This window comes from Variovorax sp. OK605, assembly GCF_900115445.1.
Classification (GTDB): domain Bacteria; phylum Pseudomonadota; class Gammaproteobacteria; order Burkholderiales; family Burkholderiaceae_C; genus Variovorax.
In genome coordinates, this window is sequence record NZ_FOWL01000003.1 from 249,841 (window position 1) to 361,621 (window position 111,781).

Here is a 111,781-nt window from a genome sequence, read left to right on the forward strand (position 1 = left end):
GTCATCGACGGCCGTCGGCGTCTCAGTTATGGCGCGGGCAAGCGCGGCCTTTTCCTTTCCGCCATGACCATCGCGTTGATGCAGCACGCACTGAAGGAAGGCCACCCCCACCTAGGCGTGGTCGCGCTGGATTCGCCGCTGAAGTCCTACGCCCAAAAAGACTCGGCAGACACGGATCGAGACATTCCACCGGCCACGGTGAACGCAAGCTTCTACGGCTGGCTGTCGCGCTTCAAAGGCCCCGGCCAGATCATCGTTCTTGAAAACGAAGCGGTAGATCCGGCTACAGCCCGCGCTTTAAACGCCATCGAGTTCACCGACGACAACACCCGCGGACGGCAAGGCTTCTATCCGCCCAGGACGGTGATCGCCCCGCCGCCAGCGTCGGCGAGCGACGGGACCGAGCTCGACGATTTCGCGTAGTGCGCCCATAGGAGACGCTGAAAAGCGGCCAGTTCTACCCCGTCTTAAATGTCCGTTTTAGAGCCCTAAGCGGCGTTTCAAAGTGCCGTGAAGCGGTCGTTGCTTCCGAGTGCACCTCAGCTTCGAAATCACCTTTGCTTGAGAGCCAAGAAGGAAGCTGGCTTGAGCCTCGATCTTCTCCGCCAAAGTCGATGCATCCTAGCTTTGCCTCTGGCATCGTAGATACGCAGCCGTCGCCTATATCGGAGCAGGGGATGGTCACACCGCAGCGCAGTCAGTACGCCCTTTTGCTATCGCCGATCATCCAGAGCAGCTTGTCCACAATCCGGATGTCGTACTGATACTGTTCCTTGTGCTTTCGCCGCAATTCAGTGAGTGCGGGTGTGTGAACGGTCAGCAGCTTGCGGACCAAACCCTGGTAGCGCATATACGTCGCGACGGCGGGATCAATGTCGGCGAGCGCTTTGATCATCGGCGCCGCACCAATCCGCTCAGTGCCCGCGAGGTCAGGGTCAACGCATTGAAGGGTCACCAGTGCGCGATGAACGAATGCGTCGTAGATGACGATGTCGCGGGGGTACAGGCACCAAAGCAGCTTGGACGTTGCCGACATCCAACTTCGCGACTTCACCTTGAAGAGCGCAGTCAGCAGTTCTCGATATAGGTCGGCGACAGTTGCGTCGTTGACGCGAGTGATGCGGCGGTGTTGAAGCGCGAAAGTGAGAAATCGCTTCGCGATCTTGTTGCGAGAATCGCCCTCGATACCTTGGAAGAGACCATAGTTTCTCATCCACTTCTTAACAAGTTCATGGTCGGCCCCGTTCGTGCGCAGCATATCGACCATGAGCGGATCCTCGTCAATCTGTCGCTGCATGTCACACGCGATGGGGTACTTCTCCTCCAGGTATTTCTTGAAGCTCATAGGTATTCTTTAGTTGTCGGGGCACGCGGGCTACGCGCACCGCATCGATGATGCCAGGTAACGGAATCCGCCTGGTAGCACTTTGGAGTCGGGGGGCGGAATGGCATAGCACAGCATGTTCGAAATCGCGGTACGGGCAAACGTCTGATTCTGGCCGAGGCTGTGTGGAAACGCCTCCGGCGCTCCAGTATGCCGAGCATTCGCGTCGCGAGGGCCGCCGCTAGGCCCGCAGGCCATCCAGTAGTCGTAGGCGGGCACGAACGGATTTGAAACCCAGCGGGCCCTCTGCGCGCCGTTGAAGCGCCGTAAAGAGGCTCACGCCCCCACCAGCCGCACCGCCTTCATTGTTTTCCTCATGCCCAGGATGGCGATCACTCGTTTGAGGTTGTAAGCCAGCACATGCAGGCTCATCTCGGTGCCCACATGCGCCAGCGTCTTCGTCAGGAAGTGCGTCGAGCCCATCCAGTGCTTCAACGTCCCGAAGACATGCTCCACGGTGCGCCGTCGCAAGGTCATGGCCTCGGGCTTCTTGTCCAAGCGCTGCTGCACACGCTCGAGCACCTCTTCATGTTCCCATCGGCGGATGCGCCGGTAGTCGGCTGTCGTGCATTGGCCCTTGATCGAGCATGTGGGGCAGGCACTGGTCCAGTAGACATGGGCGCTGAGCCCGTTCCTCTCCAGCGTGCTGAACCGGTAGATGGCCCGCTCGCCCGCAGGGCACTGGTACTCATCGTCCTTCGCGATGTAGATGAAGTCGCTCTTGTCGAAGCGCCCCTGGGCCTTGGCGTTCGAGGTCATCGGCTTGGGCACGAAGGTCGTGATGCCCGCGTCCTCGCAGGCCTTGAGCTCGGTGCCGTTGAAGTAGCCACGGTCGGCGAAGGCCTGCAGCTTCTTCGTGTCCATGGCCTCACGTGCGGCCATGGCCATCTTGCTCAGCTGCGCCCGGTCGTTGCCGATGTTCGTCACCTCGTGCGCCACGATGAGATGGTGTTTGGCATCGACCGCCGTCTGCACGTTGTAGCCCACCAGGCCAGAGCCCTTGGCCTGCGAGTTCATCGAGCGGGCATCGGTGTCGGTAGTGGAGATCTGCCCGTCGGGCAGCTTCTTCAATTGCTCCTGGGTCTCGTCGAGCTGGCGCATCTGCGCGCGCAGGGTTCGGATCTTGTCCTGCAGGCGTTCGGTCTTCGCTTCCACCTCAGCAGGCTGTGTGCGATCCGCCGTCTCCAGCGCGTCCAGGTAGCGCTGGATGCTCTGCTCGATCTGGCGCTGGCGCGCATCGACCTTGGCGGGCGTGACATTGCGGTCGCGGCTGTTGACAGCCTTGAACTTGCTGCCATCGATGGCCACGATGGCTTGCGTGAAGAGTTTGAGCTCGCGGCACAGACCGATGAAGCGACGGCAGACATTGCGAATGCCCGCGCCGTTGTCGTGGCGGAAGTCGGCGATGGTCTTGAAGTCGGGCGCCAGGCGCCCGGTCAGCCACATGAGCTCGACGTTGCGCTGGGCTTCGCGCTCAAGGCGGCGGCTGGACTGGATGCGGTTCAGATAGCCGTAGATGTAGAGCTTGAGCAGCACACCCGGGTGGTACGCAGGGCGCCCGGTGGCTGCAGGGTCGGCGCCACCGAAGCCCAGCGAGAGGAGATCGAGTTCCTCGACGAAGGCATCAACGATGCGCACCGGGTTGTCCTGGCCGATATAGTCGTCAAGGCATTCGGGCAGCACGGTGACTTGCTCACGGGACTCGCCTTGGATGAATCGCTTCATGGGGCACCTCGCTCAGAACGGGTGCACCGATTTTAATTTTGGAAGAGCGGGACTGGAAGTCTTTTCACACAGCCTCGGCCGACTGTGGCCGGTCATGCAGGCGTCGCGGACGGGTCCGTCGCAGAAAGTTCAGGCCACTCCGAAGCGGACTCTCAGTAAGCGACCAGCCAGCCCATCTTGACCAAGTAGTCGCTCATCTGGCCCGCAAACTAGACTTCGGCGGTCGGCCATAGAAGGTCATTGGACGCCGTGACTCAATCTCGCGCCTACCGCTGCATCGACGGAAACCTCTCCGAAATGCCGCTAGTCACCAAACCAAAAAATCACCCAGAGGCCGACGGTGCCATACGCGACGAGCATGGTCAGTGTTTCGCTTTGAAGAGCAAGGCGCGCACGCTGCAAACGAATACGAATCATCATTTTGACCCTCGCTCTCCACAGACGCTCCCCTCGGCTGAGGTTGCGCGAGGTCCGTCCGTTCGTCAAGCCGACGTTAGTTCACACCGGGTACGGCGCAGCGCATGCCGCAGGTAGATGCGGTCGGGGGTGACAATTGGATTGTCAGAGCAGCTGCAGTGAGCCCCGAGTGGCCTCCGATCCGCGCTGCCAGTTGTGCGGAAGCAGGTCATCGATGCGGCTGTTCAGTTGCATTGGCAGACGCGTGAGAACGTCCTTGAGGTACGCCCACGGCTCATGGCCTTGGAGTTTTGCCGATTGCACCAGGCTCATGACGATCGCGGCACGCTGGCCCGCCAGTTCGCTGCCCGCGAACAACCAAGCCTTGCGTCCCATTGCCCATGGCCTCACGAGATTCTCAATGCTGTTGTTATCGATGCTCACCTCGCCGTTAAGCAGGTGGTTGGTGAGCGCCGGCCAGTGGTTGAGGCTGTAATCGATCGCCTTGGCCGTGGCGCTGCCGTCAGGCACGTGACCTCGCTCCAGCGCGAGCCACGCATGCAGTTGCTCCCACAGCGGCCGCGTGCTCTCGCGCCTAGCAGTCAACCGTTCATCGGGTGTCATCAAGATCATCTGGCGCTCAGCCCTGTAGATTCTCGCGATGTGCTGCAAGGCCTCGGTCGCGACCGCGCTGCGCCCGCCGTCGCGCAACAGCTCGTCGAACTTGCGTCGCGCGTGCGCCAGGCAGCCGGCCGCCATGCGATCTGGCACCGCGCTCAACACGCTGTCGTAGGCCTTGTATTCGTCGCGCACCAACGTGCCGCGCCAGCCTTTGCGGTCGTTGCCCGCCGCGCCGAGAAACGCGATGGGGAACCGCGCGCCTCGCCCGACGCAGAAGTCGTAGATCACACCCGGCACCGCATCGAAGGCGCCGCGGGCATAGGCCCAGACATAGGCGCGTTTGGTCTTGCCTGCGCCTGGGTCGAGCATCGCTACGGGCGTCTCGTCGGCATGCAACACGCGCGCAGCCAGCACGAAGCGCTTGTGGGCTTCGTACAGCGGCTCCAGAGCCGCGCCGGCTTGCCCGGACCAGCTTGCCAGCGTTGAGCGAGGCGTGTGCACATTTGAGCGCGCGTTGATTGCCTTCTGCCGGTAGTACGGCAGGTGGTCGACGAAGCGACTGATCAATGTGTGGGCCACGAGTCCGGCGGCAGGCATGCCGCCATCGATGATCTGAGGTAGCGCCGGTGCCTGCACGAGGCACTGGCAGCAGCGGCAAGCCCACTTGCCGTAGATGTGGCGGTGCACGAAGAACTCTGCTGGCACGATGTCCAGCCGCTCGCTGACGTCCTCGCCCACACGCGTCATCGGCTTGCCGCACTCTGCACTCGGGCAGTTGGTGTTCTCGGGCTCGTGGTGATGAACGACGCGACGCAGCTCGTCGGGTAGAGGTTTGCGACGTGGCGCGCTCCTGGTCTTTGCGCTGTCTTCGGACGACGCTGGCGCCTCGACCTTGGCTTGCCGCAACAGCGCCAGCAAGCTGGCCTCGTCCTCGACCAGCGTCTCCTCGAAGAGCCGACGCTGCTCGGCGCTCATCGCCTCGGTCTTCGCGCCGCCCTTCCAGGCCTTCAGCCGCGCGAGCTGGAAGGTGATCTTCTCGATCTTGGCGTCCTTGAACTTGATCTCGCTGTCCTGGTGGCGTAGGCGCTGAAGCATTTGCTGCGCCAGCGCGGTGACGGCCTCAGGCGCCAGACCTCGCAGGTCTTCGTCCTTGAGGTCGTGTAGCTCTTGCATGCGCGGATCATGCGGGTGGTGGCGTGTCGCCGCCACTGGGAGATGCGCTGTCAACGCACCGCCTCTCGAGCTCTGCTCTAGAGCCGCGTGATCGCGCCCATCTCGGGTAGCCGCTGCCAAGGCAGCCCGACCACGAGCGCATCGAACTGCGCTTGCGTCAGCGCGATCGGCTTCGCCGTGTCGAGCTCGCGTGGCCATGCGAAGCGACCGACGTTCAATCTTCTCGCAGCACACCACACGCCGAAGCCGTCGTGCACAAGCATCTTGATGCGCGTGGCCCGCGCATTGGCAAACATGTAGCTGTGGTGGGCGTTCGCGCCTCCCAGCGCGTGCACCACGTGCGCAAGCAGCCGCTCGGCGCCCGAGCGCATGTCCACGGGCTTCGTGCACAGCCACAGAGCATCGATGCGGATCAACTCAGCACCTCGCGAAGCCACGCTCTGCACAGTCTGCAGCGGCTGAGACGGGCCACGTCACGCTCACACCGATCGCGCCGCGCTTGAACTCAAGACGGATCTCCTCGGCCGCAACAGCAGCACCCGTAACGATCGCTGGCGCCGAGGGCGGCGGCAGCGGGGGCAACGACAGAGAGATGAACTGCGGTGCCGACTCGGCAACGGTCGTCGACGTTGCCGGTGGAGCTGGACTCGCCCCACGTCCGCGACGCCATTGATGCACGAGGTTGTCGTTTAGCTGGAATGACAGCGCAACCGCTGCAACCGATGCTCCTGGCGCTGCGCAGGCGGCGAGAACTTGCGCCTTGAACTCTGCGCTGTGACGGCGCCGTTGCTTCGGATTGACTTCCATTGATGATGTCCAGCTAACTTAGATGGACAGCATGGTCTTCGGCTTGGCTTCAGTTCTCAAGGTGGAGAGGCTGGTCGCTTACGACTCTCATGTACCAACGAAGGTTCTTGGGGTCGGTATCCGAACAGGCGGCGCTATAGCCGCAGCGCAAGTGCCTCGTACTCAGTCAAGAACGATTGAATGAACGACTGTTAGGTCTTCGCTCTAGCTTTGTATGCTTTGCGGGCAGCTAGGGCTTCGTTCACCGCTGCTTGCAGCTTGTCCGGGAGCGGCGGCAATTCGTCAGCATTGAAACCTAGTTCGAGCCTTGGCCGCAACTGCATAAGCATGTCTTCCACAGTTGCGTCGTGCCGCATCCTCCAGAGGTAGCCAACACGATAGCGCCAAGTCTGCATGATGTGCTCGCGAAGCGCACTGCGAAGCGACCTGAATGCCTTCAAGTAAACCTGTTCGTTGTCCGCAGCCCTCAAGGCAAGGCCGGAGGCAAGCATCTCCAGCTCGACCACCATTGCTTTTCCAATGATCTTCTCAACCCCATCGAGCCCTTCACCGACTTTGGCTTCCTTCGCGACCAGTCGCTGCGTTTCCCGCGCAGTCGCGGTTCGATGCTCGTCCATCTTGATCAGATCGTGATGCGCCATTTGCGCCAGTTCGATGTCGTCGAACGCTGATGGGCGAGCACCGCTTTCGAACAGGAAAGCAACCTCTTTGTAGTCGAATTCGTAGTCGCCATAACGCATGAAATTTGGGCGTACGAGTGCCCAAATGGGTTCGTCGCCAGTCAGCGTGATGCGCCTGCAGTCCTCCGCGAAGCCAAGGCGGAACAGGGTAAAGTCGTTGAACTGGTTCTTCAGCGTAAGGAGTGCCAGATTGCCAGCAGCAAGGCGTTCGTTGAAGCGGCGGTTGGCGTCGTACATACGTGCCAACCCAAAGGCCAAAAAAGCGCCCACAAACGGACCGATGACGTAAGTCCACGGCGATGTTGTCATCCTCACCCCAGCGTAGCTTTTGTGAATTCTGGCCGATAGTACCCATTCGCGCCAGGCCGTGGGACGTCGGTAACCGCTGCAATGCGGACATCGCCAATGTCCGCGCTTGACTGACGATTCAGAATGAAAGCTCATGCGTAGGCGCCACTCTGGGTACGGGAGAGCATGTTCGATACGATCGCTTGGCCCTCTGCAGTGTCCATCAGTGCCGCAGGTCGTTGCCCACCGAGAGCGGATAAGGGCTGATCGAGCCACTGAGCAACCCAGGTAGCCGCATCAAAGCCATCGGGAGTTCCGGATGTTTCGACCATGGCCTGTGTTTGCCCGATGAGGCGACCGATTCCCAGCACTCTGGACGATTCTTCGGCCGACAAAGGCTGATTTTTCTTGACCTTTCGCTGAATGGTCGCGCGCGGCAGGCCAAGAATGACGAGCAGTTTGTCTTTCGAGACGCCCATTTCATCAGTCAACCGTTCGGGTCTGTCACTCGTATATCCGTTAGGGACTAGGTTTCAGGTTCGAATCGAATTACGGGTTGGCCCTCTCTCTCAATTGACTCATTGAGTGATGGCGTCTAGCAGCGGCGAGAGTCGCAATGGCCTTAAGCCGGGCGACTGGCCACGACGGTGGAGACTGTGCAGCACCAGTGATCGAAGCGTCCGCGCGGTTCTGATGTGGCGCAGCGACCAAGTCCCTGAGGCGAAAATGATGTCTACCAAAGAGATTCTGGAGTGCGTAGGTTCGAATCCTGCCGTCTTACTCTTGTTGCGGCTCTGCGCTATTGCGCGCTTAGGCGCTCCGCAACTTCGCGTGCACCGAGGTCTCGCACTGCCGCAAGACTTTCGAGTTGCGCCGCCCGCGGACGTGCCTTGCCCTGTTCCCAGTGGTAGATCGTCTGCCCGGACACGCCAACCAACTGCCCATAACTCGCCGCGGATAGTCCAAGCTTTGCGCGATGTGCCGCCAACCTGATTGCGCTGAATCGGCGCTTCGTCCCCGTTGCTGCTTCATGGTCCGAATCGGGCACCGTGGCGGGGCGCGTCGCTCCCTTCGCAACACGGCGCAGTTCCTTCTCGAGCGCATTCACTTGGCGACGTAGCTCGGCAATCGACGCGCGATGCGTGACGGATGCCTTCTTGAGCGTTTCGATCTCGGCGCGCACTTCTTTGCGAGCAACGCGGGAGATCTCGGCTTTGAGGATCGAGGCGATGTTTGGCATGGACGCATTGTGCCGTCCCATTGCAGCGCTGATGCTTTCTGCGAGCCTGAGCATGAAAAGCGACAGCGGTCGGCATCGAGGCGATTCCCTGAGCGGATTTTTTCTCCCTGGCCTCTACCAGCGCCGAACCACTGTCGAGAGTCAGTGTGCGTGACCCAAGTGAAGTCAGAGTGAAGTCCGTGCAGGAGTTCTGTGAAACGATACTTTTCGTCTTGTTTCGTGCAACCGCTGTCCCCAACACAGCCTGCCAGACCAAGGAGCTCAATTGCTCGGTATGCCGCCTTCATTTACTGGCTCGTCCACGCGAGCAGTCGATTGATGGCCTATGGCTCGGGCTCCAAAGCTGCGCAACGTGGCTACGGGCGGGATTTGAGCTCCGTCCAAGTAGGACGTGTGCATATGCCGGTATCCCTCGAATGGGGGATGCACCGGCATAACGAGAATGTGCAGACTTACCTCCCTCGCGGGAAAAGACCAGTATGGAACACTTGCACTGGATGTTCGCCGGCACCAGCTTTGCTGGGGATGCCCGCAGGATGACTCCTTTTCGCTCCCCTCAACCGCGATTGGAAACCTTGGAACGAACAAATGGCGGACCAGATTGCGCGATCTGCGACGCTGGCGACGGCATGTGCGACGACGACTGAGGCCGGGACCTGAGAGCACCTCGCGAGCAGGTTACGAAGCACACATTCATCCAGCGCCCTGCACTATCCGCCCTCGGTACCGTCAAGCTCACCACGACGCTTGATGAGGTCTTCGGCGCAAAACCCATTGGATCGATGAACGCCCCTTCGCTGCGACCTGGCCTCTGCCCGTCAAAATCAGCACCATGATCCAAACAGAGACGCTGCCCGACGACGAATTGGGCACGCGGGCCGTTGAATGGCGCCGACGAGCGCTGCAAGGTGATCTGCACGCCCCGTGGCGTCGCTCATCAACTGGAAGCGGAATTGCGGCGACGCGCCGGTGCGCCGCATCCTGACTACGACACCCTGGACCTACGGCCGCTCGAGCATCGACAGCGGCGCTGGTGGAAACCTTGGTGACCTGCTTGTTCTGAGCGAGCATTCAACGCAGATGCGCCCTACTAGCCTGCCTCGGTGATCAATTGCTCTGAGTAAACACAAAACCCGCCTGCGGCGCCGCGTTGCCCCCCCCGGCGCTGACGCGCCAGCGTGGGCAACGTCTCGACGCTCTACCGTCATCATGGACGACTGCGATACGATAGACACCACACTCGCGCACGTCGCTGATCGTCCATGATCAGCCTGAAACGCCCCCACGATCACGCTGAAGCCAGCGCCCATGATCGTGAAATACGCACAACGTCCGCTCTGCAGCGACGAGCGGAAGAACCCTCGGATGTCCTTGTCGTTGAACCTCTTGTCGCTTCATTGGAGGCAGCATCGCATTTCCTCGTGATCGGCACTCACAATGATGCCGACAGCGGCCATTCAGCACGTCATTCGCCGACGCAGCAAAGGCTGAAATGCTCAACGAACGGCGCCTTTACAAAATATGAGGCCACGATGGCCCGCCATTCCGCAAACCCAGGCGATTGCCGGAAGCCAACCGTGTGGTCCTCCAGCGTATCCCAACGCAGCAACAGCAAATAGCGCTCCGATGACTCGATGCTTTGCCTCACCTCGTAGCCCTGGAAACCCTTGGCCTTCGGGAACACCGTGCTCAGACCATGGTGGGCCGCTGCTTCAAAGTCGGCTTGCCGACCGGGTTCGATCTGGATGTCCGCCACTTCGAGAATCATGTTTCAAACTCCTTCGATTCAGTGAATGTGACTACCGCCATTCACGTCGACCGTAGCGCCCGTGACGTAGCCGGCCAAGTCCGATGCCAGGAACAAGCAAGCACCTGCAATTTCGGCAGGCTTGGCAGCTCGCCGCAAAGGAATCTGCGCGATCACATCCTTGAACATAGAGTCCGAAACGTTTCCGTCCAACATCCCAGTCTCCGTCATCGAGGGACAGACAACGTTTGCGCGAATCCCCAAAGGTCCGAATTCGCGCGCGATCGATCGTGTCAAGCTGATTACGCCGCCTTTTGAGGCCGCGTAGTGCGCACCTCCCACCAGCCCACCGCCTCTCTGAGCAGCGACCGAGGCCACATTCACGATGGTTCCCGACTTCCGCTCAGCGAATACACTCAGCATGCTCTGGCAGAGATGAAATGCACCCTTCAGGTTCACGTTCAACATCGCGTCGAGATTCTTCGAATCGATCTCCAGGAACGGACGCGAGTTCACGATCGCAGCAGAGTTGACCAGGCAGTCAATGGTCCCGTGCAAAGAAACGATGTTCGTGGCCAGTCGTTGGCAGTCCTCCGGACTGCTGATGTCACATTGAAAGCCATGGAGGATGACCGTTCGATGCAAGCGCTCCTCGATGGAGTCTTTGATGCTTGCAGTGACCTGATCATCCATGGCGAGATCCGCGACCACAACCTTCGCACCATGTTCGGCGAAAAGTTCGGCCGCGGCATAGCCGATGCTGCGCAGCGACGCGGCGCCCGCAACCACACAAACTTTGTCTTTAAGCAACATGCAATAGTGTCCAAATGAGGGAGAGATGAATTACAGGCATCTACTAGACAGGCATTTCGTGCTCGATCCAGCTCAACACTGACCTGTGCTTGGGAGCCCACCCCAGATCGCGTCGCGCACGGTGACCTCGAACCCGGCTGTTGCTGCCAAGAGAGAAGTACGCCTTCGCCTCGCCCCATCGCTCAGCAGCGATTTCGGCGGGCAGGGACTGGACACCCGAGAGATTCAACCGCTTTGCAAGGGCAGCTCCAATGTCAGCGAACGACGCCTCGCCGTTCTCGGCGAAATAGAAGGCGCCGGGTACGGACTTTTGGATTGCGAGCAGGTACAAGCTGACGACGTCTTCGATGTGAACGTTCGACCAAACATTCAAGCCCGAGCCAACGACTTGAACATGCCCCTGTGCTATCGCGTTCGAAGCCAGAAAGGGAATCTGTACGCTGTCCTGGTGGATCCCACGTCCTCGTCCATAGATAAGGCTAGGACAAATGACAATGGATCTAACGCCTTTCTCAGCCGCAGCCAGCACAGTCAGGTCGATGTCACGGCGTGGTTGCTTCAGTTGTGCGACAACGAAAGGCGTATCCTCGTCATAGATATTTTCTGAATTGCGGGCGCCTCGGGCATCGTCGCCCACGACACTGGAGCCGCTGGTGTGCAGCAGCGGCTTTCCCGCCCCCCGCAATCCGTCGATCAGCGCACCAATGGCAGCCGCATGATCCGCGCTGGCGGTATTGATTACACCGTCAGACGCTTTGGCCTCACGGTACAAGAGATCGAGGTTGTCCAAGTCGCCGAGCACCGGCTCGACCCCTCGCTGGGCGAGGAGTTCGGCGTTTCGCTCATTTCGCGCGAGACCTCTTACCGCATGCCCCCCTTCGATCAAACTTGCCACGACTGAGCCGCCAATATAACCAGTCGCGCCGGTGACGAAATACGTTGTCATGATCATTCCTACTTTAAAAACCCAGTCGATAACCAAGGGAAGGCCGCGACGATGATGGTTCCAACAAGTAGCGCGACGATGTAACCGATGATCGGCTTCATCGCGACGCTTGGACTTGCTCGACTGATAGCGCAGGCGGTGTAGTACCCGACACCAAAAGGAGGTGCGAAGAGGCCAATACCCATCGAGAGGACCACGACCATGGAGTAGTGGATTTCGTTGATACCAAACTGCTTGGCGATGGGAAAGAGCAAGGGGCCGAACACAACGATGGCGGGAATACCTTCGAGAACGCTCCCCAGCACGACGAACGCAATTATCGAGACGACCATGAAACCCGTCGCCCCTCCTGGCAAAACCTTCATCGCCTGTGCGAGTTGATTGGAGAAGCCCGATTGCGTCAGCGCCCAAGCCATTGCTGTCGCCGCACCGATGATCAAGAGGATCGCGCCCGACAAGGCGGCGGTGTCGACCAGTGCCGGCCACAGCTTTCGGACATCTAGTTCGCGATAAATGAACAGACCGGCGACGATCGTGTAGGCGATCCCAATCGTCGATACCTCAGTGGCGGTCGCTACGCCCTCAATGACCGCGGCTCGGATGATGAATGGCAGCGCGAGGGCCGGCAATGCGATGGGGAATACGCGGCGAATCTCCGTCCAACCTGCGCGCTTCGCACCAGAATTCGTCTTGCGGTTCCTCCACCAGACGACAAAGCAGAGCAACACTGCCAAGACCAGCGCAGGCACGAGACCGCCAGCAAACAGAGAGGCGATGGAGATTCCAGTCACCGACCCGATCGTGATGAGAACAATGCTCGGAGGAATCGTCTCTGTTTGGGCCCCTGTCGCCGCCAGAAGCGCGACCATCTCGCCCTCCTTTTCGCCACGAGCTCGCATTTCAGGAAACAGGACCGGTGCGAGTGCTGCCATGTCGGCAGCCTTGGAACCGGAGATTCCGGATACGAGATACATGCCGCCAACCAAGACATACGAAAGCCCGCCGCGCACGTGACCAATGAGCGATGCCAGAAACTTCACCATCGCTTTGGCCATGCCGGTCAGTTCTAATACGACACCCAGGAACACGAACAGCGGCACAGCCAGAAGCACCAGGTGCGACATGCCCTCATCCATTCGACCAACGATAACAATCGTCGGCTTCGAGGTCGTTAGAGCGATGTATCCATAGGTGGCCAGGCCGAAAGCAAATGCGATGGGCACTCCTGCGAGCACCAGTAGCGCCACAACTCCCACAAGGAAGATAAGCAGGTTCCAGTTTCCCAGGTCCTGGAACAGCGGACTCAGCAGATAGAGAGCCGCGGCCGCCACGACGATCAGCAACACAGCGGCCAAGAGGCGGCGCCAGTCTGCGACTTCGGCAAGCTTCACAGCTGCTGCGATACCCATCAGCGCTATGCCACAAGGCAACGCGGTCGCGCGCCATGCGTTGGAGATCCCGAGAGAAGGCGTCGTGACGATAGCCTCTTCCATTGCAAACTCGTATGAAGAATGAGCAACGAGCACCAGGAACATCGCTGCGGCGACAACCGCCAGGAGGTCGAGGAAGGCTCGCACCCCGGGCGACGCAAGATCTACCAAGGCAGTCATGCGCATGTGCGAAGACCGACGAAAGGCCACTACGGCGCCAAGCATAGCCAGCCATAGGAACAGCAGTGATGCCAATTCATCCGACCAAGTGATTGGTGCATGCAGGATGTAGCGACTCACCACACCTGAGAACAGAATGCTAATCTCCAAGATGACCAGAAGTGCAGCCGGCACTTCCGTCACCCAGCCCAAAATCTGATCGACCCATGAAACCGCTCGCCGCCATGGCGGCGAGTTGCGAATCAGTGCTTCGGGCAGTGGCGTGTTGTCGGAAAGCGCGTTGATGCTCACGTCGATGTCTCCAATTTTGTGGGCGCAAATGTTCAAGGTCGGTCATCGCCGCACGGATGCGCACCCGCCGTTGCCGGGCGTCATCCCCGGGCGACGTGCTAACACCGATGTTTGAACATCAGATGCCGGGAAGGCTGCTCAGGCCAGCTTACCGCTGTACTTTTCAAGCAGTGCCCACGCCTCGGGGCCAAACTTCTTCTGCCACTCTGCGTAGTAGCCAGCCTTCTGAAGCTCCTGGCGGAAGGGCTTGCCATCCACTTTGTTAAACACCATTCCTGACTTCTTCAGTTGAACTTCCAGCGAGGCATTCAACGCTTCGTGCGCAGCGCGTTGCTTGATAGCCTGCGCGTCGAAGATGCGTGTCGCGAGGGTTCGAAGGTCTTCCGGCAATGCGGTCCAATTGCGCTTGTTGCCCACGAGGGTGAAGCAGTCCCACACATGCGAGGTGTCGGAGCAGTACTTTTGCACTTCGTAAAGCTTCGTCGATTCAATGGTCGGGAGCGCGTTCTCTTGACCATCGACGACCTTCGTCTGCAATGCCGTATAGAGCTCGCCGATCGGAACGGTTGCCGGCGAAGCTCCCAGCCCCTTGAAGAGTGAGGTCAGGATGGGACTTGCGGGGACACGAATCTTCATCCCAACCAAATCCTTCGGCGTCGCGATCGGCTTGGACGTGTGAGTCACCTGACGGAACCCATGGTCAAACACCTTGCCAACGGGAACGAGGTTGACCTTGTCGAAAGCACTGCGGATGTGTGCACCGAGGTCGCCATCCATCGCACTCCATACCGTCGCGTAGTCCGGGAATGCGAATGCCACCGTATTGATTGAAGTCACCGGCACCAGATTGCCCCAGATGGTGCCTGCGGTGCAGACGAAGTCGATCGCCCCCGAACGAACTTGAGACACCGTGTCAGTGTCTCCACCAAGTTGGCCACTTGGATAGACCTCGAGCGTCAGCCGACCATTCGACTCCTTCAGAATCTCGGCGCTAGCGGCCTTCAGGGCTACTACCGTCGGATGGCTTTCCGGGATAGAGATGGCGATCTTCAAGTTGTACTTGCCGGCACCTTGTGCCATCGAAATTCCGGGCACCATGGCCGCCGCGGCGACACCTGCCATCTGCAGGAGAACGTCTCGGCGTTTGGTGGCGCCGGCGCGCTCGGGCAAAGCATTCGTAAGTTGAATCGTTGTCATGCATGTCTCCTTTTTGTTGTCGATTGGGTCAGCCGAACACGTTGGGCTGGTGAACCTCGATGACATTGCCGTCTGGATCTTGCAGAAAGACCTGGTGCCAGCCGGCTATGGCCCAGCGTCCATAGTCCGAATACCGGATTCCGAGTTCATCGCACTTGCGCATGAAACCTTTGATGTCGTCAGTCCGGAAGCAGAAGTGCCCGCGAGCCATCGGATTGACGATCTGCTTCATCTTGAAGCCGGTATTGAGATCGCGCTCGGCCCAATGGAACTCGATCGCGCCATCGCTGAGGAAGTCCACCTTGCCGTTATAGCCAGTACGGTCGCTGTTGGCGTCAACTCGCCGGTGCTCCTCGTCATTGATCGTCCCCAGATCAAAAAGCGTTTGATAGAACTTGGTGAGCCTGGGCAGGCTGTCAGTGCACAGGTTCATGTGATGGAACTTGAAGTTCATGGCGGGTCCTTGCAGAAGTTGGTGAAGGGAAGGCCAACCTTGGGATCACACAAAAGCACATTCCCAGGCTGTTTCTGAGGTCCTGGATCGCGGACTTTGGCCGCGAACGGAACAACTGACCCACACGTTAGCAAATTCATATATGAAGTCAATACTTCATAGGTGGAAACACCTAGCGCTTCTCTTGATCAAACCTCTTCGCAAAGCGCAAACTAGAATTCACAGGAGAGTTTTTCAATTCATTGATGAAAAAGGAGATCTGGCTGCCGCCAGAAAGAACATGTCGTCTCCCCTCCAAACCGTCCTCAGGGACGAAACCTGCAATACCACCTCGGTGCGACGCATCGCTGCAATGCTCGACCAGGACTTCAAGGAAATAACGACCGGGATGCCGCTCCCACGCGGATGGCAGTTCTTCATGATGGGAGCAGATACGCGGCGTTCAGCTCTACGCAACGACGGCTTCCCTGGTCTCGGCGTACCGATGCCGGACCTCGGCCTGCCACGCCTCATGCTTGGCGGCCGAACGGTGGCCTTTCACCACGACATTCCGGTCGGTGTTGATATCGTTAGGTCGAGCTCTGTGCAGAGTGTTGCGCACAAGACCACCGCTTCGGGGCCGATGGCTGCAGTCACGCTCTTGCACGAGTTGCGCCTTCCTGAGCTGAACGACCCCGCTCTCGTCGAGACTCAAACTTACCTGTTGCTCGCGCCGCCGGCAGCGAGCTCTTCTCGTCCTAATCCACCTGGGCCAGACGAGATCGTCGCCGACCGTCGGACGACGGTCGTCCCAGACGAAACCCTGTTGTTCCAGTACTCCGCGCTGGGCTTCAACTCACACAAGATCCACATCGATCGGGAGCACGCCTGCAATGTGGAAGGATTTCCGGATCTCGTCGTGAACGGCGGTCTTGCAACGCTTTTGCTCACAGAGTTTCTTCGTCGCGATCTTGGCGTCCTACCCGCATCGCTCCAAACGCGCCACATCGCACCGCTGTTCTGCAATCGCCCTATCACCCTAGCGGCAGATCGCGCTGGCGAGCATTGGCGCCTCCGGGCTTACGACGACCGCAACCGGCTTGCTGTAGATATGGAGGTAACCGCGCAATGAGCTTCGAACCGTTGAAGGGCGTTCGCGTCTTGGACCTGACCAGCGTTGTGGTGGGTCCCGTTTGCACATGGCGGCTGGGGCAGTACGGCGCCGAGATCGTGAAGGTCGAAAGCCCCGAGGGTGACCTGATGCGCGGACTAGGCGGGATGTCACCCACTGGTCAACATTCTGGCGCCTATCTGCATTTCAACCGCGGAAAAAGGAATATCTGTCTCGACCTGAAGAAAGAAGGCGCGAGGTTGGTCATCGAACGGCTTATCGCATCTGCCGATGTCATCGTCGCGAACATGCGCCCACAGGCTCTCGAGCGGCTGGGACTTGACGCCAAAACGGTGCGGGCCCGGCATCCTGACAAGATTTACTGCCTCATCACTGGCTACGGTACCGATGGACCCTACGCTGGGCTTCCCACTTACGACAGTGTCGTGCAGGGTGTGACCGGAATGGCTGGCTTGATGCTTGCACGCGACGGGGCGCCCGCCTATGTCCCGATGCTGATTTGCGATCATGTGGCAGGTGAAATCGCAGCTGGCGCCATCCTCGCTGCGCTCGTCCAACGCAAGACAACTGGCGAAGGATGCAGCGTCGAAGTGCCGATGTTCGAAACCATGGCCGCGTTCGTGCTGCAAGAGCATTTGGCTCAACAGAGCTTTGACCCACCCGTCGGTCCTCCTGGCGATCTGCGCCTGCTCAGTCCACACAACAAGCCAGTGAAAACTGCGGACGGATGGATCGCATTCACCATCAACACTGATCCACAGGTGCGCGCATTCCTAGAGGCGACTGGGCGACAACAGTTCATCGACGACCCGCGCTTCGCCACCGTGGCGGCGCGTGCACGGTATGTTGCCGAGTGGTTCGAAGTGCGGGGAGCTGCATTGACAACCAAGACCACGGCCGAGTGGCTGGACATCTTGCGTACGGCAGACATTGCAGCCCAGCCATGCCATACCCTTGAGTCACTCCCGCATGACCCCCACCTGGAGGCTGTCGGACTGATCGGCTTGGAGCAGCACTCGACCGAAGGCACGATCAAGTCGATCCGATCATCCATTCGCTTTGAGGACGACTATCTGCCACGCCGCCCCCCGGCTCAACCCCGTGGCGCGGACACCTGTGATCTCTTGCGCGAGATCGGGTACAGCGAGGCCGAGATCGAGATGTTTGCTTCTGCCGGCGCGGTCCATACTGAGGCAGCAAAATGATGGCGCAAAATTGATGCGCATGAATCGACACGAAGGTGCACCGGTGTTGATACAAGTTGTCGTGGACAAAGGTTGGAGCTGAAACAAATGAAAGATGATGCAAACGAAGTGGCGACAGTGTCCGAAGCCGAAAGTCGTTCGTACTCGGCGCCAGCGCTGGAGAAGGGACTTGACATCCTAGAGACGCTTTGCCGTAGCGAGCATCCCCTCACACAGAAGGACATCGCTCAGCGCCTGGGACGAAGCGTGAACGAGCTCTACCGCATGGTTGCGTGTCTGGTCGATCGAAATTACGTTACCTTGGTCGACGAGACCAGCTATGGGATCACGACCAAGCTGTTCGAGCTCGCGCACATCAACCCGCCGACGCACCGGTTGCTTCTTGAAGCCACACCCATCATGCAAAGACTGGCCAGCGAGCTTGACCAATCTTGCCATCTCACGGTGTACGGCCAAGGCAAACAGGTGGTGCTCTGCAAGGTCGACACGCCCAGCGGGATGGGTTTTGCGGTGCGCGCCGGTGCAGAACTCGATGTGCTGATCTCGGCTTCCGGTCGAGTCTTGCTGGCGTTCCAGGACGAGGAAACTCGCAAGCTCCGCATCGAAGAGTCCGTGCAGCGGCGGCCTGAGCAGGCCAACGCGCAGATCGACACCATCCTCGATTCGATTCGCGCCACCGGCTATGAGTCGATCCCGAGCGTACAAGTCCGCGGTCTCTACGCAATCAGCTATCCTATTCTCGATACTCAGGGGTGTGCCATTGCGGCCCTCACAGTGCCCTATGCCGAGCGGATCGACCAGATTCAGCGGAAGTCAATTCCAGAAGTGACCGAACGACTAGGCGTGGCAGCCCGAACGCTGTCAGTGCGTGCTGGTGGAATGGTTTCGTCGGAAAGCTTGAATCCCACCGAACGGGAAAGCATCCTCAAACGCTCAGACCGATCCAACGGTCGCTGAGCTGCCAGAGGCAGCCGTCGAAATTGCCTTCTCCTGCAAACCGAGCCGGCGACGGTCACGCTTTTTCGACATCTAGGCGTATCAGTCGGTGGGACGAGAAATTCCCAACTCCCGGATGTGGCGATGGAGGGTTGCGCGCGACACGCCCATCGAAATTGCAGCTTCAGACACATTCCATCCACAGCGCTCCAGAACCGCTTCGATCGCAGCACGCTTGCCAGACGGACGAGTGTTTCGCGACACTCCTCTTTGCCCCAAAGGTGGAGGAAGATCGGCCAGATCGATCTTCCCGTCCGAGTCCATCGCAACGGCGAATCGCATGGCATGGTGGAGTTCACGTAAATTTCCGGGCCAATCGTGCGCGAGCAGCGCCTTCGCGGCGGCAGCCGTCAGCACGGGAGCCCGCCGTCCGACGCGTTGCGCGGCGCCAATCACGGCTCGCTCTATCAGTTGCTCGAGATCGTCGCGCTGCCGCAGCGCCGGCAAGCGCACGGTAGCCCCAGCCAGCCTGAAATAGAGATCTTCGCGAAAACGCCCTTCCCGCACCAGCTGCGCCACGTCGTGCAGGCTGGCCGCGATGAGGGCAAAGCGCACCTGCACCGGCCGCGTCGCTCCCACAGGCGTGAACTCACCATCTGACAGGACCTGCAGCAACCGGGTCTGCAATCCGAATGGCATGTCGCCGATTTCATCGAGGAACAAGGTGCCGCCGTTCGCCTCCAGCAACCGGCCTCGCGAGCCGTGTCGGGATGCGCCGGTGAAGGCACCGGGACGGTAGCCAAACAGTTCGCTTTCAATCAACTCCGCGCTGATCGCGGCACAGTTGATACCAACGAACTTGTCGGGCCTGCCGCCTGCATCGACATGCAATGCGCGCGCCAAGGCGCTCTTTCCTGTTCCGGTCTCTCCGTGCACGAACACCGGTACTTGGTGGGCCATGAGCCTGCGCGCCATCGACACCGCTTCGCCGACTGCCGGGTCGTCTCCAATGATCTCCTCCACCGCAGGCTGGCTGATGTCGAAGGTGCGATCGAGCTTCTCCGGCGCCGACACGGCCTGAAGCTGCCGTCTCGGCTGCTCCACGCGAAAGAAGTGCTGGCCGCTTGCAAGCTGGAGCACGAGATCCCTGCCATCGAAGGCCTTTTGCCACTGGTCCATTCCGCAGACATCGGACAAAGGGCGGCCGATCAACGGCGCTCCTGCGGGAAGGAGAATGCGCTGCGCCAACGGCGTGGCGTCGAGCACTCTGCCCGATGAATCGAGGGCGACGCGCGACTCGACAGCCGCATCGCAGAAGTCGCCATGCCTGGATACGCGAAGAATCGTATGTCCCACATTGCGACGATCGAAATAGAGGTTCTCGATGCGTCGCGCCGACGCAATGACCACCTGGCGAACCACAGCCTGGGTCGCGCGGTCGGATGCCCGGAGCGTCGTGACATTCAACGCCGCGGCGAACTGGCCGCCGGCGCCGAAAACGGGCGCCACCGTACAGCTCACACTCGCCAGGCTCGAAGCGAAGTGATCCTGCATCACAACGGAGAGCGCCCTCTGCTCGCGGATGCATAGTGCGATTCCGTTCGTGCCTTGCATCTCCTCCGACCAGATCGAACCGGGCAAGACGCCCGCATTGCTACAGGCGTCCAGAACCAGTTCGGTCGAGCGGAAACCCAGAGCGACGCCCTGGGGATCGGTCAGCATCACGACATAGTCCTGTTCCGCCAGGAGCTCGAACAGGCGTTGAACTTCGCCCTGCGACAGCGACAGAAGATCGGCGATGGGCTCGCGATGGTCCTGGATTTCGACCGCTGTGAGAACACCAGGGCGACCCACCCTTTCCGGGTTGAGGCCATGGAGCGAAACACAGCGTTCTCTCGACGCGGCAACGCTCCCACGTTCCATCACTTCGTCCTGGATAGGGGCCAGCACTGCGGCAGCGCGCAGCACGTTCGAATGGGATGCTTTGTCCACAGCGCGTTGTCTCCTGCAGGGGGCCTGGAGCCGGCCCTTGTCGAAGGATTCTGCATCCTTTGCCCCCTGGTGTCACGCTGGCGGAACTGCGTGTCAGCCCCGCGCAGACGCCTTGCGCACCTTCGGCATCACGTCCTGTGCAAGCCTGCGCATGGTCTCCCATTCCCATTCGCGGTTGACGCCGGATCCGTCCATCGATGCCATCATCAGTCCATGGAATGGCCCCGTGCGTTCGCGGAACGCCACCAGCTTGTCCGCCACGGTGCCGGGAGATCCGTAGATCACCATGCTCTCGATGAGTTGCTCAACGGTCACGGCGTCGTCGGGCTGCTTGGGGTCGTCCTTCATGACAGCCGTGTAGTTCACGGACTTGAGAACACGCCACAAATAGTCGAAGTAGTAGTAGTTGCTGCCGGCCGGATCCATCACCCGCTCACGGGCTTCAGCATCACTGGCAGCAATGACGATGTTTCGGGCGACCCGCCAGTCATTCCCGGTGGGTTCGCGGCCCGCGGACTCGCACCCCTCGACATACTTTTTCCAGTGACTGGCAATCACATACTCCGGACAGAAGTTGGCGCTCATCGCGCCGAACCCGCGCGCTGCAGCCGTCTTCACGCTGTCGGAGAACGGCGACATCGCGGTCATCGAGATCTCGGGGTGCGGGAGCTGGTACGGCTTGGGCATGAAGCCCACGCCCAGCTCGGGGATGACCATGTCCTTCAGAGAGATCTTCCAGTGCTTTCCCTGGATATCGTAGGGCGGGTCCTGCGACCAGAGCTTGAGGATCGTGTCGATCGATTCCATCATGCGCTCGGTGCGATACGCACCATCGAGCACTTCGAACAACTCCATGTCGCTGGCCAGGCCACCGGGGCCGATGCCGAACATCAGGCGTCCTTTGCTCATGTGATCGAACTGTGCAATCTCTGCGGCCACCACGGCCGGATGGTGGTTCGGCAAGGCGATGACGCCCGTTCCGAAGCGGATGCGCTTGGTCTGGTGGATCAGTGACGCAAGGAAGATGAGGGGTGACGAGATCGGCTCCGTCGTGCAGGAAATATGCTCACCGATCCACACCTCGTCGAAGCCGATTTCATCGGCGTACACGATCTTCTCGGTAGTTTCCGTGAAGCTTTCCGACTTGGGCCGGGCGGGTGGATGCAGAGGCATGCCGAACAATCCGAGTTTCATGAAGTCTCCTTTTTTGCAGGGTTGAAAAGCGCAGCGGATGCCGCGCGGGGAACATGGAAAGACTCAGGCCACGGCTTGTTCCGCAGCGGCCTTGCAGCGGCTCGAAACGGCCACGCCCGCTCCGTCGAACCAGACGAGCGGGTCCGATTGGCCCTCTGCCAGTTGCACGGCCGTGACGCGACCGATGAACAAAGTGTGGGTCGCGTACTCGACGCGCTGGTCGACTTCGCAGGAGACCGCGGCAAGTGCCGAGGTCAGGCAAGGGAGCGAGTCCGAGCTGTCTTGCCAATCGCCGGTAACGAAGCGCTCGCCTCTGCGCGAACTCTGCGAGAACGCGCCCAGCAAGGGGTGATGAGCCCCCGCCAGCAGGTTCACGCAGAACCGCCCCTGTGCGCTGAGCGCAGGATGCAGCCCTGACGTGCGATTCACCGCCACCAGGATGGCCGGCGGGTCCATGGACACCGGAATGACGGCGGAAGCGGCCATCCCGTGAGGCTCGCCATTCGCATCGCGTGTGGTGATCAGGGTGACCGAGGACGCAACGCGACGCATGGCGTCTCGAAATGCGGTTGCGACATCGAGTGCGGCAGAGGAATCGGGGAGCGAGGACATGGCGGGAAGTCTCCTGAGTTGGTTTGGTGATGCGCTCCCAACGATCTCTGCAGATCGCATGCCCGAAGCGGATCTCAATCAAATCAAGGACTTAGTCGCGATGCGCCGTCCCGGTCGCGACACTTTGCGACACATCGGTGTCGCATCGGAAAGCCGAGCCAGTGCTTTCCTGTTGGCTTTTGAAGAAGCTCAGACGGCGCTAGGCGCCGACCTTCAAAGCCCTAGTCGGGCGCGCCTTCCCCATGCAGCCCGACGATCAGCGAGCGCAGCCATGTGATGGCCGGGTCCTTGTGAAAGCGACCATGCCAGAACAGGTTGATCGCAATCTCGGGCAGCTTGGCCGGGTGACGGATGTAGGACAGGCCAAAGGGCCCCGCCAGAGCCTGGGCGAGCCGCTCAGGCACGGTTGCCACCAGGTCCGAGTCGTGAAGGATGTGGCCCACCGCCACATAGTGCGGAACGGTGAGGACCACCTTTCGCACCACTTTCTTCCGGCCGAGGATTTCGTCGGCATTGCCGTGTCCCGTTCCCGCGGAGATCACGACGACGTGATCGGCCGAGGAAAACTCACTCAATGAAACCGTCTTCTTGTCGAGGGGATGACCTCGCCTGAACATGCAGACGTACTGCTGCTTGAACAGCCGGCGCTGAAAGTAGCCCGCCTTGAGCTGCGGCAACAGACCGATCGCAAGGTTCACATGACCCGCTTCCATCTCATCCTGCAGATTCACGGCCGTGTTCCGAACAGTGCTGATTGACACATTCGGCGCAACACGTGCCACTTCCTTCATCAGCTTGGGCAGGAAGTAGATCTCGCCAATGTCCGTCATGCCCACCGTGAAGGCGCGCTTTGAAGTCGACGGGTCGAATGACGCCTTCTGGTTGATGGCCGCATGGATAACTTGCAATGCGCTCGCGGTGGGCCCCGCAAGCTGTTCCGCATACGGCGTCGGCTCCATGCCGTTAGGCGTTCGAAGGAACAACTGGTCATCGGTGAGCTTGCGCAGGCGAGCCAGCGCGTTGCTCACACCCGGCTGGGAAAGACCGAGGCTGCTGGCCACCTTCGAGACACGTCGATCGACGAGCAACTGTTGGAAAACGACCAGAAGGTTGAGGTCGATGTCTTTGAGTTCCATAGCGCCTCACATTCGCAAAATCAATCTGAACTATTCCCCATATTCTATTGAGCGATGGCACTGGAATGGACATCATTGCTGCACCCACAAGACGCTGTCCCCCTGCGGCAGCACAGGAGACACAAAACATGGATGACACATCAGCCGTCTTCCCCCAGAAGATCCACTGGGAAAACCAAGGCACCAGTCGGATCCCCTTCATGGCCTACACCGAGGCCGACCAGCATCGGCAAGAGCTGGAACGCCTCTTCTATCGCAACCACTGGTGCTACGTCGGCCTTGAAGCCGAGGTGCCGGAGGTCGGGGACTTCACGCGCACGGTCGTCGGCGAACGCTCCGTGATCATGGTGCGCGATGCCGAAAATTCCATCAGCGTCGTCGAGAACGTGTGCGCTCACCGAGGCATGCAGTTCTGCCGCGAGCGCCATGGAAACCGCAAGGCGGAGGGGTTCACCTGCCCTTACCACCAGTGGAACTACACGCTCACCGGCGACCTGCAGGGAGTGCCCTTCCGCCGGGGCGTCAAGCAGGATGGAAAAGTCAACGGCGGGATGCCCGCCGACTTCAAGCCCGCCGACCATGGCCTGAACAAACTCAAAGTTGCAACCCGCGGGGGTGTCGTCTTTGCATCCTTCGACCCCAACGTCGAATCGCTCGAAGACTTCATGGGGCCGGAGATCCTGGGTTATTTCGATCGGCTGTTCAACGGCCGAAAGCTGAAGATCCTCGGCTACAACCGCCAGCGCATTCCGGGCAACTGGAAGCTGATGCAGGAGAACATCAAGGACCCATACCACCCGGGCCTGCTGCACACCTGGTTCGTCACCTTCGGTCTCTGGCGTGCAGACAACAAGTCGGAGCTCAAGATGGATCGGCACCATCGGCATGCCGCCATGATCTCAACGCGCGGTGCGAGCGGCAAGGCCGACCAGGTCACCCAGGTGTCGAGCTTCAAGGAAAGCATGCAGCTCAACGACCCCCGCTTCCTCGACATCGTGCCGGAGCCTTGGTGGGGCGGACCGACGGCTGTGATGATGACGCTGTTCCCGAGCGTGATCTTTCAACAGCAGGTCAACAGCGTCTCTACGCGCCACATCCAACCGAGCGGCCCCGGTGCCTTCGATTTTGTTTGGACCCACTTCGGATTCGAGGACGATACCGAAGAAATGACGCAGCGCCGGCTGCGTCAGGCCAATCTCTTCGGACCCGCCGGATTCGTGTCCGCGGACGACGGTGAAGTGATCGAGTTGTCGCAAAAGGGTTTTGAGCAGAAGCCTTTTCATCGCACGCTCGCCGAGCTTGGCGGACGCGAGGTCGGCGACACGGATCACATGGTCACCGAGACCCTGATCCGGGGCATGTACGAGTACTGGCGCAAGGTGATGGAGGCTTAACGTGGACTTCAAAGACTACTTCGAACTGTCCCAGCTCTACGCCAGCTACGCCCAGGCCGTCAGCTCCAGTCAATGGGAACTCTGGCCCGAATTCTTCACGGAAGACTGCACCTATCGGCTGCAGCCGAGAGAAAACTACGACCGCGGTTTTCCGCTGGCGACGCTCTCGTTCGAGAGCAAGGGGATGCTCAAGGACCGTGTCTACGGGATTCGCGAAACCCTGTTTCACGACCCCTACTACCAGCGTCACATCGTCGGCACGCCGGTGGTACTGAAAGCCGAGGCCAACCGCTTCGAGTCGGAGGCCAACTACGCGGTGTTTCGCACCAAGCTCTCCGAGCTTTCGACGGTCTTCAGCGTTGGGCGCTACATCGACGTCGTCGTACGGACCGAACAGGGACTGAAATTCGCTTCGCGGCAGGTCATCTATGACAGCGAAATGATCCCGAATTCCATCATCTACCCGTTGTGAGACAACCCATGAGCGATCCCGATTCCCAATGGACCGACGCGGCTCCGGTCGATGAAGTACCGGCAGACGATGTCGTGGGTATGCTCGTCGACGGACGCGACATTGCCCTGTACAGCGTAGACGGTCGGATCTATGCGACCGACAACATCTGCACCCACGGACACGCCCGCCTGTGCGAGGGCTTTCTGGAGGGGCACGAGATCGAGTGCCCGCTGCACCAAGGCAAGTTCGACGTGCGCAACGGCGCACCGACGTGCGCCCCCGTGACGGAAGCGATCCGCTCCTATCCGGTGAAGATCGAAGGCGGTCGGGTGTTTCTTTCACTGGGCTGATTCAGCTGCATGGCAATGCCCTTGCGGCGGCGTGAAGCGCCGCTGCAAGACGGCAGTTCGACAAGCGGAACACGAACGTCCGCTTCCCCTCGCGCCAAGAAGAATGGAGACATCAATGCGTCACATGGCGATGCTCGCGCACCGAGCGCAGACACACCGTTCCCCAGCGGCCCGGAGGCCCCATGAGTGATCGAACGATCGTGATCGTGGGCGGTGGTCAGGCCGGAGGATGGGCTGCGCAGACGCTGCGCAGCGACGGCTTCGATGGCCGGGTGGTGCTGATCGGCGACGAACCTCACCGCCCCTACGAAAGACCGCCCCTGTCGAAGGCGGTGCTTGCGGGCGATGCGCATCCGGACACGACGTACCTGCAGAAATCGGAAGCCTTCGATGCGCTGAACCTCGACTGGCGCCCCGATGTCAGCGCAACGCGCATCGACAGGGCCGCGAAGCGGCTGCATCTGAGCCGCGGCGAGCCGATTCCCTACGACAGCTTGATCCTCTGCACCGGAGGACGGGCGCGCCGTTTGGGCATCCCGGGTTCCGATCTGCCTGGCATCTTCACCCTGCGCAGCATCGGCGATGCGGCAGCGCTCGGAGCGGCGCTCGTCGCCGGAAAGCGGCTGCTTGTGGTGGGCGGAGGATGGATCGGACTGGAGGTCGCGGCAACCGCCCGAAAGAAGGGCCTGGACGTCATCGTCGTCGAGGCCATGGACCGGCTGTGCGAGCGCACGGTGCCTGCGGAGATTTCCAGTTATCTGCTGCGGCTTCACACCGCGCATGGCGTTCAGGTCGAGTTGGGTGCGGGGATCGAGCAGTTGGCCCAAGGGCCGGGCGAAGACCTGACGGCGACCCTCAGCGACGGACGGGAGCTGGCTTGCGACGTGGTTCTCTTCGGCGTTGGATTGATCGCGAACGATGAACTTGCACGCGAAGCGGGCCTGGCATGCGAAGGTGGCGTCCTGGTCGATTCCCAATGCCGAACCTCGGACCCGGACATCCTTGCCGCCGGCGACGTCGCGGTCTGGCACTGCGACTGGGCTGCCCGGCGCATGCGACTGGAGTCCTGGCAGAACGCCCAGGAGCAAGGGATCGCGGCCGCGCGCGCCGCGCTGGGCACCACGGTGAACCATCAGCCGCTGCCGTGGTTCTGGTCGGACCAGTACGACGTCAATCTGCAGATATTCGGCGTTCCGACACCCAAGCACCAGGTGGTCGTACGCGGCGACGTGGGCTCCAACAGCTTTGTCATGTTCTTTCTCGAGGCAGACAAAGTTGCCGCAGCACTCGGGCCGAACGCGGCACGCGACCTGCGCTTTGCGCGACGCCTGATCGAGCGCCGCACAAGCGTCGATCCCCAACAACTCGCCAACCTCCAGGTCCCTCTTTCCAAGCTCTGAAGGTCGAAAACGACCGGACGGATTTTCACCTTCTACAGACCTAAATCATGACCCCCACCTATCTCTGGAATCCCCCTGCCGTTCCTTCGCTGCCGGTGCGCGGCACCTCGCAGCGCCTGCCCATCAACCGGCTTTTCTTCGTGGGCCGCAACTACCACGCGCATGCGGTGGAAATGGGACGACCCGTCGACAAGACCATCGAAGTCCCGTTCTATTTCACGAAGAGCCCCTCCACGTTGGTCGAGTCGGGTGTGACCGTCGCCTATCCGCCCGAAACCAAGAACTACCACCATGAGATGGAGTTGGTGCTGGTGGTCGGAGCGCCTGGCTTCCGCGTCAATCGCGACGACGCCCACAAGTTGATCTATGGGTATGCCTGCGGTCTGGACATGACGCGACGGGACCTCCAGCTGGTCGCCCGCGACAAAGGTCGGCCATGGGATCTCGGCAAGGACGTGGAGCAATCGTCGGTCGTATCCGAAGTGGTGCCGATGGCCGGCAAGGTGATCGACCAGGGCGCCCTGAGGCTCAGCGTGAACGGCCAGGAGCGGCAGAGCTCCGACCTTTCGAAGCTGATCTGGAACATCCCCGAGCTGATCGAGGATCTCTCGAAGTTCTACCACCTCGAGCCGGGAGACCTGATCTTCACGGGAACACCCGAAGGCGTCGGTGCATTGCAGCCGGGCGATCGCGTCGAAGGCAGCGTTGCCGGCGTCGGAGAGATCGCCCTCACGGTCGGCCCGGCCGAATGATGCAACAACGCTCCCCAGAGCACCGCTGAACAGCCAAGCTGCGGGCGTGCACCAGTCGCGCTCGCAGCCCCGCAAAGGAACCGCCGATGACCGCCGATACCGTCCCCTCCCCTGTGCACCTGAAGGCCGTCGCCGGCCCGTCCCAGCCCGACCCCAGTCCGGCGCTCGAGCAGCTTTACCGAGGCTTCGAGCGCGAGTTGCTGGTTCCTCTCTGGACGGAGATCGGCGACCTGATGCCCCGCCAGCCACGCAGCAAGGCCGCCCCGCATCTCTGGCGGTGGGACCGCCTTGTGGAGCTCGCCGCCGAAGCCGGACGCATCGTGCCGGTCGGCCGCGGCGGGGAACGCCGCGCGATTGCGCTGGCCAATCCGGCGCTCGGCGGCAGGCCGTTCGCCACACCCACGCTGTGGGCTGCGATCCAGTACCTCATGCCGGGCGAAAACGCCCCGGAACACCGGCATACGCAGCATGCCTTCCGTTTCGTGGTCGAAGGCGAAGGCGTATGGACCGTGGTCAATGGCGATCCGGTCCGAATGTCGCGTGGCGATTTCCTGCCGCAGGCCGGCTGGAACTGGCACTCGCACCACAACGCAGCCAGCGCACCGATGGCCTGGATCGACGGGCTGGACATTCCGTTCTCCTACTACACCGAGTCGCAGTTCTTCGAGTTCGGACGCGAACGCGTCAGCACGGCCGAGCAGTCGACGCCCGAGCGTTCGCGATCGGAGCACTTGTGGGGACACCCTGGTTTGCGCCCGCTGTCGCAGCCCGAGTCCCCGGTGGCCACGCCCTTGCTCGCTTACCGTTGGGTCGACACGGACAAGGCGCTCGCAGACCAGCTGATCCTGGAAGCCGAGGGCCATGCAGCCACGCTCAGCCCGGGTCATGCGGCCGTTCGCTTCACCAACCCGAGCAACGGGCGCGATGTGCTGCCCACGATCCGTACGGAGATGCACCGCATCCGAAGCGGTGCCAGCACCCTTTCGCGGCGCGAGGTGGGCTCGTCCGTGTACCAGGTGTTCGACGGCAGCGGCAAGGTGAAGGTCGGTGACCACGCTTGGACGGTCAGGCGTGGGGACATGTTCGTTGTGCCGTCGTGGCAGGCGTTTTCGGCCCACTGCGACGAGACCTGCCCCGGATCGCTCGACCTGTTCCGCTTCAGCGACGCACCGATTCTCGAAGCGCTCCACGCGCACAGAGCCGCCTCGGCCGAGCAAGAGTGACGCGAATGCCCCGGCCATTCCCCCGCGGGCGGACGCAGGGATAGCCCGGCTTGCCAGCCGTGCCGGCCGGGGGACACTCGCGTGAGAAACACACGGCCAGAAGATTGACCACGCAGCTGTCGATGAACTCCCCCGGAACATCGTTGTTCTTCAACTCCAGGATCGAGCGTCTTGCGCTCGCGCGTCGGCGCTACTTCGAAGAAGGACTGCTGCCCTCGGGGATCGTGAGCGACGCTGTGTATCAGTCGTGGGCGCGGTGCCAGCGCCTGCATGACGGTCCTGGCGCGAAGGTCTCCTTTCAGCCGGTCTCGACGAGCCGGGCACATCTGGCGCTTCAGAAGAATCGCGATCTCGTCCACGCCTGGCTCGAAGAACTCCCGCAACTGCAGTCGGTACTGGGTGCGACCTCTTGCGCGGCCATGCTGACCGATGCATCGGGCGTACTCATCGGAGCCACGTGTGTGGGCCGCTCGCACGAACGCATCATGCCGATCGCGACCCGCACGGGCGTGAACCTCTGCGAGGAAGCGGTGGGCACGACCGCACCCGGCGTGGCCGCGCGCACGGGTCGCGCGGTGTCGGTCGACGGCGCGGAGCACTTCTTCGACGAGGTCAAGGCGATGCATTGCGCCGCAGCGCCTATTCACGACACCCGCGGCCGGCTGGTTGGCGTGCTCGACATATCGAGCGAGGCCATTCCGTTCAGCTTCGATGCAACCTCCGTTGTCGGGCTGTATGCCGCGGCCATCGAGAACCGGCTCTTCATCTCGCAGTCCGACCAGCATCTCGTAGTGCGATTTCAAGTGGATGCAATGCTGCTCGATTCGAGATTTGTCGCGCTGGTCGGCATCGACATCAACGGCCAGCTCGCCTGGATGAACGGTGCGGCAGCCCGCCTACTAGGGTTGCCGCCAGCCGAGCGCGGCGCGAATACCTCGTCCGTGGAAGAGGCCATGGGCGCCAGCATCGCGCAACTGGCTTCACTGCCCCGATCGGGCTCGGCGCCATTGCAACTGGCGAATGGACTGATGGTCTGGGCCCGCGGCGAGATGCGCGCCGCCGATGGTCACCGTGGCCTTGTCCCGGGGGTCGATGAGTTCGGGAAACGTGACCCCACTCCTGCACCAGCAGTGACTTCCCCCTGCGCCCTGGCCGCGCCAAGCGACGAAGAGACCACTGCCGAGCTTGCGACCGCGAGCGCAATCGAAGAGCCGGACGTCGCCTCCGCGCCGCCCGGACCTGAAGCGCCTCGCGATGCCAGCGAGCCATCGGTCAGGCTTCGCGAATGCGGCAACGATCTCATCGATCGAACCTTGGAAACCTACAGCGGCAACGTCACCAAGGCGGCCGAGAAACTCGGCGTTTCGCGCGGGTTGATCTATCGACGACTGCGCAATCGCGCGCAGGCCAGGCGCTAGCTTCGCATCGCCCACCGTTCCGAAACGGAACACCCGTATCGGGTCGGGTTTTCCCGATGCTTCGGCCACCGTATCCGGTGACTTACCTTCCCCCTGCGATACGACTTCGGCCTTCGTCCGGAGCGTTATCCAACGAGCATTTTTCTCCCAACCCGAGGTGGATACGCCATGCGACTCTCTCTGCATCCCCAGAACGAAAAAGACAACGACGACAAGCTGGACCGATTGGAACGTGCATTGATCGCCGGACGGCTCGACCGACGAGGCTTCCTGCGAGCAGCCGCCGCAGCAGGCATTGCCGCGACGAGTCTGCCTTCGCTCGCCGACGAGTTGGATGCCGCGCGAGCCAACCAGGCCGAGCGAACCGCCTCGCTGCTGCCCGCTTACGACTACATCGTTGTCGGGACCGGCAGCGCCGGCTCCGCACTCGTCGGCCGGCTGGCGGCAAAGACAAGCGCGAACATCCTTGTGATCGAAGCGGGCGATTGGGATGCCGCGCCCTCCGTCATGGACCCGCGGCTGTGGTTCACCAACCTGGGGACCGAACTCGACTGGAAGGACGTCGCCCTGCCATCCCCCAGCACGAACGGCCGGGCCATTCCCGAGCACATGGGCAAGGTGGTTGGCGGCGGCAGCAGCATCAACGCCACCATCTGGGCGCGCCCCTTTCGAAACAACCTCGAACACTGGGCTCGAGAGAGCGGCGATGCCGCCTGGGGCTATGAGCACTGCCTCGGCATTTACCGCCGCATGGAGAACTGGCAAGGCAAGGCCGACAGCCACTACCGCGGCAAAGGCGGCCCGGTGTGGGTCCAGCCGGCATTCGATCCGCCACCCGTCGCGCTGGGCATGCTGGCGGCATGCCGCTCGCTTGGCATGCCCATGCTCGATGACCTGAACGGCGCCCGGGAAATTGGTGCTGGCGGCTTTGCGCTGATGAACCAGATCATCCGGGATGGCCGTCGGCAAAGCATGGCGCGCTCGTACCTCTACCCCGTCCTCGGGCGGAAGAACGTCACGGTCCTCGTCAAGACGCACGTCAACCGCCTGACGTTCAGCGGCACCCGCGTCACGGGAGTGGAACTGACCCGCGACGACGCAGCGCCTGTTCGCATCCAGGCGAGGTCCGAAGTCATCCTGAGTTCCGGAGGCATCAACACGCCAAAGCTCCTCATGCTCAGCGGCATCGGCGACGAAGCGCAGTTGCGCGCACACGGCATCCAGACCGTGGCGCATTCGCCGGATGTGGGGCAGAACTTCCACGACCACCTGCTGCATGGCGGCTGCATCTGGGAGCCGAAGGAGCAGGTTCCCCATCGCAACAGCGCCGCCAACGTATCGGGCTTCCTGAAGAGTCACGCTGGCCTGAACACGCCGGACTTGAATCTCGTGCAGATCGAGTTGCCCTATGCCAGCGACGTCGTCGGAAAGCAGTTCTCTCCGCCGCCAAGCAGCTGGGCGCTGTGCGCGGGCCTCGTGGCCCCCAAGAGCCGCGGCGAGATCCGGCTTCGCTCGGCAAATCCGGCGGACCGTCCGATCGTCGACGCACGCTTTCTCAGCCACCCCGACGACGTCAAGGCGCTGGCGCATGGCATCGAGGTGTGCAGGGAGATCGGCAATTCGGCGGCCATGCGCGATTTCGTGAAACGCGAAGTCGCACCGGGCGAGAAGCTGTCGGGCAAGGCGATGGAAGACTTCGTGCGCAACGGCGCAACGACCTACTTCCATCAGGTCGGCACCTGCCGCATGGGCAAGGATGCGACAGCCGTGGTCGATGCCAGATTGCGCGTGAACGGCGTGCAGAACCTGCGAATCGCGGACAGCTCGATCATGCCAACCATCCCGGCGGTCGCAACCATGGCGACTTGCGCGCTCATCGGCGAACGCATGGCGGAGCTCCTGCGCCCGAAAGCCTGAACACCCGCTCCCCCGCCGCTCTCACTCATCCCGTTTTATTCAACACTCCATCGACGGAGCACTCTCATGCAAACAGAACTGATCATCGACAACCAGAAGCGCGCTGCCCACGGAAATGCCATCTTCGAGCGCCGGCATCCGACCAGTGGCGACATCGTCACCCGCGCTGCCGCGGGGGACGTGGCCGATGCCATCGCGGCGGCTGACTCGGCCAGCATCGCGTTTCAATCGTGGCGGCACAGTTCGCCGTCGGAGCGTCGCCGCATCCTGCTGAAGGCGGCCGACGCGCTGGAAGCGCGGATGCCGGATTTCATCGAAGCCATGGCGGCCGAAGTCGGCGCCGCCGCACTCTGGGCAGGATTCAACGTCGTCCTGGCTGCAACCGCATTTCGCGAGGCCGCATCGATGACCACGCAGATCCAGGGCGAGACCATCCCGACCGACAAGCCCGGCGCGTTGTCGATGACCGTTCGCCAGCCCGTGGGCGTGATCCTGAGCATCGTGCCGTGGAACGGTCCGGTGGTGCTGGCCGCCCGGGCCATCGCCTACCCGCTGATGTGCGGCAACACCGTGGTGTTCCGGGCATCCGAAGCCAGCCCGCGCACTCACATGCTGGTGGCAGAGGCGCTAGTCGATGCAGGGCTCCCGCCTGGCGTGCTCAACTTCCTGACCAATGCGCCCCAGGACGCACCGGAGGTGATCGATGCGCTGATTGCCCACAAGGCCGTGCGGCGCGTCAACTTCACCGGTTCGACGCGTGTCGGCCGCATCATTGCGCAAAAGGCCGCCGTGCATCTGAAGCGCTGCCTGCTGGAGCTCGGCGGAAAGTCGCCGCTGGTGGTCCTGAAGGACGCGAACATCGACGATGCGGTGAACGCAGCAGTGTTCGGATCGTTCCTCTATCAAGGCCAGATCTGCATGTCCACCGAGCGAATCGTCGTCGATGAATCGATTGCCGATGAATTTGTCGCGAAGTTCGCCGCACGCGCGAAGGAACTGCCTGCGGGCGACCCGATGAAGAACCCGCAATGCGTGATCGGCCCCATGGTGTCCAAAGACTCCGGCCCGCGACTCAATTCGCTGCTCGAGGACGCTCTCGCCAAAGGTGCAAAGCTGGCGTGCGGCGGACGTGCCGAAGGTGCGTCGATGCCGGCGACCATCGTCGATCACGTCACCCGCGACATGAAGATCTACGACGAGGAAACCTTCGGGCCGGTCACGACCATCGTTCGCGTCAACGGCGACCAGGAGGCCGCGACCGTGGCCAACGACACGGCCTACGGGCTCTCCGCGGCCGTCTTCTGCAAGGACGTCATGCGTGCCCTGAATGTTGCGATGCAGATCGACACCGGGGCGTGCCACGTGAACGGAGCGACAGTGCAGAACGAAGCACAGGCGCCCTACGGCGGAACCAAGCACAGCGGCTATGGCCGCTTCGACGGGCGCGCGGTCATCGATGAATTCACCGAGCTGAAGTGGATCACCATCGAGCCGTCCGGACAGCAGTATCCGATCTGAGGTTCATGCAAGGCATGATGGGTGCTCCCAGCCGTCATCGCTGACCAATGGCCTGCTCAAGCCACCTGTTTCACGGGTCGTCGAACTCCCCATTCGATGGCCACGAGCAGGAGGCAGAGCAGGCCCAGCGCGGAGATGCCCCAGAAATAGTCCGTCGTCGCCATGAAGGTCGATTGCACAGCCACCTGCTGCTGCAGGTAGCCCAGCGCGCGTTGCGCCGCAAGAAGCGGTGCATCCGTGGTGGCAAAACGGGTGGTGAGCTGCGCAAGCATTTCATCCACTCCGGGCCGCCCTCGCGCGATGTCCTGAGCAAACTGGTCGTAATGCCAGGCGGTGCGCCACTGCGTCACCAGCGTGGCCAGCGCAATGCCTGCGGCCGTGCCGAACTGACCCAACATGTTCTTGACCTGGTTGGCAGTCGAAAAGACAGCCTCGTCGTGCTGAACGTTGCGGTAGGTCTGCACCGCCGTCGTCGCGAGCACGAGGATCACGAACATGCCATGCAACATGAGGACCGGTGCGATGTGCAGCCATGGGTGCACCTGCGGTGTCAGACGCGCCAGCAATGTGCCGTAGAGCGCGAGGCACGTGAAACCCAGTGCGTAGAAGGGCGTCGACAGCGCATGGCGCTTCATCAGGCGAGCCATGAAGAACCAAGTGACGACACCTGTTGCAGCTCCCGTGGCGAGCAGCGACCCCACGGTCTGCAGCGGCAGGCCCAGGCCCTGCCTGATGAGAAGCGGAACGACATAGTTATCGCCGGCCATGACCATGTACGCGACGGTGAACGCCGCTACTCCCAGCAAGTAGCGACCGTGCCCCAGCCGCGCAAGTTGAAGCGGCGCCCGGTGCCGCCGCCGCTCCATCAATGCGCAGAGCGCGAGCAGGGCGATGGCCAGCAGGCTCCATGCCAGGATCGTCGAGCGATCGGGGAACCAGTCATAGCTGGACCGCTGCAGCGCGTGAAGCAGCGAGAAGGTACCGAGCATCAGAAGAAGCAGGCCGGTCGGATGTGCTTCGGAGCGGAGTTCGGCCGGCGCCGACTCCTCGGGCAGCACCACGGTAGCGAGGGCGGCCATCGCCACCGCCGGCACGCCCAGTATCCAGAACGCATACCGCCATGACCCGTGATCGAGCGCCATGACGGCAACCAGGGGCCCAAGCACACTGCCCGCAACAAGACCGTAAGCGAAAAACCTCACGCCGTCGAAGCGCCGCGCAGACGGGGGGATGTGATTAACGATGACCCTTGCCACCGTCACGAACGTCGCGCCGCCTGCAGCCATCAACACCCGCCCGACGACGAACTGCACCATGGAGCGCCCGGTCGAACTGACCAGCAGACCCGCGACGAAGATCGCAATGGAGACCTGCGTGAACAGCCGCCAGCCCAGGCGCTCGACAAGCCAACGCTGCTTATAGATCGCACCGACAGCCACCAGCGCATACATGGTTGCGGCAAGACTGAACTCCTCGGGACTCGCACCCAGATCCCCGATGATCGCGGCGGCGTTGATCGCCACGATGGTGCTTTGAAGGAAGTCCGTCGTTGTGAGACAGAAGACCAGCATGAGCAGCAGGGCATGGCGCGAGAGAAGCCCCTGGGCGCCTCGAATAGTGGAACTCGTCGATTGCTTCATCGCTGGGAGAGCGCCGCAGGGTCGACAGCGCGTAGAATATAAATTTATTTACTGAACAGTACAGTAAACAAATAAACAGGATTCGGCATGAGCAGCATTACCCCACTCACGACACGGTTGTCTGCGCGGCCGAGGGGCCGACCGCGCGACCCCGCCCGCCTTGACCGGATGCTCTCTGCCGCCCGTGAGCAGTTCGCCCAACTCGGGCTCGAAGGCTCCAGCATGGACGGCATTGCCGAAGCGTCGGGAGTCTCGAAAGTCACTCTCTACAAGTACTTTCCGTCCAAGGAAGCCCTGTTCAACGCGACCGTGAACGAGCCGGTGCGCCAGGCGCTGGACCTGGACATCGCGTCGCTGGATCCAGGCAATCCGCGAGAAGCACTGCTTCGCGTTGCACAGAGCTATCTGAGTCTGATCACGGATGCGGCAGTGATCCAACACGTCCGGATGCTCAATGCGTCCGGAGCCCGCAATGTCGACCTCTCGACCAGCTTCCTGGAGAGCGGTCCGGAGGCAGTGACCACGACGCTCGTCAAATACCTGAGGGCTTGTGATCGTGTTCGCAGCCTCAGAATTGCTCATGCACAGGATGCGGCCGAACAGTTCGCCGCGATGGTTCGCGGAAACGAGCAGCTTCGACTGATTCTTGGCCTACAGTGCCGACGAACAGGCGCACAGACAAAGCGCTACTGCGCGGCTTGTGTCGAAGTTTTCCTGAAGGGTTACGCAGCCTGATGAATGCTGCACGGAGATGCCGATGAAACCGATGATGAAAGCCGTGGTTCTGGATGCCCCGGGCCCTCCCGAGGCACTTCGCATTCGCCAATTGCCAGTGCCGGTTCCTCGGCCAGGCGAGGTGCTGATTCGCGTTCGCTCTTTCGGCATCAACCGGTCGGAGTTGCACACCAGGCTGGGCCTCGCCGAGGGCGTTACTTTTCCGCGCGTACTGGGTATCGAAGCCTGCGGCATAGTCGAAGCCTGCCCCGGCGGGGAACTTCAATCAGGTCAACAGGTGGCGGCAATGATGGGGAACATGGGACGCACGTACGACGGCGGCTACGCCGAGTACACCTGCGTGCCGGTAAGCCAGGCGATTGCCTTCCGGAGCGATCTTCCGTGGAGCACGTTGGGGGCCATACCGGAGATGCTTCAGACCGCTTATGGCTCTTTGACGGCCGCACTGGATGTGCAACCAGGCCAGTCCATCCTGATCAGGGGTGGCACGTCCTCGGTGGGACTGGCCGCCGCCGTACTGGCAAAGCAACGCGGCATGACCGTGTATGCGACAACACGCAGTACAGCCAAGCGACAGGTCCTGGTGGACGCTGGCGTCGACCACGTACTCATCGACGATGGCGATGTCGCATCGCAGGTTCTCGCGCATAGCGAGGGCGTGGACACCGCACTTGAGTTGGTAGGCACGCCCACCTTGCCGGACACCCTGCGGGCAACCCGCAACCGGGGCACCGTCTGCTTCACGGGAATGCTCTCCAACGAATGGACCGTGAGGGACTTCTACCCCATCGCGTACCTGCCGCGCTGCATTCGGCTTTGCGCATATTCCGGGGATGCGAGCGACCTGCCGGCGCCTGTGCTGCAGGACTTCCTGGACCGGGTTCGCGCCGGAACAGCAAAGGTCCCCATTGACCAGATCTGCGGCCTCGACGAGATCGTGGAGGTTCATCGAAGGATGGAGAACAACGAGGCAAGCGGCAAGATGGTGGTAATCACCTAGCTGTCTCGAATGCAAGCCATGACGAAGCGAAATCAATATTCGCCAAATCTATGCGCTGTATTCACTACATACTATTGGCTTATGTCTCCGGTGGCGCAATGATTGCGCCACCCGCACCCACGAACAGGCGCCCAGCGAGCAGCCTACAACGGAGACAAAAATGCACCGGTTCCATCTCTCATAGGGCCTCGGCGCCCGCCGCAGGAGCGTCAATACGCGCTGACTCGCAGACCGAACGAGCAGTTTGAACGCGATGCCTTGACGCCCTTCCCGTGACGATCGAAGTTTGAACTTCGAGCTTCCTTGAGCCAACACGAGCTCCCCTGAGCACTCCTGGCGCATCCCCCAAATGATGCGCACAGATCGCGCTCGGCCCGGCTACGCGCGGCCGCATCTGCCTTCGCTTCGACGCAACGGCAATCCACCTTTCCTGCTACCTCACGCAACCCAGGACCTGGCTTCGCCAGAACGACCATGACGACACCGAACACCTCTTTCCGCCGCACTGCTTTGGCACTCACCGCACTGGCCAGCGCGGGCATAGGTCATCTCGCGAGCGCAGCCACGATCGGCCTCATGGCGCCGCTTTCCGGGCCTATTGCTGTCGTGGGTCAGGACCAGGTCGACGGCTTCATGCTGGCCGTCGAACAACTGGGCGGCAAGCTCGGCGGCCAAGCGGCCACCGTGCTGAAAGAGGACGACCAGCTGAAGCCGGAGATCGGCGGCCAGATCGTGCGCAAGTTCATCGACAAGGACAAGGTCGACGCCATCGTTGGCCTGAGCTTCTCGAACGTCATGATGGCAAGCCTGCCGCGCATTGCCGAAACCAGCACCGTGGCCATCGCGACCAATGCAGGACCGTCGCCAGTCGCTGGCGCCGGCTGCAAGGCGAATGTCTTCTCGACGGCTTGGCAGAACGACGGTGCAGCCGAAGCGATGGGCAAGTTCGCGCAGGACCGCGGTGTGAAGAAGGTCTACCTGATGGCGCCGAACTACCAGGCCGGCAAGGACATGCTGAGCGGCTTCAAGCGCTACTTCAAGGGGCAGATCGTCGAAGAGGTCTACACGCAGGTGAACCAGCCGGACTACTCCGCCGAACTCGCTCAACTCCAGGCGGCCAAGCCTGATGCGGCGTTCGTGTTCTATCCGGGCGGCATGGGTGTCAACTTCATCAAGCAGATGGCACAGGCCGGCCTGATGGCGAAGATTCCGCTGTACTCAGTCTTCACGGTGGACGGCACCACGTTGCCCGCATTGCGCGATGCGGCCGTCGGCAGCATCAGCGGCGCGATGTGGGACGCCGCGCTGGACACGCCCGAGAACAAGAAGTTCGTCGCCGCCTTCGAAGCCAAGTACAAGCGCACGCCAAGCGAATACGCAGCCACCGCGTACGACGCGGCCAACCTGTTGAACATCGCGCTCGGAAAGGCCAAACCGGGTGACAGCAAGGCCCTGTCTGCTGCGGTCCGCGCCGCCGGCAGCGAGCTGAAATCGGTGCGCGGCCCTTTCGCATTCAACAACAACAACATGCCGGTGCAGAACTACTACGCCTTCGAGACCGTGAAGGACGGCGGGCGCATCACCGGCAAGCTGCTTGCAACGCCACTGACGAAGCACGTCGACGCGTATCACACGCAGTGCGCACAGAAGTGATCTCATGAGCAGCACGCTCGTTCTCGCACAGCTTCTCAACGGGCTCCAGTACGGGGTCCTGTTGTTCCTGCTGGCCGCCGGCCTGACACTGGTCTTCGGCATCATGAGCTTCGTCAACCTGGCGCATGGATCGCTCTACATGATGGGCGCGTACTTCGCGGCCACCGCCTTCCAGTACACCGGCTCGTTCGGCCTTGCCGTTGCCGCGGCCATGGGCGGCGCGCTGCTGCTGGGCCTGGTGCTCGAGCTCGCAGTCGTGGCTCGGCTCTATCGCCGCGACCACCTCGACCATGTACTGGCCACGTTCGGACTTGTGCTCTTCTTCAACGAGCTGGTGCGCATCGTCTGGGGTTCGCAACCGGTCTTCCTGCAGGTGCCCGACTTCCTGAGCGGCGCCATCGACATCGGCGGGTTCAGCTATCCCTCCTATCGGTTCGCGATCATCCTGGTCGGACTCGCGGTTGCAGTGGGTTCCTGGATGTTGATCAACAAGACAAGAGTGGGCATGCTGATCCGCGCGGGCGCCGTCAACCCGGCAATGGTTGCGGCCCTGGGCGTGAACATACGGCTGCTCAACGCCATGCTGTTTGCCGTTGGCGCCATGCTGGCAGGACTGGCCGGCGCGATGGCCGGGCCGATTCTTTCGGTTCAGTCGGGCATGGGCGAGTCTGTCCTGATCACCACGCTCGTGGTCATCGTCATCGGGGGTATCGGCTCGGTGACGGGGGCCTTCTATGCCGCCTTGATCGTGGGCATCGTCGACACGATGGGCCGTGTGTTCCTGCCGCTGATCCTCCGGCAGATGACGGAGCGCTCCTTCGCCGACGCGGCCGGTCCCGCGTTGGCCTCGATGCTGGTCTACCTGCTGATGGCGGTGGTTCTGGCCTGGCGGCCCCAAGGGCTCTTTCCGGCCAACAGGTGATCCCATGAAATTACTCCTCTCACGCCCCAGTGTCTGGGTGCCGCTACTTGTCCTACTGCTCCTTGCAAGCGTCCCCCTGGTCGCGCAAGCGATCGGCGAGACCTTCTACATCGCCTTCTTCGCACGCATCATCATCTATGCCATTGCCGCCTGCGCGCTCAACATCGCACTGGGCTACGGTGGGCTGGTGAGCTTCGGTCACTCGCTGTTCCTGGGGCTGGGAAGCTATGCGGTGGGCCTTGCGGCGTTTCACGGCATCGGCAGCGGCTGGGTCCATCTGCTCGTGTGCCTGGTCGCGTGTGGCCTCGTGGGGCTTGTCACAGGCGCGATCAGCCTTCGCACAAGTGGCATCGCCTTCATCATGATCACTCTGGCCTTCGCCCAGATGGGCTATTTTCTGTTCGTGAGCTTGAAGGCCTATGGCGGGGATGACGGCCTGTCGATCGCGATGGGCAGCCGCTTCGGGCCGTTCGATCTTTCTTCGGCCACCAACGTCTACATCGCCGCATTCGTTGTTCTCGTCTTGTCGCTTTGGTGGTTGGCGCGCCTTCGCGTAGCGCCGTTCGGCATGGTGATTCGCGGCGCTAGGCAGAACCTGCGGCGCGTGAATGCGGCAGGCATTCCGGCCAGGCGCTACCAGTTGCTGGCCTACGTTATCTCTGGCATGTTGTGCGGCGTCGCGGGCCTGTTGCTGGCCAACCTCAATGCGTTCGCATCGCCCAGCACGCTTGCCTGGTCGGTGTCCGGCGAGCTGATCGTGATCGTGGTGATCGGCGGGCTCGGGTCGGTCTTCGGGCCACTCCTGGGTGCCCTGGTCTTCCTCGGCCTGGAAGAAGCGCTGAAAGGCGTGACGGAACACTGGATGGTGATCTTCGGCCCACTGATCGTGCTGGTCGCCCTGCTGGGCAAGCGCGGCATCGTCGGCCTGCTCGAACGCTTCGACGCGCGCGCACCGGTCAACGTATCGACGACCGTGCCCCTTGCAGAAAACGCAGCCATCGATGCGACGTCGACAGCCAGGAAGACGACATGACCTCAACCGTTCTTCGCACTGATTCGCTGACCAAGCGCTATGGCGCGCTGCTCGTCACCGATGCCGTATCGCTGGACATCGGCGAAGGCGAACTGCACGCGATCATCGGGCCCAATGGCGCCGGCAAGACGACGCTGATCAACCAGCTCTCGGGTGAACTCGCATCAGACTCCGGCGCCGTATGGTTCAACGGCGCCGACGTGTCCCGCCTTCCCATCCAGGAAAGGGCGCAGCGCGGCCTGCTGCGTTCCTACCAGATCACTTCGGTGTTCGAAGATTTCACCGTGATCGAGAACGCCACGTTTGCTGCACTTGCCTCCAAGCGACATGCATTCCAGTTCTGGCGCCCGATGGCCGCCGATCGTCGAGCTCTGCGTTCGGCCGAAGAGGCCCTTGCAGCGACCGGCCTCGGGAGCCGCCATCATGTGGCCGCTGGCGATCTGGGGTACGGCGAGAAGCGGCAGCTCGAACTCGCCATGAGCCTGGCCGCAGGTCCAAAGTTTCTGCTGCTCGACGAGCCGATGGCCGGCATGAGCGTGCAGGAGTCCAGCGGCGTGATCGCGCTGCTTCAGCGGCTCAAACGTCAGTACACCATTCTCCTGGTGGAGCACGACATGGACGCGGTATTCGCATTGGCCGATCGCATCAGCGTCCTGGTCTACGGCAGGATCCTGTTCACCGGGACCCCCGACGAGATCCGCAACCACCCTGAGGTACGGGCTGTGTATCTGGGCGAAGAAGAGGCCGAAGCATGAGCACATTTCTGTCTGTCAAAGGCGTGAAGGCTTCCTACGGCCACGCGCAGGCGCTGTTCGACATTTCCTTCGACGTGGGCGCCGGCGAAGTCGTCACGCTGCTCGGGCGCAACGGCATGGGTCGCTCCACCACGGTGAAGTGCCTCTTCGGCATGTTGCCTGTGACGGGCGGGAACATCTGGGTCGGTGGCACCCGGGTCGATCGAATGCCCTCGCACCGCATTGCCCGGCACGGGCTCGCCCTGGTGCCCGAGGGGCGCCAGGTTTTCTCCAACCTCACGGTGGAAGAAAACCTCGTCGCCACAGCGCGTGCAAGCAAAAAGGACGTTGTTCGTCAATGGGATCTGGACCGCGTCTACGCCTTCTTTCCCCGGCTCAAGGAAAGGCGCGGCAACCTTGGAACGCAGCTTTCCGGTGGCGAACAGCAGATGCTGGCCATTGGCCGTGCACTGATGACGAATCCTCGCCTGCTAGTGCTCGATGAAGCCACCGAAGGCCTGGCACCGCTGATCCGCAATGAGATCTGGCGCGCGCTCACGGAGCTCAAGCAGGACGGCCTCTCGCAGATAGTCATCGACAAGAACGTCAAGTCGCTTTTGAACCTCGCGGATCGTCACTTCGTGATCGAGAAGGGACGCGTCGTATGGAGCGGTAGCTCCACCGAACTGCGCGGGCAGCCCGAGATCGTTCATCAGTACATGGGCGTTTAGTACGCCCCCGAACGGGAGTGCGAACTAGCCGACCTGCTCCTGAACCTTCCGACGCCCGCTTTTTCCGGAGTCCAACACCATGAAGCTCTACAACTTTTTCCGAAGCGGCACCTCCCACCGCCTGCGCATTGCACTGAATCTCAAAGGTCTGAGCTATGAACAGATCGCGGTCGACTTGCGCAAAGAGGAGCATCTCGCCGAAGCCTACACGGCCATCAACCCGCAGCAGTTGGTGCCGACACTGGACATCGGTGACACCCGGCTCACCCAATCGCCAGCGATCATCGAGTGGCTGGAGGAACGCTATCCGGATGTTCCACTGCTCCCCTCGGGGTTGCTCGAACGCGCACATGTCAGAACCTTGGCCGCGATCATCGGATGCGACGTTCATCCGATCAACAACCGTCGGATTCTGGAGACGCTCCGCCGCCGCTTCGGCGCTGACGAAGCAGCGATCAATCAGTGGTGCGGCACCTGGATCACCAGCGGGTTCGACGCATTCGACGCATTGATTGCAGCCAAAGGGTCCCGCGGTGACTTCTCGTTCGGCGACCGTCCGACGCTGGCCGATGCGTATCTTGTCCCTCAGATCGAAAGCGCTCGCAGGTTCAAGGTCGAACTCGGTCGTTGGCCCAGGCTGCAGGCCATCGATGCCGCCTGTTCAAGCCTGGAGGCGTTCAAGCGCGCAGAGCCATCGGCGCAGCCCGACGCCGCTTGAGTGGTGCAGAGCGAGGCGGACCGCAAGCACGATGCTGCCCGCTGCATCTCAACGCGCCAGGAAGGCCTGCAGATCGCCGGTGAACTTGACGGGGTTCTTGAACATCAGGAAGTGATCGCCTTGCTCGGCTGATGTGTAGCTGTAGAGCGTAGCGTTCGGGACCACCGACTGCGCCCAGCGCTGGCTGGGGAGGTTGTTGCTTTCGTCGCCCGAAAAGATCGCAACGGGTATGTCGATCTTGTGGCGGACAACGTCGCGCCAGTCGCTCACCGTGTGGTTGAACAGCACTCGGCCCATTGCCTGTGGATCGCTCTTGATGACTGCGCTGGCAAAGCCCTCGGAATTCGCAAAGTAGGGCGAGTCGAATGACTGGGCGCGCTCGAACGGCTTCATGTCCGTGATGAGCTTGTTGACCGGGCCACCCGAAGTCAAGGCGGCCACCATCCGCTCCGGCGAACTGGTGCTCCCACCCGCTTCCGAACGCTCCTTTTCCGACCAATCGCTGTGCGAGTAGATGGAGATGGGTTCGTCCACGAAGACCGCCTTGTGCATGGCGCCAGTACCGAACAGGTCGATATAGCTCCACAGGACTGCCGCCCCCATCGAGTGACCCACGTAGTCGGCCGACTTCACGCCGAGGTGGTCGCCGAACTCCTTCAGGTCCATCGAATAGCGTGCGATCCGGGTGCCGTAGTCAACGTGCTGCGACAACCCCTGGTTGCGCGGGTCCAGCACGTAGACACGGTAGTGCCTGGCCAGCAGATACATGACGTTGATGTACTGGGCACCATTGGCCGACCATCCAGGCACGAGGATCAACGGCTTGCCCTGCCCTGCCTCCCAGTAGGCCAGTTTGACCCCGTCGTTGGTGACGAAGTGGTTGACCTGGAGGTCCTTGAAATCGGACAGCCTGGCCGGCACGCCTTCGACGCGATGGGGAAACACGAAGTCTCGGCCCAGGACCTCCAGCGCGGGTTCGGCCCTGACCTGGACGGAAAGCAAGCCGCACACCGCGGCAAGCGCGAGGCCTGCGATCGTCTTTTGCATGTTCTTCCTCCGAAAATCAGCCGGCGCTTTCTTCCGGCGCCTTCCCGAAGAGCTTCCCCGCGCCAGCCCAATCGGAAGCCTTGACGTCTTCGAAGATCACATAGATGTAGTTCGGGTCCGTCCCGGTATTGCGGACGATGCTCTCCGTGATTTCCGATGCGACCTTTTCCTTTTGCGCATGGTCCTTGCCTTCAAACCAACTCACACGAACGACGGGCATTAAGTGCTCCTTGAAACAGTTGAAGCCGGCACCTCAAGCGCCCTTGGTGGGCGTGGTGCTTCGGCCATGGAATGTCAATGCTAATGAGGAATTGAAGTCCATAATTAGCCATTTTTTCCACTCTGTGTAGCCTCAAAAGATACATCCATGCAGCGTGACCCCCTGTCCGGCGTGTCCGTCTTCGTGGCGGCCGCGCGATCGAGCACATTCACGGAAGCCGCCGAGCGGCTGAGCCTGACGAAGTCGGCGGTGGGCAAGACCATTGCCCGCCTGGAAGACCGGCTCGGCTTCAAACTGTTCCATCGAACCACCCGCCTGACGAAGCTGACGGCCGACGGCGAGGCCTATCTCGCCGCCTGCACTTCGGCAATCGACGAGATCACCGCGGCACAGGCGGCCCTTTCGTCCGACAACCAGATCCTCAGTGGGCGACTGCACATCGACATGCCCATCGCGTTCGGTCGGCGGGTCCTCTTGCCCGCGCTCATCGAGATCACGCGGCCTCACCCGGATCTGAGCCTGACGCTCACGTTCACGGACGCCACCAGCGACCTGCTGCATGACGGGGTCGATCTGGCGATCCGCTTCGGGACCCTCCCAGACAGCGCCGAACTCGTTGCGCGCCATCTGGTGACACAAGAGCGCGTGATCTGTGCCTCGCCAGCGTATCTGCGGGCACGCGGAGAGCCTCGGACCCTGGCGGACGTCCGTGCGCATCGCTGCATCGTTGGCTCATTGAAGGGCCCCCCCCTCGTCTGGTTCGTGAGCGATGGCGGAACGCAAAAGCGCTTCACTCCGCCTGCGACACACCAGCTGAGCGATGGAGAGGCCATGGTGGATGCCGCCATCGGTGGCCTCGGGATCGTCCAGTTGCCCCACTCGCTGGTGCGCGAGCCGTTGAGCACCGGCCTCCTGAGACCTGTATTGCAGGCTTACTCGGGCGTGGGAGTGGAGGTGCATGCCGTGTGGCCGCAACAGGCACATCTGAATCCTCGTGTGCGCTATGTGATCGATCAACTTCTGGCCTATGCGGCCAAAGGTCGGCTGGGTTGACGCCCAGACGGTCCCTCCCGAATTAATCAATTCTTAATTTCTCTAAAGAGTTATTAAAGCCCTTCGCTCAGCATCCGCTCCAGCAAGCGAAGACATGTCGTCACGCGCATGCCTTTCAGACCGGAGACCTCATGCTGAACTGCGCAATGAAGCGCCACCCGCTGCGTAGCGCGAATCCGAGATTCACGGCATCTCTCCTGATTCCACTGCTTGTCGCGATGGCTGGCTGCTCAACGCAGCCGCCGTATGCGGCCGACGCCATCTCAGCACCGACAGCCTGGTCCGCAATGCAGCAGGAGGACCCCTCCGAAGCCACCGCGAACGTCCAGTGGTGGCGCCAGCTGCACGATCCCACCATCGACGCGCTGACCGGCGCAGCACTGGCCGACAACCCGACCCTCGCTCAAGCCATGGCACATGTCGATGAAGCCAGGGCTCAGTTGGGCGTTTCCAGCGCACAGCGCTTGCCGACTTTGAGCGTCAACGCCGGCAGCACGCGCAGCCGCAGCCTGAACACCGATAGCAGCGATGCAAGCACACGCACGACCACGGCGACCTCCGTCAGCATCGGCCCCAGTTGGGAGCTTGACCTCTTCGGCCGCATCCGCAACTCGGTGGAGGCCAGTGAGCGCAAGCTCAACGCCCGGGATGCCGATGCCCGCGCGGCCCACCTTTCGCTGACTTCGCAGATCGCAAGCCAGGTGCTGGCGTTGCGGGCCTGCGAGTTTTCCAGCATGGTGCTGGCCGAAGACATCGATTCGCGCGAGAAAACGCTTCAACTTACCCGTCGCCGCGTCACCACCGGATTTGTCGCACCCATCGAAGAAGCGCGCGCAATCAGCGGACTGGCCACCGCACGCACAAGCCTTGCCGCTCGGCGGCAGGAATGCGCCCGCAGTGCCAATGCACTGGTGGCACTGAGTGGACAGCCACTCGACACCGTTCGCGCACTTGTTTTCGTCCCGTTGTCAGCATCGCTTCCCGCTGCAATCGGCAGAGACACCCGGTTTGGGATCGACTCGGTGATGCCAGTCGCACCGCGCGCGCGGTTGTCCTTGCCAGCCGAGGTGCTTGCGGCACATCCCAGCGTGGTGAGTGCCGAGCGCGAAGTCGCCGCTGCCTGGGCGGAGATTGGCGTGGCACGGGCAGAACGCCTTCCGCGACTGGACCTTTCAGCGGCATTGAGCGGCCAATGGCTTCACGCGGCCGGCACCACGCTCGACTACACAGCCTGGTCAGCAGGTCCCGCTCTCGTGGGAAGTTTGTTCGACGGCGGACGCGGTGCGGCCAACGTGGCAGCGACAGAGGCCCGCTACCGAGGCGCAGTCGCGGCCTTGCGCATCGCCGTGCGCTCGGCGGCTCAGGAAACCGAAGACGCCTTGGCGGCGGTCGCCTCGTCCGATGAACGCCGTCTCACCACCCATGAGGCGGTGGTCGCCGCTCGGCTGGTTCTCGAAGCCACAGAAGCGCGTTGGCGCGCTGGCGCCGTGAGCCTCTTCGAGCTTGAGGACGCACGACGCCAGTTCGCGGCAGCGCAGGACAGCGCAATCACTGCCGCACAGGACAGCGGCCAAGCCTGGATCAGCCTCGTGCGAGCTTCAGGCAATGCCGCCGTCACCGAAACCGCTCTCTCTTCATGAACTCGAACGAGTACGACAACACCGAACTGGTCATGCTCCAGCCCGCAAAGCATGCCCCGCGCCCTGCTCTACGTTCGGGCCGACGCCTTGTGTGGGTTGTTGCCACATCCACGATCGCCGTGCTGTCCATCGCATTTGCCGTGTGGGGCCTTCGGGAACGCCATTCGCCGCTCCCCGCGGCACCGACCGCCTCTGCATTGACGGTAACGGAAGCCCTCGCGCGCACGACCGAATGGCCCACCACGCTGGATGCCACTGGCGCGATTGCGCCATGGCAGGAAGCTGTCGTCGGCTCCCAGACTTCGGGGCTGCGGATTGCAGAACTGCATGTCGGCGTAGGCGACGTCGTACGACGCGGCCAGCTCCTCGCGCGCTTCGACGCCGCCATGCTGCGCGCGGATGAAGCACAACTTCTCGCCGGCGCTGCGCAAGCCGAAAGTCTCGCCGCGCAGGCCGATGCGAACCGCGAACGCGCCCTTCAACTCAAGGGCAGTGGGGGAATCAGCGAGCAGGAGATCCTTCAGTACGTCACGCAAGCCGCGACTGCGCGAGCGCAGGTCGATTCGGCTCGCGCGCAATTGAACTCCAAACGACTGCAGCTGCGCCACGCAGATGTCATCGCCCCTGACGATGGTGAAATCAGCGCGCGCTCCGCCACCCTTGGGGCGGTGGCGAGCAGCGGACAGGAGCTCTTCCGGCTGGTGCGGCAAAGCAGGCTCGAATGGCGCGGCGAGCTCACGGCCAGGCAGATCGCCGCCGTGAGCTTGGGGCAGTCGATTTCGCTCGCGCTACCCGACGGAGGCTCCGCCCAGGCGCGCATTCGTCAGATCGCGCCCCTGCTTGACGAGCGTTCGCGACTCGGCGTCGTGTATGCGGACATTGCCCCTGGCAGCACTGCACGCGGCGGCATGTACGCCAGCGGTCACATCGCACTGGCGCCGAGCGATGCGTTGGTGGTGCCAGCGTCGAGCGTGGTGATCCGCGACGGTCGCAGTTTCGTTTTCAGGTTGATTGGGACCGGGGCCACGCTCAAGGTGCGTGCGCAGGCCGTGACGACCGGACGTCGACGTGGCACGGAAATCGAAATTCTGCAAAACCTCGCGCAAGGCGATCGCGTTGTTGCACAGGGCGCCGGCCTCCTCAACGATGGCGATACCGTACGCGTCGCCAGTCCATCAGTCACCGCACCGTTGGCGGCGCTGACATCGCGAAAGGGTTGAGAGATGAACTTCGCCACGTGGTCCTTGCGCAACCCGATTCCCGCCATCCTGTTGTTCGCCCTCCTGACATTTGCGGGTGTGCGCGGTTTTCAGCAACTCCCGATCCAGACTCTTCCAGACCTGGATCTGCCAACCGTGAACATCGTGCTCTCTCAGCCAGGCGCGGCTCCCGCCCAGCTCGAGACCGAGGTCGCGCGCACGGTGGAGAACTCGCTCGCCACCATCACCGGACTCAAACACATACGCACGTCGATCACCGACGGCAACGTGCAGCTCCGTGTGGAGTTTTCGCTGGAGAAGAAGCTTTCGGACGCCCTGATCGACACGAAAGATGCGGTCGATCGCGTGCGTTCGAACCTGCCGACGGACCTGCTTCAACCGACCATCAGCGCCGTCACCGAACGCGGCAGCCCGATCCTTACCTACGCCATCGCATCCGATCGGATGAACGAGGAAGCACTCTCGTGGTTCGTCGATGACACGGTCGGCAAAGCACTGCTCGCGGTACCCGGTGTCGGACGCATGGACCGGCTGGGTGGCGTCCAGCGCGAAGTCCGCGTCGAAGTGAATACCGCACAGATGAATGCGCTTGGCGTGACCACAACGGACGTCTCGCGGGCATTGCGGCGCACCCAGCAGGAATCGTCCGGTGGGCGCGGCCAGATCGGCCTCTCCGAGCAATCGGTAAGAACGGTTGCGACAGTGCGGCAGGCAGCCGAACTGGCGGACATGCCAGTGACCCTGGTCGATGGACGCGAGGTGCGGCTGGACCAGGTGGCATCGGTGCACGATACGAATGCCGAACGCAACCAGGCGGCATTGCTGGACGGCAAGGCCGTCGTGGGGTTCAGCGTCTATCGCGCCAAAGGCTTCGATGAGACGCGAATCGCACAGGGCGTCACCGAAACGCTGGAGCGCATGCAGGCGGCCGACGCGTCGCTGGTCATCACACCGGTATCGGGGAGTGTGGAGTACACCCGCGAACAGTTCCGCGGCTCGATGCAGATGCTGTACGAGGGAGCGATCCTTGCGGTGCTGGTCGTCTGGTGGTTCCTGCGTGACTGGCGTGCCACGCTGGTGGCAGCCTCTGCCCTGCCGCTGTCGATCTTGCCAGCGTTCGCGGCGATGTCCTGGCTCGGCTATTCGCTCAACACACTGACGCTGCTTGCTCTGGCGGTGATCGTCGGCATCCTGGTCGACGATGCAATCGTCGAGATCGAGAACATCGAGCGCCACCGGCGCATGGGCAAGTCCGTGCTGCAGGCCACCGGCGACGCGGTCAATGAGATCGCGTTGGCGGTGATCGCAACCACGATGACGCTGGTGGTGGTTTTTGTGCCAACCACGTTGATGAGTGGCATACCGGGACTCTTCTTTCAGCAGTTTGGCTGGACTGCGGTGATCGCAGTGCTGGCGTCACTGCTCGTGGCGCGCCTGCTGACACCCATCTTGGCCTCATGGCTGCTCAAGCCGCATGCACCGTCGGAAAAGCCGGAGGCAGACGGCAAGCTCATGCGCGTCTACCTGGACTCGGTGCGGTGGTGCCTGACGCACCGCTGGACAACGATGGCCGCAGCCACCGCGTTCTTCCTGATCTCGATCGCGCTGATCCCGCTGATACCCTCAGGCCTGATTCCCGCATCGGATCGCGGCTTCACCACAGTCAACGTCGAGCTACCGCCGGGCAGTTCGCTGAGCGACACCGTGGAAGTGTCGGAGCGTGTGCGCGGCGCGCTGCACGACGTCCCGGGAATTCGCAGCGTATTTACCGCCGTGGGAGCCGCACAAATCGGTGGTGCGGGCCAGGCTTCCGATGTGCGCAAGAGCGCGCTGACCTTGGTGCTGCGAGCCCGCGAAGACCGCCCCTCGCAAATGGCGATCGAAAAGAGTGTGCGCAGGATACTCGCCACGGTACCGGGTGCACGCTTTGCCGTGAGCGGTGGCGGCGCAGGCGAACAGATGTCGTTGATTCTCACGAGTGACAACGCGCAGGCGCTGAAAGCAAGTGCGCAAGCCTTCGAGCGCGATTTGCGCGGCGTGAGTCGACTCTCGAGTATTCGCACAACAGCCAGCCTTGAGCGCCCCGAAGTCATCGTGCGGCCTGACCTCAAACGTGCCGCCGAACGCGGAGTGAGCACGGCCACGATCGGCGAGACCATCCGAATTGCCACCAGTGGCGATTTCGATGCGCAGTTGGCCAAGCTCAACCTCGACAACCGTCAGGTCGACATCCGCGTGCGTGTGCCCGATGCGACGCGGCAGGACATCGAAGCGCTCGCTAGCCTGCGGGTGCCCTCGCGCAACGGACTCGTGCCGATGTCGAGCTTGGCCGAACTGGCCGTCGAAAGCGGCCCGGCGCAGATCGACCGCTACGACCGGCGTCGCTACGTCACCGTGAGCGCGGACCTCGGCGGCATGCCGCTGGGCGAGGCACTCACGGCAGCCCGCGCGCTGCCGGCGGCGCAGCAGATGCCGGCGAGTGTTTCGCTGATCAATACGGGCGATGCCGAAGTGGCGGCCGAGCTGACCTCGGGTTTCGGCCTCGCGATCCTCACCGGCGTGCTGTGCATGTTCTGTGTGCTGGTGCTTCTCTTCAAGGACTTCCTGCAGCCCATCACCATCCTTTCGGCGATTCCGCTGTCGCTGGGCGGAGCGTTCGTGGCGCTGCTGCTGGCGCGAAGTGAGCTGGACGTTCCGTCGATGATCGGACTGGTGATGCTCATGGGCATCGTCACCAAGAACTCCATCTTGCTGGTGGAGCATACGGTCGTCGGTATAAGGGACCGTGGCCTTCTTCCTATGGACGCGTTGATAGATGCCTGCCACAAGCGCTCGAGACCGATCGTGATGACCACGGTAGCGATGATCGCGGGCATGCTGCCCATCGCCCTCGGGTTGGGCTCGGACGCGAGCTTTCGTCAGCCAATGGCGATCGCTGTGATCGGTGGTCTTGTGACCTCGACATTGCTCAGCCTGCTCGTGGTCCCCGTGGTATTCACGTATGTCGACGGATTCGAGCGCTGGTTCAGGTCGCGTGTCGCGCAATAGTGCATCTCGCCGTTCACAGCTAGCGGACGACTGTCCCTACTCACAGCCGCAATCGACCAAGCGCTCGACAGCCACCACGCACCTTAAAAAAATCCTAATATTCCACGGTCATCATTCAAGATGTCCCACTTGGCCAGAAGAAGTTCCTCTCCATGCACCTGCTCCTCGTAGAAGACGACGACATGCTGGGTGAAGCCGTGTGCGATGGCGCACGCCAGAGCGGCTGGTCCATCGATCGCGTCGGCAATGCATCCGCCGCCCGGATCGCGCTGATCGACCATACCTATGCCGCCGTGCTGCTGGACCTGGGCCTTCCGGGTGGGGAGTCGGGCCTGACCGTGCTGCGTTCGATGCGAAGCCGCTACGACCCGACACCGGTCCTGATTCTAACGGCGCGCGATCAGTTGAGCGAGCGCATCCACGGCCTCGACGCGGGCGCCGACGACTACCTCGTCAAGCCTTTCCAGTTCGACGAGTTGTGGGCGCGCGTTCGCTCGGTCATTCGCCGCAGCCAGGGTCGCGTGATACCCGTTTTCACCCGTGGCGACGTCACGGTCGACCGCAGTCGCCGTGTGGTCACCAAGGCCGGTGTCGATGTGCTGCTGAGCGCGCACGAGTACCGCACCCTGCTCGCCCTGCTCGAACGCCCCGGCCATGTCGTCACGCGCGATCAGCTGCAGGATGTGGTCTACGGAACGGCCAGTGTCGTCGAGAGCAACACCATCGCCGTATTCATTCACCAGTTGCGCCGCAAGCTCGGCGACGACCTGATCCGCACCGTCCATGGCCACGGCTATGTCGTCGACCAGGCTCCGCCGTGAAGTCGAAGTCGCTCTATGCACGGATGATCCTGGTGCTGGGCGCGACCATCGCCCTGTGCTGGATCGCAGCGTTCGCGACGCTTTTCGCGTATCTCTCGCACAACAAGGCCAGCATCTGGGACGACAAGCTCAAGACCATCGCCACGCGCATCCTGCTGACAATTCCGGCTGGCAAAGACATGGTGGCGACAGGGCCCGGATTGCAACTGCGCGATCCCGCATTGGCCGAGAGCGAGCAGCTCGTTTTTCAGGTCTGGATTGACCGCAAACGGTTGTCCGTTCGCACGCCCGGCGCACCGGCATCCCCGCTGCGGCCTGACTTCGAGGATGGCATTGCCACCACAGTGATCGAGGGAAGGCGCTGGCGCGTCTATTCGGTTTCGGATTCAGAGGGCCGAATCTGCGTGCAGGTCGGCAATCTCCACAGCGTGGTGGATGCCGAAATGCAGCACGAAGCATTGGTTGGCTTGGTACTCAGCTCGATTCTCTTGCTGATCGTAGGCACACTGATGTGGTTCGTTGTTCGCAGTTCGCTCAAGCCCGTTGTGGCGCTGGAAGCCGCCATGCGAAGCCGGCGCAAGTTCGACCTCACACCGCTGACCTCTTCCACGCTGCCGCGCGAGCTGCATCCGTTGATTGCTTCGTTCAATCATCTGTTGGAACAGGTCTCCGATTCGATCGAAGGCGAGCGCCGCTTCATCGGTGATGCCGCGCACGAGTTGCGAACCCCCCTTTCCACGCTGCAAGCACAAGCCCAGATCGCACTGCGTGCCACCACATTGGTCGACAAAGACGTGGCGCTGACCAAACTGCTTCTGGTCGCGCAGAGAAGTACTCGACTGTCCGAACAACTGCTCGACCTGGCTCGACTGAATTCGAGCGCCAACGCCCCACAGCACGCGCTTGCAAACTTGAGCGATCTCACTCTGCTCGTGGCGCGAGATTTCGACACCCATGCCTTTCAGCAGGAGCGTGCGATCCAACTCGATATTCGCAGCAATTGCATCATCCTCTGCAATATCGACGAGATGGGAATCCTGCTGCGCAACCTGATCGACAACGCGCTGCGGTACACCGCGAAGGGAGGACGCATCCGCGTCAGTTGCGGGCATGAGCCTGGCGCCACACAGGAAGACGGGCAGAAGGTTAGACAACGGGTCTATCTGGAAGTGGCGGACGACGGTCCTGGCGTTCCGCTGTCGGAACGACAGGCGATCTTCGAACGCTTCTATCGAGTCGAAGGTACTTCCGTGCGCGGCAGCGGTATCGGGTTGTCGCTCGTGGCCGGGATTGCCCACCTGCACCAAGCAACGATCGAGACCGGGGATGGATTGGAAGGGCGAGGTTTCTGCATTCGGATCGTTTTCCGTTCGGCAGAAGCCCTATCTTGATTTTGTAGCCGCCGGCCGAGGAATGGTGAAGGCCGTCTCTGGAAGAGGAAATCTGTCACCTCCAGACCAGAAGGGCCGCCAGACACTCAAATTGGCAATGCGACGATCAAGGTCAACGCGTTGCCGCGGACCTGGACGCTGGGGCGATGCAGTCTTGTCTGCAAATCGAAGTCATCCGGAGCTTGAATCCCTGATGTTCGTTGCACAGCTTCAGCACATACCCCTGGCCGCGCACGGTGTGGAGCAGCTTCAGGTCGAACGGATCGTCCAGTTTCTGGCGAAGCCTGAGGATGCCGACTGTGACCATGTTGTCCCGCTCGCCGGTGCTCGATCCCCACGCGGCCTTGATCAGCTCCCCGCGCGACAGCACCTGGCCTCTGCGTGCCATCAGCGCATCCAGAAGCTCGAACAGCGTGGCACTGAGGCCGAGATCCAGGCCTTGACGAAACGCCTTGCCGCTCGCGCGATCGATGGCCAGGTCCGCCAGCCGCAGCACGGCCGCCTCCGGACCATGACCGGCGGATGCAAGCGCCCAGGCGCGCGCCACCAGATCGGCGGGCGCACAAGGCTTGATCAGGTACTCGGTCGCGCCCTGCGCCAGTCCTTCAAGACGGTCGGCCACCTGGTCTCGTTGCGTCAGCACCAGCAGCGGGGCACTGCTGTTGCGCCGAACGGAACGTATCGCTACGTGCGCGGCGGCCGGCTGTGCGGCGTCGAGAAGAATCAGTGCGTACGGCTTGCTTGCGAAAAGCCACGCGTCGGCATCGCGGGAGTCGATCACGTCGACAGCCAGACCACATCTTCCGAGCACGCCGCCAAGTTCGTCGCGCGTTCCGTTTCCGGATCTGAGAAGCAGGACATTCATGGGTTGGAACCCTTTGCCGGTGTCGAAGCCAGCGCAGCCGGCGCATTCGGGGACATGTCGGGTTGTCTGTGCGCGCAACCGTCCATCAGAAAGACGCCGACCACCATCACGAGCACCGCGGCATGGGCGACTGCAAAGCTGGATGGAAATTTCACTTGCTGTCATCCGGTCGCAGGAGCCGCGCGAAGCTTGTGTTATCCCTGACTGCCGGACCGCTGACGTCCTCCGGCGCACTAAAAGCGATGCCCCAGAGCAGGGTGGATGAGAACGATGGCGTGCTCAGCGTCGCACCGCTTGAGATGAGCTGCACGTCGAACCCGCTCGTGTGCCAGAAGCGTGTGTTGGCACCCTCGAAATTGTCATAGGGCGCGTTCACGAAGATCCTCATTAACGCGCCGCGGCCGTCACCGTCGGGCTCACGGGCGGCGACTTGGCCGACCTTGATGCGTTGGAAGAGCACCGGTGAGCCCACGTCGAGCAAACCGGCGTCCTCGACATGCAGCAGGAACTGCGTGCCACCGGCATCCGATCCTTCGGTCGTTCTGAAGCTCTCCTCGATCCTGGAGCCTCGGCCGAGCATGACCCGAGCGATCAGTGCGACGCCGACAGGTGCGGAGATCAAAGGGACAAGCCAGATCATCGTGTTCCCGTTACCTACGCGCTAGTCGAGCGATACAACATGATCGCTCTCGCTCGGAGCGCACCTGTCGGCAACAGGTTCCCAGCCGCGATGCACCACGACCTGCCTGCTGTCGTGGCACAGCTCGATGCGCTCGCTTGCGGGGCGTTGCTCACGCACGAAGGCTTCCACGGTCGAGGGCAGGCTGACGTGCAGCTTCAGCGCATAGATGTCGTCCTGCGGGTGGTCGTCCAGGTGCAGCAGCGGCACGAAGTTCGACGCGAAGACGAGCGCATGCGAGCCGACATCGACCGGCTCGGGCTTGTAGGGTGCCTCGCGCAACCATTGCTGGGCGCGCTCGCGCAGATTGTCTCCGTCGGGCAGATCGCCCCACGCCACGGCGAGCAGTTCCATGACCCACTGGTTGCAGTTCTGGTAGCGCAGGCTGAACGGATAGGCATTGGCGCTGTAGCGTGCGGCCAGCAGATGCATGGCGCGCGGCGTGTCGAGCGCCGCGCTGCGCAGCGCCTGTGCCGCTTCGGAGGGCAGGGCCACGATGGAGACATAGCCCAGCGCGGAGTCGTCGATGCCCATGACGAAGCCGGCCAGGCCCTGGTCGTAGAGGCGCGGTTGCCCTTCGTCGCAGGCGTAGTACAGCTGCCGCGCGGACCAGGTGCCGTCCGCGGCTTTCCAGGCGATGGCGGCGTGGGAGTAGCGGATGCGGAAGCGCGAGAGGTCGAGCCCGGAGCGGCTGATCAGCACGGCGTCGCTGCCTGTGGCTGAAAGCGCTTCCTGCACGACGGCGGTGAAGCGCAGCAGGCGATCCTGCTGGCTTGCGGTGAGCGGTTTCGTGCGATCGCAGAACTGCGAGGATGCTGCGTGTGCAGTACCCCCTGCGAAGGCGAGGATGGCCGCGAGGCCCAGCAGCGCCGCCAACTTGCGAGCCACGATCAAAGACTCACGGCGCGCGCGGCGAGGCCCCCGTACCAGTCGTCGGTGAGCACGAGGTAGAACGCCTCGCGCGTATCGCCACGTGCGAAGGCGGTGCCGTAGGTGCGCTGCTGTGCGTGCACAAGGTCACCGAGGCCCAGGCGTTCCTTCGCGAAAGTGGCTTGCGGCAGTTCGAGCACGATGCGCCGCTGCGCGTCGCCGTCGCTCTGCATTGCGACGCGCGTGAAGCCCTCGCGGTCGCCGGCCCGCGCGATCTCCGTGATGCGGTAGTCGCCTTCGGCCACCTTGTCGCCGTCGAACGAACTCTTGCTGGAACCGCGCAGCGACGCGGACACGCTGTTGCTGGATGCGGAGCCGGCACTGGAGGCTACGGACGCAGCGAAGCTGCCGGCGTGGGCGTTGAAGGCTGCGGCGAGTATGGCTGCGATGCCTGCAAGGCGGAAAAAATGAAGGAAGGTCATGGAATGCTCCGGCTGGGTGTGAGGGAGGAAGTCATTTCGCGTGGAAGATGCCGGGCCTGAACCGACGGGCTCGCGTGAAGGCGCACCGAAGCTCTTTGCAGGCCCTGCAATCTGAAGCGCTGGTGCGCCATGCAGCCCTCTGGCCGCGCAAGCGCGGCTAAGGTTTCTCAGAACCGGTAGACGTAGCCCAGACGCACGCCGGACTGACTGGATCGGCTGACGAGCGGGCTGTTCTTGATACCGCTGCCGAAGCTGGTCGCACTCACGTCCAGGAACACCGTTTGCTTGGGGGCCACGGCGTAGTCCACACGCAGGCCCACCTCCATGTTGGCGCTCGACTTCCCTACATAGGCCGGCCGGCCGGACTGAGCTTCGGAGTCCTTCACGCCGTAGTAGTAGTCGACATACTTGCTGTCCACCCAATGTGCCGCCAGGCGAGGCGTGAAGCCAAAGGCACCTGCAGCGAAGCGTCGGTCGACCTGTACCTTGAACCGAGAGCCCTTGCTGTTGCCCGATCCGTCGGCCAGCAGTTCGGCCGACAGGTTGGCAATGTCATTGCGCCAGATGGCCGCGCCGCCCAGCCACAGGCCGCTCTTGCGCTTGTCCATGCCATTGAGGAATGGCGAGTCGTCGGCCTCGTAGCCGTCTCCAGCGAGCCGCGCGCGCAGCCGCAAAGAAACCGGCCCTACGGATGTCAGCTTCAGATCGGCGCTCGGAAACGCGACGCTGACCCACTTGTTCTCGTAGGTGATCATCGGAATGCCCTGGGCCTTGTTGTTGAAGTCGCGATAGGGCTTTTGCTCCATGGCCACGCCAATGCCAAGGCCCCATTGCGAACTCGCTTCGGGGCTTTTTTCTGCATCGGCCTGTGCCCACGCCGGCGAAAGGAAGGCGGCGCACGCGACCCCCGCGGCGATGGCCGTGAAAGGCAGGTGGGCGCGGAAGTTCTTGCCTTGCTTCACAAGGCGGATTCGTTCTGTCATGGAAATCCTCGGGGTTGAAAAAATCAGTGGTTTGCAGCAGGCGGCGCCGCGCTGTCATCGCTGCTCCGACCGGGCTGCGAGGCGCCAAGGACGAGGCTCTGTCTGCGTTGCAGATAGGTGTCGCGGACAAGGAGATAGCGATCGAGCGCGACGTCGTCGAGCAGGCGCGTTGCCGGCAGAAGATCCGCACGCTTGCTCGTGAACTGCGCCACGGTCAAGCCACCGCCGAGCGCGCTGTTGGAGACGAAGGTCTGCGGCGTCAGCATCATGTCGACCGGAATGTTGGCGGTGTCGCGCACGGTCGAGGGCCCCATCAGGGGCAAGACGACATAGGCGCCTGATCCGACGCCCCAGCGCCCAAGGGTCTGGCCCAGATCGGCGGATTGGCGCGGTAGCCCCAGCGGTGTCGCAACATCGAACACGCCGAGTAATCCCACCGTGGTGTTCGTCGCCACGCGCGCCAGGTCGGTCAGGCCTTCTCTTGGCCGACCTTGCAACACCAGGTTCACGCCAGAGCCAAGGTCGCGGGGATTGGCGAAGAAATTCCTGACGCCACCGCGCACCGGCTCTGGCACAACGCGCTCGTAGCCGCGGGCAACAGGGGCCAGCACAGCCTTGTCTACGGTTTCGTTGAAGCCGAAGACCTGGCGGTTCATGGCTTCGAGGGGATCAGGGCGTTGGGGGGTGGCGCAACCGCCAAGCAACAAGGCGCCAGCCAGCGACAGGATGGCCGTGGCCTTGGCCGCGAGGCCCCTCGGGGCCAGCGTCGACCTGAACGGGACGCCAGCGAATACGAGGCAGTTCAGCATGGGAACTCCAGTGGGGATACCTGGCAATCGACACCATGTCGTCGCCTTCTGGAGCGGATGCTGAGGGAGCGGGTTTAATAACTTTTTAGTGGTTTTAAGATTTGATTAACCAACCCGAAATTCGGATTGACCAGAAGAACCGTCCATCGACGCACAGTCCCCGCAGGTAACCATCACCCCATCACACGTGCGAGCTTGGCTCCCGGCCCCAAGGTGGATCCCGCAACGCTTCCACCAAAAAGTCAACGAGTCGCCGTACCTTCAGCGGCAGTTGCTTGCGCGTCGGGTAGACGGCGAAAATTCCCAGCTCGGCCGCGCGAAACTCCAGCATGAGCTCGACGAGCGCACCGCTGCGCAGGTCTTCGTGGACCAGGAAATCGGGCTGCAGGATGATGCCCTGATGCGCCAGCGCCGCGGCTCGGCAGGTGTCACCGTTGTTGGCGTGGATGCGCGAGTGCGTGCGCACCGTGACCTCGCCTTGGGGCCCCTGGAAACTCCACACGTCCCCGGATGACCAGTAGGTGTATGAGATCACGTCGTGTCGGGCCAGTTCATGCGGTTGCGTGGGGATGCCGTGATGCGCGAGGTAGGGCGGTGAGGCGCACAGCACCATGCGCGTTCGTGCAAGTGCGCGGCTGATCAGATTGGAGTCGGACATCCGCGCGATGCGTATGACCAGGTCATAGCCCTCCTCGACCAGGTCGACCACGCGGTCCGACAGCACGATGTCCAGCGTGACTAGGGGGTTCTCCGCCGCGAATCGACCCCAGAGCGCCGCCAGGTGCAACGCGCCGAAGGTCTGCGGTGCACCAATGCGCAAGCGTCCCTGTGCCTGGCCCGTGCTTAAGCCCACCTCGGCCTCCGCTTCCTGGACCGCCTGGAGAACCTCCTTGCAACGCTGGTAGTAGATCTGGCCCTCGCTGGTGAGCGACAGCCGACGCGTCGTGCGCTGCAACAGTCGCGTGCCCAGGTGTTCCTCCAGTTCGGTGACATGCCGCGACACGGCTGGTTTCGACAGCGCTGTCGCGTCCATCGCGCCGACGAAGCTGCCGGCCTCGACCACGGCAGTGAAGGTTTTCATGGCTTGAAGAAGGTCCATCGTCTCGATTTTCAGAACAATATATGCCGTGAACAGTTGTTTATCTCGAAGACTGATATTAATAAAGTTCTTCCATGCCAGCACATCGCGCTGGCAGACAGGCCGCCGAACTCCCCGATGGCCGCGGCTCCAACCCCACCACTGAAGGACTTTCATCATGAACATCACACTCATCGGCGCCGGCAACATGGGCGCGGGCTTTGCCAAGCAACTCACCGCCGCCGGCCACAAGGTGCGCGTGACCTCGCGCGATCTGACCAAGGCACAGGCGCTGGCCTCCACCTATCCAGGTGCAACGGCCGTGGCACCGGCCGAAGCGCTGGGCAACTCCGAAGTCGTCATCGTCGCCACCGGTTTTGCCGATGCTGTGCCTGCGCTGAAGGCACTCGGCCCGCTCGAAGGTCGCGTCGTGGTCGACATCACGAACCCGCTGACGAATGACTACATGGGCCTGACGCTGGGCTTCGAAACGTCCGCCGCCGAAGAACTCGCCAAGGCACTGCCTGGCGCACAAGTGGTCAAGGCCTTCAACACCGTGTTGGCTCAAGTGTTGGCCGATGGCCCCGCGTTCGCGAACGGGCAGACCGTGCCCGTGTTCTATGCCGGTGACGACGAGCGTGCCAAGCAGACCGTGCGCGCTCTGGTCGAAAGCATCGGCTTCCAAGCCGTGGACGCGGGAGGGCTGAAGAACGCGCGCTACCTGGAGCCAGTAGCGGGTCTCAACATCTACTTCGCCTACGGCGCCGGACAAGGCACACAGATCTCGCCCACCTGGATCCGCCGCGTCTGATCCCCTCGATTTCCATCTCCAACGAGTACAAACATGCACAAGAAACTGACCCAAATCGCCGCCGCCATCGCTTTGGCGGGTGCAGCCACCCTTGCCGTCGCACAGGATCGCCCGGCCGACATCGTGAGCCCGATCACCGACAAGGTGCTGTCTACCAAGACCAGCCCGGCGGACGCCCGCAAGGCCGGACGCGCGGCCTACGAGAAGCCCACTCCGGACAACAGCATCATGCTGTTCATCGACCACCAGGTCGGCCTGATGGCCAGCGTCCGCGACTTCGCCCAGGCATCGGGCTACAAGGCCAACGTGGTGTCCCTGGCGCAGATGGCCAAGGCGCTGAAGATCCCTGTGCTCCTGTCGTCATCGAACGCCCAATGGCAGAACGGTGACCTGCTGCCGGAACTCAAGGAGATCTTCAAGGACCAGCCCATCTACCGCCGCACCGGCATCATCAACGCCTACGAGGATCCGACCTTCCGCAAGGCGCTGGAGAACCTGGTCGCCAAGACGGGCCGCAGGCACATCATCATCTCGGGTGTGACGCTGGGTACATGCGTGACGCTGCCGACGCTGGCGATGGTCAACGACGGCTACGTCGTGCACCCGGTGGTCGACGCATCGGGTGCCTGGAGCAAGTACGAAGCCGAAGCCGCGATGCAGCGCATGAGCGCCGCAGGCGCGCAACTCAACACCGTCTACGCCCTCGGTGCGGAGCTGCAGGCCGACTGGAAGCTTCCGTCGGGCAACGACATGCTGCCGCCGTTCATCAACGGCCTGCCCGAATATGGCTGGATCGTGCAGCAGTTCTGGAACAACGCCGACCCGGCCAAGCGCCCGGTCAAGGATCCGTTCGGTCTCGTCAAGTAGTCCGCCGGCGTCCCCTGTGCCTTGCGGCGCGGGGGACGCCAGCGCCAAGGAGCGTCCCCATGAAGTTTCCTGCTCTCTTCGTCTCGCACGGTGCACCCACCTTTGCGGTGGAGCCTGGCCAGGCCGGCCCTCTGCTGAACGCCATCGGCGAGCGCGTTCTCGCACTGCCCGGGCTGCGAGCCGTCCTGGTGATATCGCCGCACTGGCGCACGCGCGGCCTGCGCATCGGTGCCAGTGCACGGCCCCAGACCATCCATGACTTCGGCGGCTTCCCCGCGTCGTTGTATGCGCTGCACTACCCTGTTGAAGGGGCGCCGGATGTGGCGCGCGAGGTGGCCGAGCTGCTGACACAGTCGGGGCTCTCCGCGCAACTGGTGGATGAGCAGGGGCTGGACCATGGCGCCTGGGTACCGCTGATGCACATGCTGCCCGGCGCTTCGGTGCCAGTGTTTCAACTGTCGCTGCCGATCGAACTGCGTCCCGCCGATGCGCTCGCCCTTGGGAGCGCTCTGGCACCGTTACGCGAACAAGGTGTACTTGTCGTGGGTTCGGGCAGCCTCACTCACAACCTGTATGAGTTCCGTCAGTCTGAAACCGAGGCGCCCGAGGACTACGTGCGAGAGTTCGTGCAGTGGGCACGCCGGGCGGCCATTGAGCATGACGTGAGCGCCTTGGTCGACTTCCGAGGTGCCCCGCACGGCCGTCGCGCCCACCCTTCGGACGAGCACTACTTGCCGCTGCTCGTCGCAGCCGGTACCAGCAGCGCGGGGGAACCTGTCGAAGTCATCGAAGGCGGCGTCACCTACGGTGTGCTTTCGATGGAAGGTTACGTATTCGGTGAACTGCCCGGCGTGTCCGCCGCGGCCTGACTCATTGCATGTCCAGGAAAAAAACACATGTCTTCCATGTCCATCATCGTCCAACAACCCGAAGGCCCAGCGTCCAGTCTGGTGCTGCTCACGCACGGTGTCGGCTCCGTACCGCAATCCATGCTGGGCGTCGCGCGCTGGTTCACCAACCACGACCGAAACGCCATGGTGGTCAGCGTCGCATCGCCCGAACCTTCTGATATTTCCAACGGACTCCAGTGGTTCTCGGTGCGCAACGTGACCGAGGCCAATCGCCAGGCACGCGTGGATGCGGCCATGCCAGTCTTCGTGGCGACCGTGCGGCACTGGCAGCAGGCTTCGCGTGTCAATGAACAACGCACGTTGATCGCCGGTTTCTCACAGGGCGCGATCATGGCGCTCGAATCCACCAAGCTCGCAGCGCCTCCCGCGCTGCGCATCGTCGCCATTGCGGGACGATTCGCCACGCTGCCGCAGCAAAAATCCGCCGCTGCGATTCATCTTTTGCATGGCAGTTCAGACCCAGTGATGCCCGCTGCTTTGGGACAGTCCGCGCAAGCGCGGCTGCTTGAATTGGGCGTTGACGCGACCTTGGACTTGGCGCCCGGCGTCGGGCACGAACCTCATCCCGCGTTGCTAGCAAATCTAGCAACGCGACTTGCGCCAGCCTGAGCGACAAATAGCACGTGCTCTTCGCGACGTAGCTCCCGTCCATCACTCCGAGAGGCGCGACAGAAAGACCTTGGGCAGCTTCTTCGCGCGGGGCCCTACTCCCGCCCTTCGAAGAAGGAGGTCCGGGGCATCATGCCGAAAGCGAGGCGCAGAACTCGAAATGCTCGACGAAGGGAGGTTGCGCGAAGAAGGGGCCGACGATAGCCCGCCATTGCGCATATGCCGGCGATGCGCGAAACCCGATTGTGTAGTCTTCCAGAGTGTCCCAGTGAATCAGCGGTACGAATCGTTCGGGAGTTTCGACGCTTCGGCGTACCTCGTATTTGCGAAAGCCATCCGCCTTCGAAAGAACCGTTTCGAGGCCATGGCGCGCGGCCTGTTCAAACTCGGCCTGCTGGCCGGAATGGACGCGAATGTCGGCAAGTTCCAGGATCATCGTTCGTCTTTCCTCAGATGGGCATCTCGTTGCGGACCGGAGCAAGCAAACCAGCAGATCGGCACCATCCTCGATTCGATCCGCGCCACTGGCTTTGAGTCGATTCCGAGCGTGCAGGTCCGCGGCCTCTACGCCATCAGCTTCTCGATTCTCGACACGCAGGGGCAAGCAATCGCCGCACTCACCGTGCCGTACGCCGAGCGGATCGATCAGGTACAGCGAAAGTCGATTCCAGAGGTCACCCAGGCGCTAGGCATCGCCGCTCGCACCTTGTCAGCACGGATAGGAGGGATGGTTTCGTCGGCCGGCCTGAATGCCACGGAAAAAGAAAGCATCCTCAAGCGGACAAAGCGGCCCGGCGAACACTGACCCAGCGTGCTCCTCGATTCAGCCGAATCCATGCTGAGGAACGCGCTCACGACAGCACCTTCGCGAACGAACCAGACCAGAGGCAGCCCATTGGGCGAACCCACGTGAGACTCACGAACGACTTACAGTCGTTTCTGGGCCGCTGAACCGCGCGCATCAAAGCCCTTATTCGGCAAAAGATCGCGACCCCGGCTCCTGAGTTGAGCGAGAAAGGTTTTCGGGGCACCGGCTCAGCAGGGTCTGGACGAACTCCGAGAACACCCGTACTCGTGGAATATCGGAGCGGCCCGGAGGCCATACGAGCCAAATATCACCCCGGGTTGCGTCGCCCCCTTCAAGGACTGCCTGAAGCCGTCCGCCCTTAAGGTGGCCGGCAACCTGATAGATCGGCAACTGCACCAATCCCAACCCACCCAGGGCGGCAACAGCGAGCGTCTCGCCATCATTCAAGACCAAGCCCGCACCCAGCGGTGGCGTCCTCTGCTCGCCTGCGTATTCCCACTGCTCGAGCAGCCCCGTCGTGGGGAACCGATAGCGCACGCATCGGTGATTTGCAAGATCGGCAGGCGATTGGGGCGAACCGAACCTGGCGATGTAGCTGGGGGATGCGCACGTCGCGAATGCATGAGGGCCGATCCTTTGCGCGATCAACCCCGAATTCTTGAGATGACCAAGTCGGACAGTCAAATCGAAACCCTCGGCGACCACGTTGACGATCCGATCATCAAGCCACAAGTCGATCTCAACATCGGGATACGCGTCCAGGAACTGATGAAGAGCAGGCACGATCACGTGCCGCCCCACAACCGTGGGCAAGCTGACCTTGACGCGGCCGCGAGGCGTCTCGCGCGTGCTGCTTATCAAGGCCTCGGCGTCTCGGACACTGCCAAGGATCTGCCGTGCGCGGGCGTACAAGGCTTCTCCTTCTGCGGTGAGCGCGATGGAACGCGTTGTGCGCTGAAGCAGTACGACGCCAAGGCGGCCTTCAAGGCGATCGACCGATTTCCCAACGGCAGAGCCGGAAACGCCGAGTTCTCGTCCCGCCGATGTGAAGCTGCCGAGCTCGACGGTCGTTGCGAAGGCGAGCAGGCCGCTCAAGGAATCAAGGGTAAGCATTCCGGACATGGTGTCCGAAGTGTACGGACACTGGGCCACCTTCAAAAGTATCAGTGTCCGAACCATGATCGGTGCAATGCAGCGAACTCCATGTCCGGATTCACGAATGCCAACTCAACCATGAAACGAATCGCCATGAAAGACCAAGCCCACACTGCTGTCGCGCCGCCGAGCCGCCGCGGATTCATCGTTGCTTCCGGAGCTGTTGGCGCATCGACGGTACTGGCTTGCGCATCGGCGCAAGCTCAGTCCGGCGATGAGAAAACTCCCGCCACCAAAGTGGTGTTGGAGTTCCTGAACAACACCGCACCAGACAAGATCGAAGCTGCCGTCGCACGACTTGTAGCCGAGGACGCAACCTACATCTCTCTCAACTTCGACAATCCGGAGTTGAAGACAATCCTGCCCTGGACCGGCACCCAGAATGGGCGGAAGGCGTACACCAGCACGTTCATCGGTGTTGCAAACTATTGGACGATCGAAGACTTCAAGATCTCCGATGCCTTCGGTGCCGGGGAGAACGTGTCCGTGTTCGGCTCGTTTACCTACCGCTCCAAGACTCGCGGAAAATTGTTCCGCTCACCTCTCGCAATCCATGCGAAGGTGAAGGACGGGAAGATCGTGTACTTTATGTTCATGGAAGACACGTTCGCATCTGCGCGTTCGTTCAGCTCTGGGGGCAAGTGGAAGATCAAGACGGATCCCAAGGGTCCCGAGTACCAGGTCTGACGTCAAGCGCATCCTCGACCAGGCGGCACGCTTCCTGCGTCGGCTGCGTGAATGGGCCGCGACAATCATGAAATGAACAAGGCGCCAAGCCGCTCGTCTCGCGAACGCAGGGCGTCAAGCAACCAGGCAGGCACTGATCGATGGGCGTTGCGTGCCGAGTTTTCCGAGCGAATGCTGATCTCCCTGTGAACAAAGAGATTCTTGATCTCATTGAACCGATGCTCGACCTTCGCGCGCATGCCGGTCTTGAACTGCTCGGCTTGCACCAGCCGCCGCGTCCACTTGTGCATCGGGTTCGACTCGGTCTACATAGGTTCGCCTCAGACGAAGAATCCATCAAGAGCCGGTCTGCTCCACCCTTTGCTTAACGACACCTGGAAGTACTAGGAGCATGCAACGATGACGAAGAAGTTTCTGTGGGCCTTCGCAGGCATCACCGTCCTCGTCGTTGGCGTGGTGCTGAATCTTGCGCTGTGGCCCACGGCCACGCGGAGCATCGCCGCCGCGTCCGACAGCAGTTCGAAAGCTCTCATCGACAAGGGCCGCTACCTGGCCCAGGCGGGCGATTGCGTGGCCTGCCACACGTCGCCGGGCGGGGCGCCATTCACCGGCGGGCTGCCGCTGGCTTCGCCGATCGGTGCGATGTACAGCACCAACATCACGCCCGATCGCGACAGCGGCATCGGCAACTACACGCTCGCCGACTTCGATCGCGCGGTGCGCCACGGCATCCGGATCGACGGCGATTCGCTGTACCCCGCAATGCCTTATCCATCGTATGCGCGCATGAGCGACGACGACGTTCGCGCGCTGTATGCCTTTTTCATGCATGGCGTGGCGCCGGCCCAATCGCAACCGCACCCACGCGGCATTGCCTGGCCGCTGTCGATGCGCTGGCCGATGGCGCTGTGGCGCAAGGCATTCGCACCGCAACCGGATGCAGTGGCCTTCGACGCCGCCCGCTATGCCGACATGTCGGTGGCGCGGGGTGCGTATCTGGTGCAGGGCCCGGGGCATTGCGGCAGTTGCCATACGCCGCGCGCACCGACGATGCAGGAGAAGGCGCTGGACGAGTCCAGCCCCGAGTACCTCGCCGGCGGTCCGCTCATCGACGGATGGGTGGCGGTGAACCTGCGCGGCAATCCGGCGGACGGGCTGGGCGCCTGGTCGGCCGCCGACATCGTCGCGACCCTGCGCAGCGCGCGTAATGCCTCGCACGCAGTGGTCGGCGGTGCGATGAACGATGCCATCGTGCACAGCACGCAGCACCTGAGCGACGACGATCTGAAAGCGATTGCTGCATTCCTGAAGACGCTGCCGCCCTCGGCGCATTCGCCATCGTCGTTCAATGCCGACCCCGCGACCGCCAAGGCGCTGTGGCAGGGCGTCAACGCGACGCGCGGCGCCGAGCTATACATCGACAACTGCGCGGCCTGCCATCGCAGCGACGGTCTGGGCTACGCGCAGGTGTTTCCGCGCATCGCCGGCAACTCCACCGTGCTGGCAGGCGATCCGAGTTCGGTGATTCGCCTGATCCTCGAGGGCAGCAAATTACCCGCCACGCGCGTCGCGCCATCGGAGCTTGGCATGCCCGGCTTCGGCTGGCGCCTGTCGGACGACGAAGTGGCACAGCTCGCGAGCTTCACGCGCCAGAGCTGGGGCAACAAGGCCTCGGCCGTGCAGGCTGCACAAGTCGGCACGATCCGCAGCGCCATCGAGAAGGAGCGGGCTGCGCAGGCCGCTCCCGCGCGTTGACTGATCGCCTCATGAACCCAGACAGGAGCATGCCCGTGACTGCACCGGACTCATCGCAAACACCATCGAGGCGCCAGCTGTTCAAGGGATTGGGCGCAGCGACCCTCGCCGTCGCAGTCCTTCCCGGGTGCGACACCCGGCAGTCGGCGGCCGGACAAGGAGGGGCCACAGCAAGCAACCCGGCACCGGGCACCTATGCGCCACGGTTCTTCACCGCCAGTGAATGGACCTTCGTCAATGCCGCCAGCGCGCGGCTGATCCCGAACGACGCGTTGGGTCCCGGAGCTGTGGAGACCGGCGTGCCCGAGTACATCGATCGGCAGATGGACACGCCCTGGGCCACCGGCAAGCTCTGGTACATGCAAGGGCCATTCAACGCCGACGCGCCGGCCACGATGGGCTATCAGTCCCAGCTCACCCCGCAGCAGATCTATCGCCTGGGCATTGCCGCCGCCGACGGTTTCGTGCAGAAGGCGCAAGGCAAATCCTTCGTGCAACTCGCGGCGGACGCGCAGGACGCGGCGCTGCATGCAATCGAATCCGGCCAAGCCGTGTTCGACGCCGTGCCGGCGAAGCTGTTCTTCTCGATGCTGCTGCAGAACGCGCGTGAAGGTTTCTTCGCCGATCCGGTGCACGGCGGCAACCGCGGCCTCGCGGGCTGGAAGCTGATCGGGTTTCCCGGGGCGCGCGCCGACTTCATGGACTGGGTCGAGCGGGACGTGAGGTACCCGCTGCCACCCGTGGCCTTGAGTGGGCAAAGGAGCTGAGCATGGCAGGCAACACGATGAAGAAGGCCGATGTGGTGATCGTCGGCTTCGGCTGGACCGGCGCGATCATGGCCAAGGAGTTGACCGAGGCCGGTTTGAACGTGGTCGCCCTCGAGCGCGGCCCGATGCAGGACACCGCCACCGACGGCATCTACCCCAAGGTGCTGGACGAGCTCACCTACAACATCCGCCGCAAGCTGTTCCAGGACGTGTCGCGCGAGACCGTGACGATCCGCCACGGCGTGAACGACACGGCGCTGCCCTATCGGCAGCTGGGTGCTTTCCTGCCCGGAACCGGTGTCGGTGGCGCGGGGCTGCACTGGTCGGGCGTGCACTTTCGCGTCGACCCCGCCGAGCTGCGCCTGCGCAGCCACTACGAAGAACGCTACGGCAAGAAGTTCATTCCCGAGGGCATGACGATCCAGGACTTCGGCGTCAGCTACGAAGAGCTGGAGCCGCATTTCGACTTCGCCGAAAAAGTGTTCGGCACCTCGGGTACCGCGTGGACCGTGGCCGGCCAGAACGTGGGCGAAGGCAAGGGCGGCAACCCGTTCGCGGCCGACCGCTCGCACGCCTTCCCGCTGCCCGCCCAGAAGCGCACGGTGTCGGCACAACGCTTCGGCGATGCCGCGGCCAAGATGGGCTATCACCCCTACGACCTGCCGTCGGCCAACGCTTCGGGGCCGTACACCAATCCGTACGGCTGCCAGATGGGGCCGTGCAATTTCTGCGGCTACTGCAGCGGCTACGTCTGCTACAACTATTCGAAGGCCTCGCCCAACGTCAACGTGCTGCCGGCGCTGCGCCAGGCACCGAACTTCGAGCTGCGCACGAATGCGCACGTGCTGCGGGTGAACCTCACGGCCGATCGCCGCACCGCCACGGGCGTCACCTACATGGACGCTCAGGGGCGCGAGGTGGAGCAGCCGGCGGACATCGTGGTCATCGCCGCGTTCCAGTTCCACAACGTGCGGCTGATGCTGCTGTCGGGCATCGGCACGCCCTACGATCCGGCGACCGGCAAAGGCACCGTCGGGCGCAACTTCGCCTACCAGAACATGGCGACGATCAAGGCCTTCTTCGACAAGGACGTGCACGCCAACCCCTTCATCGGCGCAGGCGGCAACGGCGTGGCGATCGACGACTTCAACGCCGACCACTTCGACCACGGCCCGTTCGGCTTCGTGGGCGGCTCGCCGATGTGGGTCAACCAGGCCGGCGTGAAGCCGATCAGCGGCATCTCGTTGCCCGAGGGTGCGCCCGGCTGGGGCAGCGCGTGGAAGCAGGCCGTTGCCGACAATTACACGCACACGATGTCGATGGATGCGCATGGCGCGCACATGAGCTACCACGACAACTACCTGAGCCTGGACCCGACCTACAAGGACGCCTGGGGCCTGCCCTTGCTGCGCATGACCTTCGACTGGAAGGACAACGACATCCGTATGACCCGCTTCATGGCCGAGAAGATGCGCGGCATCGCAGAGGCGATGGGCCCCAAGGCCGTGCGGGTGTTCGTCAAGAACTTCGGCGAGCACTTCGACACGACGAGCTACCAGACCACCCACCTCAATGGCGGCGCGATCATGGGCACCGACCCGGGCACCAGCGCGGTCAACCGCTACTTGCAGAGCTGGGATGTGCACAACGTCTTCGTGCCCGGTGCGTCGGCCTTCCCGCAGGGGCTGGGCTACAACCCGACCGGTCTGGTTGCGGCGCTGGCCTACTGGTCGGCAAAGGCGATACGCGAGCGCTACATTGCGAGGCCTGCGGCACTGGTCTGACTCGGAAGTGCCCGAAAGAGACTCGAATCGATCGAGAGAGCAACCAGTTCAACGGCGCCTGGGTCTCCTGTGGATGCCCAGGGGAGCGAGCAGGTCAAGATTGATTGCTCCAGCCATGGCCGGGTAGCCGGCGCGGTTGGGGTGAAGAAAATCGATTGCGGCCGTACTGCTGTTCGCCTGGAACTCCGGCCGTAGTTGACCTGTGCTCGGATCAATGGTCACCGCCTCGAAGATTCCGGCGGTGCGAATGAAACTGTTGACCACCTGCAGGCGGGTGTTCAGTTCGGGCGTTCCATATCCAAGAGTCGGACTGCCCAAGCTTGAAAGGATAGTCGCTTGAATGATCTTCAAGCCAGGTCGACGTGCACGCATCGTGGCCACGCCTGACTTGATCCCATTGACTACGGCCTCCGCCGAGGCCCCCCGCATTCAAGTCGTTGATGCCATCGAGCCAGATCACGGCACCGACTCCCGACAAATTCAGTACGTCGCGCTCAAGCCGGCTGAGGGCAGAAGGGCCCCCCCGGAGTCATTGAGAATCTAGTTACCACCGATGCCGGCGTTCACTCCTTATCGCGTGTTACCCATTTGAGCACTTCCCTTTGGGCAACAGGGCTGCCAATGCATAGAGTTGCTGCGCTTGGGCGTCGATGTTCATTCGGCAAGGCTCGATGACCTGCGCCTCGACGCCGCAATCTTTTGCGATTTCAGCCAAAGCGGCCACCTTTGGCGCGAAATGATGCAGGGCTTTGGCGATCGCGCCTCGCTCGCGGTCATCTACTTCCAGGTCTTCGACAATTTCCGTCCAGACGCGTTGCACCTTGCCGTCGCGGGCTTTCCAGTGGGAGCTGCGCGGGATGATCTCCGGATCGAGGAACATCGGAGCAAAGTCGAAGAGGGGTGTGAGCTGCAGTGTTCCATCCGGCAGCCGTTGCACCGCAGTGTTGCGGGCGTGGTTGTCGCTGTTGCGCATTGCTAGGTTCAGAACATCGCGCAGCATGAATTCGATCGTCTCGCCAAGCGGGTCGGTCACTACGGATCGCAGCCCGCGCAGCAGCGTCTGCTGGCTCTTCGGAAGCCCGAAGCCACGCAGGTCACACACGCTCGCCAAGCTTTCTTGATACAAGCGATGCAGGTGGCCTTCCACCAGCGGTCGATCGAAGCGACGCACGAACAGCACGTCACCGCGCACCTCCGGTGCCGAAGTCATGCGCAGCCCGCATGCCGCGGCTAAACGCAGATAGGCGGCTTCGTTTCGCAGCACGGTTCGATCCGCTTTGCTCTTGCCGCGCGGCAGCTTGAGAAGCCAGTGATCGCGTGCGTGTTCATCGGGCAGCGCCATGTCCGGAAACCAGTGCCCCTCTTCGTCGGTGTTCAGCAGGTATTTGGGGGACACGCCCTGGACCCCGGTGGTGCCGGATGCCAGCATTGCATGCGTCGATAGATGGTTGAGGAATTCATCGGTGTGTCCGAGTACGTCTTCCGCCGAGAAGCCAGCTGTCGCTGCCGTGCCGGCGGCGCTCCGTGCTTCCTCCTCATCGAAGAACCGCAGCGCCGAGTCGAATCTCAAGCAGCCGATGGGACTGAAGGCACCGGCCATGACGAGTGGCAGGACCAGGTTCTCGGCGTCCTGCAGTCCTAAGCGCTGGAGAAGGTACTTTCTACCCTCGCCTTGTGGAGCAAGGTCATAGAGGAATGCACTGGCTCGCCGATCGACCTCCTGCCCGGTCGGGCCGTCCACGAACCTGTCCGGCTCCAGGCCGAGGGGCAGGCCCGACGCGATAGGTACCGGGTCGTCGACGCCGAAGACGTACTCCGGAAGATATTCCACGCGGCAACGGTCAGAGCCCAGGGCCTGAACGGTGGCAGCGGCGTGCCATTCGCCGCCCAGATGGATCTGAACGATCGCGGTCTCACGCACAGGAGTGGACATCGATGACAAGCCCAGGATCGAAATCCTTGTTCTCGAATTGCCCTTTTCGGTTCAAGTACCCGCGGGGGTTGCACACCACCCGGCATGTGCCGACTTCGTAATTGAAGCTGTCATGCGTATGCCCGTGCACGAAGAGTGAGGGGACCGTGAAGAAGTCGGGTGGCATCTCGTTGACGAATCCACCCGAAAGCCAGTCTCCAGCGAACCGGGGCGCCAAAGAGTTGCGGTGCGGCGCGTGGTGGGTGACGACCGCCGTAGACCCGTTGAATGGCTCAGACAGCTTCGCGCGTAGCCACGAGCGGTGCCGCCGATGGATCTGCAAGGTGTCCGCCGGCACCAAGCGCCGCGTGCCGCGGGAGTTGGAGGTCTGCGGGTCATCAATGCGGATGGCGGAGTAGTCGGCCAGGTAGCGCGCGCTCTCCGTCATGGAGCGCTGGCGATCGGACAGCAGACGCACCGGCTGCCCCGCGAAGCCTGGATTGTCGATGCGCAGGCGGAAGTCAGTCCACAGGGTGCAGCCAAGGAAGCGCACGCCGGCGATCACGACCTCGTCGCAATCGAGAAAGTGGATGCCGAGTTCCTTGGCGCGGCGTCGCATCTTCGCCAGCTCTCGGCCCATCACTGACTGGTAGTACTCGTGATTGCCAGCGATCTGAATGATGGGCTTGCCGCGAAACCGGTCCGCTGCCCACTCGAGGGCAGCCGTTGCTGGCGAATGGATGTCACCGGCGAGGATGGCGACATCGAACTGGAGATCAGGTGCTGGCTCGAAGGGGGCGAACTCGAGGTGGAGATCGGAGAGGATCAGTGCTTTCATTGGGATGCCCCTTCAAAGCGCGCGCGAAGCTCAGCACGGGCCTTGTCGTCAAAGCCCGTGAACGAGCCGCACACCACCAAATGGTCCTTGCAGTGGTCGAACTGCCAATAGGCATCGTCGAGTGCGATCCAGGGCTCGTCGACCGCATCGTGAAGCTGGAGCCAATCGAGGATTTCTTTTTCACGATTTCTGTACGGCGGCTGAAGGCCAAAGCCCGAAGGAGGGATAGCGCCAACGATGCGAGTCCGGATGTCGCTGGAGAACGGCTTCAGCAGTGTCTTGTTGAGCAGGTGCTCACGCCAGAACGAACTGATCACGATCTTCACGAACGGGAACTCACGCAACAACGTCTCCAGGCGCGGCAGGAAGCAGAACTTGGCACCGCCGTTGTAGATGTGTTCCTCCCCTTCGGGATGGAGCACGCCGTCGAAGTCGAGGAACAGGATCATTCCGTCTCCTCAAGCCACTCCCACCAAGCAACCACGTCAGGCGCGACTACGTCGACACCGAAGGCGCGGAAGGGCGGTGCTGCCGCCCTCATACGACACCTCCGTGTTGAATCGCGTTGAGGATCGATCGCACCTTTTCCGAACCGCCTCCGGCGGCGAACGCTGCCGGCGTTTGGCCATCGAGCCATTCGTGCGGTTTGTCCAGCCACACTCGGGCCTCTGCGCCGAACACTTGCTCAGCGAGATTCAGCAAGTCTTGTGAAGGACTTCCCAACCCAGTTTTCTCGTGCGGATCCCGTGGCCATGCTAGGTACGAGCCCATGTCTACCCCGAAGGCGCGAAACGGTCCCGCAGCGGGCATCAAGCCCTCCTCGGCGTAATTTATGTTCTGGTGATGATGGCCATGGACCACCAACAGAACGCCGAGCTTCTCGGCAAGCTCGTCGATCGCCCGCCAGCCGTGCGGATGAGCCGAAGGCGCTTCGTGCGTCACCAGGATGTCCGCGGGGCCGCTGCGCTGCAGTTGCTGGTAGTCGGCTGGGAAGATCGACGATCGGTGCCGACGCGAGATGCCGTCGCGCCAGCGCTCTTCGCGCTTCATGGTTCGGCGCATGGCATCGCTCGACTGGAACGCAGCTTCCTCAATCGGCCGTCGCGGATCCCAGATCTTGCTGCGGAAGACGCCGCCCAGGCCCGCGACCCTGGACCCGGCGACGGAGATCACACGGCCATCGAGATTTCGATGCGCGAGCTTCGATCCCCACAGGTTGTCGTAGGCGGCGTCCGAGCCCGAGTCCGAGTCCGTATCGTGATTCCCGTGGATGAACCAGACCTCGGTGAGGTCCAGGATCGACTGCAGTTCGACATGCAGGGGCTGGCGCGCCTGGATGTCGCCCAGCAGCACGATCGCCTCGGGCCGGAAGCGCTCGACCGCGGCGATCACGGGTTCGAGATCACCGTGCGGGTCGCCGAAGAACATCAGCTTTGGCGCTGACTGCTCGTGCTCGGATCGCGCATGGGGGCCTGACGGGGTAAGTGGTTTCATTTCATGTGCGTCGAAGTGGCGACGAAGCATCGGTCAGCCGCAAATCGCAGGAAGTGCGAGCGCAGCTCTTGAAAGCTGTCCTGATCAAACGCCCGCGTGGGATCGGTGAGCACGAGTCGCGCTAAGCCTGCGTCGAAGCTCGAGGGCCAATCGTCAAGCGCGACCCACTCTGCGTCGCTACGGCCGTTCCCGTCGAGCCAAGCCTGGATCTCCAACTGGCGTCGGTGTCGGACGACGACACTTGGGTCAATCTGCGGCGTCGCTCCGATGATCCGATTCCGGATGTCGGCGCTGAAATACCGCTGCAGTTGCTCGATGCTTTCGGCCAGTCGCCAATCCGAGGAGATGACGATCTCGACAGACCTGAACTCGCGCAGGAGCCCTTCCAGCCCCGGCAAATGACTGAAGAACCTGCTGCTGAACGAGTAGTCCGCGCCGACAGGATGAAGAACACCGTCTACATCCAGGAACAGCAGATCGCTAGGGTCACCGGCGCGGCCGGGGGCGTCATGGATCGGCATCGCTTTCACCATTGAGCCCTCGCCCCTGGCAGAAACAGTGGTGTCTTATAGGTCGGCGATCTGCTTGGGATTGAGCCGCTTGATTTCCTGACTACGGCCGAGTCGCCAAGGAACATCAATTTGGGCAGCGCGCCCAAGGGAGAGAGGAGGAGAAAACTGATTCGGCTGAACATTCTGGGCTCCTAGATGGAGCCAAAAATGTCAGCTCCTTAAGACTGGGGAACGAAGGCGAGAAGAGGCGATGCCACCACTGCTATTCGGTTCGCCGACTGGCCTGAACATCCCGAGCGAATCATCACGCGCATAACCACACCTGCATCGATGCCGACGCATTTGGCGGTAGTGGCCGAGAGCTTGAACATGGGGGATTCGTAAAAGGTAGAGGTGAACTAACAAGTCGATCTTAGCTGTAGGCGCTGCATGCAAGCAACACACAACTAAATTAGCCCCTCCTGCTTGCTTTAGGAGGGGTTTACGACTCTATTACCCCGTTTACGACTCTATTTGAGTGTTTACGACTTTATTAGGCCAGATCAGCCGACGAATCGGCCCCGCCGCTCACTCCACCGTCACGCTCTTCGCCAGGTTGCGCGGCTTGTCCACATCGGTGCCGCGCGCGCAGGCCGTGTGGTACGCCAGCAGCTGCAGCGGCACCACGTGCAGGATGGGCGACAGCGCGCCGTAGTGCTCGGGCATGCGGATCACGTGCAGGCCTTCGCTGCTCTTGATCCTGGTGTCGCCGTCGGCCAGCACGTAGAGCACGCCGCCGCGCGCACGCACTTCCTGCAGGTTGCTCTTGAGCTTCTCGAGCAGCGTGTCGTTCGGCGCCACGGCCACCACGGGCATCTCGCTGGTGACCAGCGCGAGCGGGCCGTGCTTGAGCTCGCCGGCGGCATAGGCCTCGGCGTGGATGTAGGTCACTTCCTTGAGCTTGAGCGCGCCTTCGAGCGCGATCGGGTAGTGCAGCCCGCGGCCGAGGAACAGCGCGTTGTCCTTGCGCGCGAAGTCTTCGGCCCAGCCGATGATCTGCGGCTCCAGCGCCAGCACCGACTGCAGCGCCACGGGCAGGTGGCGCATCTCCTTCAGGTAGCGCGCCTCGTCTTCGGCGCTCAGGCGGCCCTTGGCCTGCGCGATGGCCAGCGTCAGCAGGAACAGGCCGGCCAGTTGCGTGGTGAAGGCCTTGGTCGACGCCACGCCGATCTCCACGCCGGCGCGCGTGATGTACGCCAGCTTGCACTCGCGCACCATGGCGCTGGTGGCCACGTTGCAGATGGTCAGCGTCTGTTCCATGCCCAACGAGCGCGCGTGCTTCAGCGCGGCCAGCGTGTCGGCGGTTTCGCCCGACTGGCTGATGGTGACGACCAGCGTCTTGGGGTCGGGCACGGAGTCGCGGTAGCGGTACTCGCTGGCGATCTCGACCTGCGTGGAGATCTTTGCGATGCCTTCGAGCCAGTACTTGGCGGTGCAGCCGCTGTAGTAGCTGGTGCCGCAGGCGAGGATGAGGATCTTGTCGATGTCCTGGAACACGCGGTGCGCGCTCGCACCGGTGGCACCGTCCTGGCCCACGCCGTCGAACAGCTCGGGCACGATGCCCTCCACGCCTTCGAGCGTGTCGCCGATGGCGCGCGGCTGCTCGAAGATTTCCTTCTGCATGTAGTGGCGGTAGGGGCCGAGCTCGGCCGCGCCGCTGTGCGCATGCACGGTGCGCACCTGGCGGGTCACAGGCTTGTGGTTCTTGTCGACGATCCAGTACTTGCCGGGCTGCAGGTCGACCACGTCGCCTTCCTCGAGATAGATGATCTGGTCGGTCACGCCGGCCAGGGCCATGGCATCGCTGGCCAGGAAGTTCTCCGCGCCGTCCTTGCCCGCGCCGAGGATCAGCGGCGAGCCGGCGCGCGCGCCGACCACGCGCTGCGGCTCGTCGCGGCAGATCACGGCAATGGCGTAGGCGCCGTGCAGCTGCAGCACGGTGGCCTTCACGGCTTCGAACAGATCGCCGTCGTACAGGCTGTCGACCAGGTGGGCGATGACCTCGGTGTCGGTCTGGCTCTCGAACACGTAGCCCTTGGCTTCGAGCGCGGCGCGCAGGGTCTCATGGTTTTCGATGATGCCGTTGTGCACCAGCGCGACGCGCCCGGGGCGCGCGGCTTGCGCGTCGGCGCCGGGGCCGTGGCTGAAGTGCGGGTGCGCGTTGTGCACGGCGGGCGCGCCGTGCGTGGCCCAGCGCGTGTGGGCGATGCCGGTGAGGCCCTCGACCTTGTCGTCGCGCACCTGCGCCACGAGGTCGGCCACGCGCGAGGTGGTGCGGGCGCGCGTCAGGCCGCCGGCATGCACCGCCACGCCGCACGAGTCATAGCCGCGGTATTCGAGCCGCTGGAGGCCCTGGACCAGGACCGGAACGATGTTGCGATGGGACGCTGCCCCGACGATGCCGCACATGGTGGACTGCCTTTGAATGAAGAAGAGGCTCGATGGTAGGGAGGCACGGAAGAAATATGTTTTCCAATTTCAATTGATTTCGGACTTTTATTTCTTCATTTCTCTCATTTGGATTTTTCTTCCATAATTTATCTAAATATGGAATCAATCTCTCTGGATTCAATAGACATGCGGCTGCTCGATGCGGTGCAGCGCGACGCCTCGCAGACCAACCAGCGCCTGGCCGCCGACATCGGCATCTCGCCGCCCACCTGCCTGCGCCGCGTGCAGCGCCTGCGCGAGATCGGCCTGATCGAGCGGCAGGTGGCGCTGCTGTCGCCCGACCGCCTGGCCGCGGTGCTGGGCCACGGGCTGCAGGCGGTGGTGGAAATCTCGCTGGACCGGCAGGACGCCGCGTCGCTCGACGCCTTCGAGACCCGTGTGATCGCCGACGACGCGGTGCAGCAATGCTGGCGCGTGTCGCCCGGCCCCGACTTCGTGCTGGTCGTGGCCGCGCGCGACATGCCGGACTACGGCGCGCTCACACAGCGCCTGTTCACGGCCGATGCGAACGTGCGCAACGTGAAAGCCTTCTTCAGCCTCAAGCGCGCGAAGTTCGAGCCCCGGGTCCCACTGCCGCTGCCGCTGGCACCTGGAGCCTGAGAACTTTCAAGAGACCGTCAGGCCTTCGGCTTCTTCTGCGGGCGCTTCCAGTTCGCAAAGCTCACCTGCTTGCCGCGCGCCACGGTCAGCGCGCCCGGCTCGGTCGATTTGTTGATCGTGGAGCCGCCGCCGACGGTGCCGCCCGCGCCGATGGTGATGGGCGCCACCAGCACGCAGTTGCTGCCCACGTGCACGTCGTCGCCGATCACGGTGCGGTGCTTGTTGGCGCCGTCGTAGTTGGCGGTGATGCTGCCCGCGCCGTAGTTCACGCGCTCGCCCACGGTGGCGTCGCCCAGGTAGGCCAGGTGGTTGGCCTTGGCACCGGCGGCCAGCGTCGAGTTCTTCACCTCGACGAAGTTGCCGATGTGCACCTCGGCGCCCAGTTGCGCGCCGGGCCGCAGCCGCGCGAAGGGGCCGATGAGCGCGCCCGCGCCCACCGTCACGCCGGCCTTCTCGCCTTCGATGTGGGTGAACGGGTGGATCACCGCGCCGGCCTCGATGCGCGCGTTGGCAATGACGCAGTTCGCGCCGATGCGCACGCCCTCGCCCAGCGACACCGCGCCTTCGAAGATGCAGTTGACGTCGATCTCGACGTCGGAGCCGCAGTCGAGCGTGCCGCGCAGGTCGAAGCGCGCCGGGTCGGCCAGGCGCACGCCCTGCTCCATCAGCGCGTTCGCCTGGCGCAGCTGCCAGGCACGCTCGAGCGCCGCGAGCTGGGCCGGGCTGTTGATGCCGGCGACCTGCAGCGCGTCGGTGGTGATGTGCGCGACCACGGGCACGCCGTCGGCCGCCGCCAGCTTCACCACGTCGGTCAGGTAGTACTCGCCCTGCGCGTTCTTGTTGTCGAGCCGCGCGAGCCAGCCCTTGAGCAGGCGCGCGGGCACGGCCATCACGCCGCTGTAGATCTCGCGCACGGCGCGCTGGACTTCGTTGGCGTCCTTGTGCTCGACGACGGCGGTGACCTCGCCGCCGGCGGTGGTGCGGATCACGCGGCCGTAGCCGCTCGGGTCGTCGAATTCGATGGTCAGCAGCGCGAGGCGCTCGCCCGCGCTGGCGGCGATGAGCGCACGCAGCGTGTCTTCGCCGATGAGCGGCACGTCGCCCGAAAGCACGACCACGGTGCCGTCGTCCGGCAGCAACGGCGCGGCCTGCTGCACCGCGTGACCGGTGCCGAGCTGCGGCTCCTGGCGCGCGAAACGCAGGTTGGCGCCCGAAACTGCACCGGCCATGGCGGCCTCGACTTGCGCCGCGCCATGCCCCGTCACGACCACCACGTCGCGCGCACCGACGCGCGCGGCGGTGTCGGCCACATGGGCCAGCAATGCGCGGCCGGCCAATCGATGCAACACTTTGGGCCACTTGCTTTTCATGCGCGTGCCCTTGCCGGCCGCCATGATGACGACGTCGACCGGCCCCAGGTTGTCTTGTTGCGGAGTCTGATTCATGCGTTTTTCTTCCCGAATTCGTTGCGCGAGCGTGGCGCGAATTATCGGCGTGCTGCTGCTCGCTGCCGCCCTGGGGGCTTGCAGTGCGATCAAGCTGGCCTACAACAACCTGCCCACCGTGAGCTATTGGTGGCTCGACGGCTACCTGGACTTCGACAGCGCGCAGAACCCGAAGGTGCGCGAGGAGCTCGCGCGGCTGCTGGCCTGGCACCGCCAGAACGAGCTGCCGCGCGTGGCCGCGCTGCTGCAGGAGGCCCAGGCGCTGGCCCCGGGCGAGGTGACGCCGGCGCAGGTCTGCGCCATGGCCGACCGCATCCGCGAGCGGCTGCTGGCGGTGGCCGATCGCGCCGAACCCGCCGGCACCGGCCTGGCCTTGAGCCTGACCGGCGCGCAGCTGTTCCACCTGGAGCGCAAGTACGCCAGGAACAACGCCGAGTACCGCAAGGACTGGCTCGACCGCACACCGGCCCAGGTGCGGGAAAAGCGCTACGACCAGTTCCTGGACCGCACGGAGGATTTCTACGGCCGGCTCACGTCGGAACAGCGCGAGCTGCTGAAGCAGCAGGTCGCGCAGTCGGTGTTCGACCCGAAGCTGGCCGACGCCGAGCGCCGCAAGCGCCAGCAGGAGGCGCTGGTGCTGCTGCGCGGCTTCGCCACCCGCAAGCCCGCGCCTGCCGAGGCGCAGGCCGCGCTGCACGGCTACATCCAGCGCATTGCCGATCCGCTGCCCGGCGCGTGGCGCGACCAGCAGCAGGCCCTGCTGCAGGAAGGCTGCCGCAACACCGCCGCCCTGCACAACGGCACGAGCGCGAGCCAGCGCGCCCAGGCGGTGCGCCGGCTGCAGGCCTACCAGGACGATTTGCAGGAACTGATGGCAGCGCCCTGAACCCTGAAGGAAGGCCGCGCGCCGACCCTGCCTCAGATCAGCGGCGTGGGACGCATCGGGCGCTCGAAGTAGTCGCCCAGCGTCTCGAGCGCGTGCGGCTCCAGGATGCGCAGCCAGCCGGCGTCGATCTTGTAGAGCCCCTGGCGCTGCAGCCGCCGCAGCGTCTTGTTGGTGTGCACCAGCGACAACCCCAGCGCGTCGGCGATGTGCTGCTGGTTGAACGGAAACTCGACCCAGCCGTCGCGCACCATGCCCACGCGCTCGGCGCGCCGGTACAGGTGCATCAGCAGCATGGCCACGCGCTCGCTGGCATTGCGCCGGCCGGCGGTGACGAGCTGGTCGTCGACCATCTTTTCTTCGCGCGCGGCGAGCCAGGTGATGTCGTAGCCCAGCTTGGGCTGGGCATGGAACAGGCCCCAGAGCCGGTCGCGCGAGAAGGCGCACAGCGTGACGTCGGTGACCGCCTCGACGCCGTGCGTCTGGCCGTCGGCGAACTCGTCCTGCAGGCCGACGAAGTCGCCGGGCAGCAGGAAGCTCAGGATCTGCCGCCGGCCGTCGCTCAGGGTCTTGAAGCGGAAGGCCCAGCCCGCGTAGAGCGTGAACAGCTGGGCGCTGCGCCGGTGCTCCTCGACGATGGCCCCGCCGGCTTCCACGCGGCGGGCGCCGACGCGGAACGACTGGATCGTCTTGAGTTCTTCCTCGGAACAGGGCAGGAACGCATCGAGCCGGCGCAATGCGCACTGGTCGCACGGGTTGACGCCCTGGGGGGGTGGCGCCGCGGCGGGATAGTCCTCGAATTTCACGCTGCACTATAGGCGCTCGGCGTGTGTCTTTTGACATTTCGCGACGTCTGGAGGGTACCTACACTGCGCAGCGTTTCCCCTCCAGACGCATGACAGAACACTCGCTCTACGAAGTCCTTTACTGCAGCACGCTCGCCCAGGACCTGCCCCCGACCACCGTGGGCTCCATCGCTTCCCGGGCGCGCGGGCGCAACGCGGAGCGCGGCATCACCGGCCTCCTGGTGTTCGACGGACAGCGTTTCTGCCAGCACCTGGAGGGACCGCGCGAGGCGGTCGACGCGCTGATGAGCTCGATCGGCAAGGACCCGCGCCACACCGACATCCGGGTGGTGTACGAAGCTCCGCTGGCGGTGCGCCGCTACACGGGCTTCGGCATGGGCCTGGCCGAGAGCGAGGGGCCCGACCTGATGGCCGGCGTGCACGTGCTCGACGGGCAGGTGGCGCTGCGGCACTTCCTGGCGCTGCTGCCGAGCTTCGACATCAACGGTTGAACTGAGTTGGCCGCGGGGGCTGCGCAGGCAGCCGCCCGCGCGAAAGAAGCTTCAAAAAGAAAAAGGCGGCCGAGGCCGCCTTTTCAGCTCCTGGAGGCAGAACAATCAGGCGTTGTCCCAGCTGTAGGTCGCGCCGTAGCCGTCCCACGCCTCCATCACGATGCGCTGGCCCGCGGCCACCGCCAGCGATTCGCCCGGTGCCAGCACCAGGTCTTCGCTGGGGTTGGCGAGCGTGGCATCGGGCGTGATCCACACCCGGCCCTGCTTCACGCGCAGCACGCTGGCCGACCGCGCCTTCAGGCTCATCGCCTCGCCGGGCGCAATCTGCCAGGCGCCACGGCGAACGGCTGGCGGAACGGCAGCGGTGCGGGTGGAAGCGGACAGGGGCGAGAGCGATTCGGTGGTGCAGACGGCGGTGGACATGATGAAACTCCTTGGGCTTTGCCGAAGCGCGGCCGGTCAGACAGAGACGGGGCAATAGCGCAGTTCGGGAATGAATGATCGTTTCTCAGGCGCCGGGGGTCCAATGAAAACGAGGTAGGCTACTGATGCGATCTGCGCATCAATCGATTTCTGCACCGGCCGCCTCCCAAAGTCATATCCATGCAACATTCGCAAACCCATCTGCGCTCCCGCCCGATCTCGGCCGGCCACCTGCGGGCCTTCGAGGCCGTGGCCCGGCACCTGAACTTCCGCGCCGCCGCGGAGGAAATGGCCCTGACGCAGTCGGCAGTGAGCCGCCAGATCCAGTCGCTGGAAGAAGAAGTGGGCGTGGGGTTGTTCCTGCGCCACACGCGGGCGGTGGAGCTCACCAGCGCCGGGGCGCTGCTGCTGCTGGCGGTGCAGCAGTCGCTGCCGCGCATCGACACGGCGGTGCGGCAGATCCGCCAGAGCGCGGGGCGCCAGAGCGTGTCGCTGACCACGTTCGCCTCGTTCGCGTCGATGTGGCTCATTCCGCGGCTGGAGGCCTTCCAGCGCGACAACCCCGAGATCGACATCCGCATCGACGCCAGCGACGTGGCGGTCGACCTGGAAGTGGCCGACGTGGACATCGCCCTGCGCTACGGCCCGCGCGAGACCATGTCGGCCGGCGCCCTGCGCCTGTTCGGCGAGACGCTGACGCCGGTGGCCAGCCCCTGGCTGCTGAAGAGCAACCCGCCCATCAAGACGCCCGCCGACATCACCCGCTTCACGCTGATCGAGGCCGGCGACGCGCACCGCACGCACCTGGAATGGCTGACTTGGCGGCGCTGGTTCGAGGTGAACGGGCTGGAGCGGGCGCAGCCCAAGCGCTGGCTCTATTTCAACTACGCCTACCAGATGGTGCAGGCCGCCCTCACCGGCCAGGGCGTGACGCTGGCGCGCAGCTCGCTGATTGCCGAGAGCCTGGCCAACGGCGACCTGGTCGAGGTGCTGCCGCAGCACCGCATGGATTCACCGATGGCCTACTGGCTCATTGCCGGGCCGCGCAGCGCGCTGCGCCCCGAAATCAGGGCTTTCTGCGACTGGCTGCAGCTGCAGGCCGCGACCACGCGCGAGACCATCGGCGAGGTGCCGGACCCGGACACGGTCGACAACCTCGACTGAGCGGGCCTCGCCCGATCAAGCCACGCCAGGCCAGGCCACGTCAGCTCGTCGGCCAGACCACGCCGTTGTCGTTGAGGATGGCGTCCAGCGGCAGGTCGTGCGCCTCGGGGTCGAAGTCTTCCAGGAAGCCGTGAGTGAACCCCAGCCCCACCGTGAACGGCCGCGGCTCCAGCGCCGCCAGCGTGCGGTCGTAGAAACCGCCGCCGTAGCCCAGCCGGTAGCCGCCCGCGCTGTAGCCCACGCAGGGCACGAACAGCAGCGTTGGCACGATCAGCTCGGTGTCCTTGGGCTTGGGAATGCCGTAGGCGTCTTCTTCCATCTGGCAGCCCGGGTACCAGGCATGGAAGGTCAGCGTCTTGTGAACTTTGTCGATCACCGGCAGTCCGATGCGGCGACGCTGCGACTCTTCCATGAGTTCGCCGTCTTCCTTCCAGCGGTGCAGTGCCGGCAACGGATCGAACTCGCCCTTGATCGGCCAGTAGGCGCCGATCACGGTGTCGGGCCGCCCGACCAGCCAGATCCGCATCACGCGCTGCAACAGGTCCGCGCGTGTCAGCCGATCAGGCATCGCCAGGCGTTGTTCGATCAATGCCTTGCGCAGCTGATCCTTCAGAAAACTCGCCGTCGCCGAGGTGTCGGCACCCTTTGACTTGTCCATAATCCCCCGATGCAGTTCCCAAGCATTTTGGCACCCCAGCGGCCCAGCCACCGCGCCCATCGGCGCAACGCAACACCCGCACTGGTTTTTTCCGCGGTCCTGGCCCTCGCCGCGTTGTTCTCGCAACAACCCGCCGCCGCCCAGAGCAACACCAACGACGACGTGCTGGTCCAGATGAAGCAGGCCTTCCAGCGCGGCGACAAGGCCCGCCTCGCGGCCCTGTTGCCGCAGGCCCGCGGCCATGCCCTGGAACCTTGGGCCGCCTACTGGGAACTCAAGGCGCGCCTGCAGGAAGCCGCCCCCAACGAAGTGCAGGACTTCTTCGCGCGCTACCCCGGCACCTACCAGGAAGACCGGCTGCGCAACGACTGGCTGCTGCTCACGGGCCAGCGCCGCGACTGGGACAACTTCTCCGCCGCCGTGGCCGGCTTCCGCATGGGCGACGACGCACAGGTGCGCTGCTACGCCGTGCTGGCCGACACGCTGCGCACCGGCACCGCCACGCAGGCCCAGGCCGACGACGTGCGCCGCGACTGGCTCAGCCAGAAGGAAGCCGACGACGGCTGCCTCACCGCCGCCGACCGCATGGTGGCCGCGCGCCTGCTCTCGCCCAACGACGCCTGGAAGAAGGCGCGCCTGGCCATGGAGGCCAACCGCCCGCAGGCCGCGCGCGGCGCCATCACCATTGCCGCGCCCGACGCGCTGCCGCTGTTCGAGGAGCTCAACGCCAGTTCGGCCAAGTTCCTGACCGGGCGCGCCTTCGTGGCCGCCAAGTCGCGCAAGGAACTGGTGGTGCTCGCGCTCATCAAGGTCGCCATTGCCGACCCCGAGCAGGCCGCCTCGCAGCTCGACAGCAAGTGGGGCCCGATGCTTTCGGCCGAAGAGCGCAACTGGCTGTGGGGCACCATCGGCCGCGCCGCCGCGCTCAAGCTGTGGCCGCAGGCCGGCACGTACTTCGGCAACGTCACCAAGAACGCCGACCTGTCCGACGACATGCTCGGCTGGCGCGTGCGCACCGCGCTGCGCGCAGGCCAGTGGAAAGAGGTGGCCCCCGCCATCAACGCCATGAGCGAGACCGCCCAGCTCGACCCGACCTGGGTCTACTGGAAGGCCCGCGCGCTCGCCACCGAGCGCAGCGAAGAGCGCCGCACCCAGGCGCGCGACCTGTACCAGAGCATTGCCGGCTCGCGCGGCTTCTACGAAATGCTGGCGCTCGAGGAGCTCGGCCAGCGCACCGTGGCCGCCACCCGCCCCGCCCCGCTCACGCCCGAGGAAAAGGCCGCTGCGCGCGCCAACCCGGCGCTGGCCCGGGGCCTGTACGCCATCGCCATCGGCCTGCGCTCCGAAGGCACGCGCGAGTGGAACTACGCCACCAACCTGCACGACAAGGGCGGCATGGACGACCGCGCGCTGCTGGCCGCGGCCGACTTCGCCTGCCAGCGCGAGGTGTGGGACCGCTGCATCAACACCAGCGAGCGCACCAAGGGCGTGGTCGACGTCGAGCAGCGCTTCCCCATGCCGTTCCACGACACGGTGCTGCGCAAGGCGCAGGACATCGGCCTGGACCCGGCCTACGTGTACGGCCTGATCCGCCAGGAAAGCCGCTTCATCATGGACGCGCGCTCCGGCGTCGGCGCCTCGGGCCTCATGCAGGTCATGCCCGCCACCGCGCGCTGGACGGCCCGCAAGATCGGCCTGAGCGACTTCACGCCCGGCCAGATCAACGACCGCGAGACCAACATCACCATCGGCACCAACTACCTGAAGCTCGCGCTCGACGACTTCGACGGGTCGATGGCGCTGGCCGCCGCCGCGTACAACGCGGGCCCCGGCCGCCCGCGCAGCTGGCGCAACGGACCGGTCGTCGAGGCCGCCATCTGGGCCGAGAACGTGCCGTTCAACGAGACGCGCGACTACGTGAAGAAGGTGCTGGCCAACACCACCAACTACGCCGCCATCATCAGCGGCCGGCCGCAGTCGCTCAAGGAGCGGCTGGGCCGCGTGGGCCCGCGCGACGCGGCCGAACCGGAACCGAACAAGGACCTGCCCTGAGCTGAGGCACCCCGATGAGCTGGCGCGACGAGGTCCTGGACACCATCGCCTCCGAGTTCTCGGACGTGACCGACGTCGCGCAGCTCACGCGCATCGTGCTGCGCCTCACGCTGGCCGGTGCGCTGGGCTTCGTGCTCGGCTTCGAGCGCGAGCAGGCGGGCAAGGCGGCCGGCGTGCGCACGCACATGCTGGTGGCCATCGGCTCGGCGATGTTCGTGCTCATTCCGCAGCAGACCGGCATCGTGCCGGCCGACATGAGCCGCGTGATCCAGGGGCTGGTGGCGGGCGTGGGCTTCCTGTGCGCGGGCACCATCCTCAAGCAGGGCAAGGACGAGACCCAGGTGCAGGGCCTGACCACGGCCGCGGGCCTGTGGATGACCGCCGCGATCGGCATGGCCTGCGGGCTGGGCCGCGAGGCCACGGCGCTGCTGAGCGCCCTGCTGGCGCTGGCCGTGCTGGCGCTGGTGCCGCGCCTCGTGGGCCTGGTCGAGCGCGTGGCCGGCCCGCCGAAAAACGGCGACGGCGCGCAGGACGCCAAGCCCCGCGTGATCGCCTCGCCGGACGACACGCGCGGGCGCTGAGCCCGTCCCCGCCGCGCAGCCGGCGCGCCTCCATTCGGGGCGCATCGATCCGGCGCGCGTTCGGCATCAATGCCCGCGCGACGCGCGGCTAGCATCGAATGCTTTTTTGAACCGCAACGGACCGGAGACCCCTCTCATGCGCAAGCTCTACATCGGCAACAAGAACTACTCGTCGTGGTCCATGCGTCCCTGGGTGCTGATGAAACAGGCCGGCATTCCCTTCGAGGAAGTGATGGTGCGCTTCGACTCCTTCGAGGCCGACTCGAAATTCAAGAACGCCATTGCTGCGCTCAACCCCGTGGCCAAGGTGCCGGTGCTGGCCGACGGCGAGCTCGTGGTGTGGGACACGCTGGCCATCGCCGAGTACCTGGCCGAGACCTTCCCCGAGAAGCAGCTCTGGCCCCAGGCAGCGGCCGACCGCGCACGCGCGCGCAGCGTCTGCGCCGAAATGCACTCGGGCTTCGGCGGCCTGCGCGGCCATTGCGGGATGAACATCGAGGCCTCGCTGCCCGGCGTGGGCGCGCGGCTGATGAAGGAGCAACCCGAGGTCGCGAGCGACCTCGCGCGCATCGTGCAGATGTGGAGCGGCCTGCTCGAGGCGCACGGCGGCCCGATGCTGTTCGGAGAATTCACCATCGCCGACGCCTACTTCGCGCCCATCGGCACGCGCATCGGCACCTACGGGCTGCCGGTGCCGGCGCGCATCGCCGCCTACATCGGGCGCGTGCAGGCGCTGCCGGGCGTCAAGGCCTGGATCGACGAGGCGCTGGCGGAGAAAGACTTCCTGCAGTTCGAAGAGCCCTACCGCACGGGGCGCTAAGGTCTTCGAGGCAGGTTCAGGCGCAAGCCAAGGCGCCGGTACCGGTCAGAACCGGTAGGTGGCCGACACGTAGGTGACGATCGGGTTGAGCTTCAGGCTGGCTTCGCTCGTGGCCACGGGCAGGCCGGTGACCGAGGTGGTCGTCAGCTTGGCCTTGGTCTTCAGCGGGATGTACGACACCGAGAACGACAGGCCCCAGTGCTTGTCGAGCTGGTAGGCCACGCCGAGGTTGATCACCGGCGCGAACGAGCTGTCGAGCTTGGCCGTGGTGTTCACGGCGAACGGCGACTGGTGGAACTGGCTGGCCAGCGCGCCCTGCAGGTTCGAGGTCAGCTTGACGTCGCTGTACCAGACATAGGTGGCGCCCACGCCGACGTAAGGACGAAAGGCCGAGGTGCCTTCGTTGAAGTAGTACTTGCCCAGGATGGTCGGGCTCCACTGGCGGGCTTCGCCGAGCTGGCCGACGCGGCCCAGCGTGCCGGTGCCGTTGAGCTTGAACTTGGGCGGCACGCCGAACACGCCTTCCACCGCCCAGTGGCTGTCCAGGAAGTACATGGCGCTCAGGCCCAGGGTGTCGGAGTCGCTCACGCTCGCGCCGGAGCCGGGCAGCACGGCCGGAATGGGCGAGGTCACGGTCAGCGGCTTGCTCGAGTCCTGCGGTGACAGATGGAACCACCCTGCGCCCACGACCCAGTCGCCGGCCTGTTGCGCCATGGCGCTTCCGGACGCCAGGGCGCCCAGAGCCGCCAGCGCAATCATTGTTTTCTTCATGATGTGAATTGCTCCTTTGGTTGAAAGATCCCTCTGCGGATACGAACTTCGGCTTATGGCTGCCGCTGAAAATCGCTCGTTCGACGAACGATTGCCCGGTCTGCGGGAGGGATTATCGAACGACCGTTCTTTTTTGGAAGTGAGGAGTATCCCTACACTGCACTCATGAACATTTTTCTCGTCGGCGGTGCACTCCGCGACCACTTGCTGGGGCGCCCGGTGTCCGACCACGACTGGCTGGTGGTGGGCGCCACGCCCGAGGAAATGGTGCGCCGCGGCTACCTGCCCGTGGGGCGCGACTTTCCGGTGTTCCTGCATCCTCGGACCCGCGAGGAATACGCGCTGGCCCGTACCGAACGCAAGAGCGCGCCGGGCTACCGCGGCTTCACCGTGCATGCCTCTCCCGACGTCACGCTCGAGCAGGACCTGGCCCGCCGCGACCTGACCGTCAACGCCATTGCGCTGCCGGCCGAACGGGTGAGCGCCGATGGCCGCTTCGACCCCACGCCCGACGCGCTGGCCGACCCCTTTCACGGCCAGCGCGACCTGCGCGACAAGGTGCTGCGCCACGTGACCGACGCCTTCCGCGAAGACCCGGTGCGCATCCTGCGCGTGGCGCGCTTCGCCGCCCGCTTCGACGACTTCACCGTCGCCCCCGAGACCCTGGCGCTGATGCGCGAGATGGTGGCGGCCGGCGAGGCCGACGCGCTGGTGGCCGAGCGCGTGTGGCAGGAGCTCTCGCGCGGCCTCATGGAAACGCGCCCCTCGCGCATGTTCGACGTGCTGCGCGCGTGCGGCGCGCTGGCCGTGCTGCTGCCCGAAGTCGACCGGCTCTGGGGCGTGCCGCAGCGCGCCGAGCACCACCCCGAAATCGACGCGGGCGTGCACCTGATGATGGTGCTCGACACCAGCGCGCGGCTGGCGGCTTCGCTGGCCGTGCGCTTCGCCTGCCTGATGCACGACCTCGGCAAGGGCACCACGCCGGCCGACGTGCTGCCGCGCCATCCCGACCACGAGCAGCGCAGCGTGGCGTTGCTGCAGCAGGTGTGCGAGCGCTGGCGCGTGCCGGTGGACGTTCGCGAGCTGGCCGAAGTGGTGGCGCGCGAGCACGGCCACATCCACGGCAGCGGTGCGCTCGACGCCGTCGGGCTGGTGCGCCTGCTGGAGCGCTGCGACGCCTTTCGCAAGCCCGCGCGCTTCGCCGAGGTGCTGCTGGCCTGCGAGTGCGACTCGCGCGGCCGCCTCGGCTTCGAGCACACGCCCTACCCGCAGCGCCCCCGCCTGCTCGCCGTGCTGGCCGCCGCGACGGGCGTGGCCACCGACGTGGTGGCACGCGCCGCCCAGCAGGCCGGCGCCACCGGGCCGAAGATCGGCGAGGCGATCCACCGGGCGCGCGTCGATGCCGTGGCCGCCACGGGCGCCGTGGGCGCCGTACGCGCACCGTGACCACGGCGAGCATGGCCACGGCCACCGCGCCGCTGCTGTTCATCTCGCCCGACGACCTGCCCGTGACCTCGGTGGTCACGGTCGTCGCCATCGGCAGCTGCGCGCGCACGTTCAAGCCGGTGAGCGCGCCCGCGCTGCTGCGGGCGCTGGCGCAAGCCCTGCCAAGGGTTTCGCTCGCCTGACGACCCCGTCGACCCGCTGAGGGGCCAAGGGGTCGGAGGGCGGATTGGGCTTTGGCCGACACGCGCCGCCGGCAGCGCGTGTTAAGGTTTTTACCAATGCCAAAGTCCACCAGCAACATGCAGTTGCCTCCTCCGTTGGGCCGGGATGCAGCCCTCTTTCTCGACTTCGACGGCACCCTCGTCGGGCTTGCGCCCACGCCGGAGGCCATCGAGATTCCCCCTGCCCTCGTCTCCCTGTTGAGCGACCTGAGCGACCAGCTCGGCGGCGCGCTCGCGGTGGTCTCCGGCCGCCAGATCGACTCGATCGACCGCTTCCTCGCACCGCTGCGCCTGCCCGCGGCCGGCGAGCACGGCGTGCAGCGCCGCGACGCCACGGGCCACACGCAGGAGCAGCGCGCGCCCGACCTCGCGCCGATCCTGGAGATCGCCAACGAACTCGCGCGCGTGCACGAAGGTCTCCTGGTCGAGCGCAAGCACGCCGCCATCGCGCTGCACTACCGGCTCGCGCCGCAGCTCGAGGCCGTGTGCCAGGACGCCATGTCGCGCGCCATCGCCAACAACCCGCAGCTCGAGCTCATGCACGGCAAGTTCGTGTTCGAGGTGAAGCCCGCGGGCGTCAACAAGGGCATTGCCATCGACGCCTTCATGACCGAGGCGCCGTTCGCGGGCCGCACGCCGGTCTTCCTGGGCGACGACACCACCGACGAAAGCGGCTTTGCCGTGGTGCAGCCGCGCGGCGGCATCGCCGTGAAGGTGGGCTCGGGGCCCAGCCTGGCGCTGCACCGGCTCGAGTCGCCGCGCGCCGTGCACGAATGGCTGGTGCAGGCGCGCGACCTGCTCGCCGCGCCGAAGACCGAAGCCGCGAAGACCAAGGCAGACGCCAACGCCGACGCCCCCCAAGAATCCCCCAGGAGCCCCGAATGAGCGAACAACAACTGGCGACGGCCCCTGAAGACCGCGCCGGGCAAGCGCTGGCAGGCTCCGCCGGCCCCGGCGAGCGCGCGCCGGCCGACCTGCAGGCCGCCGCGGCCCCGGGCCCGCGCGGCTTCGCGCCGCCGGCCGAGCCCTCGCTCAACGTCGGCGTGATCGGCAACTGCGCGTACACCGCGCTCATCGACGCGCGCGGTCGCGCCGTGTGGTGCTGCCTGCCGCGCTTCGACGGCGACCCGGTGTTCAACGCCCTGCTGCATCCCGGCGAAGACGCCGGCGCCTGGGCCATCGAGATCGAGGATTTCGCCGAGGCCAAGCAGTGGTACGAGCCGAACACGGCGGTGCTGCGCACGCAGCTGTTCGACAGCGCGGGCCAGGGCATCGAGATCACCGACTTCGCGCCGCGCTTCTACAGCCGCTCGCGCTACTTCCGCCCGCTGATGATGGTGCGCCGCGTGCGCCCCATTGCCGGCGCGCCGCGCATCCGCGTCTCGCTCGACCCGCGCTTCCAGTGGGGCGCCTCGGCGCCGGTGGAAGTCACGCGCGGCAGCAACCACATCCGCTATGTGGGCCCCGACGTGACGCTGCGGCTGAACACCGACGCGTCGATCTCGCACATCCTCTCGCGCCAGCCCTTCGTGCTCTCGCGCGAGTACAACTTCATGTTCGGCGTGGACGAGACGCTGACCGAAGGGATTGCCGACACGGCGCGCAAGTTCGAGCAGGAGACCATCTCCTATTGGCGCACCTGGAGCAAGCGCCTGGCCATTCCCTTCGAGTACCAGGACGCGGTGATCCGCGCGGCCATCACGCTGAAGCTCTCGCTGTACGAGGACACCGGCGCCATCGTCGCGGCCATGACCACCAGCATTCCGGAAGCGCCGGGCAGCCAGCGCAACTGGGACTACCGCTACTGCTGGCTGCGCGACGCCTTCTTCGTGGTGCGCGCGCTCAACTCGCTGAGCGAGGTGGGCACCATGGAAGACTATTTGCGCTGGCTCGGCAACGTGGTGATCGGCTCGCACGGCGAGCACATCCAGCCGCTGTACGGCATCGGACTGGAGCGCGAGCTGCCCGAGTCCTTCGTGGACGGCCTGCCGGGCTACCGCGGCATGGGCCCGGTGCGCGTGGGCAACCAGGCGCAGGAGCACTTCCAGCACGACGTGTACGGCAACATCGTGCTGGGCGCGGCGCAGGCCTTCCATGACCACCGGCTGCTCAGCCGCGCGGGGCTGGCGGAGTTTCCGCACCTCGAGGCGGTGGGCGAGCAGGCGGTGCGCGTCTACGGCACGCCCGACGCCGGCATGTGGGAGCTGCGCACGCGCGCCCGCGTGCACACCAGCTCGGCGCTGATGAGCTGGGCCGCCTGCGACCGGCTCGCCAAGATCGCGCGCCGGCTGGAGCTGCCCGACCGCGCGGCCTACTGGCACGGCCATGCCGCGCGCATGAAGGAAGAGATCCTGGCCAAGTCATGGTGCGAGGAGCGCCAGGCCTTCGCCGAGAGCTTCGGCGGCCACGAGCTCGACGCCAGCATCCTGCTGATGGTCGAGGTGGGGCTGATCGACGCGCGCGACCCGCGCTTCATCTCCACCGTCGACGCCATGGAGAAGTCGCTGTGCGACGGACCGTACATGCGCCGCTACGAGGCCGCCGACGACTTCGGCAAGCCCGAGACGGCCTTCAACATCTGCACCTTCTGGCGCATCGACGCGCTCGCCAAGATCGGCCGCAAGGCCGAGGCGCGCCAGATCTTCGAGACCATGCTCGCGGCGCGTAATCCGCTGGGCCTGCTGTCGGAAGACACGCACCCGGTCACGGGCGAGATGTGGGGCAACTTTCCGCAGACCTATTCGATGGTCGGCATCATCAACGCGGCCGTGCGCCTGTCCGCTCCCTGGGATTCGTGCATATGAGTCGTCTCGTCGTCATTTCCAACCGCGTGGCCGATCCGCGCAAGCCGGCCGCCGGCGGCCTGGCCGTGGCGCTGGGCGAGTCGCTGCAGCAAAGCGGCGGACTGTGGTTCGGCTGGAGCGGCCAGGTCATCGAGGGCGGCCCGACCGGCGAAGGCGAGCTGCACAAGCAGCAGGCCGGCAAGGTCACGCTGGCCACCATCGACCTGAGCCGCGATGACCACGACAGCTACTACCTGGGCTACAGCAACGACGTGCTGTGGCCGGTGTTCCACAACCGCCTGGACCTGGCGCATTTCGACGCCGGCTTCATCGGGGGCTACCGGCGCGTGAACCAGCTGTTCGCGCGCAAGCTGCTGCCGCTGCTGAAGGAAGACGACATCATCTGGGTGCACGACTACCACCTGATCCCGCTGGCGGCCGAGCTGCGCGCCATGGGCTGCAAGCAGCGCATCGGCTTCTTCCTGCACATTCCGCTGCCGCCGCAGATCATCACCGCGGCCATTCCGCAGCACGAGTGGCTCATGCGCTCGCTGTTCGCCTACGACCTCATCGGCTTCCAGGCGCAGCAGGACGTGCAGCACTTCGAGCACTACGTGCGCAACGAGGCGCGCGGCGAGTACCTGGGCGACGACATGTACCGCGCCTACGGCCAGACGGTGCGCTGCAGCGCCTTCCCCATCGGCATCGACGTGGACGAGTTCCTGGCGCTCACGCACGCCAAGGAAGCGCGCGACATGTACGAGACCATGAAGCGCGAGTACTCGCAGCGCAGGCTGCTGCTGGGCATCGACCGGCTGGACTACTCCAAGGGCATTCCGCAGCGCGTGCGCGCCTTTCGCGAACTGCTGGCGCACTATCCCGAGAACCGGCGCAGCGCCACGCTGATCCAGATCGCCTCGCCCACGCGCGAGACGGTCGACGCCTATGCCGACATCCGGCGCGAACTCGAGTCGCTGTGCGGCGCCATCAACGGCGACTACGGCGAGCTCGACTGGATGCCCGTGCGCTACATCCACCGCATGGTGGCGCGCAAGCGCGTGCCGGGCCTGTGCCGCGCCGCGGCCGTGGGGCTGGTGACGCCGCTGCGCGACGGCATGAACCTGGTGGCCAAGGAATACATCGCGGCGCAGGACCCGGCCGACCCCGGCGTGCTGGTGCTCTCACGCTTCGCCGGCGCGGCCGAGCAGCTGAAGGAGGCGCTGCTGGTGAACCCGTACGACACGCACGGCACCGCGGAAACAGTGCAGCAGGCGCTGCAGATGCCGCTGGAAGAGCGCCGCGAGCGGCACCAGAAATTGCTGTCGCGCATTCGCGAGCAGGACATCCATTGGTGGCGCAGCAGCTTCCTGGATGCGTTGCGGGCCTCGCCCAGCGTGCGCTGAGGCTTTCGTTCGGCTCACCAGCCGGTGAGCAGGCGCACGAACCGCATCACCGGCCGCGCTTCCACCGGCGCCGATGCCGATGCCGCGGCAACCCGCGAAGGCCGCGCGCCCAGCGGCGCATGCACCCGCAGGTGCACCGGCGTCAGCGCGCACACCTCGATCCATCCGCCTTGCGGCAGGCGGTGCACGTCGCCTTCGTCGAGCAGCGTCTCGGACATGAACACGGTGCCGCCGAACCAGCCCGGCGGCGACACCACGCGGGCGCGGCCCTCCGCCAGCTGGAGCCAGGCGCCCGCCTCGACCGAAGTGCGCAGCGACTGGCCGGGTTCGAGAACGATGGAATCGGGCGCTTGGGAGAGGGTGGTGATCATGGCGGACCTCGGGTGAATGAGGCTTCATCGTAGGAATTCCACCGCCTGGAAAACAGGCACACGCCATGGCTATTGCGACCGGAACAGCACGGCCGCCAAGCCATCTGTTATGGTCGTTTTCCCGACCAACTGCATCTGTTTTCAGACGCCCGATGCGCGGAACATCGACCCCATGGACTCGCTACCGCTCTACCGCCAGCTCGCAGCGCACTACGTGGACGCGATCCATACCGGCTCGCTGAAGCAGGGCGACAAGCTGCCCTCGCTGCGCAGCCTGATGCGGCTGCACGACATCAGCCTGTCGACCGCGCTGCAGGTCTGCCGCGCGATGGAAAGCGACGGCTGGGTCGAGGCGCGCGACCGCTCGGGCTACTTCGTGCGGCGCCCGCAGCGCCTGGCCATCGCGCCGATGGAAGAGCCGCTGGCCGGCGTGCCGCCCGATCCGGCGCAGCTCGTGAGCATGCGCGAGCGCATGGCCAACTTCATGGCGCGCGGCCGGCACACGGGCGTGAAGCTCAACTTCGCCATTGCCCGCGCCGCGCCCGAGCTGTACCCCGCGGAGCCGCTGCGCAATGCCATGACGCGCGCCCTGCGCCAGCGGCCCGAACTGCTGACCACCTCCTCGTCGCAGAAGGGCCACGAGCCTTTTCGCGAGGCGCTGGCCCAACGCAACCTGCGCATCGGCATGACGGTGGCGCCCGACGAGGTGCTGGTCACCAACGGCTGCATCGAGGCGCTGAACCTCGCGCTGCGCGCCGTCGCCAAGCCGGGCGACACGGTGGCGGTGGAGTCGCCCACCTTCTACGGCCTGCTGCAGGTGCTCGAAAGCCTGGGCATGCGCGCGCTGGAGATCCCGACCAGCCCGCAGACCGGCCTGTCGATCGAGGCGCTCGACCTGGCGATCCACACCTACGACGACATCAAGGCCGTGGTGGTGGTGCCGCACCTGCAGAACCCGATGGGCAGCGTGATGCCCGACGCCCACAAGCAGCGGCTGGTGCACCTGTGCGAGAGCCACGGCATCGCGCTGGTCGAGGACGACACCTACAGCGACCTGGTGGAAAGCGACACGCCGCTGCGCGCCATGAAGTCGTGGGACCGCACGGGCAACGTGATCTATTGCGCCTCGCTGCACAAGGTGCTGGCGCCGGGGCTGCGGCTGGGCTGGATCACCGCCGGGCGCTGGCATGCGCAGGTGGAGATGCTCAAGTACGCGCAGACGCGCAACAACGAGGCGCTGGCGCAGATCGCGGCGGGCGAGTTCATCGCCAGCGGCGCCTACGACCGCCACCTGCGCCGCCTGCGCGAGCGGCTGCACGCGCAGCGCGACCAGACGGCGGACGCCATCGCCAGGTACTTTCCGGCCGGCACGCGGCTGAACCTGCCGCGCGGCGGGCTGCAGCTGTGGGTCGAGCTGCCGGAGCAGCGCTCGTCGGTGACCGTGTTCGAAGCCGCGCTGCGCGAGCAGATGCTGGTGGCGCCGGGCGCGCAGTTCTCGAACTCGGGGCGCTTCGACAACTACCTGCGCATCAACTGCGGCTGGCCGTATTCGAAGGCGATCGATGCGGGACTGCGGCGGCTGGGCGAGATCGTCTCGGCGACGCGGCCGCCGGGCTGAGCACGGCAGCCTCGCCGCGCTCCGGAACCACCGGCCAGGCCAGGCCAGGCGCGGCTAGGCAAGATAGAAGACGACGGCATCGCGCCGCGCGGCCGCGCCGGCAAAGAAACGCTTCACGCCTTCGAGGAACGCCGCGAGCTCCTTCGCACCGTCCTGCCAGACCTTGGCCCAATAGAGCTCGGCGAACTTCGCGGGCTCGCCGGTGAACTGCCCCATCAGCGCCTGCACGTCGCGCTGCGCCAGCCGCGCCGCCGTGCGCTCGACATGCGCGGCCGTCAGGTAGATGCAGCCCAGCGCACCAGTGCCGTCGAGCTCCTCGCCCTCCACCGCCTCGGGCAGCAGCGTGCGCACCACGTCCCAGGCCTGCTCGACCGTCTGGCTGTCGCTGGGGCCGTCGTGCCCGCCGCTCCCGCCACTCCCGAAGCCCTGCCCGCGGATGAACCCCGGCACGGTGGCCGGGTCGATCACCAGCGCGCGCAGCCGGTAGCGGTCCAGCGCATAGAACGCACCGCCGATGCTCATGTGCTGGGCTCCATGCGCGCGGCGCGCGCGACCAGGGCGAGCACCATGCTCACGCTGTCGATGTTGCGCTGCGCGCTCTCGAGGTTGTTGAAATGGTCGGGCGTGCAGATCTGGTTGAGCAGCAGCGTGCGCTGGAAGTGCATGAGCGCCTGGCGCAGGTCGCCGTCGTCCTGCGCCATCAGGCCGAGGTCGTTGTGCGCGTTGGCGGCCGCGGTCGAGATGCCGCGGCAGCTGTGCTGCTGGATGGCCAGCGAGCGCTCGTACAGCGGGCGCGCGCCGTCGAAGTCGCGCCGCGCCATCAGCAGGCCGGCGAAGTTGTTGAGCATGTGCGAGTGCAGCTCGGCGTCGCCCTGGTCCTCGCCGTCCGCTTCGCGCAGCTTGTCCAGGTGCACCAGCGCGCGGGCGTAGCAAAGCTCGGCCTTGTCGTTCTGGCCGGACTCTGCATACAGGAACGCCAGGTTGTTGAAGGCGCGCACCACGCCGTCGCTGGAGCCGCCCTTGGCCTCGGCGATGGCCATGGCGATGGTCTTCTTGTAGAGCGCCTCGGCCTCGTCGGCGCGGCCGGCCGCGGCATGCAGCAGCGCCAGCGTGTTGGTCGGCCCGCGCCGCCAGCTGTCGTCCAGCCCGAGCTGGCCGGCCATGGCCAGCGCCTCGTTGGCCGCCACCTCGGCCTTGTCGGGCCACTGCAGCCGGCGGCACAGTTCCGCATGGCTCGACAGGTGGAACACCACCGACTTGCCCGGCCCGCCGCACAGCTGGCGGCTGGTGGCCACGGCCTCGGCGCACAGGCGCTCGGCGCGCGGCAGGTCGCCCTGGGCGAGCGCATCGCGGTAGCGCGTTTCCTTTTCCTCGAGCAGGTGCAGCAGCGCGGCCTCGCCGTCGGTCTCGGCGCCGCGCGCCTTGCGCTCGCCGATGCCGGCGAGCGTGAGGGCCAGCGCCTTGCGGGCGATGTCCATGTCCTCGGCCGGCATGCCGATCTTGCGGCCGATGGCCAGGCACTCCTCGAGGTTCGCCTTGGCCTTGTCGAAGGCCTTGCACTGGTAGCAGGCCTGGCCGAGCATGCACAGCGACATCGCCAGGTTCAGGTGCGGGCCCTTGAAGATGCGGCGCGCACTGGCCACGATCTGGTCGGCGATGACCACGGCCTGCGCCCAGTCCTGCGCCTCGGCGGCGGCGACGAACGAGGCCTGCAGCTTGTTGGCCTCGGCGAGGGCGGCGAGGTCGTAGTCCTTGTTCTCGGGGCGGCCGCGGCGCTTCACGCCGCGCACGGCCACGACCATGCCCGGCCGGGTCTTGCGGTGGACCCAGTAGATGTCGAACAGCAGCCACGGCAGCAGCGGCAGCAGCGCGAAGCGCGCCCCCGGCAGGCCACTGAGGCCATACGCCAGCAGCGCCAGCTGGGCCGCGCCGCCGAAGTAGCTGCCCAGGTAGAACCGGTGCGCGCCGGCAAAGCCGCCCACGGCCAGCAGCAGGTAGGCGAAACCGGGGCGGCGGGGCGACGCGGTCATGGGGCGCCGGGTGCTTGTATCGACGAGGCGGCTCTGCCCGCTCAGTCGAGCAGTGCCAGGGCCGCGTAGTCGCCGACCTTGTCGCCGAGGCCGGCGGGGACGAGCAGCACGCCGCGCGTGAGCGGCAGCAGCTTGCCGTCGATGTGGGCCTGCAGCTTGGGCAGCAGGAGCTCACGGTGGTGCCAGAACACGCTGCCGCCGAGGCTGATGCGTTGCAGGTCGAGCGTGGCGATCAGGTTGTAGAGCATGCGGCCCATCACCCGGCACAGCGCGTCGACGATGGCCAGCGAATGCGGCTCGCCGGCCGCCGCGCTCGTGAACAGTTCGGCCGCCGGCTGGCTGAAGCGCCGAGCGATCGAGTTGCCGGCGATCAGCCCCTCGACATCGCCGAGGTTGCCGCAGCCGCACAGCGCGCCGCTGTCGTCGTCGACCACGAAGCTGTGGCCCGCATGGCCGGCGTTGCCGTTCTTGCCACGCAGCGCGCGCCCGCCCACGCACAGGCCCACGCCCACGCCCGTGCTCCAGGTGACGTAGGCGCAGTCGTCGATGTCTTTCAGCGCACCCCAATGGCGCTCGGCTTCCAGCGCGGCCACCGCGTCGTTCTCCACGCGCACGCGGGCAAAACGCCGGGCCAGCGGTGCCTCGACCTGGGCGGTCATCCAGTTGTTCGGCAGGCCGCGCGCCGGGCCGGCAATGCCGCCGCAGATGTTGGGCGTGGCCAGTTCGACCATGCCGTTGCGCAATTCGAAAGGGCCTGCCGACGACACGCCCACCCGGTCGATCGTGCCCGCGTCCACCCCCTGCTCGGCGCAGACCTCGTCGATCATCCGCAGGATCTGCACCGCCACGGCGTCGTTGTCGCCGGTCTTGGCTGTGGGCTCGCTGCGGCGCCCGACCAACGGCTCGCCGCTCGCGGCTGAAAGGCTCACGGCCACCTTGGTACCACCGATGTCTACGCAGGCTCTCATTGCGGGTGTGCTTCTCTCTCAGGTCAAGGGCAAGGACGGGGCCGCTACAGCAGGCGCGCGACCAGCGCCGCGATCATGCTGAGCACCACGGTGCTGGCGATCGGCAACTGCCACTCGCGGCCGAAGGCGCGGAACTCGAAATCGCCGGGCAAGCGTCCGAAGCCGAAGCGGCGCAGCCAGGCGGTCAGGCCGCTCATCAGCACCAGCGCAAGGACGACGACGATCAACCAGCGGAACATGGTCGACAGTCTAGGCCGAGAGGATAGACATCGCTTGTCGGTGAAGTTCGGGCGTTGCGGCCGCAATCACCCGTCCGTCGGATTTCAGGCCCAGCGGCTGGCCCTGCCAGTCGGTGATGACGCCGCCGGCCGCCTCGATCAGCCCGGCCGGGCCGAGGTAGTCGTAGGGCTGCAGGCCGGTTTCCACCACCAGGTCGATGGTGCCGCCCGCCAGCTGGGCGTAGCCGTAGCAGTCGCCGCCGAAACGGCGCATGGCGCACTGGCGGCTGAGCCGGTCGAAGGCCTGCCAGTCGGCCGCCGCGAAGATGTCGGGCGAGGTGGTGACGATGCGGGCCTGGGCCACCTCGGTGCATCTGCTCACGCGCACCGGCTGGCCGTCGCGCGTGGCGCCCTTGCCGGCCTCGCCGATCCAGCGCTCCTTGAGCACCGGCATGTCGACCATGCCCAGCACCACGCGCCCGCCCTGCAGCACGCCGATGAGCGTGCCCCACAGCGGCGAGCCGGTGATGAAGCTGCGGGTGCCGTCGATCGGGTCGAGCACCCAGACGCGCTCGGCCTCCAGCCGCTCGGGGCCGTGCTCCTCGCCGTAGATGCCGTCGGCGGGCACCCGTTGCGCGAGGATCTCGCGCATGGCCGTCTCGGCGGCGCGGTCGGCCAGCGTGACGGGGCTTTCGTCGGCCTTGGTGATGATGTCCAGCGGCGTGCGGAAGTAGTGCATCGACTGCGTGGCGGCGGCATCGGCCAGGGCCTGGGCGATCGGCGAAAGGTCTGGAGAGGAGGAGCTCATGGCAGAGAGGAGAACGCGAACCAAAACCCGAGATTAGACCCGAGCCGGGCCCGGTTTGACACGACCGCCCCGCCAGCCCTAGCATGGCCCGGAAATTGCCACGAACTACGACAAATGGCTTCCTTCAAACCCCTGCGTTCGGCGCTGCTGGCCCTCGTGCTCGGCGCCTCGGCCCTGCTGGCCCATGCCACCCCTTCGGACACCGAGAACCGGCTGATCGACACGCTGATCCAGCACGTGTCGGCGATGCGCTCGATGATCTTCCTGCGCAACGGCAGCGAGTACAACGCGGCCGACGCCGCCAAGCACATGCAGGCGAAGTACGACTATTTCAAAAAGGAACTGGTCACCGCGGAAGACTTCATCGACCGCTGCGCCTCGCGCTCGGAAATGACGGGCCAGGCCTACAAGGTGAAGCTCACGGGCGGCGTGGTGCGCGATGCCAACGAGTTCCTCAACGGCGAGCTGCGCGCCCTGCGCCAGGGCGCGAAGAAAGCGCCGGGCGGCTGACGCCCCGTTCTTGTTCTTGTTCTTCCTGTTCTTCTAGCGCTGCTGTCCCCAGCGGCGCACCGTGAGCCGCTCCAGCGTCTTGAAGCCCAGGCTCTCGACCAGCAGGCCGATCAGCACCACCAGCGCCAGGCCCGCGAACACGCGGTCGGTGTAGAGCTCGTTGCGGTTCTGGAAGATGTACCAGCCCAGCCCGCCCTTGCCCGACGACGCGCCGAACACCAGTTCGGCCGCGATCAGCGTGCGCCACGCGAAGGCCCAGCCGATCTTCAGCCCCGAAAGAATCGACGGCAGCGCCGCCGGCACCAGGATCTGCAGCACGTAGCGCAGCCCCTTCAGCCCGTAGTTGCGCCCCGCCATGCGCAGCGTCTCGGGCACGCCCTGGAAGCCCGCATAGGTGTTGAGCGCCAGCGGCCACAGCACCGAATGGATCAGCACGAACACCAGGCTGCCCCGGCCCAGGCCGAACCACAGCAGCGCCAGCGGCAGCAGCGCAATGGCCGGCAGCGGGTTGAACATGGAGGTGAGCGTGTCCAGCAGGTCGCGCCCGATCTGCGTGGACACCGCAAGCGTGGTGAGCGCGAAGGCCAGCAGCACGCCGGCCAGGTAGCCCTGCAGCAGCACGGCCAGCGAGATGCGCACCTTCTCGACCAGCTCGCCGCTGGCCAGGCCTTCGACCAGCGCGCTCGCCGTGGCGGTGAAGGTGGGCAGCAGCAGGTCGTTGTCCTGCCAGCGCGCGGCGAGCTCCCAGAGCACCGCGATGACGGCGAGGATCAGGCCCTTGCGCAGCCAGGCCTGCGACCAGATGCGCGTGCGCAGCGGCAGCGTGCGCTCCACCGGGAACTCGGTGAAGGGCTCGAGCGTGCGTTCGTATTCGGGGCGGATCGGGGGTGTCAGCGTGCTCATAGGGTATTGCTCCTTCCCCCTTTGGGGGAAGGTTGGGATGGGGGCAAGCGGCGCTCGATAGGCCGACGGCAATGGACACGCCGCTGGCCCCCACCCCCACCCTCCCCCGGAAGGGGAGGGAGAAAGACGGGGCTCACGCCGCGGCCTCGGCTTCTTCCTCGAACAGCATGTCGTGGATGCGCTGCGCCGTACGTTGGAACTCGGCACCGCCCAGGCTCGCCAGCGAGAAGCCGTGGCTGTTGATCTCGGCACGCATGCGCCCCGGGTGCGGCGACAGCAGCGCGATGCGGTTGCCCACCACCAGCGCCTCTTCGATCGAGTGCGTGACGAACAGCAGCGTGAAGCGCACCTCGTCCCACAGTTCGAGCAGCTCCTGCTGCATCTTGCGGCGCGTGAGCGCGTCGAGCGCGGCGAAGGGCTCGTCCATCAGCAGCACGCGCGGCTGCATCGCGAGCGCGCGGGCAATGGCCACGCGCTGCTTCATGCCGCCGGAAAGCTGGTGCGGATGCACGTCGGCGAACCTGGCGAGGCCGACCTTGTCGAGGTAGTGCAGCGCGCGCTCGGCGGCCTCCTTCCGGCCCAGCGTGCGCGAGGCCAGCAGCGGGAACATGACGTTCTGCTTCACCGTCTTCCACGGCGGCAGCTGGTCGAACTCCTGGAACACGACGATGCGGTCGGGACCGGGCTGCGTCACGCGCCTGCCGTCGAGGCGGATCTCGCCTTCCACCGGCGGGATGAACCCGCCGACGGCCTTCAGCAGCGTGGACTTGCCACAACCCGAGGGGCCGAGCAGCACGAAACGGTCGGCGGCGTGCACGTCGAAGCTCACGCGGTGCGTGGCGCGCACGACGCGCTCAGGGGTGCGGTAGTCGAGGCTGACGCCATCCACTTGCAACAGCGGGGCCTCGTGTTGCCCCCTCTCCCGCTCGCGGGAGAGGGTTGGGGTGAGGGCTGGTGGCGATGCCGGAGGCTCCCCCCTCACCCCCACCCTCTCCCTCTCCCGATGGGAGAGGGAGTCGACCCCCGAAGGCAAAACGGCCGACGTACTCACTCAATTCCCCGACGTGTTCTGCGCATCGTCGAAGAAATAATCCTTCACCGACGCCGGCTTGTTCTTGATCGCGCCCACGCGGTGCATGAACTCCGCGAGCGGGTAGGTGTTCTGCGGCGTGGTCTTGAACTGCACCTCGGGGTTCTTGATGATCTTCAGCAGCAGCTCGCGGTCGAGCTTGGCGTTGCTCACCTTCAGGTAGATGTCCGCTGCCTTCTCGGGGTTGGCCGTGACGAACTTCGCCGCCTCGTCGAGCGCGTCGACGAAGGCCTTGTAGGTCTTGGGGTTCTCGCTGCGGAATTTCTCGGTGGCGTAGAGCACCGTCGCCGACGAAGGCCCGCCCAGCACCTGGTACGAGTTCAGCACGATGTGCGCGTTCGGGTTGCCCGCGAGCTCCTGCTCCTGGAACGGCGGGTTGCCGAAGTGCCCGGTGATCTCCGTGCCGCCCTTGATGATGGCCGCGGCCGCGTCGGGGTGCGGCACGGCCACGCTGATCTTGTCGAGCCGGTTGAACTCCTTGTCGCCCCACAGCTTGGCCGAGGCGAACTGCAGCACGCGCGACTGCACCGACACGCCCACCGCGGGCAGCGCGATGCGGTCCTTGTCGGTGAAGTCGGCGATGGTCTTCACGTTGGGGTTGTTGCTCACCAGGTAGTACGGGAAGTTGCCCAGCGAGGCCACGCCCTTCACGTTCTGCTTGCCCTTGGTGCGGTCCCACAGCGTGAGCAGCGGGCCCACGCCGGCGCCCGCGATCTCGATGTTGCCGGACAGCAGCGCGTCGTTCACCGCCGAGCCGCCCGAGAGCTTGATCCACTCGACCTTGGCGTCGACACCCGCGGCCTTCGCATGCTTCTCGATGAGCTTCTGCTCCTGCGCGACGTTGAGCAGCAGGTAGACGATGCCGAACTGCTCGGCGATGCGGATCTGGCCTTCGGCATGCGCGGCGAGACTGCCGGCGAGAAGGCCCAAGCCCGTGACGAATGCGGCGGCCTTGCGCGTGAAGCGGTTCATGGAAATCGGTCCGAAAGAAAGGAGAAGGAAATCAGAAAGGCGTGTCGCCCACGATGGTGGTGCGGTTCAGGCGGCGGCGCAGTTCGTCGGGCGTGCCCGCCGCGAGGTGCATCAGCGAGCGGTTGTCCCAGAACACGAGGTCGTGCGGCGCCCACTGGTGGCGGTAGACGAACCCGGGCTTCACGCTGTGCGCGAACAGCTCGGCCAGCAGCGCGTCGCTCTCGTCCTGCGGCAGGCCGACGATGCGCGTCGTGAAATGCTCGCTGACGAACAGCGCCTTGCGGCCGGTCTCGGGGTGCGTGCGCACCACGGGCTGCACGGCGGGCGCGACCTGGTCGATCTGCGCCTGGGAGAGCTTGGGCCGCCACGGGTTCTTCGCGCGCAGCTCTTCGTACTTGGCCAGGTAGCTGTGCTCGGCCTTGAGCGGCAAGACGCGCTGCTGCAGCTCGGGGCTCAGCGCATCCCATGCGAGGTGCTGGTCGGCGAAGAGCGTGTCGCCGCCTTCGCTGGGCAACTCCTGCGCATGCAGCAGCGAACCGAGGCTGGGCTTGGGCTTGTACGAGATGTCCGAGTGCCAGTAGACGCCCGCGTCGCCGAGACCGATGGGCTCGCCGTTCTCCTTGATGTTGGAGACGATCAGGATCTCGGGGTGGTTCTTCAGCTGGAACTGGTGCAGTACGTGGATTTCGAGCGGGCCGAAGCGGCGGCTGAAATCGATGTGGGCCTGGGGGCTGACCTGCTGGTTTCGGAACACCAGCACGTGGTGATCGAGGTGTGCGCGGTGGATGCGCGCGAAGTCTTCGGCGTTGATCGGCTTCGAGATGTCGAGGCCGACGATCTCGGCGCCCACCGGGGCGTCGAAGGGGCGCACGTCGAAGTGCTGGGTTGCAGCTTGCGCCTCTGGCTCGTGGGAAAGAACGGCTGTCATGCCGTCAATGTAGGGGCCGGGGCGTCGTTCCCCAACGAACTCTTCGTTGCTAGCTTATGACTTTGTTTGGCGCCCTCAGGCCCCGCGGCTCACAGCGTGTGGCTGCGGTCGCCTTCGGCAAACCCCATCGCGTCCCACGCGTCGCCGGCCGCAAAGCCCACCACCTTGAACAGCTCGCCCATCTCGTGCTCGTGAATGAGCCGTGCCGCCATCGCGCGCTCGGCCACGGACCCTGCTTCCATTCGTGCCAGCAGCCCGCAGTTCAGCAGGAAGCGCGCCTGGCTCGTGTAGCCCAGCACCTCGAGCCCCGCGTCCTGGCCGGCCAGCGCGATGCCGGTGAAGTCCACATGCGCCGTGATGTCCTTGTAGCCCACGTCGGACAGTGGATCGCCGTCGGCCTGGTGCGCCCGGTGGCACATCACGGTGCCCATGTGGCGCTGCGGGTGGTAGTACTCCGCCTCGGGGAAGCCGTAGTCGATGAGAAAGACCGCGCCCCTCTTCAGCCGGTCCGCCAACGTCGCGATGAAGGCCCTGGCCTGCGGATGGACCTCCGTGAGGTAGTCGTGCTCGCCGCTCACATCGACCGGCGGGCGCAACGCGGTCTCGCGGTCGGCCCAGGCCCAGCCGTCGCCCGTGGCGTTGCGCACCACGCCGCGCTCGAACCATTGGCCGGCCACGCGCGCCAGCAACTGCACCGGCATGGCATCGAGCACCTCGTTGCCGACCACGACGCCCTCCATCGTTTCAGGCAATTCGTTGAGCCACTCGACGCGGTCCGCATGGCGCACCAGCGCCTGCTGCTGGCGCTCGCGCAGCGTGCCCGACAGGTCGACGATGCGGTAGCGCACGTCGGTGCGGCCCATCTCGTCGAGCGCGTGCAGCAGCTGCACGGCCAGCGCACCCGAACCCGCGCCGAATTCCCAGACCGTGTCGGTGCCGGTCTTCTCCAGCGCCTGCGCCACCTGCGCCGCCAGCGTGGCACCGAACATCGGCGTCAACTCGGGCGCGGTGACAAAGTCGCTGCCCGACGAAGGCATGTGGCCGAACTTGGCCGACGTGTTGGCGTAGTAGCCCAGGCCGGGCGCATACAGCGCGAGCGCCATGAAGCGGTCGAAGCCGATCCAGCCGCCCGCGCGCTCGACGGAACGCGCGATGAGATGGTCGAGGGCGGTGGGTAAACTGCTGGGGGTTGTCTTTGTCGTCACGGCGCCATTGTCTCTCTCCTCTCACTTCTCCCGCATGAGCACCGCATCCCCTTCCTCCGCCCCCCGCACCGTTCTCGTCACGGGCGCAGGCCGCAGGCTGGGCCGCGAGATCGCGCTGGCGCTGGCCGCGGGCGGCTGGCAGGTGGCGGTGCATTACCGCCACTCGCGCGCCGAGGCCGAGCAGACCGTGGCCGACTGCGCCGCGCTCTCGGGCGATTCGGCGCTCTTCGCCGCCGACCTCGAGGACGAGGCCGCCACGCGCGCGCTGCTGCCTCGCGTGGTCGCGCGCTTTCGCGGCATCGACGCCGTGGTGCACAGCGCCGCGCTGTTCGAGCACGACGAGGCCGCCACCTTCAGCTACGCGCTCATGGAGCGCCATGCGCGCAGCAACACCGGCGCGGCCATCCTGCTGGCGCAGGCGCTGCACGCGCACCTGGCGGCGCGCGACGCGCAAGGCGCGGTGGTGCACCTGCTCGACCAGAAGCTGTGGAACCCGAACCCCGATTTCCTGAGCTACACGCTGTCCAAGGCCGCGCTCGAGGCCGCCACGCCGATGCTGGCGCTGGCGCTGGCCCCGCGCGTGCGCGTGGTGGGCGTGGCGCCCGGCCTCACGCTGGCGAGCCACATGCTGGAAGACGACAAGTTCGCGCTGCTGCACAAGCTGTCGCCGCTGGGCCGCTCCTCCACCCCCGGCGACGTGAGCGCCACGGTGAAGTTCGCGCTGGAGAACAGCTCGATCACCGGCACCACGCTGCTGGTGGACGGCGGCCAGCACCTGATGAAATTCGAGCGCGATTTCTCGCTCATGTGAGCACCACCATGTCCACCCCCTCGCCCTCCCCTTCGTCCGCCCCTTCGCCGACTGCTTCGCCCGTCGCCACGCAAGGCCGCCAGACCCTCACCCTCCAGGGCCTGCGCTTCGACGCCAACCTGGGCATCCTCGAGCAGGAAAAGACCGCGCCGCAGCCGATCCTGGTCGACGCCGAACTCAGCCTCGGCCCGCAGCCGCTGCTGCCGCAGGACGACGACATCTTCCACGTGCTCGACTACCGCAAGGTGCGGCGCATCATCATCGACGAGTGCACCGCGGAGCACGTCAACCTGCTGGAGAGCCTGATCGGCAAGCTGGTGCAGCGCCTGCTGCAGCTGCCCGGCGTGGTGGGCGTGCGCGTGAAGATCGCCAAGCTCGAAATCTTCGACGACTGCGAGGTGGCGATCCGCATGGAAGCCGGCGAGTGGTGAGCCCCGCTTCAGGCCGCTGAACCGCAAGCCACGGCGGGCTCGGCCGCCACCGGCCACATGCGCACGGCCAGCGCACCGAGCCCCGACACCGCGGCCAGCAAGGCCACGGCCGACCATCCCCACTGGGCCAGCACCAGGGCACCGAGCGCGGAACCCGTGGCCATGCCGACGAACACGCCGGTGAAGAACACCGCATTGAGCCGGCTGCGCGCACCGGGGTCGATGCCGTAGACCACGGTCTGGTGCGCGATGAGCGCGGCCTGCAGGCCGAAGTCGAAGCCGATGGCGCTGGCCACGATCAGCCCCAGCCGCGCGGCGGGCGCCATCAGCGGCGCGAACAGCATCGCCGCGAACGACACCACCACCAGCGCCGCGCCCATGCGGATCACCAGCTCCGGACCGCGGCGGTCGGCCAGCCGGCCGGCGAGCGGCGCGGCCAGGGCACCGGCCGCACCGGCCAAGCCGAAGGCACCGGCGGCGGCGCTGCCGAGGTGGAACGGCGCGCCGTGCAGCATCACGGCCAGCGTCGACCAGAAGGCGCTGAAGCCCACCGACAGCAAGGCCTGCGCAAGGGTGGCCCGGCGCAGGGCGCCGTGGCGCTGCCACAGCTTGGCCAGCGAGCCCAGCAGCGCGCCGTAGCCCAGTTGCGTGGTCGGGCGCAGGTGCGGCAGGCCGCGCGCCGCGGCCACGCCGATGAACGCGATGCTGGCCGCCGCAACCACGAACATCGTGCGCCAGCCGAAGTGCTCGGCCACGAAGCCGCTGAGCACGCGCGACAGCAGGATGCCCAGCAGCAGCCCCGTCATCACGGTGCCGACGATCTTGCCGCGGTGCGCCTCGGGCGCCAGCGTGGCGGCCGCGGGCACCACGTCCTGCGCCAGCGTGGCCGCAAGGCCGATGACCAGGCTGGCCGCGAGCAGCGGGCCGACCGAGGGCGAGAACGCCGCGCCCAGCAGCGCGAGCACCAGCACGGCGGCCTTCACCAGGATGATGCGGCGCCGGTCGAAGCGGTCGCCCAGCGGCGCCAGCAGCAGGATGCCGAGCGCGTAGCCCAGCTGCGTGAGCGTGGGCACGAAGCCGACGGCGCGCGCCGAGGCGCCGATGTCGGGGCCGAGCACGCCCAGCATCGGCTGGCTGTAATAGAGCGCCGCAACGCCGAAGCCGGCACTGGCCGCCAGCAGCAGGATCAGCGAGCTGGGCAGCCTCTCATGCGTGGATTGAATGGAAGACATGGTGTAAACCCTTAGATTAGGAAAGCAGGGCTGGAGTGTGCGGGGCGAGGCTCGCCGAAGGTAGCCCTGCGGCTCGCACAATTGATATACGCCTCGCGCATGACAGCCTTGCCAGCCTCTTGTGCCAGCCGCGCCGTCGGGCCCCGAAACCGGCCGACGGCGCCCGCGCGCACGGCAACAACCCCGCCCAATGGCACATGCCATGGGGATCGGGGACAATCGCACCCTCCCCCGACTCCCCGAAGTAGCCAGCCATGAATGCCGTCTGGATCGACGAGGCGCCCGCCGCCGCCGACGCCACTGCCAATTCCCTGAAGATCGAGCGCGAAACGCACAAGCTCGAAAAGCGCCTGTGCCGCCAGGTCGGGCAGGCCATCGTCGACTACAACATGATCGAGGAAGGCGACAAGGTCATGGTGTGCGTCTCGGGCGGCAAGGACAGCTATGCGCTGCTCGACATCCTGCTCAAGCTGAAGGCGCGCGCGCCCATCCACTTCGACATCGTCGCGGTCAACCTCGACCAGAAGCAGCCCGGCTTCCCCGAAGAGGTGCTGCCCAAGTACCTGAGCGACCTGGGCGTGGACTTCCACATCGAGAACCAGGACACGTACAGCATCGTCAAGCGCGTGATCCCCGAGGGCAAGACCACCTGCGGCCTGTGCAGCCGGCTGCGCCGCGGCATCCTGTACCGCGTGGCGGACGAGCTGGGCGCCACCAAGGTCGCGCTGGGCCACCACCGCGACGACATGCTGCAGACCTTCTTCCTCAACATGTTCTTCGCGGCCAAGCTCAAGAGCATGCCGCCCAAGCTGGTGAGCGACGACGGCAAGCACGTCGTGATACGCCCGCTGGCCTACGTGGCCGAGAAGGACACCGTGCGCTGGGCGCAGCACCGCGATTTCCCGATCATTCCGTGCACGCTGTGCGGCAGCCAGGAAAACCTGCAGCGCAAGCAGGTCGGCGAAATGCTGCGCGAGTGGGACAGGAAGTACCCCGGGCGCATCGAGAACATGTTCAGCGCCATGCAGAACGTGGTGCCTTCGCACCTGCTGGACGGAACGCTGCACGACTTCAAGGGTCTGAAGGCGACGGGCGTGGCGGACGAGAACGGCGACAAGGCCTTCGACACGCCCTCCTTCGACCTGCTCTCCCAGGCACCTGCAGCCCTGCGCATCGTCCAGGGCTGAGCGGGCAACCCAGGGGAATTTGGGGCCCTCGCGGCCCGGAGACCCTCATGAAACGTGTGCTTTCCGCTCTTCTTCTTGCAGCCAGCCTGACCGGCTGCGCCACCTCGTGGGTGGTCGACAGCGACGTCAAGAGCTTCTCGTCCCTGGGCGCCGTGGCGCCCGGCGCCACCTACCGCTTCGACCGCCTGCCTTCGCAGCAGGCCGACGGCGCCCGCCAGGAATCGCTGGAAACCATGGCTGGCGCGGCGCTCGACAAGGCCGGCCTGCGCCGCGACGACACCCGGGCGCAGTACACCGCGCAGATCGGCGCACGCGTGACGGCCGGCCTCTCGCCCTGGGCCGACCCGTGGCTCTACAGCGGCCCGTGGGGGTACGGCGGCTATGGAGGAGGCTATGGCGGCTACGGCTACCACGGCCGGCGCTGGTACGGCGGCGGCTGGTACGGCGGCCCGGCGTTCGCGCCGCCGGCCAACCCCTGGTACGAACGCGAGGTGAGCGTGGTGCTGCGCGAGGTGGCATCCAACAAGGTGGTCTACGAGACGCGTGCCCGCAACGACGGCCCCTACACCTCGAGCGCGGCGATCCTGCCGGTGATGTTCCAGGCGGCGCTGCAGGGCTTCCCGAACCCGCCGCAGGGCGAGCGCCGGGTCGACATCGAGCTGTCGCCGGCGACTGCCCGAAAGTAGCGCTTCTAGAATCCCGCGGATGGAAGAAGCCACCCGTCTGATTGCCGTTCGCCACGGCGAAACCGCCTGGAACGTCGACACCCGCATCCAGGGCCAACTCGACATCGGCCTGAACGCCACCGGCGTCTGGCAGGCGCAGCGCGCCGGCGGGGCGCTGGCCGACGAGCCGATCGGCGTGGTCTACGCCAGCGACCTTGCGCGCGCCTGGCGCACCGCCGAGGAAATCGCCAGGCCGCACGGCCTGGCCGTGCAACCCGAGCCGCGCCTGCGCGAGCGCGCCTTCGGCACCTTCGAGGGCATGAGCTTCGCCGAGATCGAGGCCAACCTGCCCGAGCAGGCCAGGCGCTGGCGCGAGCGCGACCCCGAATTCGAACCCGAGGGCGGCGAGAGCCTGCTGACCTTCCGCGATCGCGTGACCGGCGTGGCCGCCGAACTGGCGGCGCGCCACCCGGGCGAGCTGGTGGTGCTGGTGGCGCATGGCGGCGTGATGGACGTGCTGTACCGCGCCGCCACCCGCCAGGCGCTGCAGGCGCCGCGCACCTGGCAGCTGGGCAACGCGGCCATCAACCGCATGCTGTGGACGCCCGGCGGCTTCAGCCTCGTGGGCTGGAGCGACACCGCGCACCTGGCGGCCGGCCACACGCTCGACGAGACGACGACCTGACCGGTCTTCGCGCAGCGGCCTCGCCACGCGCAAGGCCGCAACCGGGACAGAAGCGATCTTCTGAATGAAAAGAATGAATTCCGAATCCTCGGCCCATGCCTCGGCCCGTGCCTCCGCCCGTGATTCCACCCGTGCCTCCGCGTACGCCAGTTGGGACGCCTCCCTGGCGCTCTCGACCCCCTGGGTCGAAGCCACCCATCTGGGCAGCGTCATCAGCCTGGCGACCGGCGACGTGCTGGCCCGCGAAGGAGAGCGGCACAGTTATTTCTATCTCCTGCGATCCGGCTTTGTTCACTCGACGATCCAGCGAAGCAATGGCGCGGAATTCCTGCTCGAGATATTCGGGCCGGGCGCCATCTTTGGCGAAGGCCCGGCATTTGCTGACCTGCCGCGCCCGACCACGACGCGCGTGGTCGCACCCGCGACCCTGAGCCGCTACCTCCCCGGCGACATCACCCGGAAATTCTCCGCCATGCCGGAATTGGCTGATTCGCTCATTCAATTGCTCGGCTTCAAGAATCACATGATTGTTGAAAAACTTGCGGGCGTTGCATCCGCGGCGCCCAAGGAGCGGGTGGTGGATCTTCTTTTGCGTATTGCACGATTGCAATCGAACAGCAATTCGACATTGACGCAGGAATCAGGTGACTTTCACGTCGATCTGACGCACGAGAAAATTGCCGCCATGACGGCATTGAGCCGGGTCACCGTGACAAGAACCCTGAACTCGCTGTCGCGCGAAGGGGTCATTGAAACACGGGCCAAGCAGGTCATCATCCACGACGCCTCGGCGTTACGCCGTTTGCATTACAGAAATAGTTGACTTTCTGTATCCCTGGATACCACGAAAAACCCCATTTTGACGCCATTATCGTCCCCACAATCAAGGGGAAATGATGGCAGAGGTCAAAAAATGGGTGGTTGAAGATATCAACCGCACGGCGCCCAACCTCGCGGCGATCAAGAGATTTTCAACCGACGACTGCGCAGGCTTGCGGTTCGAGAATTTTCTTCAGGAATATCAGGTCGACCTGATATTGCATGCCATTTCAAAAATCGGCATCGAATACTACGAGGGAGACGACAAAGCCGGCGGTGTCGTTCGCAAAGGAAAGCTCGGCCCCAATTTCTTTCGCTTCAAATCCGACCACAGCGAATATTTCCGCCGGGCGCGCATCTTCGAGAAAGTATTCGAAGAGCGCATTCTCAGGCTGGTCAATTTCTTTCCTCGCGTCCAGGAAGTGGCGTCGAAGACCTTTTCCCTGGGCCACGGCGTCGCCGAGCACCAGGACCGGCGCATGATGAACTTCACGGTGCGCGTCCTGCCGGAGGCGCCCATTCACCGCGACTGGATGCCGGGCGAAAACACCGGGCTTTCCTTCGCGCCGCGCGTCAGCGAACAGTTTGCCTGGAACATCTACCTCAAGACACCCAAGGCCGGGGGCCAGACGCGCATCTACAAGGAACAGGACCCCGCGCAGGCCGCCAAGGGAAGCAATTACATCGATGTCGCCCCCCGCGTCGGCGATTTGATCATCTTCCGCTCCACGCAGGCCCATTCGGTATTGCCGAGCGATGGAGAGCGATTGACCTTGTCGGGGTTTTTCGGAATCACCTCCGAAAAACTCCTGTTCTGGGCCTGAAGGGTTTCGGTGGAAAAATCCGTTTCCGCGCCCATGGGAATTTCACATGGCTGGATTGCGGCATTGCCTTTCATTCCCAAGGTGCTGGTATTCGGCCTGATCGTGGGCGTCGCCAGCAAGAATGCCGACTGGTCGCTCGGTGAATTGATTTTTGCCGCCCTGAGCGTCAATGCCGCCACCGCGCAATTGGCCGCGCTGGAATT

Annotated in this window: 113 protein-coding genes (2 of these 113 running past the window's edge); 58 read left to right on the plus strand and 55 right to left on the minus strand. The window is 64.4% G+C overall.

The annotated features are described in order from the left end of the window. Window positions 1-423 carry the 3' portion of a hypothetical protein gene (locus BM013_RS09355; RefSeq protein ID WP_143098250.1) on the plus strand. 1,449 nt of this gene lie to the left of the window's left edge, so only the last 423 of its 1,872 coding nucleotides appear in the window; the start codon falls outside the window, past its left edge; its stop codon occupies window positions 421-423. A 274-nt stretch (window positions 424-697) separates the two neighbouring features. Here BM013_RS09355 and BM013_RS09360 read toward each other — a convergent pair whose 3' ends face one another. From BM013_RS09360 to BM013_RS09425, 14 genes are all read right to left on the minus strand, one after another. Continuing rightward, window positions 698-1,345 (minus strand): hypothetical protein, encoded by a 648-nt coding sequence (locus BM013_RS09360; RefSeq protein WP_093125763.1) that lies wholly within the window; start codon window positions 1,343-1,345, stop codon window positions 698-700. Between the two features lie 315 nt (window positions 1,346-1,660). After that, complete coding sequence (locus tag BM013_RS09365; RefSeq protein WP_093125765.1) at window positions 1,661-3,109, minus strand: IS1182 family transposase; 1,449 nt, start codon at window positions 3,107-3,109, stop codon at window positions 1,661-1,663. 561 nt (window positions 3,110-3,670) lie between these two features. Further along, complete coding sequence (locus tag BM013_RS09370; RefSeq protein ID WP_093125767.1) at window positions 3,671-5,299, minus strand: IS66 family transposase; 1,629 nt, start codon at window positions 5,297-5,299, stop codon at window positions 3,671-3,673. 77 nt (window positions 5,300-5,376) lie between these two features. Continuing rightward, on the minus strand, window positions 5,377-5,715 hold the full coding sequence (gene tnpB / locus BM013_RS09375; protein ID WP_093125770.1) for an IS66 family insertion sequence element accessory protein TnpB: 339 nt from the start codon (window positions 5,713-5,715) through the stop codon (window positions 5,377-5,379). Window position 5,716: 1 nt separating this feature from the next. Further along, a complete protein-coding gene (locus BM013_RS42190) occupies window positions 5,717-6,106 on the minus strand; it encodes a transposase (RefSeq protein WP_093125772.1) in 390 nt (129 codons plus the stop codon). A 191-nt stretch (window positions 6,107-6,297) separates the two neighbouring features. After that, a complete protein-coding gene (locus tag BM013_RS09385; protein WP_093125774.1) occupies window positions 6,298-7,095 on the minus strand; it encodes a hypothetical protein in 798 nt (265 codons plus the stop codon). Between the two features lie 131 nt (window positions 7,096-7,226). Beyond that, a complete protein-coding gene (locus BM013_RS09390; RefSeq protein ID WP_371279778.1) occupies window positions 7,227-7,565 on the minus strand; it encodes a type II RES/Xre toxin-antitoxin system antitoxin in 339 nt (112 codons plus the stop codon). A 308-nt stretch (window positions 7,566-7,873) separates the two neighbouring features. Then, window positions 7,874-8,314: a helix-turn-helix transcriptional regulator gene (locus tag BM013_RS09395; protein WP_093125779.1), complete on the minus strand. Its 441-nt coding sequence runs from the start codon at window positions 8,312-8,314 to the stop codon at window positions 7,874-7,876. A gap of 1,465 nt (window positions 8,315-9,779) precedes the next feature. Further along, window positions 9,780-10,082, minus strand: a complete 303-nt coding sequence (locus BM013_RS09400; RefSeq protein WP_093125781.1) for an antibiotic biosynthesis monooxygenase family protein — start codon at window positions 10,080-10,082, stop codon at window positions 9,780-9,782. An 18-nt stretch (window positions 10,083-10,100) separates the two neighbouring features. Continuing rightward, window positions 10,101-10,874, minus strand: a complete 774-nt coding sequence (locus tag BM013_RS09405; RefSeq protein ID WP_093125783.1) for an SDR family NAD(P)-dependent oxidoreductase — start codon at window positions 10,872-10,874, stop codon at window positions 10,101-10,103. A gap of 43 nt (window positions 10,875-10,917) precedes the next feature. Beyond that, window positions 10,918-11,820 carry an NAD-dependent epimerase/dehydratase family protein gene (locus tag BM013_RS09410; RefSeq protein ID WP_371279782.1) on the minus strand — a complete coding sequence of 301 codons (903 nt, stop codon included), beginning with the start codon at window positions 11,818-11,820 and terminating at the stop codon, window positions 10,918-10,920. 8 nt (window positions 11,821-11,828) lie between these two features. Continuing rightward, the gene (locus tag BM013_RS09415) at window positions 11,829-13,715 is read right to left on the minus strand and encodes a TRAP transporter large permease (RefSeq protein ID WP_371279911.1); all 1,887 of its coding nucleotides are present in this window, start codon (window positions 13,713-13,715) and stop codon (window positions 11,829-11,831) included. A gap of 144 nt (window positions 13,716-13,859) precedes the next feature. Continuing rightward, a complete protein-coding gene (locus tag BM013_RS09420) occupies window positions 13,860-14,918 on the minus strand; it encodes a TRAP transporter substrate-binding protein (RefSeq protein ID WP_093125789.1) in 1,059 nt (352 codons plus the stop codon). Between the two features lie 28 nt (window positions 14,919-14,946). Further along, window positions 14,947-15,372 carry a VOC family protein gene (locus BM013_RS09425; RefSeq protein WP_093125791.1) on the minus strand — a complete coding sequence of 142 codons (426 nt, stop codon included), beginning with the start codon at window positions 15,370-15,372 and terminating at the stop codon, window positions 14,947-14,949. A gap of 184 nt (window positions 15,373-15,556) precedes the next feature. Between BM013_RS09425 and BM013_RS09430 the strand changes: the two genes are divergently transcribed. The 3 genes from BM013_RS09430 to BM013_RS09440 all read left to right on the plus strand — a co-directional run bounded on the left by BM013_RS09430 (window position 15,557) and on the right by BM013_RS09440 (window position 18,645). Next, entirely contained in the window at window positions 15,557-16,483 is a 927-nt protein-coding gene (locus BM013_RS09430) for an HTD2 family dehydratase (RefSeq protein ID WP_218153643.1), read from the plus strand. Beyond that, window positions 16,480-17,688: a CaiB/BaiF CoA transferase family protein gene (locus BM013_RS09435; RefSeq protein ID WP_093125796.1), complete on the plus strand. Its 1,209-nt coding sequence runs from the start codon at window positions 16,480-16,482 to the stop codon at window positions 17,686-17,688. Before BM013_RS09430 ends, BM013_RS09435 begins: the two co-directional genes overlap by 4 nt. A gap of 87 nt (window positions 17,689-17,775) precedes the next feature. Beyond that, complete coding sequence (locus BM013_RS09440) at window positions 17,776-18,645, plus strand: IclR family transcriptional regulator (RefSeq protein ID WP_093125798.1); 870 nt, start codon at window positions 17,776-17,778, stop codon at window positions 18,643-18,645. Window positions 18,646-18,726: 81 nt separating this feature from the next. On the opposite strand, the gene BM013_RS09445 is transcribed toward BM013_RS09440, so the two are convergent. The 4 genes from BM013_RS09445 to BM013_RS09460 all read right to left on the minus strand — a co-directional run bounded on the left by BM013_RS09445 (window position 18,727) and on the right by BM013_RS09460 (window position 23,558). After that, window positions 18,727-20,616, minus strand: a complete 1,890-nt coding sequence (locus tag BM013_RS09445; protein ID WP_143098251.1) for a sigma-54-dependent Fis family transcriptional regulator — start codon at window positions 20,614-20,616, stop codon at window positions 18,727-18,729. A gap of 93 nt (window positions 20,617-20,709) precedes the next feature. Beyond that, complete coding sequence (locus BM013_RS09450) at window positions 20,710-21,810, minus strand: LLM class flavin-dependent oxidoreductase (protein WP_021005395.1); 1,101 nt, start codon at window positions 21,808-21,810, stop codon at window positions 20,710-20,712. Window positions 21,811-21,873: 63 nt separating this feature from the next. Continuing rightward, on the minus strand, window positions 21,874-22,422 hold the full coding sequence (locus tag BM013_RS09455; protein WP_021005394.1) for a flavin reductase family protein: 549 nt from the start codon (window positions 22,420-22,422) through the stop codon (window positions 21,874-21,876). A 221-nt stretch (window positions 22,423-22,643) separates the two neighbouring features. Beyond that, window positions 22,644-23,558 carry a LysR family transcriptional regulator gene (locus BM013_RS09460; RefSeq protein WP_093125803.1) on the minus strand — a complete coding sequence of 305 codons (915 nt, stop codon included), beginning with the start codon at window positions 23,556-23,558 and terminating at the stop codon, window positions 22,644-22,646. Between the two features lie 128 nt (window positions 23,559-23,686). On the opposite strand from BM013_RS09460, the gene BM013_RS09465 reads away from it, so the two are divergent. From BM013_RS09465 to BM013_RS09505, 9 genes are all read left to right on the plus strand, one after another. Then, a complete protein-coding gene (locus BM013_RS09465; RefSeq protein ID WP_093125805.1) occupies window positions 23,687-24,952 on the plus strand; it encodes an aromatic ring-hydroxylating dioxygenase subunit alpha in 1,266 nt (421 codons plus the stop codon). A gap of 1 nt (window position 24,953) precedes the next feature. Further along, a complete protein-coding gene (locus BM013_RS09470) occupies window positions 24,954-25,424 on the plus strand; it encodes an aromatic-ring-hydroxylating dioxygenase subunit beta (protein WP_093125808.1) in 471 nt (156 codons plus the stop codon). Window positions 25,425-25,432: 8 nt separating this feature from the next. Continuing rightward, window positions 25,433-25,756 (plus strand): non-heme iron oxygenase ferredoxin subunit, encoded by a 324-nt coding sequence (locus BM013_RS09475; RefSeq protein ID WP_093125811.1) that lies wholly within the window; start codon window positions 25,433-25,435, stop codon window positions 25,754-25,756. Between the two features lie 182 nt (window positions 25,757-25,938). Continuing rightward, window positions 25,939-27,156, plus strand: a complete 1,218-nt coding sequence (locus BM013_RS09480) for an NAD(P)/FAD-dependent oxidoreductase (protein WP_093125813.1) — start codon at window positions 25,939-25,941, stop codon at window positions 27,154-27,156. A gap of 47 nt (window positions 27,157-27,203) precedes the next feature. Further along, complete coding sequence (locus BM013_RS09485; RefSeq protein WP_021005388.1) at window positions 27,204-27,908, plus strand: fumarylacetoacetate hydrolase family protein; 705 nt, start codon at window positions 27,204-27,206, stop codon at window positions 27,906-27,908. An 86-nt stretch (window positions 27,909-27,994) separates the two neighbouring features. Beyond that, entirely contained in the window at window positions 27,995-29,131 is a 1,137-nt protein-coding gene (locus tag BM013_RS09490; RefSeq protein ID WP_021005387.1) for a cupin domain-containing protein, read from the plus strand. 104 nt (window positions 29,132-29,235) lie between these two features. After that, entirely contained in the window at window positions 29,236-30,549 is a 1,314-nt protein-coding gene (locus BM013_RS09495; RefSeq protein ID WP_143098252.1) for a GAF domain-containing protein, read from the plus strand. Between the two features lie 168 nt (window positions 30,550-30,717). Continuing rightward, window positions 30,718-32,466 (plus strand): GMC family oxidoreductase, encoded by a 1,749-nt coding sequence (locus tag BM013_RS09500; protein ID WP_093125818.1) that lies wholly within the window; start codon window positions 30,718-30,720, stop codon window positions 32,464-32,466. 66 nt (window positions 32,467-32,532) lie between these two features. Next, complete coding sequence (locus BM013_RS09505) at window positions 32,533-33,984, plus strand: aldehyde dehydrogenase (protein WP_093125821.1); 1,452 nt, start codon at window positions 32,533-32,535, stop codon at window positions 33,982-33,984. A 56-nt stretch (window positions 33,985-34,040) separates the two neighbouring features. On the opposite strand, the gene BM013_RS09510 is transcribed toward BM013_RS09505, so the two are convergent. Further along, window positions 34,041-35,624, minus strand: a complete 1,584-nt coding sequence (locus tag BM013_RS09510; protein ID WP_093125824.1) for an MFS transporter — start codon at window positions 35,622-35,624, stop codon at window positions 34,041-34,043. 87 nt (window positions 35,625-35,711) lie between these two features. Here BM013_RS09510 and BM013_RS09515 point away from each other — a divergent pair, with 87 nt between their 5' ends. The 8 genes from BM013_RS09515 (at window position 35,712) to maiA (ending at window position 43,150) form a co-directional block, all read left to right on the plus strand. Continuing rightward, on the plus strand, window positions 35,712-36,359 hold the full coding sequence (locus BM013_RS09515; RefSeq protein ID WP_093125826.1) for a TetR/AcrR family transcriptional regulator: 648 nt from the start codon (window positions 35,712-35,714) through the stop codon (window positions 36,357-36,359). Between the two features lie 22 nt (window positions 36,360-36,381). Next, window positions 36,382-37,359, plus strand: a complete 978-nt coding sequence (locus BM013_RS09520) for a zinc-binding alcohol dehydrogenase family protein (protein ID WP_093126778.1) — start codon at window positions 36,382-36,384, stop codon at window positions 37,357-37,359. Between the two features lie 474 nt (window positions 37,360-37,833). After that, window positions 37,834-39,012 (plus strand): ABC transporter substrate-binding protein, encoded by a 1,179-nt coding sequence (locus BM013_RS09525; RefSeq protein WP_093125828.1) that lies wholly within the window; start codon window positions 37,834-37,836, stop codon window positions 39,010-39,012. Between the two features lie 4 nt (window positions 39,013-39,016). Next, complete coding sequence (locus tag BM013_RS09530; RefSeq protein WP_093056040.1) at window positions 39,017-39,934, plus strand: branched-chain amino acid ABC transporter permease; 918 nt, start codon at window positions 39,017-39,019, stop codon at window positions 39,932-39,934. 4 nt (window positions 39,935-39,938) lie between these two features. After that, window positions 39,939-40,967 (plus strand): branched-chain amino acid ABC transporter permease, encoded by a 1,029-nt coding sequence (locus BM013_RS09535; RefSeq protein WP_093125830.1) that lies wholly within the window; start codon window positions 39,939-39,941, stop codon window positions 40,965-40,967. Beyond that, window positions 40,964-41,722 (plus strand): ABC transporter ATP-binding protein, encoded by a 759-nt coding sequence (locus tag BM013_RS09540; RefSeq protein WP_021005376.1) that lies wholly within the window; start codon window positions 40,964-40,966, stop codon window positions 41,720-41,722. Before BM013_RS09535 ends, BM013_RS09540 begins: the two co-directional genes overlap by 4 nt. Next, the gene (locus BM013_RS09545) at window positions 41,719-42,432 is read left to right on the plus strand and encodes an ABC transporter ATP-binding protein (RefSeq protein WP_021005375.1); all 714 of its coding nucleotides are present in this window, start codon (window positions 41,719-41,721) and stop codon (window positions 42,430-42,432) included. Before BM013_RS09540 ends, BM013_RS09545 begins: the two co-directional genes overlap by 4 nt. Before the next feature lie 79 nt (window positions 42,433-42,511). Further along, window positions 42,512-43,150, plus strand: a complete 639-nt coding sequence (gene maiA, locus BM013_RS09550; protein WP_093125833.1) for a maleylacetoacetate isomerase — start codon at window positions 42,512-42,514, stop codon at window positions 43,148-43,150. Window positions 43,151-43,198: 48 nt separating this feature from the next. On the opposite strand, the gene BM013_RS09555 is transcribed toward maiA, so the two are convergent. Further along, window positions 43,199-44,197, minus strand: coding sequence for an alpha/beta fold hydrolase (locus BM013_RS09555; protein WP_093125835.1), 999 nt, complete (start codon window positions 44,195-44,197; stop codon window positions 43,199-43,201). 16 nt (window positions 44,198-44,213) lie between these two features. After that, a complete protein-coding gene (locus BM013_RS09560; RefSeq protein WP_093056050.1) occupies window positions 44,214-44,417 on the minus strand; it encodes a tautomerase family protein in 204 nt (67 codons plus the stop codon). 147 nt (window positions 44,418-44,564) lie between these two features. On the opposite strand from BM013_RS09560, the gene BM013_RS09565 reads away from it, so the two are divergent. The 6 genes from BM013_RS09565 to BM013_RS09590 all read left to right on the plus strand — a co-directional run bounded on the left by BM013_RS09565 (window position 44,565) and on the right by BM013_RS09590 (window position 53,590). Beyond that, on the plus strand, window positions 44,565-45,470 hold the full coding sequence (locus BM013_RS09565) for a LysR family transcriptional regulator (RefSeq protein ID WP_093125839.1): 906 nt from the start codon (window positions 44,565-44,567) through the stop codon (window positions 45,468-45,470). Window positions 45,471-45,601: 131 nt separating this feature from the next. Then, on the plus strand, window positions 45,602-47,110 hold the full coding sequence (locus BM013_RS09570; RefSeq protein WP_256221439.1) for an efflux transporter outer membrane subunit: 1,509 nt from the start codon (window positions 45,602-45,604) through the stop codon (window positions 47,108-47,110). Beyond that, window positions 47,107-48,330: an efflux RND transporter periplasmic adaptor subunit gene (locus BM013_RS09575; protein ID WP_256221440.1), complete on the plus strand. Its 1,224-nt coding sequence runs from the start codon at window positions 47,107-47,109 to the stop codon at window positions 48,328-48,330. Before BM013_RS09570 ends, BM013_RS09575 begins: the two co-directional genes overlap by 4 nt. 3 nt (window positions 48,331-48,333) lie before the next feature. Next, a complete protein-coding gene (locus BM013_RS09580; RefSeq protein ID WP_093125843.1) occupies window positions 48,334-51,378 on the plus strand; it encodes an efflux RND transporter permease subunit in 3,045 nt (1,014 codons plus the stop codon). Window positions 51,379-51,530: 152 nt separating this feature from the next. Then, complete coding sequence (locus BM013_RS09585) at window positions 51,531-52,199, plus strand: response regulator transcription factor (RefSeq protein WP_093125846.1); 669 nt, start codon at window positions 51,531-51,533, stop codon at window positions 52,197-52,199. Further along, the gene (locus BM013_RS09590) at window positions 52,196-53,590 is read left to right on the plus strand and encodes an ATP-binding protein (RefSeq protein ID WP_093125848.1); all 1,395 of its coding nucleotides are present in this window, start codon (window positions 52,196-52,198) and stop codon (window positions 53,588-53,590) included. The genes BM013_RS09585 and BM013_RS09590 overlap by 4 nt, the downstream gene beginning before the upstream one ends. A gap of 112 nt (window positions 53,591-53,702) precedes the next feature. Here BM013_RS09590 and BM013_RS09595 read toward each other — a convergent pair whose 3' ends face one another. From BM013_RS09595 to BM013_RS09625, 7 genes are all read right to left on the minus strand, one after another. Then, the gene (locus tag BM013_RS09595) at window positions 53,703-54,455 is read right to left on the minus strand and encodes a response regulator transcription factor (RefSeq protein WP_177225446.1); all 753 of its coding nucleotides are present in this window, start codon (window positions 54,453-54,455) and stop codon (window positions 53,703-53,705) included. 151 nt (window positions 54,456-54,606) lie between these two features. Continuing rightward, window positions 54,607-55,095 (minus strand): MlaD family protein, encoded by a 489-nt coding sequence (locus BM013_RS09600; protein ID WP_093125853.1) that lies wholly within the window; start codon window positions 55,093-55,095, stop codon window positions 54,607-54,609. Between the two features lie 21 nt (window positions 55,096-55,116). Further along, window positions 55,117-56,028 carry a DUF2145 domain-containing protein gene (locus BM013_RS09605; RefSeq protein ID WP_371279795.1) on the minus strand — a complete coding sequence of 304 codons (912 nt, stop codon included), beginning with the start codon at window positions 56,026-56,028 and terminating at the stop codon, window positions 55,117-55,119. Beyond that, entirely contained in the window at window positions 56,025-56,486 is a 462-nt protein-coding gene (locus BM013_RS09610) for a hypothetical protein (RefSeq protein WP_093125856.1), read from the minus strand. Before BM013_RS09610 ends, BM013_RS09605 begins: the two co-directional genes overlap by 4 nt. Window positions 56,487-56,653: 167 nt before the next feature. After that, the gene (locus tag BM013_RS09615; RefSeq protein WP_093125858.1) at window positions 56,654-57,469 is read right to left on the minus strand and encodes a MipA/OmpV family protein; all 816 of its coding nucleotides are present in this window, start codon (window positions 57,467-57,469) and stop codon (window positions 56,654-56,656) included. Window positions 57,470-57,492: 23 nt separating this feature from the next. Further along, window positions 57,493-58,278, minus strand: a complete 786-nt coding sequence (locus tag BM013_RS09620) for an MlaA family lipoprotein (RefSeq protein WP_093125861.1) — start codon at window positions 58,276-58,278, stop codon at window positions 57,493-57,495. Window positions 58,279-58,459: 181 nt separating this feature from the next. Continuing rightward, window positions 58,460-59,377: a LysR family transcriptional regulator gene (locus tag BM013_RS09625; protein WP_093125863.1), complete on the minus strand. Its 918-nt coding sequence runs from the start codon at window positions 59,375-59,377 to the stop codon at window positions 58,460-58,462. Window positions 59,378-59,534: 157 nt separating this feature from the next. On the opposite strand from BM013_RS09625, the gene BM013_RS09630 reads away from it, so the two are divergent. The 4 genes from BM013_RS09630 to ypfH are packed head-to-tail and all read left to right on the plus strand — an operon-like array spanning window position 59,535 to window position 62,554. Next, window positions 59,535-60,167 carry an NADPH-dependent F420 reductase gene (locus tag BM013_RS09630; RefSeq protein ID WP_093125866.1) on the plus strand — a complete coding sequence of 211 codons (633 nt, stop codon included), beginning with the start codon at window positions 59,535-59,537 and terminating at the stop codon, window positions 60,165-60,167. A 33-nt stretch (window positions 60,168-60,200) separates the two neighbouring features. Continuing rightward, complete coding sequence (locus BM013_RS09635; protein WP_218153644.1) at window positions 60,201-61,034, plus strand: isochorismatase family protein; 834 nt, start codon at window positions 60,201-60,203, stop codon at window positions 61,032-61,034. A 59-nt stretch (window positions 61,035-61,093) separates the two neighbouring features. Next, complete coding sequence (locus tag BM013_RS09640; protein ID WP_093125869.1) at window positions 61,094-61,903, plus strand: dioxygenase family protein; 810 nt, start codon at window positions 61,094-61,096, stop codon at window positions 61,901-61,903. Between the two features lie 36 nt (window positions 61,904-61,939). Next, window positions 61,940-62,554 carry an esterase gene (ypfH, locus tag BM013_RS09645; protein WP_218153645.1) on the plus strand — a complete coding sequence of 205 codons (615 nt, stop codon included), beginning with the start codon at window positions 61,940-61,942 and terminating at the stop codon, window positions 62,552-62,554. Window positions 62,555-62,684: 130 nt separating this feature from the next. Here the strand turns inward: ypfH and BM013_RS09650 are convergent, their stop codons facing one another. After that, window positions 62,685-62,990 carry an antibiotic biosynthesis monooxygenase family protein gene (locus tag BM013_RS09650; protein ID WP_093125874.1) on the minus strand — a complete coding sequence of 102 codons (306 nt, stop codon included), beginning with the start codon at window positions 62,988-62,990 and terminating at the stop codon, window positions 62,685-62,687. Here BM013_RS09650 and BM013_RS09655 point away from each other — a divergent pair. Continuing rightward, the gene (locus tag BM013_RS09655; protein WP_177225447.1) at window positions 62,958-63,359 is read left to right on the plus strand and encodes an IclR family transcriptional regulator; all 402 of its coding nucleotides are present in this window, start codon (window positions 62,958-62,960) and stop codon (window positions 63,357-63,359) included. The two genes, BM013_RS09650 and BM013_RS09655, sit on opposite strands and share 33 nt — an antisense overlap. Before the next feature lie 165 nt (window positions 63,360-63,524). Here BM013_RS09655 and BM013_RS09660 read toward each other — a convergent pair whose 3' ends face one another. Then, a complete protein-coding gene (locus tag BM013_RS09660) occupies window positions 63,525-64,484 on the minus strand; it encodes a LysR family transcriptional regulator (RefSeq protein WP_093126789.1) in 960 nt (319 codons plus the stop codon). Window positions 64,485-64,610: 126 nt separating this feature from the next. On the opposite strand from BM013_RS09660, the gene BM013_RS09665 reads away from it, so the two are divergent. Beyond that, window positions 64,611-65,204, plus strand: a complete 594-nt coding sequence (locus BM013_RS09665) for a nuclear transport factor 2 family protein (RefSeq protein WP_143098267.1) — start codon at window positions 64,611-64,613, stop codon at window positions 65,202-65,204. Window positions 65,205-65,269: 65 nt separating this feature from the next. Here BM013_RS09665 and BM013_RS09670 read toward each other — a convergent pair whose 3' ends face one another. Then, window positions 65,270-65,494, minus strand: a complete 225-nt coding sequence (locus BM013_RS09670; RefSeq protein ID WP_093125876.1) for a hypothetical protein — start codon at window positions 65,492-65,494, stop codon at window positions 65,270-65,272. Between the two features lie 109 nt (window positions 65,495-65,603). Here BM013_RS09670 and BM013_RS09675 point away from each other — a divergent pair, with 109 nt between their 5' ends. The 3 genes from BM013_RS09675 to BM013_RS09685 are packed head-to-tail and all read left to right on the plus strand — an operon-like array spanning window position 65,604 to window position 69,510. After that, window positions 65,604-66,959: a cytochrome c gene (locus BM013_RS09675; RefSeq protein ID WP_093125879.1), complete on the plus strand. Its 1,356-nt coding sequence runs from the start codon at window positions 65,604-65,606 to the stop codon at window positions 66,957-66,959. Window positions 66,960-66,988: 29 nt separating this feature from the next. Beyond that, window positions 66,989-67,726: a gluconate 2-dehydrogenase subunit 3 family protein gene (locus BM013_RS09680; protein ID WP_093125881.1), complete on the plus strand. Its 738-nt coding sequence runs from the start codon at window positions 66,989-66,991 to the stop codon at window positions 67,724-67,726. A 2-nt stretch (window positions 67,727-67,728) separates the two neighbouring features. Further along, window positions 67,729-69,510, plus strand: coding sequence for a GMC family oxidoreductase (locus BM013_RS09685; RefSeq protein ID WP_218153646.1), 1,782 nt, complete (start codon window positions 67,729-67,731; stop codon window positions 69,508-69,510). 48 nt (window positions 69,511-69,558) lie between these two features. On the opposite strand, the gene BM013_RS40425 is transcribed toward BM013_RS09685, so the two are convergent. The 7 genes from BM013_RS40425 to glmS form a co-directional block, all read right to left on the minus strand. Then, entirely contained in the window at window positions 69,559-69,939 is a 381-nt protein-coding gene (locus BM013_RS40425; RefSeq protein ID WP_371279802.1) for a GDSL-type esterase/lipase family protein, read from the minus strand. Window positions 69,940-70,090: 151 nt separating this feature from the next. Further along, window positions 70,091-71,443 (minus strand): type II toxin-antitoxin system HipA family toxin, encoded by a 1,353-nt coding sequence (locus tag BM013_RS09690; protein ID WP_093125884.1) that lies wholly within the window; start codon window positions 71,441-71,443, stop codon window positions 70,091-70,093. Continuing rightward, complete coding sequence (locus BM013_RS09695; RefSeq protein WP_093125886.1) at window positions 71,424-72,260, minus strand: metallophosphoesterase; 837 nt, start codon at window positions 72,258-72,260, stop codon at window positions 71,424-71,426. Before BM013_RS09695 ends, BM013_RS09690 begins: the two co-directional genes overlap by 20 nt. Continuing rightward, a complete protein-coding gene (locus BM013_RS09700; RefSeq protein WP_093125889.1) occupies window positions 72,257-72,709 on the minus strand; it encodes an HAD domain-containing protein in 453 nt (150 codons plus the stop codon). Before BM013_RS09700 ends, BM013_RS09695 begins: the two co-directional genes overlap by 4 nt. Window positions 72,710-72,797: 88 nt before the next feature. Further along, window positions 72,798-73,754, minus strand: coding sequence for a metallophosphoesterase (locus BM013_RS09705; protein ID WP_093125892.1), 957 nt, complete (start codon window positions 73,752-73,754; stop codon window positions 72,798-72,800). Continuing rightward, window positions 73,751-74,275, minus strand: a complete 525-nt coding sequence (locus BM013_RS09710) for an HAD domain-containing protein (protein ID WP_256221442.1) — start codon at window positions 74,273-74,275, stop codon at window positions 73,751-73,753. The genes BM013_RS09705 and BM013_RS09710 overlap by 4 nt, the downstream gene beginning before the upstream one ends. Window positions 74,276-74,833: 558 nt before the next feature. Further along, window positions 74,834-76,714, minus strand: coding sequence for a glutamine--fructose-6-phosphate transaminase (isomerizing) (gene glmS, locus BM013_RS09715; protein WP_093125897.1), 1,881 nt, complete (start codon window positions 76,712-76,714; stop codon window positions 74,834-74,836). Between the two features lie 138 nt (window positions 76,715-76,852). Here glmS and BM013_RS09720 point away from each other — a divergent pair, with 138 nt between their 5' ends. Next, on the plus strand, window positions 76,853-77,356 hold the full coding sequence (locus BM013_RS09720) for an Lrp/AsnC family transcriptional regulator (protein WP_093125899.1): 504 nt from the start codon (window positions 76,853-76,855) through the stop codon (window positions 77,354-77,356). 17 nt (window positions 77,357-77,373) lie between these two features. On the opposite strand, the gene glmU is transcribed toward BM013_RS09720, so the two are convergent. Then, window positions 77,374-78,801: a bifunctional UDP-N-acetylglucosamine diphosphorylase/glucosamine-1-phosphate N-acetyltransferase GlmU gene (glmU, locus tag BM013_RS09725; protein WP_093125902.1), complete on the minus strand. Its 1,428-nt coding sequence runs from the start codon at window positions 78,799-78,801 to the stop codon at window positions 77,374-77,376. Between glmU and BM013_RS09730 the strand changes: the two genes are divergently transcribed. Then, window positions 78,800-79,687, plus strand: coding sequence for a DUF6279 family lipoprotein (locus BM013_RS09730; RefSeq protein ID WP_256221443.1), 888 nt, complete (start codon window positions 78,800-78,802; stop codon window positions 79,685-79,687). The genes glmU and BM013_RS09730 overlap by 2 nt on opposite strands. Before the next feature lie 32 nt (window positions 79,688-79,719). Here BM013_RS09730 and BM013_RS09735 read toward each other — a convergent pair whose 3' ends face one another. Next, window positions 79,720-80,490 (minus strand): Crp/Fnr family transcriptional regulator, encoded by a 771-nt coding sequence (locus tag BM013_RS09735; protein ID WP_177206319.1) that lies wholly within the window; start codon window positions 80,488-80,490, stop codon window positions 79,720-79,722. Between the two features lie 89 nt (window positions 80,491-80,579). On the opposite strand from BM013_RS09735, the gene BM013_RS09740 reads away from it, so the two are divergent. Next, on the plus strand, window positions 80,580-80,981 hold the full coding sequence (locus BM013_RS09740) for a BLUF domain-containing protein (protein WP_093125905.1): 402 nt from the start codon (window positions 80,580-80,582) through the stop codon (window positions 80,979-80,981). Between the two features lie 105 nt (window positions 80,982-81,086). Here the strand turns inward: BM013_RS09740 and BM013_RS09745 are convergent, their stop codons facing one another. Then, window positions 81,087-81,404, minus strand: coding sequence for a DUF2917 domain-containing protein (locus tag BM013_RS09745; protein WP_093125907.1), 318 nt, complete (start codon window positions 81,402-81,404; stop codon window positions 81,087-81,089). A 180-nt stretch (window positions 81,405-81,584) separates the two neighbouring features. Between BM013_RS09745 and BM013_RS09750 the strand changes: the two genes are divergently transcribed. Next, window positions 81,585-82,568 (plus strand): LysR substrate-binding domain-containing protein, encoded by a 984-nt coding sequence (locus tag BM013_RS09750; protein ID WP_093125910.1) that lies wholly within the window; start codon window positions 81,585-81,587, stop codon window positions 82,566-82,568. Between the two features lie 40 nt (window positions 82,569-82,608). Here the strand turns inward: BM013_RS09750 and BM013_RS09755 are convergent, their stop codons facing one another. Continuing rightward, on the minus strand, window positions 82,609-83,226 hold the full coding sequence (locus BM013_RS09755; protein ID WP_093125913.1) for a 5-formyltetrahydrofolate cyclo-ligase: 618 nt from the start codon (window positions 83,224-83,226) through the stop codon (window positions 82,609-82,611). Window positions 83,227-83,235: 9 nt separating this feature from the next. Between BM013_RS09755 and BM013_RS09760 the strand changes: the two genes are divergently transcribed. From BM013_RS09760 to BM013_RS09770, 3 genes are all read left to right on the plus strand, one after another. Further along, window positions 83,236-85,278 (plus strand): lytic transglycosylase domain-containing protein, encoded by a 2,043-nt coding sequence (locus BM013_RS09760; protein ID WP_093125915.1) that lies wholly within the window; start codon window positions 83,236-83,238, stop codon window positions 85,276-85,278. Between the two features lie 14 nt (window positions 85,279-85,292). After that, window positions 85,293-85,859: an MgtC/SapB family protein gene (locus BM013_RS09765; protein ID WP_093125918.1), complete on the plus strand. Its 567-nt coding sequence runs from the start codon at window positions 85,293-85,295 to the stop codon at window positions 85,857-85,859. A gap of 136 nt (window positions 85,860-85,995) precedes the next feature. Beyond that, window positions 85,996-86,679: a glutathione S-transferase family protein gene (locus tag BM013_RS09770; protein ID WP_093125920.1), complete on the plus strand. Its 684-nt coding sequence runs from the start codon at window positions 85,996-85,998 to the stop codon at window positions 86,677-86,679. Between the two features lie 45 nt (window positions 86,680-86,724). On the opposite strand, the gene BM013_RS09775 is transcribed toward BM013_RS09770, so the two are convergent. Continuing rightward, a complete protein-coding gene (locus tag BM013_RS09775; RefSeq protein ID WP_093125922.1) occupies window positions 86,725-87,450 on the minus strand; it encodes an OmpW/AlkL family protein in 726 nt (241 codons plus the stop codon). Window positions 87,451-87,615: 165 nt separating this feature from the next. On the opposite strand from BM013_RS09775, the gene BM013_RS09780 reads away from it, so the two are divergent. The 5 genes from BM013_RS09780 (at window position 87,616) to otsA (ending at window position 93,303) form a co-directional block, all read left to right on the plus strand. Next, window positions 87,616-88,896: a multifunctional CCA addition/repair protein gene (locus BM013_RS09780; RefSeq protein WP_093125924.1), complete on the plus strand. Its 1,281-nt coding sequence runs from the start codon at window positions 87,616-87,618 to the stop codon at window positions 88,894-88,896. Then, a complete protein-coding gene (locus tag BM013_RS40430; RefSeq protein ID WP_143098254.1) occupies window positions 88,893-89,078 on the plus strand; it encodes a hypothetical protein in 186 nt (61 codons plus the stop codon). Before BM013_RS09780 ends, BM013_RS40430 begins: the two co-directional genes overlap by 4 nt. A 96-nt stretch (window positions 89,079-89,174) precedes the next feature. Continuing rightward, window positions 89,175-90,002, plus strand: coding sequence for a trehalose-phosphatase (gene otsB / locus BM013_RS09785; RefSeq protein ID WP_093125927.1), 828 nt, complete (start codon window positions 89,175-89,177; stop codon window positions 90,000-90,002). Continuing rightward, a complete protein-coding gene (locus BM013_RS09790) occupies window positions 89,999-91,921 on the plus strand; it encodes a glycoside hydrolase family 15 protein (protein WP_093125929.1) in 1,923 nt (640 codons plus the stop codon). The genes otsB and BM013_RS09790 overlap by 4 nt, the downstream gene beginning before the upstream one ends. After that, on the plus strand, window positions 91,918-93,303 hold the full coding sequence (gene otsA / locus BM013_RS09795; protein ID WP_093125931.1) for an alpha,alpha-trehalose-phosphate synthase (UDP-forming): 1,386 nt from the start codon (window positions 91,918-91,920) through the stop codon (window positions 93,301-93,303). Before BM013_RS09790 ends, otsA begins: the two co-directional genes overlap by 4 nt. Before the next feature lie 14 nt (window positions 93,304-93,317). On the opposite strand, the gene BM013_RS09800 is transcribed toward otsA, so the two are convergent. After that, the gene (locus BM013_RS09800; RefSeq protein WP_093125932.1) at window positions 93,318-93,674 is read right to left on the minus strand and encodes a hypothetical protein; all 357 of its coding nucleotides are present in this window, start codon (window positions 93,672-93,674) and stop codon (window positions 93,318-93,320) included. 172 nt (window positions 93,675-93,846) lie between these two features. Here BM013_RS09800 and BM013_RS09805 point away from each other — a divergent pair, with 172 nt between their 5' ends. Then, on the plus strand, window positions 93,847-95,292 hold the full coding sequence (locus BM013_RS09805) for an aminotransferase-like domain-containing protein (protein WP_093126803.1): 1,446 nt from the start codon (window positions 93,847-93,849) through the stop codon (window positions 95,290-95,292). A gap of 54 nt (window positions 95,293-95,346) precedes the next feature. Here the strand turns inward: BM013_RS09805 and BM013_RS09810 are convergent, their stop codons facing one another. From BM013_RS09810 to hisN, 5 genes are read right to left on the minus strand one after another with little or no spacing between them, the layout of a single operon-like run. Continuing rightward, a complete protein-coding gene (locus BM013_RS09810) occupies window positions 95,347-95,814 on the minus strand; it encodes a DUF1877 family protein (protein WP_093125934.1) in 468 nt (155 codons plus the stop codon). After that, window positions 95,811-97,322: a tetratricopeptide repeat protein gene (locus tag BM013_RS09815; RefSeq protein ID WP_093125937.1), complete on the minus strand. Its 1,512-nt coding sequence runs from the start codon at window positions 97,320-97,322 to the stop codon at window positions 95,811-95,813. The genes BM013_RS09810 and BM013_RS09815 overlap by 4 nt, the downstream gene beginning before the upstream one ends. Window positions 97,323-97,363: 41 nt before the next feature. After that, on the minus strand, window positions 97,364-98,290 hold the full coding sequence (locus BM013_RS09820) for an ROK family protein (RefSeq protein WP_093125939.1): 927 nt from the start codon (window positions 98,288-98,290) through the stop codon (window positions 97,364-97,366). A 44-nt stretch (window positions 98,291-98,334) separates the two neighbouring features. Beyond that, window positions 98,335-98,529 (minus strand): DUF2905 domain-containing protein, encoded by a 195-nt coding sequence (locus tag BM013_RS09825; RefSeq protein WP_056509065.1) that lies wholly within the window; start codon window positions 98,527-98,529, stop codon window positions 98,335-98,337. 10 nt (window positions 98,530-98,539) lie between these two features. Further along, window positions 98,540-99,316: a histidinol-phosphatase gene (gene hisN / locus BM013_RS09830; protein ID WP_093125942.1), complete on the minus strand. Its 777-nt coding sequence runs from the start codon at window positions 99,314-99,316 to the stop codon at window positions 98,540-98,542. Between the two features lie 114 nt (window positions 99,317-99,430). On the opposite strand from hisN, the gene BM013_RS09835 reads away from it, so the two are divergent. Beyond that, on the plus strand, window positions 99,431-99,826 hold the full coding sequence (locus BM013_RS09835; RefSeq protein WP_093125944.1) for a DUF5329 family protein: 396 nt from the start codon (window positions 99,431-99,433) through the stop codon (window positions 99,824-99,826). Window positions 99,827-99,859: 33 nt separating this feature from the next. Here BM013_RS09835 and BM013_RS09840 read toward each other — a convergent pair whose 3' ends face one another. The 5 genes from BM013_RS09840 to BM013_RS09860 form a co-directional block, all read right to left on the minus strand. Beyond that, entirely contained in the window at window positions 99,860-100,729 is an 870-nt protein-coding gene (locus tag BM013_RS09840) for an ABC transporter permease (RefSeq protein ID WP_093125947.1), read from the minus strand. 133 nt (window positions 100,730-100,862) lie between these two features. After that, a complete protein-coding gene (locus BM013_RS09845; RefSeq protein WP_371279813.1) occupies window positions 100,863-101,717 on the minus strand; it encodes an ABC transporter ATP-binding protein in 855 nt (284 codons plus the stop codon). A gap of 63 nt (window positions 101,718-101,780) precedes the next feature. Further along, entirely contained in the window at window positions 101,781-102,791 is a 1,011-nt protein-coding gene (locus tag BM013_RS09850; protein ID WP_093125949.1) for an ABC transporter substrate-binding protein, read from the minus strand. Between the two features lie 31 nt (window positions 102,792-102,822). Next, window positions 102,823-103,719, minus strand: a complete 897-nt coding sequence (locus tag BM013_RS09855; RefSeq protein WP_093125950.1) for a TauD/TfdA dioxygenase family protein — start codon at window positions 103,717-103,719, stop codon at window positions 102,823-102,825. Window positions 103,720-103,808: 89 nt separating this feature from the next. Continuing rightward, window positions 103,809-104,924, minus strand: coding sequence for a class I SAM-dependent methyltransferase (locus tag BM013_RS09860; RefSeq protein ID WP_093125953.1), 1,116 nt, complete (start codon window positions 104,922-104,924; stop codon window positions 103,809-103,811). Window positions 104,925-104,958: 34 nt separating this feature from the next. Here BM013_RS09860 and BM013_RS09865 point away from each other — a divergent pair, with 34 nt between their 5' ends. Together BM013_RS09865 and BM013_RS09870 are read left to right on the plus strand one after the other, a co-directional pair. Further along, window positions 104,959-105,735: an SDR family oxidoreductase gene (locus BM013_RS09865; protein ID WP_093125955.1), complete on the plus strand. Its 777-nt coding sequence runs from the start codon at window positions 104,959-104,961 to the stop codon at window positions 105,733-105,735. Between the two features lie 8 nt (window positions 105,736-105,743). Continuing rightward, window positions 105,744-106,166 (plus strand): dihydroneopterin aldolase, encoded by a 423-nt coding sequence (locus tag BM013_RS09870; RefSeq protein ID WP_256221444.1) that lies wholly within the window; start codon window positions 105,744-105,746, stop codon window positions 106,164-106,166. 8 nt (window positions 106,167-106,174) lie between these two features. Here the strand turns inward: BM013_RS09870 and BM013_RS09875 are convergent, their stop codons facing one another. Continuing rightward, window positions 106,175-107,398 (minus strand): MFS transporter, encoded by a 1,224-nt coding sequence (locus BM013_RS09875; protein ID WP_093125958.1) that lies wholly within the window; start codon window positions 107,396-107,398, stop codon window positions 106,175-106,177. A 254-nt stretch (window positions 107,399-107,652) separates the two neighbouring features. Between BM013_RS09875 and ttcA the strand changes: the two genes are divergently transcribed. The 6 genes from ttcA to BM013_RS09905 form a co-directional block, all read left to right on the plus strand. Further along, on the plus strand, window positions 107,653-108,585 hold the full coding sequence (ttcA, locus tag BM013_RS09880) for a tRNA 2-thiocytidine(32) synthetase TtcA (RefSeq protein ID WP_093125961.1): 933 nt from the start codon (window positions 107,653-107,655) through the stop codon (window positions 108,583-108,585). 47 nt (window positions 108,586-108,632) lie between these two features. Next, a complete protein-coding gene (locus tag BM013_RS09885) occupies window positions 108,633-109,271 on the plus strand; it encodes a DUF4136 domain-containing protein (protein ID WP_093125964.1) in 639 nt (212 codons plus the stop codon). Between the two features lie 19 nt (window positions 109,272-109,290). After that, entirely contained in the window at window positions 109,291-109,935 is a 645-nt protein-coding gene (locus tag BM013_RS09890) for a histidine phosphatase family protein (protein WP_093125966.1), read from the plus strand. Between the two features lie 73 nt (window positions 109,936-110,008). Continuing rightward, entirely contained in the window at window positions 110,009-110,758 is a 750-nt protein-coding gene (locus BM013_RS09895) for a Crp/Fnr family transcriptional regulator (protein ID WP_093125967.1), read from the plus strand. A 73-nt stretch (window positions 110,759-110,831) separates the two neighbouring features. After that, window positions 110,832-111,578, plus strand: a complete 747-nt coding sequence (locus BM013_RS09900) for a 2OG-Fe(II)-dependent halogenase WelO5 family protein (RefSeq protein ID WP_177225448.1) — start codon at window positions 110,832-110,834, stop codon at window positions 111,576-111,578. A 9-nt stretch (window positions 111,579-111,587) separates the two neighbouring features. Continuing rightward, a protein-coding gene (locus tag BM013_RS09905; protein WP_143098255.1) for an AzlC family ABC transporter permease crosses the window boundary here: on the plus strand, window positions 111,588-111,781 show its 5' end (the start). The gene runs 514 nt beyond the window's last position; only the first 194 of its 708 coding nucleotides appear in the window; it begins with the start codon at window positions 111,588-111,590; its stop codon lies off the right edge, out of view.

Excerpts from the sequence above, each read along its gene's own strand:
- BM013_RS09360 (WP_093125763.1), bottom strand. The coding sequence starts at position 1,345 with ATGAGCTTCAAGAAATACCTGGAGGAGAAGTACCCCATCGCGTGTGAC.
- BM013_RS09365 (WP_093125765.1), bottom strand. The coding sequence starts at position 3,109 with ATGAAGCGATTCATCCAAGGCGAGTCCCGTGAGCAAGTCACCGTGCTG.
- BM013_RS09370 (WP_093125767.1), bottom strand. The coding sequence starts at position 5,299 with ATGCAAGAGCTACACGACCTCAAGGACGAAGACCTGCGAGGTCTGGCG.
- BM013_RS42190 (WP_093125772.1), bottom strand. The coding sequence starts at position 6,106 with ATGGAAGTCAATCCGAAGCAACGGCGCCGTCACAGCGCAGAGTTCAAG.
- BM013_RS09385 (WP_093125774.1), bottom strand. The coding sequence starts at position 7,095 with ATGACAACATCGCCGTGGACTTACGTCATCGGTCCGTTTGTGGGCGCT.
- BM013_RS09395 (WP_093125779.1), bottom strand. The coding sequence starts at position 8,314 with ATGCCAAACATCGCCTCGATCCTCAAAGCCGAGATCTCCCGCGTTGCT.
- BM013_RS09400 (WP_093125781.1), bottom strand. The coding sequence starts at position 10,082 with ATGATTCTCGAAGTGGCGGACATCCAGATCGAACCCGGTCGGCAAGCC.
- BM013_RS09405 (WP_093125783.1), bottom strand. The coding sequence starts at position 10,874 with ATGTTGCTTAAAGACAAAGTTTGTGTGGTTGCGGGCGCCGCGTCGCTG.
- BM013_RS09410 (WP_371279782.1), bottom strand. The coding sequence starts at position 11,820 with ATGACAACGTATTTCGTCACCGGCGCGACTGGTTATATTGGCGGCTCA.
- BM013_RS09420 (WP_093125789.1), bottom strand. The coding sequence starts at position 14,918 with ATGACAACGATTCAACTTACGAATGCTTTGCCCGAGCGCGCCGGCGCC.
- BM013_RS09425 (WP_093125791.1), bottom strand. The coding sequence starts at position 15,372 with ATGAACTTCAAGTTCCATCACATGAACCTGTGCACTGACAGCCTGCCC.
- BM013_RS09435 (WP_093125796.1), top strand. The coding sequence starts at position 16,480 with ATGAGCTTCGAACCGTTGAAGGGCGTTCGCGTCTTGGACCTGACCAGC.
- BM013_RS09440 (WP_093125798.1), top strand. The coding sequence starts at position 17,776 with ATGAAAGATGATGCAAACGAAGTGGCGACAGTGTCCGAAGCCGAAAGT.
- BM013_RS09450 (WP_021005395.1), bottom strand. The coding sequence starts at position 21,810 with ATGAAACTCGGATTGTTCGGCATGCCTCTGCATCCACCCGCCCGGCCC.
- BM013_RS09455 (WP_021005394.1), bottom strand. The coding sequence starts at position 22,422 with ATGTCCTCGCTCCCCGATTCCTCTGCCGCACTCGATGTCGCAACCGCA.
- BM013_RS09460 (WP_093125803.1), bottom strand. The coding sequence starts at position 23,558 with ATGGAACTCAAAGACATCGACCTCAACCTTCTGGTCGTTTTCCAACAG.
- BM013_RS09465 (WP_093125805.1), top strand. The coding sequence starts at position 23,687 with ATGGATGACACATCAGCCGTCTTCCCCCAGAAGATCCACTGGGAAAAC.
- BM013_RS09475 (WP_093125811.1), top strand. The coding sequence starts at position 25,433 with ATGAGCGATCCCGATTCCCAATGGACCGACGCGGCTCCGGTCGATGAA.
- BM013_RS09480 (WP_093125813.1), top strand. The coding sequence starts at position 25,939 with ATGAGTGATCGAACGATCGTGATCGTGGGCGGTGGTCAGGCCGGAGGA.
- BM013_RS09485 (WP_021005388.1), top strand. The coding sequence starts at position 27,204 with ATGACCCCCACCTATCTCTGGAATCCCCCTGCCGTTCCTTCGCTGCCG.
- BM013_RS09490 (WP_021005387.1), top strand. The coding sequence starts at position 27,995 with ATGACCGCCGATACCGTCCCCTCCCCTGTGCACCTGAAGGCCGTCGCC.
- BM013_RS09500 (WP_093125818.1), top strand. The coding sequence starts at position 30,718 with ATGCGACTCTCTCTGCATCCCCAGAACGAAAAAGACAACGACGACAAG.
- BM013_RS09505 (WP_093125821.1), top strand. The coding sequence starts at position 32,533 with ATGCAAACAGAACTGATCATCGACAACCAGAAGCGCGCTGCCCACGGA.
- BM013_RS09510 (WP_093125824.1), bottom strand. The coding sequence starts at position 35,624 with ATGAAGCAATCGACGAGTTCCACTATTCGAGGCGCCCAGGGGCTTCTC.
- BM013_RS09515 (WP_093125826.1), top strand. The coding sequence starts at position 35,712 with ATGAGCAGCATTACCCCACTCACGACACGGTTGTCTGCGCGGCCGAGG.
- BM013_RS09520 (WP_093126778.1), top strand. The coding sequence starts at position 36,382 with ATGAAACCGATGATGAAAGCCGTGGTTCTGGATGCCCCGGGCCCTCCC.
- BM013_RS09525 (WP_093125828.1), top strand. The coding sequence starts at position 37,834 with ATGACGACACCGAACACCTCTTTCCGCCGCACTGCTTTGGCACTCACC.
- BM013_RS09530 (WP_093056040.1), top strand. The coding sequence starts at position 39,017 with ATGAGCAGCACGCTCGTTCTCGCACAGCTTCTCAACGGGCTCCAGTAC.
- BM013_RS09535 (WP_093125830.1), top strand. The coding sequence starts at position 39,939 with ATGAAATTACTCCTCTCACGCCCCAGTGTCTGGGTGCCGCTACTTGTC.
- BM013_RS09540 (WP_021005376.1), top strand. The coding sequence starts at position 40,964 with ATGACCTCAACCGTTCTTCGCACTGATTCGCTGACCAAGCGCTATGGC.
- BM013_RS09545 (WP_021005375.1), top strand. The coding sequence starts at position 41,719 with ATGAGCACATTTCTGTCTGTCAAAGGCGTGAAGGCTTCCTACGGCCAC.
- maiA (WP_093125833.1), top strand. The coding sequence starts at position 42,512 with ATGAAGCTCTACAACTTTTTCCGAAGCGGCACCTCCCACCGCCTGCGC.
- BM013_RS09555 (WP_093125835.1), bottom strand. The coding sequence starts at position 44,197 with ATGCAAAAGACGATCGCAGGCCTCGCGCTTGCCGCGGTGTGCGGCTTG.
- BM013_RS09560 (WP_093056050.1), bottom strand. The coding sequence starts at position 44,417 with ATGCCCGTCGTTCGTGTGAGTTGGTTTGAAGGCAAGGACCATGCGCAA.
- BM013_RS09565 (WP_093125839.1), top strand. The coding sequence starts at position 44,565 with ATGCAGCGTGACCCCCTGTCCGGCGTGTCCGTCTTCGTGGCGGCCGCG.
- BM013_RS09570 (WP_256221439.1), top strand. The coding sequence starts at position 45,602 with ATGCTGAACTGCGCAATGAAGCGCCACCCGCTGCGTAGCGCGAATCCG.
- BM013_RS09575 (WP_256221440.1), top strand. The coding sequence starts at position 47,107 with ATGAACTCGAACGAGTACGACAACACCGAACTGGTCATGCTCCAGCCC.
- BM013_RS09580 (WP_093125843.1), top strand. The coding sequence starts at position 48,334 with ATGAACTTCGCCACGTGGTCCTTGCGCAACCCGATTCCCGCCATCCTG.
- BM013_RS09585 (WP_093125846.1), top strand. The coding sequence starts at position 51,531 with ATGCACCTGCTCCTCGTAGAAGACGACGACATGCTGGGTGAAGCCGTG.
- BM013_RS09595 (WP_177225446.1), bottom strand. The coding sequence starts at position 54,455 with ATGAATGTCCTGCTTCTCAGATCCGGAAACGGAACGCGCGACGAACTT.
- BM013_RS09600 (WP_093125853.1), bottom strand. The coding sequence starts at position 55,095 with ATGATCTGGCTTGTCCCTTTGATCTCCGCACCTGTCGGCGTCGCACTG.
- BM013_RS09610 (WP_093125856.1), bottom strand. The coding sequence starts at position 56,486 with ATGACCTTCCTTCATTTTTTCCGCCTTGCAGGCATCGCAGCCATACTC.
- BM013_RS09615 (WP_093125858.1), bottom strand. The coding sequence starts at position 57,469 with ATGACAGAACGAATCCGCCTTGTGAAGCAAGGCAAGAACTTCCGCGCC.
- BM013_RS09620 (WP_093125861.1), bottom strand. The coding sequence starts at position 58,278 with ATGCTGAACTGCCTCGTATTCGCTGGCGTCCCGTTCAGGTCGACGCTG.
- BM013_RS09625 (WP_093125863.1), bottom strand. The coding sequence starts at position 59,377 with ATGGACCTTCTTCAAGCCATGAAAACCTTCACTGCCGTGGTCGAGGCC.
- BM013_RS09630 (WP_093125866.1), top strand. The coding sequence starts at position 59,535 with ATGAACATCACACTCATCGGCGCCGGCAACATGGGCGCGGGCTTTGCC.
- BM013_RS09635 (WP_218153644.1), top strand. The coding sequence starts at position 60,201 with ATGCACAAGAAACTGACCCAAATCGCCGCCGCCATCGCTTTGGCGGGT.
- BM013_RS09640 (WP_093125869.1), top strand. The coding sequence starts at position 61,094 with ATGAAGTTTCCTGCTCTCTTCGTCTCGCACGGTGCACCCACCTTTGCG.
- ypfH (WP_218153645.1), top strand. The coding sequence starts at position 61,940 with ATGTCCATCATCGTCCAACAACCCGAAGGCCCAGCGTCCAGTCTGGTG.
- BM013_RS09655 (WP_177225447.1), top strand. The coding sequence starts at position 62,958 with ATGGACGCGAATGTCGGCAAGTTCCAGGATCATCGTTCGTCTTTCCTC.
- BM013_RS09650 (WP_093125874.1), bottom strand. The coding sequence starts at position 62,990 with ATGATCCTGGAACTTGCCGACATTCGCGTCCATTCCGGCCAGCAGGCC.
- BM013_RS09660 (WP_093126789.1), bottom strand. The coding sequence starts at position 64,484 with ATGTCCGGAATGCTTACCCTTGATTCCTTGAGCGGCCTGCTCGCCTTC.
- BM013_RS09665 (WP_143098267.1), top strand. The coding sequence starts at position 64,611 with ATGAAAGACCAAGCCCACACTGCTGTCGCGCCGCCGAGCCGCCGCGGA.
- BM013_RS09670 (WP_093125876.1), bottom strand. The coding sequence starts at position 65,494 with ATGCACAAGTGGACGCGGCGGCTGGTGCAAGCCGAGCAGTTCAAGACC.
- BM013_RS09675 (WP_093125879.1), top strand. The coding sequence starts at position 65,604 with ATGACGAAGAAGTTTCTGTGGGCCTTCGCAGGCATCACCGTCCTCGTC.
- BM013_RS09680 (WP_093125881.1), top strand. The coding sequence starts at position 66,989 with ATGCCCGTGACTGCACCGGACTCATCGCAAACACCATCGAGGCGCCAG.
- BM013_RS09685 (WP_218153646.1), top strand. The coding sequence starts at position 67,729 with ATGGCAGGCAACACGATGAAGAAGGCCGATGTGGTGATCGTCGGCTTC.
- BM013_RS40425 (WP_371279802.1), bottom strand. The coding sequence starts at position 69,939 with ATGCGGGGGGCCTCGGCGGAGGCCGTAGTCAATGGGATCAAGTCAGGC.
- BM013_RS09690 (WP_093125884.1), bottom strand. The coding sequence starts at position 71,443 with ATGTCCACTCCTGTGCGTGAGACCGCGATCGTTCAGATCCATCTGGGC.
- BM013_RS09695 (WP_093125886.1), bottom strand. The coding sequence starts at position 72,260 with ATGAAAGCACTGATCCTCTCCGATCTCCACCTCGAGTTCGCCCCCTTC.
- BM013_RS09700 (WP_093125889.1), bottom strand. The coding sequence starts at position 72,709 with ATGATCCTGTTCCTCGACTTCGACGGCGTGCTCCATCCCGAAGGGGAG.
- BM013_RS09705 (WP_093125892.1), bottom strand. The coding sequence starts at position 73,754 with ATGAAACCACTTACCCCGTCAGGCCCCCATGCGCGATCCGAGCACGAG.
- BM013_RS09710 (WP_256221442.1), bottom strand. The coding sequence starts at position 74,275 with ATGCCGATCCATGACGCCCCCGGCCGCGCCGGTGACCCTAGCGATCTG.
- glmS (WP_093125897.1), bottom strand. The coding sequence starts at position 76,714 with ATGTGCGGCATCGTCGGGGCAGCGTCCCATCGCAACATCGTTCCGGTC.
- BM013_RS09720 (WP_093125899.1), top strand. The coding sequence starts at position 76,853 with ATGGAATCAATCTCTCTGGATTCAATAGACATGCGGCTGCTCGATGCG.
- BM013_RS09730 (WP_256221443.1), top strand. The coding sequence starts at position 78,800 with ATGCGTTTTTCTTCCCGAATTCGTTGCGCGAGCGTGGCGCGAATTATC.
- glmU (WP_093125902.1), bottom strand. The coding sequence starts at position 78,801 with ATGAATCAGACTCCGCAACAAGACAACCTGGGGCCGGTCGACGTCGTC.
- BM013_RS09740 (WP_093125905.1), top strand. The coding sequence starts at position 80,580 with ATGACAGAACACTCGCTCTACGAAGTCCTTTACTGCAGCACGCTCGCC.
- BM013_RS09745 (WP_093125907.1), bottom strand. The coding sequence starts at position 81,404 with ATGTCCACCGCCGTCTGCACCACCGAATCGCTCTCGCCCCTGTCCGCT.
- BM013_RS09750 (WP_093125910.1), top strand. The coding sequence starts at position 81,585 with ATGCAACATTCGCAAACCCATCTGCGCTCCCGCCCGATCTCGGCCGGC.
- BM013_RS09755 (WP_093125913.1), bottom strand. The coding sequence starts at position 83,226 with ATGGACAAGTCAAAGGGTGCCGACACCTCGGCGACGGCGAGTTTTCTG.
- BM013_RS09760 (WP_093125915.1), top strand. The coding sequence starts at position 83,236 with ATGCAGTTCCCAAGCATTTTGGCACCCCAGCGGCCCAGCCACCGCGCC.
- BM013_RS09765 (WP_093125918.1), top strand. The coding sequence starts at position 85,293 with ATGAGCTGGCGCGACGAGGTCCTGGACACCATCGCCTCCGAGTTCTCG.
- BM013_RS09770 (WP_093125920.1), top strand. The coding sequence starts at position 85,996 with ATGCGCAAGCTCTACATCGGCAACAAGAACTACTCGTCGTGGTCCATG.
- BM013_RS09775 (WP_093125922.1), bottom strand. The coding sequence starts at position 87,450 with ATGAAGAAAACAATGATTGCGCTGGCGGCTCTGGGCGCCCTGGCGTCC.
- BM013_RS09780 (WP_093125924.1), top strand. The coding sequence starts at position 87,616 with ATGAACATTTTTCTCGTCGGCGGTGCACTCCGCGACCACTTGCTGGGG.
- otsB (WP_093125927.1), top strand. The coding sequence starts at position 89,175 with ATGCCAAAGTCCACCAGCAACATGCAGTTGCCTCCTCCGTTGGGCCGG.
- BM013_RS09790 (WP_093125929.1), top strand. The coding sequence starts at position 89,999 with ATGAGCGAACAACAACTGGCGACGGCCCCTGAAGACCGCGCCGGGCAA.
- otsA (WP_093125931.1), top strand. The coding sequence starts at position 91,918 with ATGAGTCGTCTCGTCGTCATTTCCAACCGCGTGGCCGATCCGCGCAAG.
- BM013_RS09800 (WP_093125932.1), bottom strand. The coding sequence starts at position 93,674 with ATGATCACCACCCTCTCCCAAGCGCCCGATTCCATCGTTCTCGAACCC.
- BM013_RS09805 (WP_093126803.1), top strand. The coding sequence starts at position 93,847 with ATGGACTCGCTACCGCTCTACCGCCAGCTCGCAGCGCACTACGTGGAC.
- BM013_RS09810 (WP_093125934.1), bottom strand. The coding sequence starts at position 95,814 with ATGAGCATCGGCGGTGCGTTCTATGCGCTGGACCGCTACCGGCTGCGC.
- BM013_RS09815 (WP_093125937.1), bottom strand. The coding sequence starts at position 97,322 with ATGACCGCGTCGCCCCGCCGCCCCGGTTTCGCCTACCTGCTGCTGGCC.
- BM013_RS09820 (WP_093125939.1), bottom strand. The coding sequence starts at position 98,290 with ATGAGAGCCTGCGTAGACATCGGTGGTACCAAGGTGGCCGTGAGCCTT.
- BM013_RS09825 (WP_056509065.1), bottom strand. The coding sequence starts at position 98,529 with ATGTTCCGCTGGTTGATCGTCGTCGTCCTTGCGCTGGTGCTGATGAGC.
- hisN (WP_093125942.1), bottom strand. The coding sequence starts at position 99,316 with ATGAGCTCCTCCTCTCCAGACCTTTCGCCGATCGCCCAGGCCCTGGCC.
- BM013_RS09835 (WP_093125944.1), top strand. The coding sequence starts at position 99,431 with ATGGCTTCCTTCAAACCCCTGCGTTCGGCGCTGCTGGCCCTCGTGCTC.
- BM013_RS09840 (WP_093125947.1), bottom strand. The coding sequence starts at position 100,729 with ATGAGCACGCTGACACCCCCGATCCGCCCCGAATACGAACGCACGCTC.
- BM013_RS09850 (WP_093125949.1), bottom strand. The coding sequence starts at position 102,791 with ATGAACCGCTTCACGCGCAAGGCCGCCGCATTCGTCACGGGCTTGGGC.
- BM013_RS09855 (WP_093125950.1), bottom strand. The coding sequence starts at position 103,719 with ATGACAGCCGTTCTTTCCCACGAGCCAGAGGCGCAAGCTGCAACCCAG.
- BM013_RS09865 (WP_093125955.1), top strand. The coding sequence starts at position 104,959 with ATGAGCACCGCATCCCCTTCCTCCGCCCCCCGCACCGTTCTCGTCACG.
- BM013_RS09870 (WP_256221444.1), top strand. The coding sequence starts at position 105,744 with ATGTCCACCCCCTCGCCCTCCCCTTCGTCCGCCCCTTCGCCGACTGCT.
- BM013_RS09875 (WP_093125958.1), bottom strand. The coding sequence starts at position 107,398 with ATGTCTTCCATTCAATCCACGCATGAGAGGCTGCCCAGCTCGCTGATC.
- ttcA (WP_093125961.1), top strand. The coding sequence starts at position 107,653 with ATGAATGCCGTCTGGATCGACGAGGCGCCCGCCGCCGCCGACGCCACT.
- BM013_RS09885 (WP_093125964.1), top strand. The coding sequence starts at position 108,633 with ATGAAACGTGTGCTTTCCGCTCTTCTTCTTGCAGCCAGCCTGACCGGC.
- BM013_RS09890 (WP_093125966.1), top strand. The coding sequence starts at position 109,291 with ATGGAAGAAGCCACCCGTCTGATTGCCGTTCGCCACGGCGAAACCGCC.
- BM013_RS09895 (WP_093125967.1), top strand. The coding sequence starts at position 110,009 with ATGAATTCCGAATCCTCGGCCCATGCCTCGGCCCGTGCCTCCGCCCGT.
- BM013_RS09900 (WP_177225448.1), top strand. The coding sequence starts at position 110,832 with ATGGCAGAGGTCAAAAAATGGGTGGTTGAAGATATCAACCGCACGGCG.